The organism is Gluconobacter oxydans (assembly GCF_006539685.1).
GTDB lineage: Bacteria > Pseudomonadota > Alphaproteobacteria > Acetobacterales > Acetobacteraceae > Gluconobacter > Gluconobacter oxydans.
The window spans coordinates 1-100,783 of the sequence record NZ_BJNM01000009.1; the positions used below are offsets into that span (position 1 = coordinate 1).

The 100,783-nt window shown below is 60.7% G+C and carries 98 protein-coding genes, 3 tRNA genes, 1 pseudogene and 1 riboswitch; of the genes and pseudogenes, 35 read left to right on the forward strand and 67 right to left on the reverse strand.

What is annotated here, in order from left to right; translation table 11 throughout:
* Positions 1-610: 610 nt before the first annotated feature.
* Positions 611-877, reverse strand: a complete 267-nt coding sequence (locus tag GOX01_RS05350; RefSeq protein WP_024716908.1) for a hypothetical protein — start codon at positions 875-877, stop codon at positions 611-613.
* 87 nt (positions 878-964) lie between these two features.
* Positions 965-2,056: an aromatic ring-hydroxylating dioxygenase subunit alpha gene (locus GOX01_RS05355; RefSeq protein WP_011253875.1), complete on the reverse strand. Its 1,092-nt coding sequence runs from the start codon at positions 2,054-2,056 to the stop codon at positions 965-967.
* A gap of 219 nt (positions 2,057-2,275) precedes the next feature.
* Between GOX01_RS05355 and GOX01_RS05360 the strand changes: the two genes are divergently transcribed.
* Positions 2,276-2,464, forward strand: coding sequence for a hypothetical protein (locus tag GOX01_RS05360; RefSeq protein ID WP_024716907.1), 189 nt, complete (start codon positions 2,276-2,278; stop codon positions 2,462-2,464).
* A gap of 58 nt (positions 2,465-2,522) precedes the next feature.
* On the opposite strand, the gene GOX01_RS05365 is transcribed toward GOX01_RS05360, so the two are convergent.
* Positions 2,523-3,434, reverse strand: coding sequence for a LysR substrate-binding domain-containing protein (locus GOX01_RS05365; protein ID WP_011253874.1), 912 nt, complete (start codon positions 3,432-3,434; stop codon positions 2,523-2,525).
* 98 nt (positions 3,435-3,532) lie between these two features.
* Here GOX01_RS05365 and GOX01_RS05370 point away from each other — a divergent pair, with 98 nt between their 5' ends.
* Positions 3,533-4,396, forward strand: coding sequence for an aldo/keto reductase family oxidoreductase (locus GOX01_RS05370; RefSeq protein ID WP_011253873.1), 864 nt, complete (start codon positions 3,533-3,535; stop codon positions 4,394-4,396).
* Here GOX01_RS05370 and nhaA read toward each other — a convergent pair.
* From nhaA to GOX01_RS05390, 4 genes are all read right to left on the reverse strand, one after another.
* On the reverse strand, positions 4,393-5,604 hold the full coding sequence (gene nhaA, locus GOX01_RS05375) for a Na+/H+ antiporter NhaA (RefSeq protein ID WP_024716906.1): 1,212 nt from the start codon (positions 5,602-5,604) through the stop codon (positions 4,393-4,395). The genes GOX01_RS05370 and nhaA overlap by 4 nt on opposite strands.
* Before the next feature lie 247 nt (positions 5,605-5,851).
* Positions 5,852-5,926 (reverse strand) — tRNA-Val (locus tag GOX01_RS05380).
* 97 nt (positions 5,927-6,023) lie between these two features.
* Positions 6,024-7,910, reverse strand: a complete 1,887-nt coding sequence (locus GOX01_RS05385; protein ID WP_011253819.1) for a hypothetical protein — start codon at positions 7,908-7,910, stop codon at positions 6,024-6,026.
* Between the two features lie 12 nt (positions 7,911-7,922).
* Entirely contained in the window at positions 7,923-8,855 is a 933-nt protein-coding gene (locus tag GOX01_RS05390) for a mitochondrial fission ELM1 family protein (RefSeq protein ID WP_011253818.1), read from the reverse strand.
* A 62-nt stretch (positions 8,856-8,917) separates the two neighbouring features.
* On the opposite strand from GOX01_RS05390, the gene GOX01_RS05395 reads away from it, so the two are divergent.
* Entirely contained in the window at positions 8,918-10,099 is a 1,182-nt protein-coding gene (locus GOX01_RS05395; RefSeq protein WP_011253817.1) for a DEAD/DEAH box helicase, read from the forward strand.
* On the opposite strand, the gene GOX01_RS05400 is transcribed toward GOX01_RS05395, so the two are convergent.
* Positions 10,096-11,172 carry a glycosyltransferase family 4 protein gene (locus GOX01_RS05400; RefSeq protein WP_131973810.1) on the reverse strand — a complete coding sequence of 359 codons (1,077 nt, stop codon included), beginning with the start codon at positions 11,170-11,172 and terminating at the stop codon, positions 10,096-10,098. The two genes, GOX01_RS05395 and GOX01_RS05400, sit on opposite strands and share 4 nt — an antisense overlap.
* A complete protein-coding gene (locus tag GOX01_RS05405; protein WP_024716904.1) occupies positions 11,169-12,362 on the reverse strand; it encodes a glycosyltransferase family 4 protein in 1,194 nt (397 codons plus the stop codon). The genes GOX01_RS05400 and GOX01_RS05405 overlap by 4 nt, the downstream gene beginning before the upstream one ends.
* 300 nt (positions 12,363-12,662) lie before the next feature.
* Here GOX01_RS05405 and GOX01_RS05410 point away from each other — a divergent pair, with 300 nt between their 5' ends.
* Complete coding sequence (locus GOX01_RS05410; protein WP_024716903.1) at positions 12,663-13,712, forward strand: M14 family metallopeptidase; 1,050 nt, start codon at positions 12,663-12,665, stop codon at positions 13,710-13,712.
* Here the strand turns inward: GOX01_RS05410 and glyA are convergent.
* Positions 13,709-15,013: a serine hydroxymethyltransferase gene (gene glyA / locus GOX01_RS05415; RefSeq protein ID WP_011253813.1), complete on the reverse strand. Its 1,305-nt coding sequence runs from the start codon at positions 15,011-15,013 to the stop codon at positions 13,709-13,711. The genes GOX01_RS05410 and glyA overlap by 4 nt on opposite strands.
* A gap of 92 nt (positions 15,014-15,105) precedes the next feature.
* Here glyA and GOX01_RS05420 point away from each other — a divergent pair, with 92 nt between their 5' ends.
* Genes GOX01_RS05420 through GOX01_RS05430 form a run of 3 tightly spaced genes read left to right on the forward strand, consistent with a single transcriptional unit; the run spans position 15,106 to position 17,931 of the window.
* The gene (locus GOX01_RS05420; protein WP_011253812.1) at positions 15,106-16,548 is read left to right on the forward strand and encodes an APC family permease; all 1,443 of its coding nucleotides are present in this window, start codon (positions 15,106-15,108) and stop codon (positions 16,546-16,548) included.
* 4 nt (positions 16,549-16,552) lie between these two features.
* The gene (gene hemB / locus GOX01_RS05425; protein ID WP_011253811.1) at positions 16,553-17,563 is read left to right on the forward strand and encodes a porphobilinogen synthase; all 1,011 of its coding nucleotides are present in this window, start codon (positions 16,553-16,555) and stop codon (positions 17,561-17,563) included.
* Positions 17,564-17,619: 56 nt separating this feature from the next.
* Positions 17,620-17,931 carry a YraN family protein gene (locus tag GOX01_RS05430; RefSeq protein ID WP_034953965.1) on the forward strand — a complete coding sequence of 104 codons (312 nt, stop codon included), beginning with the start codon at positions 17,620-17,622 and terminating at the stop codon, positions 17,929-17,931.
* A 4-nt stretch (positions 17,932-17,935) separates the two neighbouring features.
* Here the strand turns inward: GOX01_RS05430 and GOX01_RS05435 are convergent, their stop codons facing one another.
* The 9 genes from GOX01_RS05435 to purB all read right to left on the reverse strand — a co-directional run bounded on the left by GOX01_RS05435 (position 17,936) and on the right by purB (position 24,895).
* Complete coding sequence (locus GOX01_RS05435; protein ID WP_011253810.1) at positions 17,936-18,262, reverse strand: hypothetical protein; 327 nt, start codon at positions 18,260-18,262, stop codon at positions 17,936-17,938.
* A 190-nt stretch (positions 18,263-18,452) separates the two neighbouring features.
* Complete coding sequence (gene grxD / locus GOX01_RS05440; protein WP_011253809.1) at positions 18,453-18,788, reverse strand: Grx4 family monothiol glutaredoxin; 336 nt, start codon at positions 18,786-18,788, stop codon at positions 18,453-18,455.
* 88 nt (positions 18,789-18,876) lie between these two features.
* Positions 18,877-19,107, reverse strand: a complete 231-nt coding sequence (locus GOX01_RS05445; RefSeq protein WP_011253808.1) for a BolA/IbaG family iron-sulfur metabolism protein — start codon at positions 19,105-19,107, stop codon at positions 18,877-18,879.
* 5 nt (positions 19,108-19,112) lie between these two features.
* Entirely contained in the window at positions 19,113-21,317 is a 2,205-nt protein-coding gene (purL, locus tag GOX01_RS05450) for a phosphoribosylformylglycinamidine synthase subunit PurL (protein ID WP_011253807.1), read from the reverse strand.
* Positions 21,314-22,015, reverse strand: coding sequence for a phosphoribosylformylglycinamidine synthase subunit PurQ (gene purQ / locus GOX01_RS05455; protein WP_062269288.1), 702 nt, complete (start codon positions 22,013-22,015; stop codon positions 21,314-21,316). The genes purL and purQ overlap by 4 nt, the downstream gene beginning before the upstream one ends.
* Positions 22,012-22,419, reverse strand: coding sequence for a Rap1a/Tai family immunity protein (locus GOX01_RS05460; protein ID WP_011253805.1), 408 nt, complete (start codon positions 22,417-22,419; stop codon positions 22,012-22,014). The genes purQ and GOX01_RS05460 overlap by 4 nt, the downstream gene beginning before the upstream one ends.
* A complete protein-coding gene (purS, locus tag GOX01_RS05465; RefSeq protein WP_011253804.1) occupies positions 22,416-22,658 on the reverse strand; it encodes a phosphoribosylformylglycinamidine synthase subunit PurS in 243 nt (80 codons plus the stop codon). Before purS ends, GOX01_RS05460 begins: the two co-directional genes overlap by 4 nt.
* Entirely contained in the window at positions 22,655-23,419 is a 765-nt protein-coding gene (gene purC, locus GOX01_RS05470) for a phosphoribosylaminoimidazolesuccinocarboxamide synthase (protein ID WP_011253803.1), read from the reverse strand. Before purC ends, purS begins: the two co-directional genes overlap by 4 nt.
* 144 nt (positions 23,420-23,563) lie before the next feature.
* The gene (gene purB, locus GOX01_RS05475; RefSeq protein WP_011253802.1) at positions 23,564-24,895 is read right to left on the reverse strand and encodes an adenylosuccinate lyase; all 1,332 of its coding nucleotides are present in this window, start codon (positions 24,893-24,895) and stop codon (positions 23,564-23,566) included.
* 91 nt (positions 24,896-24,986) lie between these two features.
* Between purB and GOX01_RS05480 the strand changes: the two genes are divergently transcribed.
* Genes GOX01_RS05480 through GOX01_RS05490 form a run of 3 tightly spaced genes read left to right on the forward strand, consistent with a single transcriptional unit; the run spans position 24,987 to position 27,928 of the window.
* Complete coding sequence (locus tag GOX01_RS05480) at positions 24,987-25,589, forward strand: YjbE family putative metal transport protein (RefSeq protein ID WP_024716901.1); 603 nt, start codon at positions 24,987-24,989, stop codon at positions 25,587-25,589.
* Entirely contained in the window at positions 25,573-27,450 is a 1,878-nt protein-coding gene (locus GOX01_RS05485; protein WP_011253800.1) for a lytic transglycosylase domain-containing protein, read from the forward strand. Before GOX01_RS05480 ends, GOX01_RS05485 begins: the two co-directional genes overlap by 17 nt.
* The gene (locus tag GOX01_RS05490) at positions 27,440-27,928 is read left to right on the forward strand and encodes a CinA family protein (RefSeq protein WP_011253799.1); all 489 of its coding nucleotides are present in this window, start codon (positions 27,440-27,442) and stop codon (positions 27,926-27,928) included. Before GOX01_RS05485 ends, GOX01_RS05490 begins: the two co-directional genes overlap by 11 nt.
* Before the next feature lie 78 nt (positions 27,929-28,006).
* On the opposite strand, the gene GOX01_RS05495 is transcribed toward GOX01_RS05490, so the two are convergent.
* From GOX01_RS05495 to GOX01_RS05550, 12 genes are all read right to left on the reverse strand, one after another.
* Entirely contained in the window at positions 28,007-28,315 is a 309-nt protein-coding gene (locus GOX01_RS05495) for a hypothetical protein (RefSeq protein WP_011253798.1), read from the reverse strand.
* An 86-nt stretch (positions 28,316-28,401) separates the two neighbouring features.
* The gene (locus tag GOX01_RS05500; protein WP_011253797.1) at positions 28,402-28,881 is read right to left on the reverse strand and encodes a type II toxin-antitoxin system RatA family toxin; all 480 of its coding nucleotides are present in this window, start codon (positions 28,879-28,881) and stop codon (positions 28,402-28,404) included.
* Complete coding sequence (lipA, locus tag GOX01_RS05505; protein ID WP_011253796.1) at positions 28,881-29,849, reverse strand: lipoyl synthase; 969 nt, start codon at positions 29,847-29,849, stop codon at positions 28,881-28,883. The genes GOX01_RS05500 and lipA overlap by 1 nt, the downstream gene beginning before the upstream one ends.
* Before the next feature lie 5 nt (positions 29,850-29,854).
* Entirely contained in the window at positions 29,855-31,261 is a 1,407-nt protein-coding gene (gene lpdA / locus GOX01_RS05510) for a dihydrolipoyl dehydrogenase (RefSeq protein WP_011253795.1), read from the reverse strand.
* A 3-nt stretch (positions 31,262-31,264) separates the two neighbouring features.
* Positions 31,265-32,494, reverse strand: a complete 1,230-nt coding sequence (locus GOX01_RS05515) for a pyruvate dehydrogenase complex dihydrolipoamide acetyltransferase (protein ID WP_062269286.1) — start codon at positions 32,492-32,494, stop codon at positions 31,265-31,267.
* Between the two features lie 5 nt (positions 32,495-32,499).
* The gene (locus GOX01_RS05520; protein ID WP_011253793.1) at positions 32,500-33,867 is read right to left on the reverse strand and encodes a pyruvate dehydrogenase complex E1 component subunit beta; all 1,368 of its coding nucleotides are present in this window, start codon (positions 33,865-33,867) and stop codon (positions 32,500-32,502) included.
* A 3-nt stretch (positions 33,868-33,870) separates the two neighbouring features.
* Positions 33,871-34,875 carry a pyruvate dehydrogenase (acetyl-transferring) E1 component subunit alpha gene (gene pdhA / locus GOX01_RS05525; RefSeq protein ID WP_011253792.1) on the reverse strand — a complete coding sequence of 335 codons (1,005 nt, stop codon included), beginning with the start codon at positions 34,873-34,875 and terminating at the stop codon, positions 33,871-33,873.
* Between the two features lie 153 nt (positions 34,876-35,028).
* Positions 35,029-35,955 carry an indole-3-glycerol phosphate synthase TrpC gene (gene trpC / locus GOX01_RS05530; RefSeq protein WP_011253791.1) on the reverse strand — a complete coding sequence of 309 codons (927 nt, stop codon included), beginning with the start codon at positions 35,953-35,955 and terminating at the stop codon, positions 35,029-35,031.
* The gene (trpD, locus tag GOX01_RS05535) at positions 35,952-37,043 is read right to left on the reverse strand and encodes an anthranilate phosphoribosyltransferase (RefSeq protein ID WP_011253790.1); all 1,092 of its coding nucleotides are present in this window, start codon (positions 37,041-37,043) and stop codon (positions 35,952-35,954) included. Before trpD ends, trpC begins: the two co-directional genes overlap by 4 nt.
* Positions 37,040-37,636 (reverse strand): anthranilate synthase component II, encoded by a 597-nt coding sequence (locus GOX01_RS05540; protein WP_024716899.1) that lies wholly within the window; start codon positions 37,634-37,636, stop codon positions 37,040-37,042. Before GOX01_RS05540 ends, trpD begins: the two co-directional genes overlap by 4 nt.
* A 58-nt stretch (positions 37,637-37,694) precedes the next feature.
* The gene (gene trpE / locus GOX01_RS05545) at positions 37,695-39,107 is read right to left on the reverse strand and encodes an anthranilate synthase component I (protein WP_011253789.1); all 1,413 of its coding nucleotides are present in this window, start codon (positions 39,105-39,107) and stop codon (positions 37,695-37,697) included.
* Entirely contained in the window at positions 39,107-41,044 is a 1,938-nt protein-coding gene (locus GOX01_RS05550) for a peptidylprolyl isomerase (protein ID WP_011253788.1), read from the reverse strand. Before GOX01_RS05550 ends, trpE begins: the two co-directional genes overlap by 1 nt.
* A gap of 200 nt (positions 41,045-41,244) precedes the next feature.
* On the opposite strand from GOX01_RS05550, the gene tpiA reads away from it, so the two are divergent.
* From tpiA to kdsA, 4 genes are all read left to right on the forward strand, one after another.
* The gene (tpiA, locus tag GOX01_RS05555; protein WP_011253787.1) at positions 41,245-42,045 is read left to right on the forward strand and encodes a triose-phosphate isomerase; all 801 of its coding nucleotides are present in this window, start codon (positions 41,245-41,247) and stop codon (positions 42,043-42,045) included.
* On the forward strand, positions 42,042-42,383 hold the full coding sequence (gene secG, locus GOX01_RS05560; protein WP_011253786.1) for a preprotein translocase subunit SecG: 342 nt from the start codon (positions 42,042-42,044) through the stop codon (positions 42,381-42,383). The genes tpiA and secG overlap by 4 nt, the downstream gene beginning before the upstream one ends.
* Positions 42,384-42,486: 103 nt before the next feature.
* A complete protein-coding gene (locus tag GOX01_RS05565) occupies positions 42,487-44,118 on the forward strand; it encodes a CTP synthase (protein ID WP_011253785.1) in 1,632 nt (543 codons plus the stop codon).
* Positions 44,115-44,939 (forward strand): 3-deoxy-8-phosphooctulonate synthase, encoded by an 825-nt coding sequence (gene kdsA, locus GOX01_RS05570; RefSeq protein ID WP_011253784.1) that lies wholly within the window; start codon positions 44,115-44,117, stop codon positions 44,937-44,939. Before GOX01_RS05565 ends, kdsA begins: the two co-directional genes overlap by 4 nt.
* On the opposite strand, the gene GOX01_RS05575 is transcribed toward kdsA, so the two are convergent.
* A complete protein-coding gene (locus GOX01_RS05575; RefSeq protein ID WP_024716898.1) occupies positions 44,936-45,412 on the reverse strand; it encodes a DUF3429 domain-containing protein in 477 nt (158 codons plus the stop codon). The two genes, kdsA and GOX01_RS05575, sit on opposite strands and share 4 nt — an antisense overlap.
* Before the next feature lie 102 nt (positions 45,413-45,514).
* Here GOX01_RS05575 and eno point away from each other — a divergent pair, with 102 nt between their 5' ends.
* Positions 45,515-46,795, forward strand: coding sequence for a phosphopyruvate hydratase (gene eno / locus GOX01_RS05580; protein ID WP_011253782.1), 1,281 nt, complete (start codon positions 45,515-45,517; stop codon positions 46,793-46,795).
* A gap of 141 nt (positions 46,796-46,936) precedes the next feature.
* Entirely contained in the window at positions 46,937-47,266 is a 330-nt protein-coding gene (locus GOX01_RS05585) for an FtsB family cell division protein (RefSeq protein WP_011253781.1), read from the forward strand.
* 83 nt (positions 47,267-47,349) lie between these two features.
* Here GOX01_RS05585 and rpmG read toward each other — a convergent pair whose 3' ends face one another.
* A complete protein-coding gene (rpmG, locus tag GOX01_RS05590; RefSeq protein ID WP_011253780.1) occupies positions 47,350-47,517 on the reverse strand; it encodes a 50S ribosomal protein L33 in 168 nt (55 codons plus the stop codon).
* 305 nt (positions 47,518-47,822) lie between these two features.
* Between rpmG and lexA the strand changes: the two genes are divergently transcribed.
* The gene (gene lexA, locus GOX01_RS05595) at positions 47,823-48,539 is read left to right on the forward strand and encodes a transcriptional repressor LexA (protein WP_024716897.1); all 717 of its coding nucleotides are present in this window, start codon (positions 47,823-47,825) and stop codon (positions 48,537-48,539) included.
* Positions 48,540-48,584: 45 nt separating this feature from the next.
* Here lexA and GOX01_RS05600 read toward each other — a convergent pair whose 3' ends face one another.
* From GOX01_RS05600 to GOX01_RS05615, 4 genes are all read right to left on the reverse strand, one after another.
* The gene (locus tag GOX01_RS05600) at positions 48,585-49,190 is read right to left on the reverse strand and encodes a hypothetical protein (RefSeq protein ID WP_011253778.1); all 606 of its coding nucleotides are present in this window, start codon (positions 49,188-49,190) and stop codon (positions 48,585-48,587) included.
* Positions 49,191-49,292: 102 nt separating this feature from the next.
* A complete protein-coding gene (pgsA, locus tag GOX01_RS05605; protein ID WP_024716896.1) occupies positions 49,293-49,895 on the reverse strand; it encodes a CDP-diacylglycerol--glycerol-3-phosphate 3-phosphatidyltransferase in 603 nt (200 codons plus the stop codon).
* A 90-nt stretch (positions 49,896-49,985) separates the two neighbouring features.
* Positions 49,986-51,923, reverse strand: a complete 1,938-nt coding sequence (uvrC, locus tag GOX01_RS05610; protein ID WP_011253776.1) for an excinuclease ABC subunit UvrC — start codon at positions 51,921-51,923, stop codon at positions 49,986-49,988.
* Between the two features lie 314 nt (positions 51,924-52,237).
* Complete coding sequence (locus tag GOX01_RS05615) at positions 52,238-53,245, reverse strand: dipeptidase (protein WP_024716895.1); 1,008 nt, start codon at positions 53,243-53,245, stop codon at positions 52,238-52,240.
* 81 nt (positions 53,246-53,326) lie between these two features.
* On the opposite strand from GOX01_RS05615, the gene GOX01_RS05620 reads away from it, so the two are divergent.
* On the forward strand, positions 53,327-54,124 hold the full coding sequence (locus tag GOX01_RS05620) for an exodeoxyribonuclease III (RefSeq protein WP_024716894.1): 798 nt from the start codon (positions 53,327-53,329) through the stop codon (positions 54,122-54,124).
* Between the two features lie 23 nt (positions 54,125-54,147).
* Here GOX01_RS05620 and GOX01_RS05625 read toward each other — a convergent pair whose 3' ends face one another.
* The gene (locus GOX01_RS05625; protein ID WP_062269284.1) at positions 54,148-54,882 is read right to left on the reverse strand and encodes a response regulator transcription factor; all 735 of its coding nucleotides are present in this window, start codon (positions 54,880-54,882) and stop codon (positions 54,148-54,150) included.
* Positions 54,883-55,044: 162 nt separating this feature from the next.
* On the opposite strand from GOX01_RS05625, the gene GOX01_RS05630 reads away from it, so the two are divergent.
* Entirely contained in the window at positions 55,045-55,557 is a 513-nt protein-coding gene (locus GOX01_RS05630) for a L,D-transpeptidase family protein (protein ID WP_011253772.1), read from the forward strand.
* Between the two features lie 7 nt (positions 55,558-55,564).
* On the opposite strand, the gene GOX01_RS05635 is transcribed toward GOX01_RS05630, so the two are convergent.
* Positions 55,565-57,367, reverse strand: a complete 1,803-nt coding sequence (locus GOX01_RS05635; protein WP_011253771.1) for a cation:proton antiporter — start codon at positions 57,365-57,367, stop codon at positions 55,565-55,567.
* A gap of 92 nt (positions 57,368-57,459) precedes the next feature.
* Here GOX01_RS05635 and GOX01_RS05640 point away from each other — a divergent pair, with 92 nt between their 5' ends.
* Positions 57,460-57,984 (forward strand): GNAT family N-acetyltransferase, encoded by a 525-nt coding sequence (locus GOX01_RS05640; RefSeq protein WP_011253770.1) that lies wholly within the window; start codon positions 57,460-57,462, stop codon positions 57,982-57,984.
* On the opposite strand, the gene GOX01_RS05645 is transcribed toward GOX01_RS05640, so the two are convergent.
* The 3 genes from GOX01_RS05645 to GOX01_RS05655 all read right to left on the reverse strand — a co-directional run bounded on the left by GOX01_RS05645 (position 57,950) and on the right by GOX01_RS05655 (position 61,097).
* Entirely contained in the window at positions 57,950-59,323 is a 1,374-nt protein-coding gene (locus tag GOX01_RS05645) for an RsmB/NOP family class I SAM-dependent RNA methyltransferase (protein WP_011253769.1), read from the reverse strand. The two genes, GOX01_RS05640 and GOX01_RS05645, sit on opposite strands and share 35 nt — an antisense overlap.
* Positions 59,324-59,379: 56 nt before the next feature.
* Positions 59,380-60,873 (reverse strand): IMP dehydrogenase, encoded by a 1,494-nt coding sequence (gene guaB / locus GOX01_RS05650; RefSeq protein WP_011253768.1) that lies wholly within the window; start codon positions 60,871-60,873, stop codon positions 59,380-59,382.
* Positions 60,874-61,023: 150 nt separating this feature from the next.
* A tRNA-Gln gene (locus GOX01_RS05655) sits at positions 61,024-61,097 on the reverse strand.
* Positions 61,098-61,255: 158 nt separating this feature from the next.
* Between GOX01_RS05655 and GOX01_RS05660 the strand changes: the two genes are divergently transcribed.
* The 3 genes from GOX01_RS05660 to GOX01_RS05670 are packed head-to-tail and all read left to right on the forward strand — an operon-like array spanning position 61,256 to position 64,597.
* Positions 61,256-62,377: a Ppx/GppA phosphatase family protein gene (locus GOX01_RS05660; protein ID WP_011253767.1), complete on the forward strand. Its 1,122-nt coding sequence runs from the start codon at positions 61,256-61,258 to the stop codon at positions 62,375-62,377.
* Entirely contained in the window at positions 62,374-63,180 is an 807-nt protein-coding gene (locus GOX01_RS05665; protein ID WP_011253766.1) for an RlmE family RNA methyltransferase, read from the forward strand. The genes GOX01_RS05660 and GOX01_RS05665 overlap by 4 nt, the downstream gene beginning before the upstream one ends.
* Before the next feature lie 55 nt (positions 63,181-63,235).
* Complete coding sequence (locus tag GOX01_RS05670; protein ID WP_011253765.1) at positions 63,236-64,597, forward strand: sodium:solute symporter family transporter; 1,362 nt, start codon at positions 63,236-63,238, stop codon at positions 64,595-64,597.
* Here the strand turns inward: GOX01_RS05670 and GOX01_RS05675 are convergent.
* From GOX01_RS05675 to hpnD, 4 genes are all read right to left on the reverse strand, one after another.
* Complete coding sequence (locus GOX01_RS05675; RefSeq protein ID WP_024716893.1) at positions 64,565-65,197, reverse strand: phosphorylase family protein; 633 nt, start codon at positions 65,195-65,197, stop codon at positions 64,565-64,567. The genes GOX01_RS05670 and GOX01_RS05675 overlap by 33 nt on opposite strands.
* Positions 65,197-67,191, reverse strand: a complete 1,995-nt coding sequence (shc, locus tag GOX01_RS05680; RefSeq protein WP_011253764.1) for a squalene--hopene cyclase — start codon at positions 67,189-67,191, stop codon at positions 65,197-65,199. The genes GOX01_RS05675 and shc overlap by 1 nt, the downstream gene beginning before the upstream one ends.
* 73 nt (positions 67,192-67,264) lie before the next feature.
* A complete protein-coding gene (gene hpnE / locus GOX01_RS05685; protein ID WP_011253763.1) occupies positions 67,265-68,560 on the reverse strand; it encodes a hydroxysqualene dehydroxylase HpnE in 1,296 nt (431 codons plus the stop codon).
* Positions 68,561-68,565: 5 nt separating this feature from the next.
* Positions 68,566-69,441 carry a presqualene diphosphate synthase HpnD gene (gene hpnD, locus GOX01_RS05690; protein ID WP_011253762.1) on the reverse strand — a complete coding sequence of 292 codons (876 nt, stop codon included), beginning with the start codon at positions 69,439-69,441 and terminating at the stop codon, positions 68,566-68,568.
* Between the two features lie 137 nt (positions 69,442-69,578).
* Between hpnD and GOX01_RS05695 the strand changes: the two genes are divergently transcribed.
* Positions 69,579-70,052, forward strand: a complete 474-nt coding sequence (locus GOX01_RS05695) for a cupin domain-containing protein (protein ID WP_011253761.1) — start codon at positions 69,579-69,581, stop codon at positions 70,050-70,052.
* An 81-nt stretch (positions 70,053-70,133) separates the two neighbouring features.
* Entirely contained in the window at positions 70,134-71,303 is a 1,170-nt protein-coding gene (locus GOX01_RS05700) for a pyridoxal phosphate-dependent aminotransferase (RefSeq protein WP_011253760.1), read from the forward strand.
* Positions 71,304-71,331: 28 nt separating this feature from the next.
* Here the strand turns inward: GOX01_RS05700 and hpnC are convergent, their stop codons facing one another.
* From hpnC to hpnA, 3 genes are read right to left on the reverse strand one after another with little or no spacing between them, the layout of a single operon-like run.
* Positions 71,332-72,195 (reverse strand): squalene synthase HpnC, encoded by an 864-nt coding sequence (gene hpnC, locus GOX01_RS05705; RefSeq protein WP_034953957.1) that lies wholly within the window; start codon positions 72,193-72,195, stop codon positions 71,332-71,334.
* Entirely contained in the window at positions 72,192-73,334 is a 1,143-nt protein-coding gene (locus GOX01_RS05710; protein WP_011253758.1) for a glycosyltransferase, read from the reverse strand. Before GOX01_RS05710 ends, hpnC begins: the two co-directional genes overlap by 4 nt.
* On the reverse strand, positions 73,334-74,329 hold the full coding sequence (hpnA, locus tag GOX01_RS05715) for a hopanoid-associated sugar epimerase (protein ID WP_024716890.1): 996 nt from the start codon (positions 74,327-74,329) through the stop codon (positions 73,334-73,336). Before hpnA ends, GOX01_RS05710 begins: the two co-directional genes overlap by 1 nt.
* Before the next feature lie 134 nt (positions 74,330-74,463).
* Here hpnA and GOX01_RS05720 point away from each other — a divergent pair, with 134 nt between their 5' ends.
* Together GOX01_RS05720 and GOX01_RS05725 are read left to right on the forward strand one after the other, a co-directional pair.
* Entirely contained in the window at positions 74,464-75,645 is a 1,182-nt protein-coding gene (locus GOX01_RS05720) for an HpnL family protein (protein WP_034953955.1), read from the forward strand.
* Positions 75,642-76,523, forward strand: a complete 882-nt coding sequence (locus GOX01_RS05725; protein WP_011253755.1) for a prephenate dehydrogenase/arogenate dehydrogenase family protein — start codon at positions 75,642-75,644, stop codon at positions 76,521-76,523. The genes GOX01_RS05720 and GOX01_RS05725 overlap by 4 nt, the downstream gene beginning before the upstream one ends.
* 64 nt (positions 76,524-76,587) lie before the next feature.
* On the opposite strand, the gene pyk is transcribed toward GOX01_RS05725, so the two are convergent.
* From pyk to GOX01_RS05745, 4 genes are all read right to left on the reverse strand, one after another.
* A complete protein-coding gene (pyk, locus tag GOX01_RS05730; RefSeq protein WP_041112415.1) occupies positions 76,588-78,018 on the reverse strand; it encodes a pyruvate kinase in 1,431 nt (476 codons plus the stop codon).
* A gap of 24 nt (positions 78,019-78,042) precedes the next feature.
* Positions 78,043-78,978, reverse strand: coding sequence for an SH3 domain-containing protein (locus GOX01_RS05735; RefSeq protein WP_174787471.1), 936 nt, complete (start codon positions 78,976-78,978; stop codon positions 78,043-78,045).
* 84 nt (positions 78,979-79,062) lie between these two features.
* Positions 79,063-79,440 (reverse strand): DsrE family protein, encoded by a 378-nt coding sequence (locus tag GOX01_RS05740; RefSeq protein ID WP_011253752.1) that lies wholly within the window; start codon positions 79,438-79,440, stop codon positions 79,063-79,065.
* Complete coding sequence (locus tag GOX01_RS05745; protein WP_062269392.1) at positions 79,437-80,207, reverse strand: HesA/MoeB/ThiF family protein; 771 nt, start codon at positions 80,205-80,207, stop codon at positions 79,437-79,439. Before GOX01_RS05745 ends, GOX01_RS05740 begins: the two co-directional genes overlap by 4 nt.
* Positions 80,208-80,332: 125 nt before the next feature.
* Here GOX01_RS05745 and GOX01_RS05750 point away from each other — a divergent pair, with 125 nt between their 5' ends.
* Positions 80,333-80,830, forward strand: coding sequence for a DUF2939 domain-containing protein (locus GOX01_RS05750; protein ID WP_228119213.1), 498 nt, complete (start codon positions 80,333-80,335; stop codon positions 80,828-80,830).
* Positions 80,831-80,851: 21 nt separating this feature from the next.
* Here GOX01_RS05750 and GOX01_RS05755 read toward each other — a convergent pair whose 3' ends face one another.
* A complete protein-coding gene (locus GOX01_RS05755) occupies positions 80,852-81,076 on the reverse strand; it encodes a DUF3126 family protein (protein ID WP_011253749.1) in 225 nt (74 codons plus the stop codon).
* 187 nt (positions 81,077-81,263) lie between these two features.
* Between GOX01_RS05755 and GOX01_RS05760 the strand changes: the two genes are divergently transcribed.
* The gene (locus tag GOX01_RS05760) at positions 81,264-81,863 is read left to right on the forward strand and encodes a hypothetical protein (RefSeq protein ID WP_062269390.1); all 600 of its coding nucleotides are present in this window, start codon (positions 81,264-81,266) and stop codon (positions 81,861-81,863) included.
* Between the two features lie 48 nt (positions 81,864-81,911).
* On the opposite strand, the gene GOX01_RS05765 is transcribed toward GOX01_RS05760, so the two are convergent.
* The 5 genes from GOX01_RS05765 to GOX01_RS05785 are packed head-to-tail and all read right to left on the reverse strand — an operon-like array spanning position 81,912 to position 88,764.
* Entirely contained in the window at positions 81,912-82,610 is a 699-nt protein-coding gene (locus GOX01_RS05765; protein WP_011253745.1) for a pyridoxine 5'-phosphate synthase, read from the reverse strand.
* Positions 82,607-83,611, reverse strand: a complete 1,005-nt coding sequence (pdxA, locus tag GOX01_RS05770) for a 4-hydroxythreonine-4-phosphate dehydrogenase PdxA (RefSeq protein WP_011253744.1) — start codon at positions 83,609-83,611, stop codon at positions 82,607-82,609. The genes GOX01_RS05765 and pdxA overlap by 4 nt, the downstream gene beginning before the upstream one ends.
* 2 nt (positions 83,612-83,613) lie before the next feature.
* Positions 83,614-85,038: a M20/M25/M40 family metallo-hydrolase gene (locus tag GOX01_RS05775; RefSeq protein WP_062269388.1), complete on the reverse strand. Its 1,425-nt coding sequence runs from the start codon at positions 85,036-85,038 to the stop codon at positions 83,614-83,616.
* A gap of 57 nt (positions 85,039-85,095) precedes the next feature.
* Positions 85,096-88,188 carry a glycosyltransferase gene (locus GOX01_RS05780; protein ID WP_011253742.1) on the reverse strand — a complete coding sequence of 1,031 codons (3,093 nt, stop codon included), beginning with the start codon at positions 88,186-88,188 and terminating at the stop codon, positions 85,096-85,098.
* A gap of 54 nt (positions 88,189-88,242) precedes the next feature.
* Positions 88,243-88,764 (reverse strand): protein-export chaperone SecB, encoded by a 522-nt coding sequence (locus tag GOX01_RS05785; RefSeq protein ID WP_011253741.1) that lies wholly within the window; start codon positions 88,762-88,764, stop codon positions 88,243-88,245.
* 465 nt (positions 88,765-89,229) lie between these two features.
* Between GOX01_RS05785 and GOX01_RS05790 the strand changes: the two genes are divergently transcribed.
* From GOX01_RS05790 to GOX01_RS05810, 5 genes are all read left to right on the forward strand, one after another.
* The gene (locus GOX01_RS05790; protein ID WP_024716887.1) at positions 89,230-89,568 is read left to right on the forward strand and encodes a LapA family protein; all 339 of its coding nucleotides are present in this window, start codon (positions 89,230-89,232) and stop codon (positions 89,566-89,568) included.
* Positions 89,569-89,576: 8 nt separating this feature from the next.
* Positions 89,577-90,287 carry an orotidine-5'-phosphate decarboxylase gene (gene pyrF / locus GOX01_RS05795; protein WP_011253739.1) on the forward strand — a complete coding sequence of 237 codons (711 nt, stop codon included), beginning with the start codon at positions 89,577-89,579 and terminating at the stop codon, positions 90,285-90,287.
* Complete coding sequence (locus GOX01_RS05800) at positions 90,284-90,940, forward strand: phosphoribosylanthranilate isomerase (protein WP_011253738.1); 657 nt, start codon at positions 90,284-90,286, stop codon at positions 90,938-90,940. The genes pyrF and GOX01_RS05800 overlap by 4 nt, the downstream gene beginning before the upstream one ends.
* A gap of 18 nt (positions 90,941-90,958) precedes the next feature.
* Positions 90,959-91,049, forward strand: a tRNA-Ser gene (locus GOX01_RS05805).
* A gap of 130 nt (positions 91,050-91,179) precedes the next feature.
* Positions 91,180-92,319: a site-specific integrase gene (locus tag GOX01_RS05810; protein WP_228119214.1), complete on the forward strand. Its 1,140-nt coding sequence runs from the start codon at positions 91,180-91,182 to the stop codon at positions 92,317-92,319.
* A gap of 152 nt (positions 92,320-92,471) precedes the next feature.
* On the opposite strand, the pseudogene GOX01_RS05815 reads toward GOX01_RS05810, so the two are convergent.
* Positions 92,472-92,672: pseudogene (locus GOX01_RS05815) on the reverse strand (LLM class flavin-dependent oxidoreductase); the annotation flags it as partial.
* A 225-nt stretch (positions 92,673-92,897) separates the two neighbouring features.
* On the opposite strand from GOX01_RS05815, the gene fucP reads away from it, so the two are divergent.
* On the forward strand, positions 92,898-94,232 hold the full coding sequence (gene fucP / locus GOX01_RS05820) for an L-fucose:H+ symporter permease (protein WP_011253736.1): 1,335 nt from the start codon (positions 92,898-92,900) through the stop codon (positions 94,230-94,232).
* A 10-nt stretch (positions 94,233-94,242) separates the two neighbouring features.
* On the opposite strand, the gene GOX01_RS05825 is transcribed toward fucP, so the two are convergent.
* From GOX01_RS05825 to thiC, 7 genes are read right to left on the reverse strand one after another with little or no spacing between them, the layout of a single operon-like run.
* Positions 94,243-95,001, reverse strand: a complete 759-nt coding sequence (locus GOX01_RS05825; protein ID WP_011253735.1) for a hydroxymethylpyrimidine/phosphomethylpyrimidine kinase family protein — start codon at positions 94,999-95,001, stop codon at positions 94,243-94,245.
* Entirely contained in the window at positions 94,998-95,960 is a 963-nt protein-coding gene (locus GOX01_RS05830; RefSeq protein ID WP_024716884.1) for a HesA/MoeB/ThiF family protein, read from the reverse strand. The genes GOX01_RS05825 and GOX01_RS05830 overlap by 4 nt, the downstream gene beginning before the upstream one ends.
* Positions 95,957-96,568: a thiamine phosphate synthase gene (locus GOX01_RS05835; RefSeq protein WP_011253733.1), complete on the reverse strand. Its 612-nt coding sequence runs from the start codon at positions 96,566-96,568 to the stop codon at positions 95,957-95,959. The genes GOX01_RS05830 and GOX01_RS05835 overlap by 4 nt, the downstream gene beginning before the upstream one ends.
* Positions 96,565-97,323, reverse strand: a complete 759-nt coding sequence (locus tag GOX01_RS05840) for a thiazole synthase (RefSeq protein ID WP_011253732.1) — start codon at positions 97,321-97,323, stop codon at positions 96,565-96,567. Before GOX01_RS05840 ends, GOX01_RS05835 begins: the two co-directional genes overlap by 4 nt.
* A 2-nt stretch (positions 97,324-97,325) precedes the next feature.
* Entirely contained in the window at positions 97,326-97,523 is a 198-nt protein-coding gene (gene thiS, locus GOX01_RS05845) for a sulfur carrier protein ThiS (RefSeq protein WP_024716883.1), read from the reverse strand.
* Positions 97,513-98,451 carry an FAD-dependent oxidoreductase gene (locus GOX01_RS05850; protein WP_011253731.1) on the reverse strand — a complete coding sequence of 313 codons (939 nt, stop codon included), beginning with the start codon at positions 98,449-98,451 and terminating at the stop codon, positions 97,513-97,515. The genes thiS and GOX01_RS05850 overlap by 11 nt, the downstream gene beginning before the upstream one ends.
* Positions 98,448-100,241: a phosphomethylpyrimidine synthase ThiC gene (gene thiC, locus GOX01_RS05855; RefSeq protein ID WP_011253730.1), complete on the reverse strand. Its 1,794-nt coding sequence runs from the start codon at positions 100,239-100,241 to the stop codon at positions 98,448-98,450. The genes GOX01_RS05850 and thiC overlap by 4 nt, the downstream gene beginning before the upstream one ends.
* 135 nt (positions 100,242-100,376) lie before the next feature.
* Positions 100,377-100,511, reverse strand: a riboswitch (TPP riboswitch).
* Between the last annotated feature and the right edge of the window lie 272 nt (positions 100,512-100,783).

The window sequence follows — 100,783 nt, forward strand, 5'->3', positions numbered from 1 at the left end:
CCCATCAAACCCCGGGACCAAACACCTAGCCGCAGGCTATACCTGGCGCTGCCAATACAGCTATCAACAATAGAAAATGCTTCAAATTCGCCTCCTGCGCATCGTTCTTCATTCAGGATGATACATTTCTATCGTTTGTGATAGCTGTGGTTACAATTTCCTGACTTGAGTAGACGTCGCCCTGTTTCATCGGTGCGTCCATGGCGGGAGAAACCTGCCCAGAGGCCGAATGCGATATTGGTGGACCTTTCCTCGCCGAGGAGGCGGATTCAGCGGCCGATTTTCGTCATTCCTGGGATCATTCCTGTCGTATGGTTCTGGATCGCGACACTCTGAAGGCGGAATGGGCTTCGTGCTGCGCTCATCAACTGGAATGGACATGCTCTGCCCTCCTGCAAAACGATTCAAGCGCTCTGCAAGCCCGGGGTTCATCTGAGACAAAAAGAAACCCGGCTTGCGCCGGGCTCCTTTCAGTTTATCCGATTGGGAGGTTCCTGCATGGGTGGAGGATCTTCACCCGGTGGCGGATATGGATTGGGTTTTGGAGGGTCGGGTGGCATTGGTGGCGGGGGATTGGGCAGCTCACTGGCACTTTGTGGGTAGAGCATCATCATCTCCATTGCAGGGGTGACAATGCTTCAAAGCTGTTTTGGAACGACGGTTTGCTCGCAGCAAAAAGAAAGCCGGCCGACTGCCCGATTTGGGACGATGAAGTACCTTTCGCGGGATCATAGTCCTTTTCAACCTCCTCATCTTCTTCCGGAGGCTCGTCTATGATCGGGCTCTTGTCGGGATAGGGATCGAAAGGCTCTCTTTCGCCTGGAGAACCGGGAGCTTTTGTCGGATTGATGGGTGTGTTGCCGGATTGAGCGAACATGGTCGCCTCCTGTTGTCCGACGATTCAAATCCCTACCTGGTGGCTGGTTCGATATACACAAAAAGAAACCCAATCAGCGTCGGGCTGTCAGCCAGCCGAACTGGTACGAAGATGTTCCTCTTCAAGGATCAGTCTTTCGATCCTTCTGCGCACATGAACAGCTTCTGCATCCGTCATGAAGTTGGGCTCATCGCAGGCCCGTATCTGGTCGAGGCAGGGTTCAATGGCATTGAGAACACGCACGTCCTCGGCAATCACCTCCCTGTTCCGGCTGGCATACTGTTCCGAAATGTCTTCGGAACCCGTGGCAAAATCACGAAGGATGGCGAAATGATAATGCGTGGTCGTATCCGTTTCGGGGGTAATTCCGTGAAGAAACGCCAGTTGACCCATGCTGTCCTGGACATGCCCCTTTTCGTCACAGGAAACGATTTCAGACTCGGCTGCCACGACCAGTGAAACTCCAAACAGCTCGGCCCGGCTCCTGATCCCCATGGTGCTTCCAATCTTGGGAAAGAAGGCGATCATGGCATCTGGCGTGGGAAAAACTTTCAGGGGGTGGTGAAAACAGAGACGCGTTGGTTCTTCGAGCACTGAACAGGCCTTTGCCGGACCATCCTCACAGCTCCGAATGCCCAGGCTTGCAGGGTGCGTGAAGCTGATATGCGACTGGTCGAACAGGTTCTCCAGCACGACCTGGGACCGCGCCTCAACATGGCAGGTGCCTGTTCCGAACAGGAGTTTCTCTGTGTCATGCGAAAAAAGGGAAGTCGTGTCCGGCAGGCGGCTCATGTCTGCGGGTGTTTCCAGATCCGCCCAGATCCAGACGAACGGGTTCTGTTCGACGACAGGGAAAGACTTCAGATCCAGGGCTTTGGGAATATGCTTCTGAAAGGGAAGGCTGACGCACTGGCCTGATGTCTCAAAAACCGCCCCATGATAGGGGCAGATCAGGCGCTCCCCATCCTGATGCTCTGCGCATAGTGGCATCTGACGGTGTGGGCACAGGGCTTTCAATGCTCGTACGTCCCCGCCTGAAGTCCGCAGCAACAGAATATCCTGCCCAAGCAACCGTCGTCTCAGAGGGCTACTGGTGATCTCCGAACTCCAGCCGGCAATGTACCACTGCTGGCGCGGATAGGGCTGTGTAGCGGCGGAAAATGGATAGACCGGTATCATGAATGGAAACGTCTCCCGAGAATTCTTCCCGGATACCGGAGCGATATGAACAGAGAGTAAACTCAGGACGTTTTTTCCGTCCCTAATTTAAAATTTGAATGGAAGCACTCTACGATCATTCCCCAGTCACTGACACCTTGAGCAGTAGTAAAGTTTCGCAGGAAAGCTGGACATCCTGTTTTCCAGGTTCCACCCTTTTCACGCAAAGGAGAGCGCAACATGCGACACGATCATGACGATGATGAAAACGGCATCGACTCAGAAATCCAGGAACTGATGTCCGAGCTGCAGAATGATGCAGAACGCCTGAGCACTGCGACCGAAAAATCAGGTGTACCAGATGAGATCAAGCACATGGTTGCGGCACTGGCCGACAAGATTGATGGGCTGGCTTCACTGGTTCGATAAGGAATTCCAGCTTCATTCACAGCACTTCGATTGCTTCCCCTCGGTATCGGGTAGGTAGTTATTGTGCCGACGACTGATGCGAACGAATGAAATCGATGAACGCGCGCAGCGGCGGTGGGAGTTGGCGGCGGCCGGAATAATAAAGCATGGGTCCCGAAAAAGGTGTGGCCCAGTCGTCCAGCACCACCTCAAGCGCACCGCTGCGGATGTGAGGAGCCAGCCAGTCTTCAAACAGACAGACGATACCAAGACCTGACAGAGCAGTTTCAACCAGAAGATCGCAGGCCGATCCGGGTTGGACCAGTAAGGGCCCTGGAGGATCGAGGCGAATAACCTCTTCGTCCTTTTCGAACTCCCACATGGCTGGCGCTCCACCGGCGAAACGAAGACGCAGACAGGCGTGTTCCAGTAACTCGCTTGAGTGCTGAGGACGTCCCCTCGCAGACAGATAAGATGGTGCGGCAGCAGTAAGAACGCGCTGAGTGGCAGGCCCGATGGGGATCGCGATCATGTCCTGTTCCAGACGTTCCTCATAACGGATGCCTGCGTCTGCGCCAGAAGCAAGAATATCGACAAAACTGTCCTCTACCGTCACGTCCACGCGGATTTGTGGATGAGCGATCAGGAAAGGCGACAGAATACCCGGCAGCACGGTCCGGGCGACATTGGCCGGCACGTTGAGGTGGATGGTGCCCGCAGGCTGGTAGGTTTGTGCATGGACCGTATCGAGTGCGGCGCTGATCTCGGTCAGAGCTGGCGAAAGCCGTTCGAACAGTCGGGCGCCCGTTTCAGTAAGCGAAATGCTGCGTGTGCTGCGGTGAAGCAGGCGCGTACCAAGGCGGGTTTCCAGCCGCCGCAGAGCTTCGCTCAGACCGGATGCTGAAAGACCCGAAACACGCGCTGCTTCCCGGAAACCGCCTGCCCGCGCAACAGCCACGAAGGCTGAAAGATCATCAAGCTCGAATGACATTGTGCGATTTTCCGTACGGGCCGTTCAGGATTGAGCAGCTTATCGATCATTAGAGCGCCGTCCATGTTTGGTGTGCACCCCTTATCAAGGAGATACCAATGAGCAGTCAGGCCAATGCCGGAACCTTTATACTCGGCGACCGCGTTGTGAACCGAATGGGATACGGGGCGATGCAGCTTGCTGGCCCGGCTGTCTTTGGGCCGCCGCGGGACCGTGAAGCCGCTATTGCTGTACTGCGAGCGGTGGTCGAAGCCGGCGTCAATCATATCGATACCAGCGATTTTTACGGCCCCCATGTCACGAACCAGATCATCAGGGAGGCCCTGCATCCTTATGGCGATGACCTCGTGATCGTCACCAAGGTCGGCGCGGTACGTGGCGAGGATGCATCATGGCAGCCCGCCCAGAGCGCGGAAGAGCTGACCAGAGCCGTGCATGACAATCTGCGCAATCTGGGGCTGGATCGGCTTGAGGTGGTCAATCTGCGACTGATGGGGGATATTTTTGCACCCAAAGAAGGCTCGCTGGCCGAGCCGTTTTCGGCGCTCGCTGCTCTGCGTGAACAGGGGCTCATCCGTCATCTCGGTCTCAGCAATGCAACGGCTGCCCAGGTCGCTGAAACGCAGACGATCGCCCCAGTTGTCTGCGTGCAGAACCATTACAATCTCGTCCACAGGAAGGATGATGCGCTGATCGACGCTCTGGCTTCACAGGGCGTGGCCTATGTGCCGTTTTTTCCCCTGGGTGGGTTCAGCCCCATTCAGTCCGACGCCCTGTCCCGAGTTGCAGCAGATATCGGGGCTACACCATTACAGGTCGCTCTGGCCTGGCTGTTGGCCCGCTCCCCCAATCTGCTCCTCATCCCGGGAACTTCGAATCTTCGTCATCTGTCGGAAAACCTGGCAGCAGCAGAGCTGGAACTGCCCGACGATGCTCGCGCACGCCTTGACGCCATCGCTTAACGCGGGAATCCGCCCTCTTCGGATGGCCGGGTTACGTTCTGCGGCATAAAACGCAACCAGAACCACCCGGTCAGAGCAGACAAGGCTGAACCGGCGAAGATACCCATCTTCGCCGGCGCTATAAGATCTGATCCGGAAAATGCCAGATTTGCTACAAACAAGCTGATCGTGAAGCCAATGCCGCACAGCAGCGAAAGGCCGAACAGCATTCCGGTTGAGGTGCCGGCCGGAAGCATGACGACTTTCAGCCGGATCGAGAGCAATGTTGCGCCAAAGACCCCGACAGGCTTGCCAAGCATCAGTCCCAGCATGATCCCGAGCGGCACAGCTTCCAGCATCATATCCGGTTTCATGCCGGCCGCTGACATGCCCACGTTCATGAAGCCAAAAAGCGGCAGGACAATCCAAGTGACGAGGGGCGTGACCGCAGATGAGACCCAATCAAGAGTGGCAGCACCTTTTGCATCCCCTGCGGGCAGACACAGACCTGTGATGACCCCAGCAAGTGTCGGGTGTAGCCCGGAATCCAGAAGCGCAGTCCAGAGCAGAATGCCGCCCGTGCCATAAGCCCAGAGTGTTCTGATCCCTGCCCTGTTCGCTCCAATCAATGCGGCCGTGACAAGTACAACCGCGAGCAGTGCGGGCCAGTACATAGAGCCACCATAAAACAGGGCGATTACCACTATTCCCAGCACGTCATCGAAAATGGCAAGTGCCATCAGCCAGGCTCGTGCTCCGGGCGAGACACGCCGTCCTAGGGCAAGGATGATCGGCAGGGTAAAAGCCGCATCCGTTGCAACAGGAATGGCCCAGCCAGACGTTGCTTCAGGGTGTCCCCATGTCACTAGCAGATATGTCAGTGCCGGTACCACCATTCCCCCTACTGCTCCAATCAGCGGCAGAGCGACACGTCGGAGCGATGAGAGATGTCCGGAGACGATTTCCTTTTTGATTTCGAGAATGACCACCAGAAAGAACAGGGTCATCAGCCCGTCGGAAACCCATGCGGCAACGTTGTCTGGGCCCCGCTTTCCAAGAAAGGGAAATTTCAGCGGGAGTGTCGTCAGGGTTCTATAGCCCGCCGCCCATGGCGAATTGGCCAGAACAAACCCGGCAAGAGATGCAAGCAGGAGAAAGAACGCTCCACCGGCGGAAGATTTCAGGAAGCGTCTGACATGGGCAGCGGCCGGAACAAAGGGGGCGGTCATTCGCTGTTGTAGAACGAGACGGACTTCCACACAAGTTTTCTAAAAACGAGGTGAAGCAGCTAAGATTGCCGCATATCCCTATCCGCCAGCATCAGCTCGATACGCCTAACCCAACTCAGGAGACAGCATGGCTCTGCCACAGATGGGAACATTACGACTTGAATATGAATGGCGTAGGCTATGCCTAAGCAAGCGGGCCAAGCAGTCGTTTATGTAGGGAGAAATGGCTGAAAACAGCCCGTCAGGATGGTGGGCGCGACAGGGATTGAACCTGTGACCCCTGCCGTGTGAAGGCAGTGCTCTACCGCTGAGCTACGCGCCCATCCGTGGGACGGGCTTCTAGCAAGGTGTTGTTTTCCTGACAAGATCTTTTTCGTGGGGAACCGCATTATCCGCTGCGGTTCCCGTGTTTCAGCGGTTCAGAAACCGAACATGTGGTCCAGCGAGAATGCGCCTCTTCCGTTTTCCAGGCCATGATAGCCGAAGAGGCGGCAGGTCAGGTCTCGGATCAGGACGTAACCCCCTTCCCCGGCACGATCGAGGTGCGAGCCTTCAAACAGCTCGTGCGGGCGGACCATGAATGATCCGTTGGGCGCGATCCTGATGGTCGTCTGGGCAATCAGGGCACCATTTGCGCCATGGAGCAGAAGAACGGTTTCCGAAATGTCGGTGCCATCGACGGAAGCGGGATGGATCAGGCAGCAGAAGCTTCGCAGTGTCTCCTGCCCTGCCTTCTGTCCCAGCTTCAGAAAAAGCCGCGTTGTCAGGCCCGGCGGTGGGCCTGAGTACGATTGCGGCTCCGAGCGCCAGGTCATGAGCGTGTTGAAAATATGGGCGCCAAAGCTGGTTTCAGCGGCGTGATCGCTCTCGCGGTTCCGATAGCGCATCAGGGCGTGCAGCCAGCCATCGGCTTCTCCGCCATCGCGGAAATCATAGACCAGATCGGCATGACCCGGTCGATCCATCAGGGTATGCAGTGCAACGGCTGTGTCATGGTTCCGGGGCAGATTGCCCAGGAAATGGGATCCGACCTTTCCGCCTGTCTCATCGAACAGATCGAGCCTTACGGGAAGCGATTGGAGCGCTTCGGACATGGGGTTGGGCTGCAGGAACGTCTCGAACTGCTTCGGATCCAGGATCGGAAACGGCAGCAGGAACCCACGGCCCAGCGACGGCGCAAACTGACGGATGGCAGGCTCGGGGCGCAGATCGTCCCGCTCCACGTTCAGATGGGCGATGCGGGTGCGGCCTCGCTGCGTGATTTCATAGCGTGGGCGCACGAGATGTCGGCCCGAACGCAGTTCAAGCTGTGCGGGCCAGTGTAATCCGGGAAAAAGCGCGCCAACATCAACCGCCACCGTCTCGAACGGCCCGACAGCACGGTCGAGCGCATGCGATGTGTCTTCTCCCATCCAGTTGAAGGTAATGCCGCCTGCCGGAATGGTGGTTGCATGGCTGTTCTGTACCCAGACGATCAGAGTTTCGTCAGGTTCAGGGGCCGGAAGGGTCGCGTAACGCACAGAAGGCCAGGCATTGGCGTCATGCGTGACGGAGAGGCTCGGGTCGCCGTTTTTGCCCCAGCTGTCCAGAGCATATTTGACGACGTCATGTCCGCGCGCGCCCAGAACATGGATGAAAAGCTGTCCCGTAAATTCCGGCAGATCAAAGCGGCGACGGATATCGGCGCTGTCGATCGTGATCCCTGCCCCGGCTTCAGTCACCGGCTGTTCCCACTGGGCCAGGACCTTGCCCACTCCGTCATAGAGCCGCATCCAGTAACGCAGGTTCTCCGCCGCATAGCTGGACCAGTAATTGGCCGTCACGATCCGGCAGGAAAACTGCTCTGTCTCGCGGAAGAAGGCGAAGTTGGTCGCGAAATTCAGCTTGTCCAGATAGGGGCGACCGGCAACCAGCATCTCGTCCGGCAGGCGCGCCGGGGCGAGCGTGTAAAGATCCCGGCCGTTCTGAAGCCCCTTCAGCCGGGTGCGCATTTTGGCGTCTTCAAAAGACAGGGCAAGGATGGCATCCGCTTCGGTCGCAGGAAGATCCACGAGCGCACGAAGCGTTCCGCCAAAGCCGTCCGGCTGCCCCACCCGCTCCGTATCATGAACATAGACGCAGGCCGGTTTCAGCCCCGGATAGAGCGCGGCAAGCGTGCGGGCAGCGTCATCCGGATCGTAGACAGCCAGCGTCCGCCCTGCGAATTCGGCTTCCATCCGGACGAGCGCTTCCGCGGCCAGCGGATGCGCCAGCGCCTTGTACAGAACATTGCCACCCTGCGGACCAAAGGTGCGGATATCGAGCATACAGGGGCCCTTTCAGAGCTTCAGACGTCGGCGCATTTCTCTCGCCACGAGGGGGGTATCGTCAAGCGGCATGACATCCCACAGAACCTGTGCCGGATCGAACCACTTAACCCGCCCGGCGTCTTCAAGCGTTTTTACAAACCGTGAAATCCGGCTGGAACGGCCTGGAAGCGGGAAAACCAGGACCGGAGCAGAGGTCGCCACGGCTTCGGAAATCATCGAGACACTGTCCGTCGTGACGGCAATCATGTCCGCAGAGGCCAGCATGCCCATATAAGGGTTGTCGTCCCCGCTACCTGTCAGAACGGCAATACCATGAGGCTCCAGCCGTTTGCGAAAAACGGCCACGGCAGCGGGATCGGTTCGGCGGGAGGGGGTAAGGACAGCCTGCATGGCGTTGTGCTTCGTGAAAGTGATGATCCCGTCCGCCATCCGCTCCGCTTCACCCGGCCCCAGCGAGAAACGACCATTGGCGCCGCCAACCAGAATGGACAGAAGCGGCCGTGCGTCCTGTTTCAGGCGCTCTTCCCATTCTGTCCGTGCCGCAGCGAGCTTCTGTGGTGTGACGGGATGCAGTGCATTGCGCGAAATCAGGACGTTCGGTCCGCTGATGCCATCATGCGTGTTGGCAATCACGAGGTCGAACTTGCTGACCGGCATGCGCGGGTTCTGGATCTGCACGACCGGCAGTCCCTCGCGCCGGGCAACGGCCCTGCCGATGACGCCCCCTGTCCCACCGATACAGATGATGAGGCCTGTGTCTTCGGGAATCCTGATGGGATCGACCCGGCGCAGTGGAGAGGGCCAGTAACGCGCCGGAAAACGCGACCAAAAAGGATGGATGCGCACAGGCCGGAAATCCCACTCCAGACCGGCCTTTTCAGCCAGTCCCGCCCCCTGCGCCCGCATGCCGGCGAAGTCCTCTGCGATGATGATGGCCTTCATGAAGGAACTCCGCAAAAAAGAAGGTATTTCCCGAACTGCGAGAAATTTGGCAAGAAGCGCACATGACAACGTCCCAGCCGCGCCCTGCCTCGCCGATCGCAACGTCCGCCACTCCTGCTCCTGGGTTTGAGGAGCTTGGGCTGATTGCGCCCCTGCTGGCAACTCTTGCCCAGGCCGGACACAAACGTCCGAGCCTGATCCAGACACAGGCCATCCCCCCTCTGCTGGAGGGCAAGGACGTTCTGGTCGGCTCCCAGACGGGCAGTGGCAAGACCGCCGCTTTCGTGCTGCCCATGCTCCAGAAGCTTACGGAAGCCGGTCCCGCTCCCGGCCCCCGTGCGCTTATTCTGGAACCTACGCGCGAGCTTGCTGCCCAGACCGCGGCTGTCTGTCGCCAGCTCGGGCGCAGGCTCTCCCTGAAAACGCGCGTTATCTGTGGTGGGACGTCCCGCGAGCAGCAGGTCCAGTCCGTCAGCGATGGCGTGGATATTATCGTTGCGACCCATGGCCGTCTTCTGGATCTGGTCATGCAGGCCGATCTTGTTCTGGAGCATCTGACCTATCTGGTTCTGGATGAGGCGGACCGTCTCCTGGATGAGGATTTCTCCGCCAGCATGACGGCGCTGACCCCTTATTTCCCGGACCAGCCGCCCCAGACCGTTTTCTGCTCGGCCACACTGCCCGAGCCGGTCATGGATCTGGCCAAGCGTGTGACGCGCAATCCCGTCCGCGTGGAAATCGCGGCGGAATCCTTCACGCCCAAGAATATCCGTCAGCGGGCGATTTTCGTGGAGAAGGACGACAAGCCCGAGACCGTTGCCCGTCTCCTGAAGCATTTCGAAGGCCGCAGCATCGTTTTCGCCCGGACGAAAAACACGGTGGACGCGCTCGCCAAAACCCTGCGCCGACATAACCTTCGGGTTGAAACCCTGCATGGCGACCGGACGCAGGGTGCCCGCAACAAGGCGCTCGACCTGTTTCGTCAGGGGCGCATTCCCGTACTGGTCACGACCGATATCGCCTCGCGTGGTCTCGACATTCCGGATGTGGATCTCGTCATCAACATGGACATGCCCGAAACGCCGGAAGCCTATGTGCACCGCATTGGTCGGACTGCCCGTGCTGGCCGCAAGGGCGTGGCGTTCTCGCTGATCAATATCGACGAGCGCACGTTCCTGCGCGATGTCGAAAAGCATATCGGCTACCGCGTCCGGATCGCGACGGAAGACTCGCTGGACCGCTAGGACATCTCACGGCTGACGAGAATATCCCCCGCCAGATTTTCCCATTCCTGCCCGCTATCAACCTGTGGGCGAACGGGTGGAGGCGCCTCAAGGATATTCTCCAGCGCTGTCGCAATTGCCCCCGGCTCCGGTGCGCACAGAACGGCCTGCGCATCGTCCGAAAACTGCTCCACCAGCCCCCCGACCCGCGTTGCGACGACATAGCGCCCGCTGGCAATCGCCATGGCCCCGACGCCGCTCTGGGAGGCTTCCCGATAGGGCAGCACCACAATGTCGGCCCATGCGATGAGGCGGGGAAGTTCGTCTTCTGCGACCCAGCGGTTCTCGACCCTGACCTGCGCCAGTGTCGCCAGTCGCCCCAGTTCCGGGCTTTCAGGTCCCTGTCCCACAACCCGACATTCGAAATCATGCCTGACATGCGGCAAAGCTTCTGCCAGCAGGTCCCGCCCCTTGTAGGGCAACAGACGGCCAAACATCAGGATGCGCGGGGCTCCCTCATGGGCGAATGGTGGTGCGGCTGCCTCCCCAATGAACGGCGGATGAGCCAAGGCGACGACGGGACAGTCTACGGCATCCGGCCCGGTGGTCAGTCCATTGGCGACATGACGGCTGAATGTGACGATCTGGTCAGCCTGACGGATTAGCCTGCGTTGCAGGATTGCCTGAAAAGGATAGCCATCGCCCGGATGAGGCTGCGCATCGTGGACAATGACTACGATCCGCACGCCAGCCCGGCGCAGCACATACGTCATCAGCAGATCCAGAGGTCCCGGCATTGCACAGATCGCTACGTCCGGACGGAAGTCCCTCACAATTCGTCCCAGCTGGTGCAGAAATCCCGGCGCCGTCAGCAGGCGCCCTACCAGCCCCTGGATGGAGCTGTAGGTCGCAACTTTCACGACCGTGTCCGGAACATTCCGGCTCTGAAGGATTTCCGCCCGATCTGACAGGCAGAGCAGAACATCCGTATCGGGCAGCCGTCTCAGCCCATCCGCCAGATCTACGGCAATCCTCGGCCCGGCTCCCCGCCGCCCCCATTGCCACACAAGAATACGTTCGGCAGATTTCGTCACGGCCGGACCCCAACCGCCAGAGCCGCTTCCCGGAGTGTCGCGCCATTCAGACGCGTGGCGATCCTCTGTCTGGCATTCGCACCAAGGCGGGAACGCAACTCCGGATCTGCGGCTGCAGCCCGCAGGGCCGTTACGGCGGCATCCCTGTCGGGAAGCGCCCATTTCGTGTCCGGCATGTCCCAGATCCCACGTGGATCCCGTGCCGGAACCAGCGTGTACGGGACCGGCAGGCCGCACGTCCCGTCCAGAAACTCTGTCGTTGCCGACCAGTCCGTTGCAATCACGCACCGCCCCAGCGCCATGGCCTCCGCCACGACAAGTCCGAACCCTTCACTACGGTGCAGGGACAGCACGATATCTGCACAGACCGTCAAGGCAAGCCGGTCCGCGCCGCTGAGCTGCCCGGTCTCGATCCGGATATTGGGCGCTCCGCCGGTGGCCGCCCGGATCTGCGCCAGGTCGTCAGGATAATGTTCGGTATGGCCGATCTTCATGAGCAGGAGCCGGTCTGAACGCTCCCCGAACGCAGCGCGAAAAGCCTGGATCGTCTCGATCGGGCTTTTGCGCACCATACTGGAAGACAGGCTGAACGAAACCAGAACAATTACGCAGTCTTCCGACAGCCCGAAAGATGCCCGGTCACGGTCTGAGGGTTTCTGTTCCGCAAGGCCTACCGGATGCTCGACGACCCGCACTGGGCGCCCCAGCGTACGAAAAGCCTGAGCGGTAAAATGCGACGGAGCCCAGATTTCATGGACATGACGGCGGGCATGACGCCATGTCTGCGGCACAACCGGCAGTTCCCAGGCCCAGTATCCGATGACCCGCCGTCCGGTTCTCAGCCAGCGTGGCATGAAAAGCTGCACATAAGGCAGCATCGGCGCATTGACGTGAATTACCAGTGGCGCTCCCGGCCCCGTCGCATCCCCTTCAAGAACGCGCCGGTCGATGTCCCATGTTGCGCAGGGAATGTTCATGTCCCGCAGTGCCCGGACCATCAGGCGCGCGCCCTCGCCCAGTCCCGAACTGCGGCTGAACTCTCCCGCCACGATCATCCCGTGTGCCGGCACAATTCTGTGCGGCCTGAGCGTAGGGGCGGCGAACGCCGTGACCCACGCGAAAAACCGCCTTCGGGATCCGGCAGGAAGCAGCTGCCACAATTTGTGAAAAAAGGAGAGAGACTGTTTCATCGTCCGTTCATGTGCCGTCTGTACCTGGGTCGTGACCATGGACACGGGCCGTAATCCGCGAAAAACCGGGCGGAGTACGGAAAAGGGACGCGCCAGACCAACCTCGGCGAAATGTGACTCTCCTCAGGCCCGGCCGAAGAAAAAGACAACATTCCCTCTCTGGCGAGCCGTCCCCAACGTGCTTACACTACAACCCATGACCGATCCATGTCCTATGCTCCACGGTGCAGGTATGGCTCCGCCGGGCGACCGGACGGGGAGCAGTTGGTCCTGTCCTGTTCCGTCGGGTTTCCGGGGACCATGAGCTGCAAGGCGGGACAGCGGCACCATCCGCTCCGGATCCGTCAGCCCCGCCTGTCGGAAACACTGCCGGGGCTCGGCCGGCCGCCCCTGGTCTTCAACGTGGCCCTTCCGCCCCCCGATCTTTCATCGTGGCGCGCACCTCCTTCGGGTATGCCGGGCGTCTGGGTTTTCGATTCGGGACGCTCGGGCCCGGAGATGGTCATTACGGCCATGGTGCATGGAAACGAATATGCCGGGGGATGGGCGCTTGAAAATCTACGCAGGCGTGGTCCTGCCCTGTCCTCGGGACGCCTGACGCTGATCCTGGCCAATCTGGAGGCGTTCGATCGCTTCGATGCTGCCAATCCGGTCATGTCCCGTCATGTGGACGAGGATCTCAACCGTCTGTGGCACAACACACGACTGAACAGTCGCGAGCATTCCAGCGAACTTGAGCGCGCCCGTAAGCTTCAGCCCTATATCGCCCGGGCCGACCTGCTGCTGGATCTGCATTCCACGCTCTGGCCATCCGAGCCTTTGTTCATTGCCCCGCCCCGCCAGCGATCGGCCGAATTCGCCTGCGCTCTGGCCGGGGGCAAGGAACTGCCGCAGACGGTCCTGACAGATCTCGGGCATCACGGCGGGTCACGGCTGATCGAGCATGCGCATTTCATGTCGCCGGGCGGCACGGGGCGCAGTTGCCTGCTGGAAGCTGGTCCTCACTGGGAGCCTGCCACTGTCACGGTCATGGAAAGCGCGATCGCACGCCTGCTGGCAGAGGCCGAGACCATCCATCTGCGTGGACAGGCGACAGAGGAGTCGTGTCCGCCGGAAATGGCGGTGGTGACGGACAATATCATCGCCCGGAATGCGGATTTCAGTTTCATCAGGCCATGGGAGGGTGGGGTTACGATCCCCAAGGCGGGAACGCCCCTCGCCCATGACGGGCATGATCTGATCTACACACCCTATGACGAGTGTCTGCTGATCATGCCCAATCTTCGCCCCCGTCGGGGGCAGCTTGCGGTCCGCCTGGCCAGACGGACCGCAGCACTGTTCAGGTCTTAGGCAGAAGCGCGGTCATAGATCGGGAAGCGGCGGCACAGAGCCTTCACTTCCTCATGCACGCGGGCCGTCACGGCTTCGGCATTGTCTTCCTCAAGAGCCGCCGTCAGCACTTCGTCGATCATACGACCGACTTCGCGGAACTCGGCTTCCCCGAAACCACGTGCCGTCGCTGCCGGGCTGCCCAGACGGATGCCGGAGGTTACGAACGGCTTTTCCGGATCGAACGGAATGGCGTTCTTGTTCGCCGTGATGCCAGCGCGCTCGAGGATGGCTTCGGCGAGCTTGCCCGTCACTTTCTTCGGACGCAGATCCACGAGGATCAGATGGCTGTCCGTGCCACCCGTGACGATGTCGAAGCCACGGTTCTGAAGCTCGTCCGCCAGCGCACGGGCATTGGCCAGAACGCGCTTCTGATAGGCCTTGAACTCATCCGACAGGGCTTCGCCAAAAGCGACGGCCTTGCCTGCAATGACGTGCATGAGCGGACCGCCCTGCAGCCCCGGGAACACGGCGGAGTTCACTTTCTTCGCCAGATCGGGGTTGTTCGTCAGGATGATGCCACCACGCGGGCCACGCAGCGTCTTATGCGTCGTGGACGTGGTGATGTCGGCCATCGGAACTGGGTTCGGATACAGGCCAGCGGCAACCAGACCGGCAAAATGCGCCATGTCCACCATCAGATACGCACCGACTTCATCGGCAATCTTGCGGAAACGCGCGAAGTCGATGACGCGCGGATAGGCAGAGCTGCCAGCCACGATGATCTTCGGCTTGTGCTCGCGGGCCAGGGCTTCCATCTGGTCGTAGTCGATCAGACCGTCTTCGGCGCGTACACCGTACTGTACGGAGTTGAACCACTTGCCCGAATAGTTCGGGGCTGCGCCATGCGTCAGATGTCCACCCGCAGCAAGGCTCAGGCCCAGAACCGTGTCGCCGGGCTTGGCCAGCGCCATGAAGGCGGCCTGGTTGGCATTGGCGCCGGAATGCGGCTGCACGTTTGCGAATTCGGCACCGAAGATCTTCTTCAGACGATCGATGGCAAGGTTCTCGACGCGGTCCACATCCACGCAACCGCCATAATAGCGCTTGCCCGGCAGGCCTTCCGCATACTTGTTCGTCAGCACTGAACCCTGTGCTTCCATGACGGCAAAGGAGGCCATGTTCTCCGAAGCGATGAGCTCGATGCCATCCTGCTGGCGCGTCAGCTCCTCGTTCAGGATGGTGGCAACTTCGGCATCAACCTCCTTGAGGGGGGCATGAAAGAAACGATTCAGCGTGGACTGGCTGGCGTGTTCCGACATCGTGGTCCATTCTCCAGGGTGAGTTCGGCATGTGACTAGCCCAGATTGCCTGCCTCGGCAAAAACAATCCGCCTATCAAACGAGGATCCTTCATGACCACTCCGCTCTGGCGGACCAAACCCGTATCTTCCGCAGCTGACAGCCAGACTGGCCTCAAGCGTGTCCTCGGCCCGTGGCAGCTCGTTGCCCTGGGCGTCGGTGTGACGATCGGTGCTGGCCTTTTTTCCCTCACGGGCGTCGCCGCCGGCCAGAATGCCGGCCCGGCCGTGACCCTCTCTTTCGTCATCGCAGCGGTGGCCTGCGGCTTTGCGGGCCTGTGTTACGGTGAGCTCGCCAGCATGATCCCTTCTGGCGGCTCAGCCTATTCCTACGCCTATGCCTCGATGGGTGAGCTGATCGCCTGGATCATCGGCTGGGACCTCGTGCTGGAATATACCGTGGGCGCCGCAGCCGTTGCGTCCAGCTGGTCAGGCTATCTTGCGTCGTTGCTGGGGGGCTGGGGCATCCATATCGATCCGCGCCTGCTGGCAACGCCAATGACGCCCGTCACGATGCCGGATGGAAGCATGGCCTCTGCGTGGCTCAACCTTCCGGCCGTCTGTGCGCTCTGGGGTGTCACGGCCCTGCTCATGCGCGGTGTGAGTGAATCCACGACCATCAACACGATCGTCGTCTGCATCAAGCTCGCCGTCATCGTGGCTGTGATCGCGGCCTGCGCGCCCCATATCAGCTTTGAGCACTATCATCCCTTCATCCCGCAGAATACCGGCACATTTGGACAGTTCGGCATGTCCGGCGTCATGCGCGCCGCGGGCATGGCCTTCTTCGCGTATCTGGGTTTCGACATCGTCTCCACTACAGCCCAGGACAGCCGCAATCCTGCCCGAGACATCCCAATTGGTATTCTGGGAAGCCTGCTCGTCTGCTCCGTGGTCTATGCCGTGTTCTCCATGGTCCTGACGGGCGTGGTCGATTACCGCGCCATGGCCAATGATCCGAGCCCCGTTGCCACGGCCATCGACGTCGCCGGCATGCCCTGGCTGGCCAGTCTCGTGAAACTTGGCATCACGGCCGGATACATCTCGGTCCTGTTCGGGCTGCTGATGGGGCAGGCGCGCGTCTTTCTCATCATGTCCCATGATGGTCTGCTGCCGCCCGTTTTCTCGAAGCTCAATGCCCGCACCCATACGCCCTGGACTTCACATCTGATGTTCGCAGCGCTGACAAGCGTGTTTGCTGCGGTGCTTCCGATCGGACAGCTTGGCAACATGACGTCCATCGGCACATTGCTCGCCTTCATCATCGTCTGCATCGGCGTTCCGGTCCTGCGCCACAGATATCCGGAAGCCCCGCGACAGTTCCGCGTTCCGGGTGGCCTGCTCGTTCCAGTACTCGGCATCCTGTCCTGCGGTGCGGTGATGGTATCGCTCGACAGGTTGACCTGGATCAGACTTGTTGTCTGGCTCGCCATTGGACTTGCCGTCTATTTTGCGTACGGCATCCGCAACAGTCGACTTTGCAGAAGCGAAAGTTAGGAGCATGATCGGGGGCATGAGCAATGCAGCATACCCCCTCTCCCGCCCGCGGCGTAATCGCCACGATGATTTCACCCGCCGTCTGGTGCAGGAACATCGCCTGCATGTCGACAACCTGATCTGGCCGATCTTCGTCTGCGAAGGCGAAAACCAGCGCCAGAAGGTCGACTCCATGCCGGGCGCCGAGCGCGTCAGCGTGGACAATGTCGTCGAACACGTCCGGCAGGCCGTGGACCTCGGCGTCCCGGCCATCGCCATTTTCCCCGTGACCCCCATGAGCGTCCGCGACGCCACCGGTACCGAGGCCCTCAATCCGGACAACCTGATGTGCCGCGCTTCGCGCACCATCAAGGAAGCCTTCCCCGATCTGGGCATCATCGGCGACGTGGCACTCGACCCGTACACCGATCATGGCCATGACGGCGTGATCGAGAACGGTCGTATCCTCAACGACGCTTCCGTCGAGATCCTGCGTCAGCAGGCCCTCAATCAGGCCCGCGCCGGCAATGACATCATCGCTCCGTCCGACATGATGGACGGTCGCGTCAAGGCTATCCGCGAAACGCTCGACGGCAACGGCTACGACACGACGCGCATCATGGCCTACACGGCCAAGTATGCCTCCGCATTCTACGGTCCGTTCCGTGATGCGCTGGGGTCCGGCGATCTCCTCAGCGGAGACAAGAAGACCTACCAGATGGACCCTGCCAATTCCGACGAAGCCATGCGCGAAGTCGAGCAGGATCTGCGTGAAGGTGCGGACATGATCATGGTCAAGCCTGGCATGCCGTATCTCGATATCATCCGTCGCGTCCGTGAACGCTTCGAGGTCCCGACTTTTGCCTATCAGGTGTCAGGCGAGTACGCGATGCTGATGGGAGCCATCCAGAACGGCTGGCTTGATCGGGACCGCACGATCATGGAAAGCCTGATCGCCTTCAAGCGCGCTGGCTGTAACGGCATCCTGACCTATTTCGCGCTGGATGCAGCCCGTCTTCTGCGGAACGAACGCTGAAAAGCAGGCAGACACGCGGCGTTCAGTCCTATTACACGGGGCTGAACGCCGAAAACATTGCAGCCCGCCTCCTTGAGGAGCGCGGGCTGACAATTCTCGCACAGAGACTGCGAACGCCTTACGGCGAACTCGATATACTGGCGGCAGATTCGGAATGGCTGATTGCCGTTGAGGTCAAGCAGAGACGCAGCCTGCAGGAAAGTGCGTTATGCCTGACAGTCAGACAGTCTCAAAGGCTGATGGAAGCCTTCAACTATATTCTGCTGACAAAACCGGAGTGGAACAGGCCCAGCACCCGGTTTGATCTGATCGTCGTTGATCCGTCAGGTCAGGCGCGACGCATCCAGGATGCGCTGCGCCAGTTCTGAAGGATCAGGTCCGGCGAACGCGTGCGTGGTGGTGTGCCGAAGCGACTGCGACACGCGCGTGAGCGATTGCATGCGGACGATAGGCCACGTTACGGACAACCGCGTGTGAGCTGTTCCAGGCAACGGCCGTATTATGCGACGTCGTGCGACGTGCAAGAGCATGATGGAAAACGACGTGGTGATAGACCGGCGTCGCGGTCAGCGCATCGAAGGTCAGCTTGCTGGCTTCGTAATCGGTGATTGCCGGACGGGCATAGGCCTTGCCTGCCCCCATGCAGATACCGACGCCCATGATACCCAGAGCAATTCTGCCGACCCAGTTCCGCGCCATTGACGTTTATCCCATCCCGTTCTGATGGAACCAGCCTATGCGCTGAACTCGGGGTTCGACAACCCCTCTTGGGAAAGTTTCCGAAAAAATCAAGGTCCTGCCACTTTTCGCCGCTTCATGGCTGAAATGTGGCAGGAGCAATGCTTAAAAAACGCTGAATTCGGCGCTTTTCGTTATGACCGTGCCCGAATCAGGCGTTGGCGGTCGTGATGCCTTTTTCGGTCAGCAGAGTCTCGAGCTCGCCGCTCTGGTACATGTCGGTCACGATATCGCAGCCACCGACGAACTCGCCCTTGATGTAGAGCTGCGGCACGGTCGGCCACTGGGAGAAATCCTTGATGCCCTGACGCAGTTCGGCGCTTTCAAGGATGTTGCAGGTCTCGAACGGAACGCCGAGATGCGTGAGGATCTGCACCACGCGGGCGGAGAAGCCGCACTGCGGGAAGAGCTTGTCACCCTTCATGAACAGCATGACCGGATTGGCGTCGATCAGGTTCTGGATATGCTGGAACACGGTTTCGGACATTGGATTTTCCTTGTTTCGACAGGGCGGACGATGGGCCCGCGCCTGCTGTCTCAGTGCTCGTCTGGAAAAAGGACGTCAGCCCCGGCTCTTAAGGGGTGAGCGTCTTGAGGGCCATCGCATGCAGTTCAGTGCCCATGCGGGTTCCGAAAGCATCATAGACCAGTTTGTGCTGCCGCACACGCGAAAGACCACGGAAGGCCTCACTCGTGACCGTGCAGGCATAGTGATCCCCGTCCCCGGCGAGATCTTCGATCTCGATCCGGGCATCGGGAATAGCGGCAAGGATCGTGCGTTCGATTTCAGAAGCTGCCATCGGCATGAAAATCAGGCCCCCTCACCCATAAACCGCGGGAAGAATGCGGCATTGATCTCCCGGAGACGCTCGGCACTGACGCGGACAGTGCCCGGAAGCTCCAGATCGGTGCCGCCCGAACGTCCCAGGCGCATTGCCAGAACGTTGGCCTTCTCCGCCGCCGCGACAAGGGCTGCGCCATCGGAAGTGGCAATAACATAGCAGCCCTGGTCCTCACCGAACCAGAAAGCATGCGCTGCAACGTCCGTCGGAGCGGCTTCCAGCGTGCAGCCAACGCCGCTCGCCATCACCATTTCCGCCACCGTCACCAGCAGTCCGCCATCGGCAATGTCGTGACAGGCCGCAACCGCACCTGCGCCAATCTGGCTGCGCACGAAGTCACCATTGCGACGCTCGACCGCAAGATCGACCACCGGCGGTGCACCATCTTCACGCTGGCAGATCTCGCGTAGCCACAGGGACTGCCCGAGTTCGCCGCGAATGCCACCAACCAGCACCAGATCATGGGCATCCGGCATCGCAAGCCCGATGGACTTGGACGCATCCGCCAGCACACCCAGCGCACCGATCGCCGGCGTCGGAAGGATGGCCTGAGCTTCACCGGACGGAGAGCGCGTCTCGTTGTAAAGCGAGACGTTGCCGCTCACGACCGGGAAGTCGAGCGCACGGCAGGCATCGCCCATGCCTTTGATGGCATCAGCGAACTGCGCCATGATTTCCGGACGTTCCGGATTGCCGAAGTTCAGGTTGTCCGTCACGGCCAGCGGGGTTGCGCCCGTTGCCGTGATGTTGCGCCATGCCTCGGCCACGGCCTGTGCACCACCCGTCTTCGGATCGGCCTGGCAGTAGCGCGGCGTGCAGTCCGTGGTCAGGGCAAGACCTAGACGCGTGCCTTCAACGCGCACGACAGCCGCATCGGCCGCACCCGGGCGACGGGCGGTGTTGCCACCAACCGAGCCGTCATACTGGTTCCAGACCCAGGCACGGGACGCCAGATCCGGGCAGCCGACCAGCGTCAGAAGCGCCTTCTCGATCCCTTCCGGGTCAGCCGGGGTCTCGATCCGTGCCGGTGCCTTCAGAGGCACGGTCGGGCGGTTATAAACCGGGGCTTCATCTGCCAGCGGGGCCAGCGGAATATCAGCCTCGACCTCGCCCTTATGGCGGATCGTAATGCGCCCCGTATCAGTCAGTTCACCAATGACGGCGAAATCGAGCTCCCACTTCGCGAAGATCGCACGGGCAACTTCGGTCCGCTCGGGCTTGAGGACCATGAGCATGCGCTCCTGGCTCTCGGACAGCATCATCTCGTAAGCCGACATGTTCGGCTCGCGCTGCGGAACGGCATCGAGATTGAGCTCGATACCCACGCCGCCCTTGCCGGCCATCTCAACGGCAGAAGACGTCAGACCCGCGGCACCCATGTCCTGAATGGCGACGATCGCATCCGTTGCCATCAGTTCGAGGCAGGCCTCGATCAGCAGCTTTTCGATGAACGGATCGCCAACCTGAACCGTCGGACGCTTGGAGGCGGCTTCCTCGTCGAACTCCGCCGAAGACATGGTCGCGCCGTGAATGCCATCACGCCCCGTCTTGGAGCCGACATACACTACAGGATTGCCCACGCCAGCCGCAGCCGACAGGAAGATCTTGTCCTGCTTGGCTACACCCACTGTCATGGCATTGACGAGCGGATTGCCGTCATAGGCTTTGTGGAAGTTGACCTCGCCACCCACGGTCGGAACACCGACGCAGTTGCCATAACCGCCCACGCCACGGACAACGCCATCGACGATGCGACGCGTTCCCGCATGCTTTGGATCGCCGAAACGCAGGGCGTTGAGGTTTGCAACCGGACGTGCGCCCATCGTGAACACGTCACGCAGGATGCCGCCAACGCCCGTTGCCGCACCCTGATAGGGCTCGATGAAGGACGGGTGGTTGTGGCTCTCCATCTTGAAGACGGCGGCCAGACCCTCGCCAATATCCACAACACCTGCATTTTCGCCCGGGCCGTGGATGACCCACGGTGCCTTGGTCGGCAGCGTCTTGAGATGGATGCGGGACGATTTATAGGAGCAGTGCTCGGACCACATGACGGAGAAGATTCCGAGCTCCGTAAAGCTCGGCGTCCGTCCCATGATCGTGACAAGCTTATCGTATTCCTCGCCGGTCAGTCCGAAAGACTGGGCAAGCTGGGCATCAATCGTCACACTCATCCGACAAGAGCCTCCACAAGGCCTTTGAAAAGCGGCACGCCGTCGGTTGCGCCGATTTCGGGGTCAGTCAGGTTCTCCGGGTGCGGCATCAGGCCACAGACACGGCCGTTTTCGCTCAGGATACCGGCGATGGAGCGCGTGCTCCCGTTGGGGTTGGTCGTCCGGTCATCGTCCGAAACCGCACCATCCGCACCACAATAGCGGAACGCCACGCGGCCTTCACCTTCAAGACGCTTCAGCGTCTCGGGCGAGGCCGTGTAGTTGCCGTCACCATGGGCAAGCGGCGCACGGAACACATCGCCGCGCGTCCAGCCTTGCGTATAGGGCGAAGACGCGTTCTCGACCTTCAGGTGGCAGTCCTGCGACAGGAAGCGCAGACCCGCATTACGCAGAAGCGCACCCGGCAGCAGATGGGATTCCGTCAGGATCTGGAAGCCGTTGCACACGCCCAGAACGTGACCGCCCTTGCCCGCGAACGCCTTGACGTCACGCATGATCGGCGAATGCGCGGCCATGGCACCACTGCGCAGATAGTCCCCGAAACTGAACCCACCCGGCAGCACCACGAGGTCCAGATCACCCAGCGAGGTCTCCCCGTGCCAGATCAGACGCGGCGCCTGCCCCGTGACCAGCTTCAGGGCATGGACCATGTCGCGCTCCCGGTTCGTGCCGGGAAATACGACGATAGCTGCCTTCATTTCTGGCCCTCCGCCGGAGCGGAAGCCGCATGACACGGATAGGTGTCATGCAGGGCGCGATAGACGGCCTTGCCTGCCGGTTCCGTCAGCGCGTCGTTATGTGCATGCAGCCAGGCAACAACCAGACCGCGGACCTGCGGTGCCGTCTGCTGGGCTGGCACGCAGAATGCCACCGGAGCGGATTCATCACGCGCAAAGCTGTCGTATTTCTTGGCCCAGGCCTCGCCGTCCATCAGGCCGGACAGATAGGCGTCGCACATGCCGATGGACGACTTGCTGGAGCACATCTGCCCCAGAGCCTTGCCCGAAACCTTGGAGACACGCTGCGCGTGAGCCGGGGCTGCAACGAGAGCCGGAGCGGCCACAAGGCCGGCCAGCAGGAGCATTGCGGAAAGTCGGGTCATCCTGCCACCTCGACGCTGAAATCCTCGATGACTTCATTGGCGAGCAGGGCGCGCGCCATGGCTTCACCCTGTGCCAGCGCATCGGCGGCATTGTCGGCCGGAACTTCAAGCTCGACGACGCGGTTGATGCGGACTTCGCCCAAGCCCTTGAAGCCGAGGGTTTCGAGAGCATGGCCCACGGCCTTGCCCTGCGGATCGAGAACGCCGTCTTTCAGGGAAACAAAAACACGGATTTTCACTGAACTGCCTCCGGACCCTTGAGGTCACCATTCCCGGACTCGGGCAGGATCCCGAGACGCTTTGCCACTTCCTGATATGCTTCCTCGACGCGACCCATGTCACGGCGGAAGCGATCCTTGTCCATTTTCTCGTTCGTCTTGGAATCCCACAGACGACAGTTATCCGGCGAAATCTCGTCCGCCAGAAGGATGCGCATCTCCTCGCCTTCCCAGATCCGCCCGAATTCCAGCTTGAAATCGACGAGCGTAATGCCGACGGCCGTGAACATGCCCATCAGGAAATCGTTCGTCCGGAGCGCCAGCTGGTTCATGTCATCCATGTCCTGCGGCGCAGCCCAGTTGAAGGCGGCGATGTGCTCTTCGGAGACCATCGGATCGCCGAGCGCATCGTTCTTGTAATAGTACTCGATGATCGTGCGTGGCAGGCGCGTCCCCTCGGGGATGCCGAGCCGCTTGGACAGGGAGCCCGCCGCCACGTTGCGCACCACGACTTCAAGCGGGATGATCTCCACTTCGCGGATGAGCTGCTCGCGCATGTTCAGCCGGCGGATGAAGTGGGTCGGGATGTTGATCTCGTGCAGCTTGAGCATCAGGTATTCGCTGATGCGGTTGTTCAGCACGCCCTTCCCGGTGATGATGCCGCTCTTCGCGCCGTTTCCGGCGGTGGCATCATCCTTGAAGTACTGAACGAGTGTGCCGGGTTCTGGGCCTTCAAAAAGAACCTTGGCTTTGCCCTCATAGAGCTGGCGGCGGCGAGCCATGAGCAATCCTTAGCGTTGCGCCGTCCTGACAGGAAATGCGGACGGCTGGAGCAGCGACGAATTGTGGTTCCATAGCATTGCGGAACCGGAACTGCGAGTGTGCGGGGCGCAGGAAATCACAGGAAGCCTACGTCCCGCGGCCTCTCAGTCAAAGATACGGGCGAAGATACGGTCTACGGCGCACAGATGCTGTGCCGGATCGAACGCCTGATCGAGAATGTCCTTGCTGACACGACCGGACACTTCCGGATCGGCCTCAAGGTTTTCGCGGAAGGTCTTGAAGCCCGGCTTGCCCAGCTTCGTCCATGTTTCCATGGCGTTGCGCTGCACGATGCGATAGGCGTCCTCGCGCGAAATACCGGCACGGGCCAGCGTCAGCAGCACTTCACCGGAATGGACGACGCCACCGAGGCTCTCCATGTTCGCAATCATCTGCTCGGGATAGACGACCAGCTTTTCCATCATCCCGGCCAGACGGATCAGCGCGAAATCCAGACCAATTGTCGCATCAGGGCAGATATTGCGCTCGACGGCGGAGTGGCTGATGTCCCGCTCATGCCACAGCGCGACGTTTTCCAGCGCCGGGATGACATGGGAGCGGATCAGGCGCGCCAGACCCGTCAGGTTCTCCGACAGGACAGGGTTGCGCTTGTGCGGCATTGCCGAGCTGCCCTTCTGCCCCTTGTGGAAGAATTCTTCGGCTTCCCGGACTTCCGAACGCTGCAGATGACGGACCTCGACAGCCAGACGCTCGATGCCGCTGGCGATCACGCCGAGCGTGCAGAAGAACGCGGCATGACGGTCACGCGGAATAACCTGCGTGGACACGCTCTCGACGGCCAGACCCAGCTTGTCGGCGACGTATTCTTCGATTTCCGGGTCGATATGGGCATAGGTGCCGACAGCGCCGGAGATGGCGCAGACCGCGATTTCCTTGCGGGCCTGAATAAGACGCTCGCGGTTGCGGGCAAATTCGGCGTAGTGTCCGGCGATCTTCAGGCCAAAGCTGGTCGGCTCGGCATGGATGGCGTGGCTGCGGCCAATCGTGACCGTGTTGCGGTGCTCGTAGGCGCGGGCCTTCAGCGCGGCGAGAACGCGATCCAGATCTTCCAGCAGCAGATCGGCGGCCTGCGTCATCTGAACGGACAGGCAGGTATCCAGCACGTCCGAAGACGTCATGCCCAGATGGACGAAACGGCTGTCGGGGCCGATCTTTTCCGCAAGCCATGTCAGGAACGCGATGACGTCATGGCGCGTTTCGGCTTCGATCTCGTCAATGCGGGCCAGATCCGCATCGGAGAACGCAGCCATGGCGGCGTCGCCCTTCTCGCGGATGGTCTTTGCTGATTCGGCGGGAATGTCACCCCGTTTCGCCATGGCTTCGCAGGCAAGGGCTTCGATCTCGAACCAGATGCGAAAACGGTTGGCGGGAGACCAGATGGCAGTCATCTGCGGACGGCTGTAACGGGGTACCATGGGAACTCCGGATGCGGGGTGGGGCTTTACGGAGGCTCCTTAGACCAAATACGAAGATATTGCACGGACCCCTTTTCGGAAGAATGACACCTTGGCCCCTGACTCTCTGCTTCACGCCCTGATCGCCCTCGGCCAGATCACCCTGATCGACATCACCCTCGCCGGCGACAATGCCGTCGTGATCGGGATGGCCGTCCGCAATCTCGAAGGGCGGCAGCGCCGTCTGGCCATCCTGTTCGGAACGGGTTTTGCGGCCATCCTGCGTGTCGGTCTGGCCCTGCTGGCGACAACGCTCCTTGCCGTGGTCGGCCTGACGCTGGCGGGTGGCTTTCTGCTTCTGTGGGTCTGCTGGAAGATGTATCGTGAGCTTCGTGGCGGCGAACATCACGAGGACGTCGAAGCTGCCCCACCGCGCCTCGGCCCGGCCGTCCTGAGGATCGTGGTGGCCGATCTGTCCATGAGTCTCGATAATGTTCTGGCGGTGGCTGGCGCTGCTGTCGGGCATCCGTGGATTCTTGTGTCGGGGCTTGTGCTCTCGGTCCTGCTGATGGGGCTTGCTGCATCGGTCGTCGCCAATCTTCTGGCCCGTTACCGCTGGATCGCCTGGATCGGTCTGCTGGTGGTGCTGGGTGTCGCAATCGAACTCGTCATCCGGGGTGGCGGAGAGGTCTGGACGCATGTTCTTCCGAAATAGCCGAACACTCCTTACAGGGCTTATGGCGCTTTGCGCCGCGTCATCGGCCCTCGCCGCGCCACCGTCTCCTCCCGTTCGGGAGCGGCTGGCGGAATGGCTTATTCTCGTCGGACCGGGCGGAACCGCTTTTCCGGCACAGCGCTACGCTGATTTCCTGGCACAGACGCCCCCGTGGCCGCAGCGGGTCCGGATCCTCTGGCGTTATCAGAACGCCCTGTCCCAGACCACCGATCCGCAGATCCTGAACGCTCTTTGCCCGCGCTATCCCCTCACACTCCCGGCGGCGTTCGAGGCCTGCGCTCCTCATCTTCCTGACGCGGCCTCAACGGCCCGTCGCCTCTGGCTGTCAGGCAATGCCCTCACCGTCGGTGAAGAACAGACGCTGTTCCAGCGTTTCGGCCAGAGCTTCACAGCAGCCGATCAGTGGGCCCGTTACGAGGCTCTGGAACTGCGGGGCCAGTTCTCCGCCGCGTCGCGCCAGATCGAGCGTCTTGCTCCGGACCAACAGCCGCTGGCTCGTGCCCGGCTGGCCGAGCGTCTGGCCTCGCCTGACGCCGATTCCCTGTTCGCATCGCTCCCTGCTGACCTGCAATCCGATCCTACCCTGATCCGCTATCGCCTCAGAGCGCTGCGCCGTGGGGACAGGCTGGACGAGGCGCTCTCGCTGTGGAACGCGCAGGGCGTCGCGCTCCAGCAGGCCAGCCCTTCGCATGACTGGTCGTCCGAGCGCATCAGTCTTGCCCGCGCCCTGCTGCTGGCTGGCCGTCCGAAAGAAGCCGCGGATCTCGCAGACGACACGACCATGGCGCCCGACACGACGGACCGTCAGGAAGCTGAGCTGCTGAGCGGGATCATCGCTCTGAGGGAGCTTCAGGCCCCTGCCCGTGCGGAAAAATTCTTCAGGCCGCTTCAGGGCGCCACCTCGCTCCAGATGCAGGCCCGTGGCTATTACTGGACAGGCCGCGCCCTTCAGGTCGCAGACCGGCAGCAGGATGCCGAAGCCGCCTTCCGCAAGGCCGCGTCGTATCCCACGACTTTTCCGGGTCAGCTCGCGCTCGCGGCCCTGACCCGGGACGAAAGTATTCTGGTCTCCGGAAAATCGTCAGAGGTTTTTGACAGCTCCCTGCTTCAGGCGCTCCAGACCCTTCCCACCCCGACTGCCGGAACTCTCAGCCGTACGGACCTGCTCGAAGCTGCAACGGATCTCGTGCAGGCGGGCGATCCCGATCATGCACGGGAGTTCCTCATGATGCTGGGCGTGGTCAATCCATCGCCTGAGGGGCAGAAAGCCGTCGCAGATGCTGCGTCCCGGCTTGGCCTGGCCGCACCGGAAGTCTTCGCGTCCTATGCCCTGGCGCGTAAGGGGATTGCTCTTTATCCGCAGGGCTTCCCCGATCCCTATCCGTCAGCCTCGACTGTCCCCGACGGGCTACTGCCCGCCATCATCCGGCAGGAGAGCGGCTTCGACCCCGACGCCATCAGTGGCGCCCATGCGGTCGGCCTGTTGCAGCTTCTTCCCGCCGCGGCAAAGGACGTGGTGCGCAAGGGGCATCTGGGCCCCGTTAATGTCTCACCCGCCGCCCTGACTGATCCCCAGACAAATCTCCGGATCGGCAACGCCTATGTCTCACAGCTTCTGGAGCGTTTCGGGAATGTGATTCCCTATGCGCTGGCGGCCTATAATGCCGGCCCGCACCGGGTTGATCTCTGGCTGAAGGCAGATCCCCCTTCCGAACCACTCTCCGAAGACGGCGTGCTGGATTGGATCGAACGCCTGCCCTATCGCGAGACACGCCTCTATATCGAAAACATCGAGGCCAGCATGATGATCTATCGTGTCAGGAACACCCATGCCGGATAACGAATTCCGCACGCTTGCCGAACAGGTGCTTGAGCATCTCGGCAAGACCGGCCAGAGGCTGGTCACAGTGGAAAGCTGCACGGGCGGTCTGATTGCAGCCGCGTTGAGTGACATTCCCGGATCGTCAGACGTACTGGAAGGCGGCTTCGTTACATATTCCAACGCCCTGAAAATGAGCGCTGTCAGCGTCCCCGAAGCCATTCTGGCTCAATACGGCGCCGTTAGCATCCAGACAGCCGAGGCGATGGCCAATGGTGGTCTTCTCAATGCCAGGGATGCGGACGTTGCCATCTCCGTGACAGGGATCGCCGGACCAGGCGGTGGCAGCACATTCAAGCCGGTCGGAACCGTCTGCTTCGGGCGGGCCGTCCGAAAGGGACCAACCACAAGCGTGCAATGTCATTTCAGGGGGGCGCGCGCTGCCATCCGTGCCCAGTCCGTACATCATGCCCTGCAGATGGTTCTGGGGGCGGCCTGACACGAAAAAAGCGGCTCCCGAATGAACGGAAGCCGCCTTTGCTTGAAACCGGAGCGGACCTGAGGTCCGCCCGGAGCCTCAGTTACCCTGCGTCGGGGCCGGGAGCGTGGAGGCTGCTGCCGGAGCCTGAAGGCTCGGAGCCGTCGGAACGGCGGTCGGAGCTGCCGGCGGGACTGCGGCGGTCGGGGCCGTCGGTGCAACCGGCGTCTGGGCCTGCTGCAGCGAGCGGGCGTTCAGGGCATCCGTAGCGGACTCGCTGTCAGCCTTCTGCGTCTGCGCAGCCTTGTCGTGGTGCTTGCCGTGATGATGGTGATGCTCGGCCATTGCGGGCGAAGCTGCAGCGACCAGAGCGGTCAGGGCAAATGCGCCAAAGGAAATCTTTTTCATTTCGTAATCCTTTTCATGTCACCATGACGGTGCTTGAGACCTGTAACGGCCCACGCACCGAATGGTTCTGGAAATACTACGAAATTTTATGTCCTCTGGGAAAGGCCCGGTGTCGGCGGGACCGCTTTCGTCGCCTGAGTGCCGTAAATGTCCCGTGCCCGCTTGATGAAGGCGGAGACCATCAGTCGCACCCCTTCATTGAACACGACGCCCATCGCATTCTGCAGAAGGCGTGAACGGAACTCGAAATCCACGAAGAAATCGACCAGACAGCCCCGCGGGTCGGGCGTGAACGTCCAGACATTGTTCAGGTAACGGAAAGGCCCCTTCTCGTAGCGCACCCGGATACGCGAAGGCCGCTCCAGCGTCACGCGGCTGGTGAAGGTCTCGCGGAACGGGCCGAACCCGATCGTCAGATCCGCCACAAGCTCCTGTTCCGTCTGGGTCCGGATGCTTGCCTTCACACACCAGGGAAGAAACTGCGGATATTTCTCCACATCTGCCACAAGATCGAAAAGCTGGTCCGGCGTGTAGGCGATCAACCGTTGCTCGGCATGTGTCGGCATCAGAGACTTTCTTTCAGACGGCTGTTCCGCGCAGCCTGAAGCTTCGCGAAATCACTGTCCGCATGGTAGGAGGACCGGGTCAGCGGACTGGCACTGACCTGAAGAAATCCTTTTGAACGGGCAGCAGCAGCATAGCCGTCAAACTCGTCGGGGGTAACAAACTTTTCCACCGCCGCATGTTTCGCGGACGGCTGGAGATACTGTCCAAGCGTCAGGAAATCGACGTCCGCGATCCGGAAATCATCCATCACCTGGGCCACTTCCATCCGCTCCTCGCCAAGCCCAAGCATCAGGCCGGACTTGGTAAAAATGGAAGGATCGAGTTTCTTTACTCCGTCCAGGAGACGGACGGACTGATAGTAACGCGCACCCGGTCTGATGGTGGGGTAAAGCCGGGGTATGGTCTCGATATTGTGATTGAAAACGTCCGGCCGAGCCGCCACCACGACCTCCAGCGCGCCATCCTTGCGCAGGAAATCAGGCGTCAGAATCTCGATCGTGGTCTGTGGAGAGGTCTCGCGGATCGCATGAATGACCCGCGCGAAGTGCATCGCCCCCCCGTCTTCCAGATCGTCACGGTCCACCGAAGTGATGACGACATGCTTGAGCCCAAGCTTCGCCACCGCTTCTCCGACCCGCCGTGGCTCGTCCTCATCGAGATGCTTCGGCAGTCCGGTCGTGACATTGCAGAATGCACACGCCCGGGTGCAGATCTCGCCCATGATCATCATCGTGGCATGACGCTGCGACCAGCATTCCCCGATATTGGGGCACGCCGCCTCCTCGCAGACCGTCACCAGCCCGGCATCCCGCATGAGCGCACGGGTCTCGTGATAGACTGGATGGTTCGGCGCCTTGACCCGGATCCAGGACGGCTTGCGCTGGATCGGGTTATCAGGCCGATGCGCCTTCTCCGGATGGCGAAGGGCAGGCGCCGAACGGTGATCGATGGTGATGCGCTGGGACATGGTGCTCAGATATGCAGCGGGCCGTCGAAGGCCGCCAGAGTTGCCTCATGCATGGTTTCGGAAATGGTCGGATGCGGGAAAACCGTCTCGACCAGCTCCGCTTCGGTCAGTTCGCCTGTGCGGGTGATGACGTAGCCTTGGATCATTTCCGTGACTTCCGCGCCGATCATGTGGGCGCCAAGAAGTTCGCCGCTCGTGGCATCGAACACGGTTTTGACCATGCCGTCCGTCTCACCCATCGCGACGGCCTTGCCGTTGGCGATGAACGGGAAGCGGCCGACCTTGACCTTGTGGCCGGCAGCAATGGCCTTCTCTTCGCTAAGCCCGACAGAGGCGATCTGCGGACGCGAATAGGTACAGCCCGGGATATTCAGCGGATGGAGCGGCTGCGGCGAACGGCCAGCAATCTTCTCGACGCACAGGATGCCTTCATGGCTCGCCTTGTGTGCCAGCCACGGAGCACCCGCAACGTCGCCGATCGCATAGATGCCCGGTTCGCCGGTGCGGCAGAAGCCGTCCGTCACGATATGGGTCCGCTCGACCTGAACCTTGGTGCCCTCAAGCCCCAGATCCTCGACATTGCCGACAATGCCAACCGCGCAGATAACGCGATCCACCGTCAGATCGACCTTCCCGGTCGGGCTCTCGATCGTCGTGGAGACCTCGTTCTCACCCTTGTTCAGCGGTCCGACCTTCGCGCTGGTGATGATCTTCATCCCCTGCTTCTCAAAAGCCTTGCGGGCAGCGGCGCTGATTTCCGGATCTTCGGCAATCAGGATCCGGTCCGCCACTTCGGCAATCGTGACCTCGCTGCCCATGTTTCGGTAGAAGGATGCGAACTCGATGCCAATAGCGCCCGAACCGATGACGAGGAGCCGCTTGGGGAGTTCCTTCGGTGTCATGGCCTCGCGTGCGCCCCAGATCAGGGTGCCGTCTGTCTCAAGACCCGGAAGCTGACGACCGCGCGCACCCGTTGCAAGGATGACATGCGGCGCCTTGATGGTGGCAACTGCTGCGCCATCCTTGGTGATGGCAACCTGATGCGCCTCACCCGAACGGCCGGCCAGCTTTGCACGACCGTCAAAGGTCGTGACCTTGGTCTTCTTCAGCAGATGTGCAATGCCGCCACCCATCCGGCGTGCGATGCTGCGTGAACGGCCAACGATCTTGGACAGGTCGAACGAGATATTGTCGGCGGAAAGTCCGAACGTCCCCAGTTCGTGAAGCAGGTGGTGAATTTCCGAAGACCGTAGAAGCGCCTTGGTCGGAATGCAGCCCCAGTTGAGGCACACGCCGCCGAAATGCGTGCTTTCCACGAGCGCCACGCTCATGCCAAGCTGGCTGGCCCGCAGCGCCGCCACATAGCCGCCGGGGCCGCCACCAACAACAATCAGATCGAACGTATCGCACATGGTTCAGACCACCAGAGTGTAAGGGTTCTGCACGATATCGCGCAGTGCATTAAGCCATTCGGCACCAAGCGCGCCATCGACGGCACGGTGATCGACCGAAAGCGTCGCCGTCATCACGGTTGCAACAGCAATTTCTGATCCACGTACCACGGCCCTCTTCTCACCCGAGGCAATCGCCAGGATACCGGCCTGCGGCGGATTGATGATCGCCGCGAACTCGCGCACGCCGAACATGCCCATGTTGGAAATGGAGAACGTGCCGCCCTGGAATTCCTCGGGCTTGAGCTTTCCAGCACGGGCGCGCTTGGCCAGATCCTTGGCTTCGACGCTGATCTGGCGCAGGGACTTGCGATCGGCGTTGCGGATGATCGGCGTGATCAGACCCTCCGGCACCGACACGGCCATCGAGATGTCCACATTTTCGAAATGCAGCGTCTCGGCATCCGTGAACTGCACGTTTACACCCGGCACTTTCTTCAGCGCCAGTGCAACGGCCTTGATCATCATGTCGTTGACGGAAATCTTGAAGCTGTTTTCCTGCGCGGTGGCATTCAGCTTCGCACGCAGGTCCAGCAGCGCATCCAGCTCGATATCAACCGAGACATAGAAATGCGGAACCTGCGTCTTGGACTCCGTCAGACGCCGCGCAATGACCTTGCGCATCGTGGAGTTCGGAACGTGACGCACCGTCTCTTCCGAAGCGGCAAGAGGTGCCGCTGACGGAGCTGCTTTCGGCGAAGTCTTCGGAGCCGTCACACCCTTTTCCACATCGCGCTTGAGAATACGGCCGTTCGGTCCGCTTCCCGTCAGCGCATCAAGGGCAATGCCCCGCTCACGTGCCATGCGGCGCGCCAGCGGAGAGACGAAAATCCGCTCGCCCTTCTCTTCTGGCGCCGCTTTTGCAGGCGCTGTTCCCGTCAATACAGCCGGAGCGGCCTCCGCTTTCGGGGCCGCTGGGGCCTGCGTGGAAGAGGCTTCCGGCACAGCCTCACCGTCTTCCACAAGAACCGCGATCGGCGTGTTGACGGGAATACCCTCGACGCCTTCCTGGATCAGGATGCGGCTAAGGATGCCCTCGTCCACGGCTTCCACTTCCATGGTCGCCTTGTCGGTTTCGATCTCGGCAATTACGTCGCCAGCGGAGACGGTATCGCCCTCGGCTTTGAGCCAGCGGGCCAGTTTGCCCTCGGTCATGGTCGGCGACAGCGCCGGCATCAGAATATCGGTAGCCATCGTTGTCAGTCCCGCAGCTGCTTGCGAACGGCATCCACAACCCATTCAGGTTTCGGAAGCGCCAGTTTTTCGAGATTGGCCGCATAGGGCATCGGCAGGTCGAGCCCGCAGACACGTGCCGGCGGAGCATCGAGCCAGTCAAAGGCCTGTTCGACGGCCACGGTGCAGATTTCCGCACCAATGCCCGCCACCGGCCAGCCTTCCTCAACAGAGACGATCCGGTTCGTCTTCTTCACACTGCGCACGATCGTCTCGGTGTCCAACGGACGGATCGAGCGCAGGTTGATGACTTCGGCCGAAATGCCTTCATCCGCCAGGATCGCTGCAGCTTCCAGCGCTACGCCGACCATGATGGAGAACGCCACCAGAGTTACATCCGTCCCTTCCCGCTCGATCTTCGCGCGACCGATCGGCAGGATGAAATCTTCATCCACCGGGCACGGGAATTTCTGGCCGTACAGGATCTCGTTTTCCAGCACGATGACCGGGTTCGGATCACGGATGGCCGCCCGAAGCAGCCCCTTCGCGTCCGCGGCGGACCAGGGAGCCACGACCTTCAGGCCCGGAATATGCGCATACCAGCTCGCAAAGCACTGCGAATGCTGGGCACCTACGCGGGCCGCTGCACCGTTCGGACCGCGGAACACGATGGGGCAGCCCATCTGACCACCGGACATATACAGCGTCTTGGCGGCGGAATTAATAATATGATCAATGGCCTGAAGCGAGAAGTTCATGGTCATGAACTCGACGATCGGCTTCAGCCCTGTCAGCGCGGCACCAACGGCCATGCCCGTAAAGCCATGCTCGGTGATCGGCGTGTCGATGACGCGCTTTTCGCCAAACTCTTCCAGCAGACCCTGGCTGATCTTGTACGCGCCCTGATACTGCGCCACTTCCTCACCGATCAGGAATACGTCCTCATCACGACGAAGTTCGGCCGCCATGGCATCACGCAGCGCCTGACGGACGGTGATCTCGCTGGTTTCGCCCCAGTCGCGATCATCCTCGGCCTGTGCCACTTCCGGCGCTTCAGTGATGGCCGGGTCGGACGGCGTCTCGATGGCGACAGGCGCACCGACTGCCGGATCAGAAGACCGCACGACATCATCGGCCGCAGAAGCATCCTCGCCTTCCGCCAGAAGCACGGCGATTGGCGTATTGACCGCAATGTTCTGCGTGCCCTCGTCCACGAGCGTCTTGCCGATCATGCCTTCGTCCACGGCTTCGACTTCCATCGTCGCCTTGTCGGTCTCGATTTCGGCAATTACGTCACCGGCCGCAACGGCATCACCGGCTTTCTTGACCCAACGGGCCAGCGTACCTTCGGTCATGGTCGGCGAGAGAGCCGGCATCAGAATCAGAGATGCCATGGATCAGGCCTCCACCAGAATATCGGTCCAGAGTTCGGACACGTCCGGCTCCGGGCTTGTCTGTGCAAATTCGGTCGCGTCCGCCACGATGGCTTTCACGTCCGTCTCGATGTCCTTGAAGACACTCTCCTCAATACCGCTTCGCAGCATTTCGGCTTTCAGCGTCTCGATCGGATCGCGCGTGCGACGCATCTCCTCGACTTCCGCGCGCTGACGGTATTTTGCCGGATCGGACATGGAGTGCCCGCGATAGCGATAGGTTTCCATCTCAAGCAGGAACGGCCCCTTGCCCGAGCGGCAGTATTCCATGGCTTCCTGTGCGGCTTCATGCACGGCAAAAATATCCATGCCGTCCACCTTGCGGCTGGCAATCCCCCAGGGCTCGCCATTGCGGGACAGATCCTTGGAGGCCGAGGCGCGCTCGATGGACGTGCCCATGCCGTAGCGGTTGTTCTCGATCACATAGATGCAGGGCAGCTTGTGCAGGGCAGCGAGATTGAAGCTCTCATAGACCTGACCCTGTGCCGATGCGCCCTCGCCGAAATACACGATCGAGACCTCGTCCGTGCCGCGATACTTGTTCGCAAACGCCAGACCCGTGCCGAGTGCGACCTGTGCGCCGACGATGCCATGGCCGCCATAGAACTCCTTTTCACGGGAGAACATATGCATGGAACCGCCCTTGCCGTGCGAATATCCACCGGAGCGGCCCGTCAGTTCCGCCATGACACCACGCGGCGTCATGCCCGCGACGAGCATCTGCCCATGGTCACGATAGGACGTGATGGACTTGTCGCCCTGCTTCATGTTGAGGCCGATCCCGACCACAACGGCTTCCTGCCCGATATAAAGATGGCAGAAGCCGCCGATCAGACCCATACCGTAAAGCTGTCCGGCCTTTTCCTCAAAACGCCGGACAAGAAGCATGTCCCTGTAAGCGCGCTTCATGGTCTCCGGCGAAAGGGCCGGACCGTTGCTCCGGCCTGAAGCGGACGGTGTCTCGTCCATGACGGTCTCCTGATGGAAATGCACAAAATCCTGCATGCTCTTAACGGCAGAACCCGCCAAAAGCCAGACCGTGTCTCCGCCTTTGCGGAAGTCCCGGCCTGCGGGATGTGCCGTGGAAAAACGGATCAGACCGCCCCGAAGGGCGGCCTGGGATCATACGAAACCGAGCAGACGGCGTGCGGCCACGCCGGGGTCGGGCTCACGCAGCAGGCTCTCGCCAACCAGAACCGCGCTTGCTCCGACTGCCCCGACCTTCATCATGTCGTCCTGCGTCCGGATGCCGCTTTCGGAGACGACCAGACGATCAGGCGGCACCAGCGGTGCAAGGTCGATCGTCGTCTGGATGTCGGTCTTCAGTGTCCGCAGGTTACGGTTGTTGATCCCGATCAGGAACGTATCCAGTGCCAGCGCCCGGTTCAGTTCCGCCTCGTCATGGACTTCCAGCAGGACATCCATGTCCAGCCCGCGTGCAATCGCGATCAGTTCGGCAGCCTGGGTTTCTGTCAGGATCGCCATGATCAGCAGGATGCAGTCCGCCCCGATCAGGCGGCTCTCATGAACCTGCCAGGGGTCCAGAATGAAGTCCTTGCGCAGGATCGGCAGGCTGCATGCTTCGCGCACGGCCCGGATATCGTCCGTGCTGCCGTGAAAGCACGAGCCTTCCGTCAGTACCGAAAGACAGGTGGCGCCGGCAGCTTGGTATTCCTGTGCGATCTCGACCGGATTGTAGTCCGGACGCAGGATACCGGCAGACGGAGACGCCTTCTTGATCTCGGCAATCAGCCCGACCTGACGATCGGCCGTGAGATGCTGGAGTGCCTGCCCGAAGCCCCGTGTCGGGACCGTGACTTCCCGGGCGCGCGCCGTGATCTCCTTGAGGGACATGATCTGCGAGCGTTGTTCGATATCCACGCGGGTGCGGGCACAGATCCGGGCCAGAACGTCGCTGCGGTCGGCAGCAGTTTCCGCTTCGGGGTCCTTGATGGGCGGGGTCGTCGTTTCCGGAATTTCCGGGTCCGGGAACTGTTCCGTTCCCTCAGGCGAATATGTCATCGCCGGTCGATGGTACATGAATGTCATGATCGTCCTGCGTCTTTGGGGGCAATGGAATGAGCTGACATGCGCGCAGCCTCGAGCGCGGCACGGGCAAGACCCCGGTCAATGGAGTCTGCCGCCATTCCTACATTGCGACGGAAAGCCGGAACGTCAATCACTCCGGCCTTCACGATATCGCCGCGCCCTGCCACATGCAGGGCCGCAGCGGCGTTGAGAAGAACCGTATCCCGGTAGGCGCCACCCGCGCCATCCAGCAGGGCAAGCAATGCGGCCGCATTGGTCTGCGCATCCCCGCCCCGGATGGCTGAAATCGGTGCGGCAGCCAGTCCGGCCATGTCCGGTTCGATCCTGAATGAAAAAAGGGTCTCGTCCTGCCAGGCCGAAACCTGGGAGGGGCCAGCAAGCGTAAGCTCGTCGCTTCCCCCTTCTTCGGTTGAGCCATGGACGACCCAGACCGACAGACTGCCCAGTGCGCCAAGCGCCCGCGCCACGGGTTCGCACCAGCGCCCGTCAAACACTCCGATCAGCTGATGGCGGACCTGAGCGGGGTTGCACAGCGGTCCGAGCAGGTTGAACAGCGTGCGGAAGCCCAATGCCTTGCGGACGGGAGCCGCATGCCGCATCGCAGGATGATGCTGGGGGGCTGCCAGAAAGACCAGCCCGTCTTCGCGCAGCCGACGGCCCTGAAGCTCCAGATCATCGGTCGGCGGAATGCCCAGAACTTCGAGAACATCCGTGGCACCCGAGGCAGATGAGAGTGCGCGGTTGCCATGCTTGGCCACGGGAACGCCAAGTCCCGCCAGCACGAAGGCTACGGCTGTGGAGACATTCAGTGTCTTCAGGCCGTCGCCGCCTGTTCCGCACACATCAATTGCCCCGGCTGGCACATCTGGCAGAACCGTCATGTGATGACGGACCGCCTGAACAGCTCCGGTCAGTTCGGCAAAGGTTTCGCCACGCAGTTTCAGCGCGGTCAGGAAAGCGGCAAGCTGAACGGGATCGACCTCGCCGGCCATGATGGCGTGAAAAGCCGTTTCAGCCTCATGACTGTCGAGTGGTCGTCCCAGGGCCGCCTTGTGCAGAAGGGGCGTGAAATCCGCGCTCACAGTCATGCGGCCTGTGAGGTGAGGACCGGAATACCGGCAATTTTCAGGAAATTTGCCAGCAGTTCGCGTCCTGCAACAGATGCGATGCTTTCGGGATGGAACTGGACGCCATGCACGGGATAGTCGCGGTGACGCACGCCCATGATGATGCCGTCTTCCGTCCGGGCATTGACCACAAGCGTTTCGGGAATGCTGTCGGGGGCAAGCGTCAGGCTGTGATAGCGCACCACATCCACCGGCTCCGGCAGCCCGGCAAAGACGCCCGTTCCGTCATGATGCACCGCGCTGATCTTGCCATGCATCGGCACAGGTGCCCGCACGACTTCTGCCCCGAAGACCTGCCCGATCGCCTGATGGCCAAGGCACACACCGAATACCGGCACCTTCCCCGCAGCCGCACGGATCAGATCACAGCAGATCCCGGCCTCGGCCGGGGCACCAGGGCCTGGCGAGATCACAATTGCGGACGGATTGAGCGCCAGGGCCTCGTCGACATTCAGCGCGTCATTGCGCCGCACATCACACTCAACCCCAAGCGCACCCAGATGGTGGACGATGTTGAATGTAAAGCTGTCGTAATTGTCGATGAGAAGGATCATGGCAACAGAATGACCCCCGTGTCTGTTTTCGTCAAATACATCGCGCTTCGAGGCTCCGTCAGGCTTTCGCGGCCGTTGCGACGGCGATTTCCGCCGCCCGGAACAAGGCGCGTGCCTTCGCCTGCGTCTCACGGAACTCGGCGTTCGGATCGCTGTCCGCCACGACGCCGCAGCCGGCCTGTACATACATGTTCCCGTCCTTGAGAACGGCCATGCGCAGCCCGATGCAGGTATCCATTTCCCCATCCGCCCCGAAATATCCGACGCAACCCGAATACGGCCCGCGGCGTGTCGGTTCCAGTTCGTCAATGATTTCCATGGCGCGGATCTTGGGAGCGCCCGTCAGGGTCCCGGCCGGAAAGGCTGCGACAAGCGCGTCCATTGCCGTTTTGCCGTCCTTGATGCGGCCGGTCACGGTCGAGGAAATATGCATGACGTGGCTGTAGCGCTCGATGACGAACTTTTCCGGAACCGTGACGGTTCCCAACTGTGAGACGCGCCCGACATCGTTTCGACCCAGATCGATCAGCATCAGATGCTCGGCCAGTTCCTTACGGTCGGCCAGAAGCTCTTTTTCCAGAGCCAGATCTTCTTCGCGATCCGCTCCGCGCGGGCGTGTGCCCGCCAGCGGACGTACCGTGACCTCGCCATTGCGCAGACGCACGAGGATTTCCGGCGAAGATCCGACCAGAGCGTAGTCCTCAAGCTCCATTACAAACAGGAACGGCGCCGGATTGACGCGGCGCAGGCTGCGATAGAGCGACAGCGGTGACAGCGGGAATGGCGTTGTGAAGCGCTGGCTCGGCACGATCTGGAAGGCATCGCCCGCAGCGATATAGTCCTGCGCCTTGCGGATGTGATCCTCGAACTGCTGCTGCGTCATGTTCGATGTCGGTGGTGCCAGTTCCGTGCCGGCCGGCAGCGTCTCGCGTGCATCCCCCAGCGGGGCGGCCAGAGCGGCTCGTGCCTGATCGAGAAGCGCATGCGCCTCCGCATCCGTCGTCTTGCCGCGCACCGGCACGGCCAGCGTAAGCTCGTCCCGCACAGAATCGAAGACCGCGAACAGGCGCGGACGGATCATGATCCCTTCCGGCAGTCCCAGATCGTTGACCGGGGCGTTCGGCAGGCGCTCCATCTGGCGTACCATGTCGTAACCCAGCACGCCGAACACGCCGCCGATCATCGGCGGCATTCCGGCCGGAAGCTCCATCTGGCTCTCATCCACGATGGTCTTCAGGGTCTCGAGCGGCACGCCGTCGACGGGCTTTCCGTCCAGCGTCACCTTCCCGTCCCGGCATTTCCAGACCAGATCTGGCAGAAGCGCGATTACGGAATAACGCCCGCGGGCCGCCCCGCCTTCGACGCTCTCGAACAGCAGCCGGTACGGATCGTCCGACAGTTTCGAGAGACGTAGAAAGGCGGAGACAGGCGTCAGAAGATCGGCGGCCTCAATGCTGTAGACAATGCCCATTACTGCGCCCCGTTTCCTGCTGTCGGCGCGGCCGCAGTCACGACCTGATTATAGAGCGCCATGTTGATGTGCGACGGCGGAACCGCCTTTTCCATGGCGGCGTTCAGGGCCACCGGGATGTCGGAACGCATGGACTGCAGGTATTCGTCCGAAAGCTGGTTGCCCAGGCTTTTCATGTCCTCTGCCGAGGCCGGCTTGTCCGCCGTCACGTTGACCAGCCAGAACGCATCCGGTGATTCGAACATGCCGCTCGTTCCCGGCTTGAGGCCGAAGACACCGCGCAGGACATTCTGCGGCAGGCTCTGGTCCGGATGAACCCGCGACACGGCAACGTCCTGACGCAGGGCCGAGGCTTCGGCCTGCCCCTCGACGGCCTTGCGCAGCGTTCCCGCCTTGGCGGCATTGAACAGCGCGGTCGCCCTCATATCCGCAGCATGGCGCTTCTGATCCGCCGTCCAGGCCTGCACGACCTGATCGCGCACACTGTCGAACGGCTTGAGCGTACCCGGGTGCACTTCATCGACGAGCAGGGAGAACGCAGTGCCGTTCGGGCCATTGATGACGGTCGGCTGGGCACCTTTGGACTGGGTGAAGATCTGGTGGATGATCGCCTGGCGCAGGGCCGCGTCGCCCGGGATGGGGGCAGGCAGACCGTCCTGTGTCAGGCCGTTTGAATCCAGCGTACCAGATGCGGGAACGGCCCCGAGGTCGCTCGGGATCTGCTCCAGTGTCGAAGATCCGGCAACCGCATCCTGAAACTGCTTCTGGCGGGCCTGAAGCGCCTCCCCGGCTTCCTGGGTCTGGACCTGCGTCTTCAGACCGTCCTTAGCCTGTTCGAAGGTCGTTTTGTGGGGCGCGGTGATGGCCGTGATGTTGAAGACGACCCAGCCCATGCCGGTCTTTTCCGGTCCGGAGATGCGGTCGGACGGTGCTGCGAATGCTGCCTTGGCGAGTTCGGGGTTCGGAATGTCGCTCTGACGTACGGACGGCAGGGATACCGCAGCAGCTTCCGGGAACTTCTTCTGGATATCGTCCCAGGACGTTCCGCTCTTCCAGGCCGTCGCCGCCGCATCGGCCTTTGCCTGATCGGTGAAGGTCAGGACCTGAATCGTCCGCGTCTCGGGCATGTCGAAGGTGCGGGCCTGAAAATCATAGAGGCGGTGCAGGACGTCGTCGGGAACCTCGATCGTCTTCGCCACGCTGTCCGACGTCATGACGACCATTTTCGCGTGCCGGTATTCCGTGGTGCGGAACATCTGCGGATGGTTGTCATAAAAACGGTGAAGCTGGTCATCCGTCGGCGCAGCGGCAACGACACCGCTTGCAAACGGGATCTGAACCAGATCGAAGATGCGCTGGCTTGCATCGAAGGACAGCATCCGGTCCGTCAGGGAGGACGGCGCGACAACGGATTGCCCCATGCCCTGCAGAAGCCCGCGTGATGCGATGTCCTCGCGGATGGCCTGGAGTAGCTTGCCCTCGGACAGTCCGATCCGGGTCAGACGGTCATTGAAGACGCTCCGGTCGAACTGTCCGGCGGCATTGTGAAACGCCGGAATGGCAAAGACTTCCTGCCGCACCAGATCATCGGGAACCATCATGCCCGCGCGGGCGGCGGCAAGCTGGGTCTCGTTCTGGATCACAAGGTTTTGAAGCGTCTGCCGTGCGATCTGTTCGACCTCGCCCTTGGGGAGTTTGGACGGGTCGGCAAGCCCGATCCGTCTGGCGACTTCGGGAAGCTGCGCCGAGAGCGCGCGGCTGAAATCATCCGGCGTGATGCTGCGATCGCCAACGCGCACGACTTCGTTGGAGCTTGCCGTGCCCATGTTGGAATACACATCTCCCACGCCCCAGCCAATGAAGGCCAGAAAGATCAGCAGCGCGGCGGCACGGCCGGCCCAGGAGTCAACAAAGAGGTGGCGGAGCGTGGTAATCATAGGGTCAGGGTAGATCCGGATGACGGGATGGTGCGGACACAAAAGGCCCGCTAGACTTGCCGCACCATAATGTCGTGAGAACGGCTTGACCAGAAGCAGACCGGAACGAGTGCTGCCTTGCGGCATTCAGCCGGTCGCAGACACCGAGCACATACTGGTAACGCCGCCATTCTTCAGGGCGTCATCATCAAGGAGGAAGAGTGCCCCCATCACCCAGGCTTGTCGTTGGAAACTGGAAGATGCACGGATTGCGGGAGCAGTCCGGCCGTCTGGCCCGTGCCGTCGCCGAGGGCGCGCAGTCCCTTCCCGATGACGTGCGGCTCGTCCTGTGCCCACCCTTCACCCAGCTCGCCAGCGTGCATGGCATCATCAATGCCGAAGGGCCGGCCACGCCGCTGCGTCTTGGTGCGCAGGACTGTCATACGACGTCTTCGGGGCCTCATACCGGGGATATCTCAGCTGAAATGCTGGCCGACCTTGGTGTCCGCTACGTCATTCTAGGCCATTCCGAACGTCGGCAGGCCCATGGCGAAACCGATGTCCTGATTCGCCAGAAGGTCGAAGCTGCCGAAGCTGCGGGCCTCATTCCCATCGTCTGTATCGGCGAGACGACGCAGGAGCGTCTCGAAGGGCGGACGACCACCGTTCTGGCCACGCAGGTCGAGGGATCGTTGACCGACGGCTTTACCGGTATCCTGGCTTACGAGCCCGTCTGGGCCATCGGAAGCGGCACGATCCCGCCCATCGACGAGCTCGAGAGAACCCTCTCTCTCCTGCATGGACTGTTGCAGTCCCGTCTCAAGACGGATGACATTCGCGTGCCGATCCTGTATGGCGGCTCCGTCACACCGGCTCAGGCGCCGACCATTTTTTCCATCGGGTCGCTTGGCGGGGTGCTGGTTGGCAGTGCCAGTCTGGAAGCAGAGAGCTTCCTGCGCATCGCTGAAGCGGCATCTTTCCGCCTGACGTCCCAACCATTGTCCGGACCCTATCGTTCATGACCACTCTTCTGCTTGCTCTCAACCTGCTGGTCACACTGGCGCTGATCGGGGTGATCCTGATCCAGCGCAGCGAAGGCGGCGGCCTCGGCATCGGCAGCGGCCAGGGCATGGGCTCCTTCATGAGCGGCCGCGGAACGGCAACGCTGCTGACGCGTGCCACGTCCGTCCTCGCCGGCATCTTCATGCTGCTGTGTCTGGTGCTGGCCGTCATGAACCGTGGCGCCTCTTCCGGCGTCGGCTCGCATGACATTCTGGCCGAACCGCCTGCCGCCACCCAGACGACCACTACCACAACCCCGGCTGCACCTGCCGCTCCGGCTCCCGCACCTGCTCACTGATCGGGGCTGAAAATCCCCGTTCAAACTTTTTAACGGGGATCTTTTCAACAGACGCGTCTCTTCGCTTCCCCTGCCCCATGTCGGCAGTGTATGAAGACCGCCCATGACGCGTTTCGTATTCATCACCGGCGGTGTGGTATCTTCTCTCGGCAAGGGCATCGCTTCAGCGGCCCTCGCTGCTCTCCTCCAGGCGCGCGGATACAAGGTCCGCATGCGCAAACTGGACCCCTATCTCAACGTGGATCCGGGCACCATGAGCCCGTACCAGCACGGTGAGGTGTTCATTACCGATGACGGGGCGGAAACCGACCTCGATCTCGGTCACTATGAACGCTTCACGGGCGTCCATGCGTCACGTGCTGACAACACCACGACGGGGCGGATCTATTCGGATGTGATCGCGCGCGAACGCCGCGGCGACTATCTGGGCGGGACCGTGCAGGTCATCCCGCACATTACGGATGCCATCAAGGACGTCGTGGTCACGGGTACTGACGACTATGATTTCGTCCTCGTGGAAATCGGCGGTACGGTCGGCGACATCGAGAGCCTGCCCTTCCTCGAAGCCATCCGTCAGCTGCGCAATGATCTCGGCCATGCCCAGACCATGTGCGTGCACCTGACCCTCCTGCCCTATATTCCGGCAGCCGGCGAGCTCAAGACGAAGCCCACGCAGCATTCCGTCAAGGAGCTGCAGAATGTCGGTATCCAGCCGCAGATGCTGCTGTGCCGCTCGGACCGTCCCATCCCGGACAACGAGCGTCGCAAGATTGCCAATTTCTGCAATGTCCGTCCGGAAGCCGTCATCGCGGCGCTGGATGTGGACACGATCTATGCCTGCCCTATTTCCTATCACAATGAGGGAATGGATCAGGAAGTCCTGCGCTATTTTGATCTGCCCTATGACAGCAAGCCGGACCTCTCGCGCTGGGAAAAGATCGTCCATGCGATTCGCGAACCCGAAGGCGAAGTCCGCGTGGCCATCGTCGGCAAGTACACGGCCCTGCTCGACAGCTACAAGTCGCTGGCCGAGGCCCTGCTGCATGGTGGCATTGCCAACCATGTGAAGGTGAAGCTCGACTGGATCGAATCGGAAGAGTTCGAAAAGAACGGCAATATTGCCGAACGCCTGAAGGATGCGGACGCCATCCTCGTGCCGGGCGGCTTCGGTGAACGCGGTGCGGAAGGCAAGATCCAGGCTGTCCGCTATGCTCGTGAGCACAACATTCCGTTCTTGGGCATCTGCTTCGGCATGCAGATGGCCGTGATCGAATGTGCCCGTTCGCTGGCGGGTCTGCCCAAAGCCTCGTCCACCGAGTTCGGTCCCACGGACGAACCGCTGGTCGGCCTGATGACCGAATGGGCCCGTGGCAGCGAAATGCTCCGTCGTCGCGAAGGTGGCGATCTGGGTGGCACGATGCGTCTGGGTGCCTATCCGGCCAAGCTGGTTCCGGGCTCCCGCGTGGCGGAAATCTATGGTCGTACGGAAATCCGCGAGCGCCATCGTCACCGCTGGGAAGTCAACGCCCACTACAAGGACCGTCTCGAAAAGACAGGCCTGCGCTTCTCCGGTCTGTCTCCTGACGGCGTACTGCCGGAAGTGGTCGAATACCCGGATCACGCGTGGTTCGTGGCCGTGCAGTACCATCCGGAACTGCTCTCCAAGCCTTTCGACCCGCATCCGCTGTTCGCAGGTTTCATTGCCGCGGCCGTCAAGGAGGCTCACCGCAAGTGAGCTTCCGGATCGGAGACCTTACGGTCGGCCAGGATCAGCCCTTCACGCTGATCGCTGGTCCCTGCCAGATCGAATCCCGCGAGCACGCAACGGAAATGGCCGACGCCATTTCCAGCCTGTGCCGTGAGCTGGGAATCGGCCTGATCTACAAAAGCAGCTTCGACAAGGCGAACCGCAGTTCGGTTAACGCTGCGCGTGGTGTGGGCATGGATGCCGGTCTGGATATTCTCGCCAGCATCCGGGAGCGATTCGGCGTTCCCGTCCTGACGGACGTTCATACTGCCGAACAGTGTGCGCCTGCTGCCCAGGCCGTGGATGTTCTTCAGATCCCGGCCTTCCTGTGTCGCCAGACGGACCTGCTGCTGGCTGCGGGCAAAACCGGTCGCGCCATCAACATCAAGAAGGGCCAGTTCCTCGCACCGTGGGACATGGCGAATGTTGCGGCGAAGATCGCATCCACGGGCAATGAGCGCATCATGCTCTGCGACCGCGGTACGAGCTTCGGTTACAACACGCTTGTGAGCGACATGCGTGGTCTGCCGATCATGGCGCAGACGGGTTATCCCGTCGTGTTCGATGCCACTCATTCCGTGCAGCAGCCGGGTGGCCTTGGGGCTTCAACCGGCGGTCAGCGCGAGTTCGTTGAACCTCTGGCCCGCGCGGCTCTGTCGATCGGCGTGGCAGCCGTTTTCATCGAGACGCATCAGGACCCGGACCACGCACCGAGCGATGGTCCGACCATGGTGCCGCTTAGTGAAATGAGCGGTCTTCTGACGCGTCTGAAAGCCTTCGACGCGCTCGCGAAGTCCTTTCTGGCCTAGGTGCCCGACGGTGCCAGAGCCGCCAGAAACAGGCTCAGCACCGCAATAGCCGTCAGCCCTGTGCGAAGCGGCAGATAGCCTGGGGGAAGAGCGCCTTTCCTCCAGGCTTCCCGTTCCACGAGGAACGTCCCGACGAAGCCGATGATTTCCAGTCCGAAACCGGCGCGGACATGCCCCAGCACACCAACGCATAGTGACAGCCATGCCCACAGCGCAGGGCAGACGCCCAGCACGAGACGCTGACGATCCCGCTGCGATGTGCCGCCAACGGTGATGATGTCCGGCCGTTCCATGGCCAGACCCCAGTGCACGGCTCCCAGAAATGACAGGATGCAGGCCCCGTACGCCAGCAGAATGATCTTCAGATGTGGCAGCGGCGCGAACAGTCCGGCCAGAAAGATCCACCCGCCAAGCGTCATGAAGGGGATCAGTCCGGCAATGCCGAGCACGAAAACGGGAAAAGGAAGACGCATGTCGTCGTTGACCTCACGGCGTGATTTTGAGACTTGAAATAGCTGTTTCATTCCGAACGGTCACGAGCCACCCCGGTTCACGCATCTCCAGGAGAGCTTCCATTGAGCGCCATCGTTGATATCACCTCCCGCGAAATCCTGGACAGCCGCGGCAATCCCACCGTCGAGGTCGAGGTCGAGCTGTCCTCGGGTGCCCGCGGCCGCGCTGCTGTCCCGTCCGGTGCCTCTACCGGCGCCCATGAAGCCGTGGAGCTGCGCGATGGTGACAAGTCCCGCTACGGCGGAAAGGGCGTCCTGAAGGCCTGCAGCCATGTTGAAAACGACATCCTCGAAGTGCTTCAGGGCGCCGAATCGGAAGATCAGATCGCCATCGACAACGCGATGATTGATCTGGACGGGACCCCTAACAAATCCCGTCTTGGTGCAAATGCCATTCTGGGCGTCTCCCTCGCCGTCGCCAAGGCCACGGCCGAGGAACTGGAACTGCCGCTGTACCGCTATGTCGGTGGCGCCTATGCCCATCTCCTGCCCGTGCCGATGATGAACATCGTCAATGGCGGCGAGCATGCTGACAATCCGATCGACATCCAGGAATTCATGATCCAGCCGGTCGGTGCGCCGACAGTCGCGGATGCCATCCGTATGGGCTCGGAAATCTTTGCACGCCTGAAGAAAGGTCTCTCCGAAGCCGGGTACAACACCAATGTTGGCGATGAGGGCGGCTTCGCACCGAACCTGAAGTCTGCTGACGAAGCTCTTGGATTTATTGCAAAATCCGTTGAGGCTGCGGGCTACAAGCTTGGTGAGGATGTAACCTTCGCGCTCGATTGCGCTGCCACAGAGTTCTATGCGGATGGCCGCTACAACCTGAAGGGTGAAGGCAAGGAATTCGATGCCTCGGGCATGATTTCCTACCTTGAGGATCTGGCCAACCGCTATCCGATCGTCTCCATCGAGGACGGTCTGGCAGAGGACGACTGGGAGGGCTGGGCAGAGCTTACGACCCGTCTGGGCAAGAAGCTTCAGCTTGTCGGTGACGACCTGTTCGTGACCAACCCCGAGCGTCTGCGTCGTGGCATCAAGGCCGGCACGGGTAACGCCTTGCTCGTGAAGGTTAACCAGATCGGCACGCTGACCGAGACGCTCGAAGCTGTCGAAACCGCTCACAAGGCCGGTTATGCCTGCGTCATGAGTCATCGTTCCGGTGAGACGGAAGATTCCGTGATTGCCGACCTCGCCGTCGCCACGAACTGTGGACAGATCAAGACGGGCTCCCTCTCCCGCTCTGACCGCACGGCAAAGTACAATCAGCTGATCCGGATCGAGCAGCAGCTTGGCAGCGCCGCGCGCTATGCCGGCCGCAGCATTCTCAAGAACTCCTGAGATTGCACAACGGCCTCATGTCCTTCGGGAATGGGGCCGTTTTTTCAGGTCCGGACGTGAAAGATCTCTGCATCCTTCATTGTCTGGTCACGATTGACTGATATAAACTGAAGTAGTCCCTCAGAACGGAGTTCTCACGACGTGACACTGATCCGGCTCATCAAGCGTGGTGTCCGCGCCGTTGCTCCCCCTGCTTTCTTCCTGTCCCTGACGGCCTATTTCGGATGGAACGTCCTTCACGGCGCTCACGGTATTCACGCCTATCAGGAACAAATGCAGCTTCAGAAGGATGCTCTTCAGGCCAGACAGGATGCCGACGACGAACAGAATGTCTGGCGTCGGCGTGTCGTTGCGCTCAAGGAAAAGGCGCTGGACGCCGATATGCTGGACGAGCGGGCTCGTGCCACGATGAACCTGACGCGCAGCGGTGATCTGGTTGTTCCCTACGGTCCTCACGACAAACTGTTCTGAACAGCGGCCAGAAAATCCGGTCCTGCAGATATAAAAAAAGCGGCCCGAAGGCCGCTTTTTTCATGAAGACTGTCGAAACAGTCTTACTTGATCTTGGCTTCGCGGAACACGACGTGCTTGCGTGCAACCGGGTCGTACTTGCGCACTTCCATCTTTCCCGTAGCGGAACGGGCATTCTTCTTCGTGACGTAGAAGTAGCCGGTTTCGGCGGACGAAACGAGCCGGATCTGAATAACGTTGCTCTTTCCCATGATACCCTCGGGCTTTCGCCATACTGATGCCGCTCGAAGGTGTCGATGCAGCATGTTGATCTCTAGATTGGGCGCACCATGCTGATTTGTGGTCCGCAGGTCAAGGCCCTGACGTATAATTTCGGGGTTTTCCTGCGCTTTCAGGGACTTTCAGCCCGAGGGAATCTTATCAGGCCACCGTGCGAGCCTCTCTCTTTCGCTTGTGAGGCAACAGACAGGAACCTATAAGGAACAAATGCGGGATGGCTTTCATTCTGCACCTTGTTTTCCGACCTGCCTCCGCCGAGGCGCATGGGAGCGCCTGTATGCTGACCCGCAAGCAGCACCAGCTTTTGCTATATATCGACGACCATCTTCGCCGGACGGGCTATTCCCCTTCTTTCGATGAAATGAAAGATGCTCTTGAGCTTCGCTCAAAGTCTGGCATCCATCGGCTGATTTCCGCTCTGGAAGAACGCGGCTTTCTGCGTCGTCACCATCATCGTGCCCGTGCGCTCGAAGTGCTGCGTCTGCCACACATGGGAACCGAGGCTCCTGCCGCTACCGGCACAGGTACCGCGTTCGTCCCCGCCGTTCTCAACCAGGGGCAGACAGGCCTTGAGGGCGCGTTCTCGGAAGCCAGCGTTGCCAATGACCGCCAGACTGTCAGCATCCCGCTCTATGGACGTATTGCAGCCGGTCTTCCGATCGAGGCCATGCAGGATGACAGCGACCGGATTGACGTGCCGGTCTCGCTTCTGGGCACCGGTGAGCATTATGCCCTGACGGTTGCGGGTGATTCGATGATCGAAGCGGGCATTCTGGATGGCGATATTGCCATCATCCGGCGACGCGAGACTGCGGAAAATGGACAGATCATCGTCGCCCTGATCGACGAGCAGGAAGTGACGCTCAAGAAGCTGCGTCGTCGCGGATCGATGATTGCGCTGGAAGCGGCCAACAGGGACTACGAAACCCGCATCTTCCCGGCGGAGCGTGTCCACATCCAGGGCCGTCTGGTCGCGCTTTTCCGGCAGTACTGAAGCCAGGGTTACTGCTGACGGCTTCAGGAGCCGTCAGAAACCCTGTTATTGCGGCGCAGCGGGGGTGCCGCGTACGACTTTCACGCTGCCATCTGGCGCAATCAGCGTGCTCGTGCCGTCACCATTCGGAATGACGATGGTCTTGCTTGGATTCTTGTTCAGGAAACGGGTAGCGCTATCGGGGACCGAGGATGGCAGCGTCGGAATGACGTGACTGCGGTCCCGGCTCACGCCCTGATGGGTATCGGCGCTTTCGCCGACCGACATGCTCTGCCCCTGCATGAGCTGCTGGCCGGAAGCGCCCAGAGCGCCCTTGCTGCCAATGCCACCCATGAAATTCTCGTCGAGAGCTGCGCCGCCGAAATAGGTTGCCGGGTCTCCGAGGGCATGACTGAACGTGCTGTCGGGGTTTTCGACGTCCTTGAGGGTCGGAAGGGGCTGTGGGGCACCAGGCCAGATATTGCCGCCTTCAGGGAAAATCGGGGTTTCAGCGTATTTCTCGCCACGGGCACGGTGAATATTCTCACTATCGCCGTGTGGACCATTGGAGTTGTCGAGCGCCGTCCACACCATGGTGTCACGGATATACTTGCCCATGCCTGAACAGCCGCTCAGAGCGAGAGGTAGTGCCAGCAGAGCGGCCTTCCGCATTTCTTACTCCCACAAGGTCAATAAATGACCTTTAGCGGTCCTTGTAACGGAGCGCCAGATGAAGACAGTCAAAGACATCCATAATTCTACCAGAGACTGATGTCAGAAGCTGATCTTGGATGACTTGCGGGATTGTCCCGCCATGATGCGTGCGAGCCCGGCAGTCAGATAACCCCAGCCGCTGATGACGGTCGGAATGACCGAGAACCAGAGAAGAATTCCGCCGATCAGGCTGGCAGGCAGGAAGGAAAGACCCAGCATTCCTGCCGCCCCGTCCCCACCGATCAGAAACCCGATCGCCACCATCTGAATTCCGGTTTTCCATTTTGCCAGGCGGGTGGAGGGCAGCGTTTCCCGCTGCGACGCCATGTATTCCCGAAGGCCACTGACCAGGATTTCCCGGACCATGATGATGATCCCGGCATAAAGCGAGAAAACCGGGAGGTGCGTCAGCCCGGCCAGAGCCAGCAGAAGCGACCCCACCAGCAGCTTGTCCGCAATCGGATCCATCATCCGGCCCAGCTCCGAAAGCTGATGCCAGCGGCGTGCGAGTGCCCCGTCCAGATAGTCCGTGATGCACGCGGCAGTGTAGACCGCGCACGCAATCACGTTGGCAGTCGGCGAATGCACGGAGAGCAGCACGACCAGTACAGGAATGGACGCGATACGCAGCAGTGTCAGGATGTTTGGCAGATCTGTCAGCATCGCAGTCAGTCTAGAACAGTTTCCTTCTCTCCGGTATGCGCCAATATGCCCGTAAAAGATGTATTTTTCGTGTAAATTCCGACGTGTGGCTTAATGGCTGCGATTATCGGCCGATGTCTTCTGGACCCATTCCGGATGAAAATGCCCGTAGATGGCGGTTGCCGTACTCGAGCTGATCCCCGGCGCATTCTCAAGTTCCTCAAGACTCGCCTGCCTGACGGATTTCGCCGAGCCGAAATGGTTGAGCAGGGCTTTTTTCCGCGCCGCTCCGATTCCCGGAACGTGATCCAGCTCCGAACTGCGCAATCCTTTGGAGCGCCCTGCCCGATGGGTCGTGATGGCGAATCTGTGCGCCTCGTCCCGCAGCCGCTGCAGATAATATAGGACCGGATCCCGCGGCGGGAGCTGAAATGGCGATTTCGTTTCCGTGAAGAACCACTCCCGCCCTGCATCACGATCCGGTCCCTTGGCGATGGCGACGATCGGGATTCCTGTCACGCCCAGATCAGCCAGAACGGCCCGTACCGCGTTGAACTGCCCGAGCCCGCCATCGATCAGCAGCAGATCCGGCCAGTCTTCCGGTCGCTCCCCGTTTTCAGAGCGGTGCCCGAACCGCCGTTCCATGACTTCCCGCATCATGCCGAAATCATCGCCTGGCGTGACAGGTCCCTTTATGGCGTATTTGCGATAGGCGCGCTTGTTGAACCCTTCCGGACCGCCCACGACCATCACGCCATAAGGCGCCTGCCCCATGATGTGCGAATTGTCATAGGTCTCGATCCGCTGGGGAATTTCCGGCAGGCCAAAGACTTCCGCCACACCTTCGAGCAGTCTGCGCTGCCCGGTATTCTCCGCCAGCTTCCGCTCCAGCGCCTCACGCGCATTCAGCGCGGCATGCTCGACAACGTCTTTCTTCTCGCCCCGCTGGGGTCTCAGGATCTCGACCTTCTGTCCCCGGCGGATACTGAGTGCTTCCTCGACGAGCTTCGGTTCCGGCAGTTCGCAGTTCACGAGAATGGAAGGCGGTGGCGGCTTGTTGTCATAAAACTGGATCATGAACGCCGACAGCACGTCTGCCGCGGTCTCTTCTTCCGCGTGGGCCGGGTAGAACGCCCGGTTGCCGTTATTGCGGCTGCCACGGATGAAGAAGACCTGGATGCAGCTCTGACCGGCTTCCTGCCAGATGGTCATGATGTCCGCATCGTTGATCGAGGTCGGGTTGATCGTGCTCGAGCCCTGAATGCTGGCAAAACCCCGGATCCTGTCCCGGATCGACGCGGCCCGCTCGTAGTTCAGTTCCTGCGAGGCCTGCTCCATTTCGGCCACCAAACGCTGCTGCAGTTCCGTGCTGTGTCCGGAGAGGAACTGCCGCGCCTCGCTGACCAGCTCGGCGTAATCCTCTTTGGAAATCCGGTCCACACAGGGCGCCGAGCAGCGCTTGATCTGGTACAGCAGGCAGGGGCGCGTCCTGCTGTTGAGGACCGCATCCGAGCAGGAGCGCAGCAGAAAGCTGCGTTGCACCAGATTCAGCGTTTGATTGACTGCCCAGGCATTCGCGAACGGGCCCCAGTAGGTCGCACCCTTGACTGGTTTGCCACGCTGCTTGGTGATCTGGGGAAATTCATGGCTCTCGGTCAGCATCAGCCACGGATAGCTCTTGTCGTCGCGCAGCAGGATGTTGAAGCGGGGCTTCATCCGCTTGATGTAGTTGGCTTCCAGAAGCAGGGCGTCCGCTTCCGTCCGTGTGATGACGATTTCCATCGACACCGTCATCGACACCATACGCCGCAGCCGCTCCGGCAACTGGTTGATGCGGATATAGGACGATACGCGCTTCTTCAGGCTCAGCGCCTTGCCCACATACAGAACCTCTCCCTTCTCGCTCAGCATGCGATACACGCCAGGGCTGTAGGGAATGGTCTTCAGGGCCTCACGGATGGCCTCCACGCCCTGCTTTTTTTCCGCAGGAACAAGGGGTTCACCCTGATCGGCAGGATGGTGGGAACTGTGCGGAGGAAGGTCGGTCATTCAGCTTCTTCAGTCATCCACTGAACCTGTGGAAAAGTCTGTGGGTTGCTCCGTGGCAGAATCATGAAAGCCCCGGTTTGCCGGACCTGCCATCAGATTGCCCAATTTTTAATCATGTTTTGCAAGTCATTGAAAACACTTGCATCTTGCTTTCCGATCTTTCCCATCAGCTTCGATCTGTGGGACGGAAAGGAGCGGGAAGCTCCCGAAGAACATCTCTTCCGACCATGATGGACGAACCGGCTCCCTTTTCGCCGCTCATGATCATGTTCTGTTCTATCGGGCGTTCCCGAAAGCGTGTGAAGACCCCTCTCTCAGACCTTCTCTGCAGCCCGCTCGGCCGTCTCCAGAAGACGCAGCATGTTACCACCCCAGATGGCAGAAATATCCTCGTCGCTGAATCCTGCTGCCTGAAGCGCGCGCGTTACGTTCGCGGTCTCGGTTGCGTCCTTCCAGCCCGGAATACCGCCCCCGCCATCGAAATCGGACGAGATGCCCACATGCTCCACCCCGATTCGATCCGCGATGTACGAGACATGCCGCACCAGATCCTCGACCGTACCGCCCCCGCCTTTTTTCAGGAACGATCCCATGGCCGTCACCTGGATCAGCCCGCCTGTTTCTTTCAGGCGATCAAGCTGCTCGTCATCCAGATTGCGCGGATGATCGCACAGGGCGCGGGCACAGGAATGGCTGGCGAAAACCGGCGTGCTCGAGACTTCGGTGGCCTGCATCATGGTCGACTTCGCCGCATGCGATACATCGACCAGAACACCCGAGCGGTTCATCTGCGCGATCGTCTCACGTCCCAGATCCGACAGTCCGCCATGCAGCGTCTCGTTATCGGCAAGATCCTTGCGCGGAATGGCCGCATCCGCGAGCGCATTGTGCCCGTTATGGGTCAGGGTCATGTAGCGCACGCCATACCGGCGGGCGAGTTCCGCAATACGCTCCGGACGGCCTCCCAGACCATGCCCGTTCTCGATCGCCGGAATGACGGCGAGGTCGCCTGCCTTGTAGGCGGCTCTCACATCCGCAGCTGTGCGGCAGACACGTGCGCCATGATCGCCCTGCCGTCCTTCAAGCCCGGCAATCACGTCCAGCATGCCCTGGACCCGCTCCCAGCCTTCGGCATGTCCTGCTTCGTCACGGGGGCTCTGTGGAATATACGCGGCCAGGCACACGGCCCGCAGACCGCCCTTGCGAGTCTTGGGGACATTCACCTGCCGGGGCGTTTCTTCCGCCCAGGCATCTTGCCGGTCCGGCCAGGGAATATCGATATGGGAATCAAGCGTCAGGAGCGTGTCGTGCAGATCAGTCATGGTCCGTTCTAGATCGGACGGGAACGTCTTGTGTGCAAGAGGGCGCTTGTCAAAACGACCGATCCGGTCGATCCAGTTTGCATGCGTCTCATCACCTGGAACATCAATTCCCTTCGACTCAGGCTGCCTCTGCTGAAGCAGATCGTCGAACAGGAAAACCCGGACATCGTCTGTCTACAGGAAACGAAAGTCCCGGATCCCCTCTTCCCTGCTCAGGCCCTGGCCGAAATGGGACTGCCCCATCAGATCTATAAAGGCATGAAGGGCTATAACGGTGTGGCGATCCTGTCGCGACACGAACTGCAGAGCGTAGACGGCACACCGGACTGGTGTACCCGCTCCGACTGCCGGCATGTCGCCGCCAGTATTGCCACACCGGCCGGCCCGATCCTGCTGCACGATTTCTATGTGCCGGCTGGCGGGGACATCCCGGATCCCGAAGAAAACGAGAAATTCGCCCACAAGCTGGCCTTTGTGGACGAGGCAACCAGCTGGTTTACCAGCACACCGCCCGCCCGCAGCATTCTGGTTGGCGATCTCAACATCGCGCCGCTGGAACACGATGTCTGGAGCCACAAACAGCTCCTGAAGATCGTCAGCCATACGCCCCCCGAGATCGAACGTCTCAAGGCGTGGATGGCAACGGGATTTCAGGATGCCATGCGGACGATCACGCCGGAGCCGGAAAAGCTCTATACATGGTGGTCATACCGCAACAGGGACTGGAAGAAGTCCAACCGTGGACGGCGGCTGGATCATGTCTGGATGACGCCCGATCTGATGCCGGGCCTGCGGAATGTCCGGGTCCTGCAGGAGGTGCGGGACTGGGGCAGCCCCTCCGATCACGTCCCGGTCGTGCTGGATTTCGATCCGGCCTGACCCGTCACCCGCCCTGTCAGCCTTCAGGCTGACAGGCTGTCGGAGCCGATGACACCACGGCCTTCCGGATCGAGACGATATCCGCCCCCTTCCGTAATCAGCAGTGACGCACGAGCCGGATCGGGCTCGATCTTCTGGCGCAGACGGTAGATATGCGTCTCAAGCGTGTGGGTGGTGACGGCGGCGTTGTATCCCCACACCTCGTTCAGGAGAACCTGACGGGCCACCGGGCGCTGATCTGCGCGGTAAAGATATTTCAGGATCGCCGCTTCCTTTTCCGTCAGACGGATCCGGCGGTTGCGGGCGGTTTCAACCAGCAGCTTGGCGGACGGACGGAAGGCATACGGACCGATCTCGAAAACGGCGTCCTCGCTGTTCTCGAAAATCCGCAGCTGGGCGCGCAGACGGGCGAGAAGTTCACCGATCCGGAAAGGCTTGGCAACGTAATCGTTGGCACCGGCATCCAGACCGCGCACAACATCGTGCTCGTCATCGGAGCCGGTCAGGATGATGATCGGCATGCGGACGCCTTCGCGTCGTAGTTCGGCGCAGAAATCGCGCCCGTCACCATCGGGGAGAGTGATATCCAGCAGCATGGCGTCATAACGGGCGCCAGGCTTGGCGAGAAGTTCGCGCGCCGCGGCAACGGACGTCGCCTCAACGGCTTCCAGTTCGCCACCGTGCTGAAGCTGCTCCGCCAGAAGACGACGCAGCGTATCATCATCGTCAACAACCAGAATGGGGCGTGGACCTGCCATAATAACCTGTCTCGTTCTATCGCGACGGAAGAAAAGTCACATCCGCAGAGATCGGCGTTCGTAACTCGCGCATCCGGACTTACCATTCCCGCTACGGGGAAAGAAAGCAGCATGCTCTCGGGGCAGACTATGGCAAGTACAGCCGCAAAAGGAAACAGCATTATGGCTAAAGCTATTTTGAAAACCGCTGGAGACCGCGCTTTTCTTCACTTCCAGGGCAAAATCGTTCCGGCTTTGACGGGTCGGCGCGGTCTGTCTCTTGACAAGGTCGAGGGCGATCTGTGCACCCCTGTGGGGGAACTGCCGATCCGGCGTGTTCTCTACCGCGCAGACCGGACATCGCGCCCGGTCTGCGGTGCGGAACTGCCGGTTGAACCGATCGCCCCCAATGACGGCTGGTGCGATGATCCGGCCCATCCCGACTACAACCGCGCCGTCTCCCTGCCCCACCCCGCTTCCTGCGAAACTCTCTGGCGCGAGGACCATGTTTACGATCTCTGTATTGTGATGGGCTGGAACGACGCGCCAGCCGAGTCGGGACGGGGCTCGGCCATTTTCCTGCACCTTCCGCCCGCCAGCGGTTACACGGAAGGCTGCATCGCCGTAGAGGAAAAAGACCTCCGCGCGCTCCTGCGGGACGGCCTCTCCCACATCACCGTGGAAAAACCCTCCTGAACTGCTCTTAGTCTGCTCCTGGTGGGACCATCGAGACCATGTAATCCCCCGGCTGGGGCACGGCTTTGTCATTGTCTTCGGCTGACCGGATCAGGATGTTTCCGTCACGCCGCACCACAAGAATGTCGAGCCTGTTCTCATCCGTCCCGAAAGTCGGCGCGCTTTCTTCCGTGGCTTCCACTGCCACGAACCGCCACCCCTGTTCGAATAGCGTATCGAACAGGGTGTAATTCCAGGCGGGCTCACCCAGAACCTTGCCCCGCGCATCGCGTGACAGGCCGTGATAGAAATCCAGTCGCGCCACGCCGGGGCTGATCTGATAGACGCGCTGCCGCCCCATGGTCGGCGCCAGATGTCCACACACCATCCCGTTATAGATACCGTCACCCGTCGTCGCGATCAGATAGTCTGCGGGGCGTTCCTCAAAGGATTCCTGCCCGTGCTGGGACAGGAGTTCCGCCCGCAGGACGGGAATATCCTGACGTGTCGCCGGCATGAGCGCACTGGAACGGTTGTCTACCAGAAGCACGGGCACGCCGGCTCTGCGCAGACAGGACGCAAAATTGATGGACCACGGGCTTGCCCCCAGAATCGCAATAGCCGGATCGTTGGACAGCGTGAGCTTCAGCAGCCGCGCGATCGGCCCGAGTGAAAATCCATGCAGGATCATCGTGACCGCAATCACGGCGAACACCGCCGGCATGATGAGATCGGCGGACTGATATCCTGCTTCCTTGAGGCTGATTCCCGCCTCACCGGCCACAGCCGCCGCCACAATACCGCGTGGTGCGATCCAGCCGACAAACAGCTTTTCCTTCCAGGGCATGCTCGTCCCCAGCGTGGACAGGAAAATGCCCAGTGGCCTCACGACGAACAGGACCACGACCGTCAGCGCAAAAATCGGAATGGAAAGCCGGGCCAGAACATCGCGGTGCAGATCGGCCGTCAGCATGATGAACAGCACGGACACGACCAGCACCACGAGCGATTCCTTCATGCGCCGCAGTTCCGTGACACCAGGAATCTGGAGATTCGCCAGAGCCATGCCGAAGATCGTGACCGCCATCAGCCCCGCGCCGCCCATCTCCAGATTGCACAGCGAAAAGATCACCAGCGCCATCGAGATCAGCATCGGGGTCTTGAGAATTTCCGGCATCAGATCGCGCGTGAAGAGATAGCGGATCAGATAGGCCGGCAGGATTCCTGCTGACAGCGAAACGGCAATTGCCCCCAGCAGATCCGGCAGCGTATGCGTGAAGAACACATCTGCATGAACGTCCACATGCAGCATCAGGAGCTGAAGGACGACGGCCGCCAGAATCGCGCCCAGAGGATCGTTGACGATGGCTTCCCAGCGCAGGAACGCCGCCACGCGCGGCTGCAGCTTGGCACTACGCAGTAGCGGTAGAACCACGGTCGGTCCCGTCACGACGACGATCGCCCCGAACAGCATGGAGGTGCCCCACTCCAGATGCGCCACATAATGCGCCGCCAAGGAGCCCAGAACCCAGTTGATCGGCAGTGCAAGCATCGTCAGGCGTGCAACGCCTTCCCCTGCCTCGCGCAACTGGCGGAAATCCAGCGCCATGCCGCCTTCGAACACCACTAGCGCCACCAGCAGCGACACGAGAGGCCGGAACATCCACCCCATCGTCTCCGATGGATGAAGAATACCCAGCCCGGGCCCGAAGATCAGACCAAGCGAAAACAGAAGGACAATAGCCGGAAGCCGGAATCGCCAGGCGATCCACTGGGCCAGCATCCCCGCTCCGAAAGTCGAGGCAATGCCGATAAGAATGTCATATTGCATGGATGTTCGGGACGGGCTCCGGGTTATGGATACGAAGCGGTATCATATCCCGGATCAGCCAATGCACCTAAAATATGGAATAATGTTCCGTTATGACGCTCCCGCCATCCCAGCCCGACACGGACCTCCTGATCCGTCCCGCCCAGTCGCTGGACCGTGAAGGAATCTGGCGTCTCCTGTCCCCTGTCCTGCGCAAGGCAGAAACCTACGCGTTGCCCCGTCACTGGGGACGGCGGCAGGCGCTGGCGTACTGGATGGATGTGGAGCATCGCGTCTATGTCGCGCAGACCCGTGACCATGCGATCGTCGGGACATTCTATCTTCAGGCCAATCAGAAAGGCGGTGGCGCGCATATCGCCAATGCCGGTTTCGTCGCCCGGTCCGCCTTTGGCGCGGGCCGCCTCATGGCCGAACATGCTATGGCGGAAGCCACGAAACTCGGCTTCCGCGCCATGCAGTTCAATTTCGTTGTCAGCACCAACCTGCGGGCCATAGCCCTGTGGAAATCACTGGGCTTCCGGGTGATCGGCACGCTCCCCGGAGCGTTCGACCACCCGTCCAAAGGCTATGTGGACGCTCTGGTTATGTGGAAGGACCTTCTGCCACCGGTGTCGTAACAGCAGTTTCAGTCGTTTCGGTCGTCTCTTCAGGCTTCACATCTGCCACGACCCGCTCCAGCACGCAGGCAAAGAACCCGTCGGTTCCATCCCGCAGCGGCGTCAGGGAAAACTGCGCCTTGTTCCGCAGTTCGGCAGGCAGAAGTTCAGACATCTGCTCTTTCGGCAGGCGCACGAAATCCGTGCGACGCTTGAGGAAGGCATCGATCTGCTGCCCGTTCTCGCACGCCAGAAGCGAACAGGTCGCATAGATTATCCGTCCGCCCGGCTTCACCAAAGATGCTGCACGATCAAGGATCTGCGCCTGTTTGATGACAAGCTCCTGAATGTCTTCCGGGGTCAGGCGCAGTCGTGCATCCGGGTTCCGGCGCCAGGTTCCTGTTCCCGAGCACGGCGCATCGACCAGTACCCGGTCGAAGCTGCCGGCCCGACGCTTGGCCCATTTGTCCCCCGACACCAGAAGATGCCGCTCGACGTTATGAACGCCTGCCCGACGCAGCCTCTTGACCGCTCCGTCCAGACGTTTCTCATGCACGTCACAGGCTACGATATGTCCGCGGTTCTCCATGGTCATCGCCAGTGCCAGCGTCTTGCCGCCCGCACCCGCGCAGTAATCCAGAACGCGGTGCTCGCCGCGCGCATCTGCGGCCGCAACCACAAGCTGACTGCCCTCGTCCTGGATTTCGACCAGCCCATCCTTGAAAGCCTGCGTCGCCGTGACCGGCTGGCGCCCGTCAAGCCGCAGTCCCCAGGGCGAAAGCTTCGTCGGTTCTGCCTGAAGCGATTCGCGGCGAAGCTCGCGGATGGCCGCCTCACGGCTTCCCTTCAGCAGATTGACGCGCAGATCGAGCGTCGGCGTTCCGAGCATGGCTTCCATCTCGTCCGGAAGCCGGTTGCCGAACGTCTCGCGCAGCGCACTGTCCAGCCAGTCCGGATATTCAAGCCGCACTGCGATAGGCTGTTTCTGGGTGGAAAGTTCTTTTCCTTCCAGTCCCTTAAGCGCCATATCTTCACGTGACGTCAGAGGCTTCTGCGCATAGCGCTCGCCACTGAACAGCTTGCGGACGTTTTCCATCGTTTCCCCACCAAGGAGGAGCGATGCCGAGCACAGCAGGCGTGGGGAAATGTCGCCGGAAATATCCTTGAGATGCCATTGCAGCCGTCTCCAGCCCCGCAGGACGTCCCAGACGATTGCGGAAATGGCTCGCCGGTCACCGCCACCGATATAACGGCGCTCGCGGAAAAAGGCGTTGGCTGTGGCGTCGGCTGGACGGCGGGGCGCGTTCTGGATCGCACAGAGCAGATCGATGGCGCCTGAAAGACGGGCTGCGGGGGTCATAGCGCCCCCGTAGCCCGTTTGGCCTCTCATTGCGAGAGGCTTTGACGCGGGGACGTTCAGTCCCGGCGGTAGTTCGGGGCTTCGCGGGTGATCGTCACGTCATGAACGTGGCTCTCACGCAGGCCTGCATTCGTGATGCGACGGAACATGGTCCGGACCTGAAGATCAGCCACCGTGGCCGATCCCGTGTAGCCCATGCCCGCTTTCAGGCCGCCAACGAGCTGATGGATGACCGGAGCCATGCCGCCCTTGTAGGGAACCTGGCCCTCGATGCCTTCCGGGACCAGCTTGAGCGTATCGCGGACTTCCGCCTGGAAATAACGGTCCGCAGAACCGCGCGCCATGGCCCCGAGCGAGCCCATGCCACGATAGGCCTTGTAGGAGCGACCCTGATACAGGAAGGTCTCGCCCGGGCTCTCATCCGTGCCGGCCAGCAGCGAGCCGACCATCACCACGTCAGCACCCGCGCCAATTGCCTTAACGATATCGCCCGATGTCCGGACGCCACCATCCGCAATAGCCGGGATGTCCAGCTCATGACAGGCGACAGCCGTTTCCATGACGGCGGAGAACTGCGGCACGCCCACGCCCGCCACGACGCGCGTCGTGCAGATGGATCCCGGTCCGATACCGATCTTCACGCAGTCGGCACCAGCTGCAATCAGCGCACGTGCAGCCTGCGGCGTTGCAACGTTACCTGCGATGACCTGCAGGTCCCCGTGACGGCTCTTGAGCGTTTCAACCGCAGTCAGAACACCGCGGGAGTGTCCGTGGGCCGTATCCACGACAATGACGTCGACCCCGGCCTCTGCAAGAGCAGCAGCGCGACGGAAGCCGTCTTCCCCGACGCCTACGGCCGCAGCGCAGCGCAGACGGCCCTGGGAGTCCTTGATGGCCAGCGGATGCGCGATGGCCTTGTCCATGTCCTTGACGGTGATCAGTCCGATGCAGCGCTTCGCCTCGTCCACCACCAGGAGCTTTTCGATCCGGTGGCGATGCAGGAGCGTGCGCGCCTCATCCGGCGCTGCGCCGTTGAGGACCGTCACGAGGTTTTCATGGGTCATCAGGTCGCGAACGCGCGTGTTCGGATCGGTCGTGAAGCGCATGTCACGGTTGGTCAGGATGCCGACGAGAACGCCGCTGCCATCTTCAATGACAGGAAGGCCGGAGACGCCATGTCGCGCCATGATGGCCTGAACCTCGGCCAGCGTCTGGTCTGGCCCGACCGTGACAGGATTGACGACCATGCCTGATTCGAAGCGCTTGACGCGACGGACCTGCTCGGCCTGCTCCTCGATGGACAGGTTCTTGTGAATGACGCCCATGCCGCCCTGCTGCGCCATCGCGATGGCCATGCCGTCTTCCGTCACGGTATCCATGGCGGACGACATCAGCGGGATGTTCAGTTCGATGGAGCGCGTCAGGCGGGTCCGTGTGGAGGTCTGTGCCGGCAGGACCGACGATTCAGCCGGCTCGACGAGAACGTCGTCAAAAGCTAGAGCATCGCGGATGCGCTCATTAAGATTGGTTGTGCCGGAAGATGATGTCATGCCCGCTTGCCCCCGTTACGTCATGCGTCGTGACGACGCGATGTGTGTGAACCGGAGACCAAGAGGCCGTCCGGCCGTTGGCGGGTCCTCATAGAGCACTTTACCCCCTGAGGGGAAGTCTCTTTTTTGCGGTATTTTCTGAGGACTTTTTGGCTGGGAGACCTGGATTCGAACCAGGGCTGACCGGGTCAGAGCCGGTAGTTCTACCGCTAAACTATCTCCCAAGCGGTGAGAGGGTGTTTATCAATCGCTCCGGGACGGCGCAAGGGGGCGATAGACATTTTTTTCAGAAAAACTGATATTTTTCTTGCGACTAGGGTCCCGCGCACCCCATGCTGCTTTTCCAAGGTCCCAGATCACGGGCAAGCGGGAGCCGAAACACATGATGAGGTATGGAACGGATCACAACCTGTCAGGCCCCGTGCCTGTGCATGCGTCTGCCAGACGCACGGGTCCGTTCTTTGGTGCCATCGATCTCGGTACCAACAACTGCCGTCTCATGATTGCAGCAGGCACGCCCAACGGTTTTCGTGTGGTGGACAGCTTCAACCGCTCAGTCCGTCTGGGTGAAGGCCTGCGCGCCAGTGGCCGTCTTGCCGAAGAGTCCATGAAGCGCGCGCTCGATGCTCTTCGTATCTGTGCGGAACGCATGAAGCAGTGGCCCCTCGTTCATGTCCGCGCCGTTGCGACCGAAGCGTGCCGTCAGGCTGCCAACGGTCGCGAGTTCCTGGCGCGCGTACAGCATGAGACAGGTCTGACCATCGACATCATCACGGCCCGTGAAGAAGCGGAACTGGCGCTTGAAAGCTGCTCCCCCCTCTTCCGGCAGCCCGAACACAAGCCCGTCCAGGCGGATCGTGGTGTCCTTTTTGATATCGGCGGCGGTTCTACCGAGGTCGCCTGGGTCCGGATCGATCCGGAGCGTCAGACCCAGACCCTGATCGGCACGACAAGTGTTCCCGTTGGCGTGATTACCCTTCAGGAAATGTTCGGTGAAGGACATGGCCCCTCTTATGAGACGATGGTCAGTCACGTTCAGGACTATCTGAAGGACTTCGAGACCGTGCATCGTATCCGGCGTGAGGTAACGCACGGCAAAACACGGCTGATCGGTACCTCCGGAACAGTGACGACGCTCGCCGGGGTGGCGCTTTCCCTGCCCCGCTACAACCGCGCGGCGATTGATGGACTGACACTGCCTGGCCCAAGCATGGTGGATGCCATCGGCAGCCTGCGGCGTTTGGATCGTGACGAACTGGCGGAGCATCCGTGCGTGGGGGCAGAACGCATGAAATTCGTTCTGCCGGGCTGTGCAATCTTCGAAGCGATCCACCGTCTGTGGCCGGTTGAGGACGTAACGATTGCGGACCGGGGGTTGCGCGACGGGATGTTGCTGCGTATGGCCCGCGATCACGGTCAGCGTTCCGGCAAGGGGCGCAGCACGACCAGTCGCCATGCCACGCCCCGGTCACGGGGCCCATTCGGGACATACGCCACGATATGAAGCCGCCAAGATCCCGCTCCGGTTCCAGCAAGGACACGGGACCGAAGCGTATTCCGGGCAAGGCCCTGAAAAGCGCCTCCAACCCCGGTGAAAACGACGCAACACTTGATTCCGCAACCGCCCGCACGGCCCGCAACAAGACCGTATCGCTCCGCACGGCCCGTGGACGCACCACGGCCCAGCAGCGCTGGCTCAATCGCCAGTTGAACGATCCCTATGTCGCAGCCGCCCGCAAGCAGGGCTGGCGTTCGCGTGCTGCCTTCAAGCTGATTGAAATTGACGACCGATTTAAACTGATCGGGGAAGGCACGCGGATCATCGATCTGGGCGCTGCTCCCGGTGGATGGACCCAGGTCGCTGTCAAGCGTGGCGCGAAACATGTCGTGGGGCTGGATCTGCTTCCGGTCGATCCTGTTGCCGGTGCGGAAATCATTGAGGGCGACTTCACGGATCCCGAGATGCCGGATCGCCTGAAGGATATGCTGGGTGGTCCGGCCGATCTCGTCATGTCCGATATGGCGCCGAACACGACGGGTCATGCCGCAACCGACCATATGCGGATCATGGGTCTCGCGGAAGGTGCGCTTGATTTCGCTTTTCAGGTCTTGGCTGAAGGAGGAAGCTTCATCGCCAAGGTGTTCCAGGGCGGCTCGGAAAAGGATATGCTAGCACTGATGAAAACGGCGTTTTCCAGCGTCAAGCACGTCAAACCCCCGGCCTCCCGCAAGGAATCCAGCGAGCTTTATGTCATTGCAACGGGTTTTCGCCCGGAGCGTCTGCTCGAAAGCAGCAAGGGTGCCTGAGGGCAGCAGATACCGCCATCCCGCATAGATTTTTTCGGAAGAATAACCCGTCTCGATGCTTGCCAGCCTGCTCGTTATTCTTCTGTATCTCTGCTTTCTGCCCGTTATCTCGCTTGTGCTGGCCCGGCAGCCTCACAAGGATCTCCCGCCCTGGGCGATCTGCCTCTCGCTGGTCGCGACCGAAACATCGACCCTGACCATCGTCAGTGTCCCGGGCGTGGCTTACCTCAAGGGGTATGTTTTTGTCGGGCTGGCCATTGGATACCTGATTGGCCGCACGGCGGTCGCAATCTGGTTTCTGCCGCTGCATGAACGCGGCGCGACATCCATCTATCGCTATATCGGCCAGAGATTTGGCACAAAACTGCAGAAGCTCCTCTCCGGCACCTTTCTGATCACCCGTCTCGTCGCTGAGGGCGTTCGCCTTTATGCCGGAATGCTTCCCGTCTCGATGCTGTTTGCCAGCATGGGCTACCCTGTCTCGGACCTGCTTCTTCTATTTCTGATCGTTCTGCTGACGCTGACCTATACGATCGCGGGCGGCCTGAAAGCTGTTGTCTGGTCTGACAGTCTCCAGCTTGGACTGTATCTGGGCGGAAGTATTGCCTGTCTGGTCGTGATCTGGTGCCGCGCCGGGACAGCTCCCTTTCACTGGGCCCCTGTCTTCAGTCACGGCCTGCCCGTTTTTACAGATCCGTTTTCCATCGCCGGCGCAGTCATCGGCGGGGCCATTCTGGCGCTGGCTTCGCACGGGACCGATCAGTTGATGCTGCAACGTTGTCTCGCGGCAAAGACCCTCAATGGTGCGCGTGCGGCGATGATCGGCAGTGTTTTCGTCGTGGGAGGGCTTTTTGCCCTGCTTTCCTGCATCGGCATGGCACTGCGTGATCTGATGCCGGCTCAGGGTGCCCGGCCCGACGCACTGTTCCCGCATTTCATCCTGACTTTGCCGCCTGTGTTAAGCGGCCTCATGATCGCAGGCGTTCTCGCCGCGACCATGGGGTCCCTGTCCAGCGCCATGAACGCCATGGCGGCCGCAACCCGGGCAGACTTTATGCCGCACGGCCCGTTCTCCCTGAGGAGCCTGACGGCGCTCTGGGCTTTTCTTCTCGTTTTGACCGCGCTGCTATTTTCGCGCCCGAGCGGTTCGGCTGTCGTCTTCGGTCTCTCCATCGCGTCCTACAGCTATGGCGCCACGCTCGGAGTGTTCCTGCTGGCCATGATTGGCCATTCCCGGGAGGAACGGGCTGCGATTGCCGGTTTCATATCCGCCGTGATCGTGCTGGCACTCGTCTCCCTCGTCCGGATCGAGGGGCATCCTATTGCCTTCCCGTGGCTCGTTCCGATGGGTGTCGCAGCCACGTTTGCCGGTGCGGGGACCTTCTCAGGCCTGAGGCGGATTGGCCTGCAGAAATGAAGCCATGGAACGCTGTGCTATGGCCGCTTCCCTGCCCAGACGGATCAGTCCGCCGATCTGCAGGGGATGTCGCAACAGGGAACCCAGCAGGCCGGGCACATATACGGCCCCGTCTCTGACGCTGGTCTTGACCGCAGACGGAAGGTCGCGCGTCGCATCGTCACAGACCACCCGCAGAACAGCAAAAGGTACGCCCGCATCGGCAACGACGCCGCTTTCCATGTCCACGGCCAAGCATTTCGTCTGCGAAAAATACCAGGCTTTTTCCAGACCCAGTTCCACCAGCACATCGCTGTGCAGGATGCCCCCGCGTCGCGCATAGGCCGAGCCGAACATTTCGCTCAGATGCGGATCGCAGGAAATATCCCTGTCCTGGTAGCGGATATGGTCCGCCACGATGACTGTTCCAGGTGCGACGTCCGGTGAGAGGCTTCCCGCACATCCGAAAGACAGGAGTTCCGTTGCGCCTGCCTTGAGCAGACGTTCCACCCCCCTGCGCGCGCCTTCCGGCGTGGCATTGCTCAATGCCACGGGAGCATTCGGCAGGAAGCGCCGGATCAGACGGGCTTCCTGTTTCAGACCTGCGAGAATACCAAGCATCAGAACCCGTACTCCACCTTGCCGCTGTTGCTCACACCGAGATTGCGATAACGGGCCAAGGCAGTCAGCGGGAAGAACTGCTTGTAGCCATGATAGCGCAGGTAGAAGACCTTCGGGAAGCCAACGGCATTATAGGCTTCTTCCTGCCATTCGCCCTTTTCGTTCTGCTGGGACACGAGATAGGCCACACCGCGCTTGACGGCCTCACTCTCGCGGCGACCAACGGCCATGAGAGCGAGGACGGCCCAGGCAGTCTGGGACGGCAGACTCTTCTTGTACGTACCAGCTGTGCCGCCCTCGTAAGTGGCGCAGTCCTCGCCCCAGCCACCATCCGGACGCTGGACGCTCTCAAGCCAGTTTACGGCCCGCAGGACCATCGGATCATCATGGGGCACGCCTGCGATGTTCAGGGCGCACAGGACCGACCATGTTCCGTAGATGTAATTCGTTCCCCACCGGCCGAACCAGCAGCCCTCGGGCTCCTGTTCCGAGCGCAGATATTCGATCGCCTTGAGGATGACCGGCCGGTCATCCGGGTCTCCAAGCTGCGCCAGGAAGGAAATGCAACGCGCCGAGACATCCGCAGTCGGCGGATCCAGAAGTGCGCCGTGATCCGAGAAGGGAATGTGGTTGAGCAGTTCGTGGTCGTTGTCGATATCGAACGCACCCCAGCCGCCATTGGTGCTCTGCATGCCGATGATCCATTCCCGGGCGCGAGAGATGGCCTCGCGGCTATTCTCGGGATCGACACGATGCAGCAGCATGGCCACGACGGCGGTGTCATCGACGTCCGGGTAGTAATCGTTCTCGTACTGGAACGCCCAGCCACCGGGCCGAAGGTCAGGCGCATTGATGGCCCAGTCGCCCTTGACGTCCAGGATCTGGTGTTCCCGCAGCCATTCAGCACTCTTTTTCAGCGCGGCGAGTGTTTCCTTGGTTTTCGTGCCGGCCGGTCCGGACGCCGCTTCGATCATCGCAAGGCCCGACAGGCCCGTATCCCAGACCGGCGAGACGCAGGGCTGGCAGTAGATCTCGTCACCATGATCCACGAGCAGATCCTGGATTGCGTCCCATGCCGTTTTGGCGCGCGGATCGCTGTCCGGCACACCCTGGGCGCGGTACATCATCACGACATTCGCCATGGCCGGATAGATGGCCCCGAGCCCACCCCGGCTCAGACGCGGCTCGATGAAATCGCTGGCGGCCTTGAGGGCCTTCTTGTGCACGCTGCGCGGAATAAGCGGCAGGACCGGACGCAGCGCGGAGTCCAGATGCTTGAAAAACCGCCCCCAGACCGAGCGGTACGGCCCGCGGATCCAGTCTTTGACTTCGGAAGGTGGCTTGACGAACAGCTCCTGGACATGGATGCCGCGCGGATTGATGGCCTTGGGACGCAGCGCGTTGAGCACCAGAAGCGGCGCAATGACGGCCCGGGACCAGTAGGACATGTTCCAGACGGAGAAAAACGCTTTGCGTGGCAGGAGCATGAGCTCGACCGGCATCACGGGCGTTGCGTCCCACGGCACTTCCCCGAACAGGGCGAGCTGGATCCGCGTGAACACGTTTGTCCGCGCCGCGCCGCCATGATCGAGAATGGCCTCACGCGCAATGCGCATGTGAGGCGCATTGATGTCGTCCCCGATGGCCTTGAGCGCGAAATACGCCTTTACGGTCGCCGAAAGATCGAAGCCGCCGTCATGATAAAGCGGCCATCCCCCGTGATGGCCCTGGATGCGACGCAGATAGACACCGATCTTGGCCTGTTTTTCCGGGTCGATGCGGTCGAGATAATGTTCGAGCAGTACATATTCCGCAGGGATCGTCGCGTCCGCTTCGAGCTCGTAAACCCAGTGTCCGTCTGATTTCTGCTTCCCACCCAGCGCGGCCTGCGCTCCCTCGATGGCATGATTGATCTCATCGGGTTCGACGGATTGGCGGGACAAGGTCTCGCTCACGCGGTCCTCCTTTTCCAGAATATCAGAATAGATCAGCATTGTTCGGTTCTCCCGACACAGGCGGTCCTGAAAGGCGGGAGCTGTGTTACAATCATGACTGTGAGAGCGCTCATCACGATCCCGTGTTTTCAACGGCGGAGCGGAAACCCAGCGCCGCGACGGCCTGGAGACCCGACTGGATGGAGCCTTCGATCGTGGAGGGCAGTCCGGTGTCGGTCCAGTCCCCGGCCAGAGCCAGATTCACCAGATCCGTTCGGGGTCCGGGGCGCAGCCGGTTCTGCTCGGGTGTCGCGGCGAACGTTGCCCGCTTTTCCCAGATCAGACGCGCGGGCGGCATGGCCACCGGAAGCGACTGCGACAGGACGGGATCAAGCGCGCGCCGGATCTCGGACCAGATCGTGGCCAGCAGTTCGCTGTTTTCGCGATCGGCGTAGCGGTTGGCCGCACTGACGGTGACGGACAGGATATCGCCCTTGAGGAAAATCCATTCCGAAATGCCGCCAACCAGCCCCACAAATCCGGCCTGAGCCACCACGCCCCGGGCCTGAACCACGGCCGGGAGACGGAAATGTGCGTTCGCGATGCTCTCGAAAGCGTCCGGCGATTTCAGCCCCGGCAGCAGGGACTGCGCGACAGGCCCCGGGACGGCCATGATAACCTGGTCTTCAGGGCCGAGCTCGATCCGCCCTTCAGCGGTTTCGAGCGCCGTTGCCCGGCCATTCTGCTGTTCGATGGCACTGACGCGGACACCCGTGCGGACATCGCCGTGAAAGCGCTTCAGATATGCCACAGCCGGATCAATCAGTGTTTCGGACAGTCCAACTTCCGGGAACCAGGGGCAGCAGGTCATGCCGCCCTTGGCGAGGGATTTGCGGATCACGTTTCCAAGCAGTTTCGCGCTGCCGGTATGGATATCCGTATTGAGAACGGAAATCGCAAAAGGCACGAGCAGCCTGCGGCTCAGCTGCCCGGAACTCAGGCAGGCATCCACGGTCGTGTTCTCGCCAGCGCGCAGGAAGCGACCCAGGGAAGCCAGTTCCGACAGCTTCATGCCCGGGACGCGTCGGCCGCCCGGCAGCGCCCAGAATGGAAGCTTTCCTTTCGACAGGCGCAGCGTCCAGGCCAGACTGTCCTCGAGATCGTAATACGGAAAGATCGGCAGTCCCGGACCTGTCAGGGTATGGCGCGCGCCGATGATGTCCAGATAACGGAACGTCAGATCGTTCGCTGACAGGATCAGGTGATTGCCGTTATCAATCCGGGCATCGAGAGAGCGGTCGTGAAAGGAGCGGGCCCGCCCGCCGCAGGCCGGTCCTGCCTCGTAGACCGTGACCCGGGCCTGTGCTGCCAGCTCGATTGCGGCGGAGAGGCCTGCCAGACCACCGCCGATGATGTGGACATGGCTCATGGGTCTTACTTCACATACGCTGCGAGAGTGCGCAGCTGTCTCCAGGGTTTGCAGACTTTCGGAGCGATATCTGGCGTTTTCCAGCCGCGCTTTTCCAGTGCTGAGAGGATCGGCGCATAGGATGCCGCCATCATGCGGGCTGGCCGCATCGCGGTGCTGTCACACAGCCGCATGGCATTGCGGGCTTCACGGAAATGGTCCTTTGCCCGTTGTGCAAGAATACGGGCGACCTGATCCAGACCGTGAGCGTACAGCGCTTCCTGCGGGTTCTTGGGAACATCGAACCGCGTCAGAAGCTCGGCGGGAAGATACAGTCTGCCCCGCCCCGCATCTTCGGCAATGTCACGCAGGATGTTGGTCAGCTGAAGGGCGCGCCCCAGATGATAGGCCACGCGCCGCGCATTGTCGGACGAATCCCCGAAGACGCAGACCGAAAGCCGTCCGACCGCAGAGGCTACGCGGTCACAGTACAGATCAAGCGTCGCTTCGTCGGGGGCAACGATCGGTGCGCCACAATCCATGGCCATGCCGTCGATGACGTCATGGAAATCCTTGGCCTGAAGCTGATAGCGATGGATGGCAACGATCAGGATACGATCGAGCGCATCCGTCGCCACACCTTCATAGAGCTGGTCAATCCGGCGGTGCCATTCCTGAAGGGCCGCCATCGGGTCCGCAACGCCGGCATCGCCATCCGCAATATCGTCCGCCTGACGGCAGAAAGCGTAGACCGCGAACATCGCCTGACGCCGGTCCGGCGGAAGAATGCTCATCCCGCGGGCAAAGGACGTTCCCGAAGCGGTGACGATCCTCTCGACATGGTCCAGATCGGCCTGCGCGCAGGGAAGACCGGAAGAAGCGCGCATCCTGCTGAAAACCATGTCTGTCCCCTGTCTCGTTTCAGAAGATCAGGGTTCTAGACCCAAATCCCCCCGAGACAAAGATGACCTGAACGGAAAGGCGTGCCATGCGTTAGGGTGATGCCAAAACGCAACACCTGAAGAGGAGTCTTTGCGCCATGCGTTTCCTTCCCCAGATGAACCCGGCCCTTCTTGCGGGGGCAGTGGCAATCGCGACCCTCTCGGCACCGCTTGCCATCGCGCAGACGACACCGCCCGCGACAGCCAGCGGCCACGCCGAGCATCTCCTCGCGGACGATCACTCCTGGAACGGCACTCCTTACGATCATTACCTGACGACCCGCCCGATGCTCAGCATGATCCGGCTGACGATCCCGGCGCATTCCGCTCTGCCTTGGCATGTACATCCCTATCCCAATGCGGGCTATGTGCTTGAAGGCACCCTCACGATCGAGGACCGTGAAAGCGGCAAGAAGCGCACCTTCCATCAGGGCGAAGCCTTCGCGGAGTCGGTCAATAACGTCCATCGCGGCGTGACCGGTGACGGGCAGACGGTTCTCCTGCTGACCTATGCCGGTTCCCCAGGAAAGCCGACATCCATCCCCCTGCCCGGCCAGCAGAAAGAATACTGAAAATATCCTCCGGGCCTGCTTTGACAGGGAAAACGTTTCGGAACTAACATGTTCCGTCCCTAGTCTGGAGTATGGCCCACAATGACCAGTCCCCTCTCTTCCGCCGCCCGCAGCGACCTTCTGGCCCGGGGATACTCCCGCCGCAGTTTCGGACGGATTGCCACGCTTCTGGCAGCCGGCGCGACCGTCCATGCCCTGACGAAGTCCGCGCATGCCGCCATCCTCCCGTCAGGAATCAACTTTGAAGGCATGACCCGTCTGGGCAGCAATGAATGCTGGACGGGCCCCTTCCCGGAAGCCGCTCAGGCCGGTGCTTCTTCCGTTTTCCAAAGCAACCGCTACGACCCGACCGGCCACATGCGCGATGATCTGATCAAGGCTGCTTCTGACGTGGAAGGACTTCCCGAGAGCCATGTCATGACATGGTGCGGCTCGTCCGATCCTCTCGCCCGCGCGATCGTCACGTTCTGCTCGCCCACCCGGGGGCTTGTCACGGCAGATCCAAGCTATGAAGCTGGTTGGGTGGCTGCTGACTGGCTGAAAATCCCCCTCGCCCGCGTGCCACTGTCCGCCAAGGGCGGTTATCGTACCGACGTACGCGCCATGCTGGCGGCCGATCCCAATGCCGGCGTCTACTACATCTGCTCCCCGAACAATCCGACCGGGACGCTCACGCCCCTGCGCGATATCGCATGGCTGGTCGAGCACAAGCCGAAGGGCTCTGTCGTTCTGGTCGATGAAGCCTATATCCACTTTTCGGAAGCGCCGAGCGCCGTGGAGCTGGTCGCCAAGAACAAGGACGTGGTCGTCCTGCGCACCTTCTCCAAGATGTTCGCTATGGCGGGCATGCGTCTTGGACTGACATTCGCCAGATCCGATCTGCATGAAGCCATGATGCGTTATGACGGCAAGAGCGCGACGGCGATGCTTCCGGTGCCGGCCATGGCCTGTGGCACGATGAGCCTGACCATGAAATCAGCCATCGCTGCCCGTCGTCAGGAAATGATTGCAGCCCGGAACATGACGTTCCAGCATCTGCGCAAGCGTGGCATCCATTTCATTCCGTCGGACGCGAACATGTTCGTCATTGACTGGAAGAAACCGGCAGAGCCGATCAAGGATGCGTTCCTGCAGCAGAAAGTCGTGATCGGACGCTCCTGGCCCGTATGGCCGAATGCCTCGCGGATTACCGTTGGCTCCATGGATGAAATGAAGATCTTCTGTACGGCACTGGACCGGATCATCGCCTGATCCGATCCAGTCTCCCTGCCGTTCCGGCTCAGCTGGCGGCAGGGAAATAACGCAGAGCCCGGAACAGGGCCTTCGCCCCATCCGTCTTCGTCAGGGCCACACGTTCCAGCAACGGGTCCTGACGCCGCAGACGGGCCGTCAGGATATGGCACAGTTCCACAATGACGGCCGCTTCCAGCCGCATCCGGCGATCCCGGATCAGGTGCGGCAGGATCCGGGCGTTTCTGTTGAGCACGTCCACCCCATCCAGCATCCGGTCGAACACACGGCGAACTCCCGGCTTGCTGCGCACCAGACGCAGGTCATCCAGACAGACGCCCTCTTCTTCCAGCCACGGCAGCGGCACATAGCATCGGTCGAGGACCTTCAGATCGTCCGCAACGTCCTGAAGATGATTGACGACCTGAAGCGCGGAACACAGGGCATCGGAAGGTGCGAGCGTCTCCTCTGCCTCACCATGCAACAGGAGCAGGAAGCGGCCGACGGGATTTGCTGAGTATTTGCAGTAATGCAGCAGCTCGTCCCAGCTTTCATAGCGGGTCTTTTCCGCGTCCATGCAGAACGCTTCGAGAAGATCCGTCGCCGTTTCCAGCGGGACGCCCGTCTGAAGGAGCACTTCGCGCAGCTTGACGGCAGTCTGTGCGTCAGCACGCGGAGGTGCGGTGATTTCGCCCCGGATGACCGCCGCCATACCCCTGAGCCGTGCAATTTTTTCGGCAGGCGTCAGTTCTGTCGTGTCCACCATGTCATCCGCGACACGCGCGAAATTATAATAGGTATGGACGTAAGGTCGCAGCCGTGGGGCGATCAGGAAGGAACCGACGGGAAAGTTCTCGTCGGATTTGCCTTTGGCAGAGGTGACGTCTTTCGTCCCCCAGATGCTGTCTGTCACGATGTTTCATCCGTGTAGGAACGGTTTTTCCAGCGCACGCCGACCCCCCGATGGTGATCGAGGGCCGAGCCAATGGTTGCCGCCATATAGAAGGCCGCAACCAGCGGGAGGGGAATGGCACGCCATAGTGGCAGGCCAAAACGGCGGAGCGTCGGTACGAATGTCAGGCAGGACAGCAGATAGGTCAGAAGCCCGATCCGTCGTTCCCGTCCCTTGCCAAACAGGGCGAGTGCCACAGGAAGAAGCCAGATCGTGGCCATCCCGATGATCGTTGCAAGCAGCAGGACCGGCGAATAGCGCAGTTGCACATAAGCCGTCCGGGCGATCATGTGCCACACGTCCATCATGCCGCGATACGGCCGCACGGACCACGCCAGGGCACTGTGTCCCAGATAGAGGCGGCCACCTGAACGCTTTACATGGGCGGCCAGTGTGCAGTCGTCGATCAGGGCGCCGCGCAGGGCACTGATACCCCCGATCCGCTCCAGCGCCCGACGCCGCAGAAGGATGGTCCCGCCTGCCGCACCCGCGATCCGCGAATGTTCGCTCGCAATCCGCGAAAACGGATAGAGCATCGCAAAGAAATAGACGAATGCCGGAACTAGGAAACGCTCTGCAGGGCTCTCGCAGTTCAGCGCCACCATTTCCGAGACAAGATCCAGATCATCCTCCCGGGCCTTGGCGACCAGAGAGGCAAGATGGCCCGGGGCATGCGTGATGTCCGCGTCTGTCAGCAGGATGTAGCCATAAGGGCCGATCCGCGTCAGGGCTTCCTGCTCTCCCTGATGGACCGCCCACAGCTTGCCGCTCCATCCGGCAGGGCGCTTCTGGCCCGAAATGACGGTCAGGCGGTGATGCGGATCAGGCAGCGCGCGTGCGATGTCGCCGGTCCCGTCCGTGCTTTCGTCATCGACCAGGATGACAGACAGTTTCCCGTCATAATCCTGTTCCAGAAGGGAGGTCAGGCATTCGCGAATGGAGTCCGCTTCGTCCCGGGCGGGGACGACCACCGCCACGTCCGGTGCGCAGACCGGCGTGGGTTTCTGGGCGAGAATGGGGCCTTTCTGCCAGAACTTCCCATGGAACAGCGAAAGATAGATCCATGCTCCCAGACTGGTCAGTGCAGTTCCGAACAACATTATTTCATCCGTCCGTGCTGACGGAACCAGGCAATGGCATCTGTCACGGCATCGCGGGCCGGGCGTGGGGCATATCCGAGTTCTTTCTTTGCCTTGTCGGACGAGAAGAACATCAGCTTCTTGGACATGGCCAGCGTCTCACGCGTGACGCGCGGCTCGATACCGAACCCGCGGGCCAGCCATTCGGACACAAGCGCCACCGGATAGAGCCAGGACTGCTTGAGCTTGACGGCAGGTGGCTTCACTCCGGCAATCTGGCTGACCATGCGGAACAGGTCGCCCAGCATGATGTTTTCACCGCCGAGAATGTATTTCTCGCCGATCTTTCCCCGCTCCAGCGCAAGGGCATGACCTTCGGCGACGTCATCGACATGAACGATATTCAGCCCGGTCTCGACATAGGCCGGCATGTTTCCGCTGGCACAGTCGAGGATCATCTGTCCGGTGGGTGTCGGCTTGATGTCTCGTGGCCCGACTGGCGTCGAGGGGTTCACGATGATCGCCGGCAGGTTCTTCTCCCGGATGAGGCGGAGGACTTCCTGTTCCGCGCGGTATTTCGAAAGTTTGTAGATCCCGATGACCTGGCTTTCGGAAACCGGCGTGGTTTCGTCTGCCGGCACGCCGTCGCTTCGCAGCCCCAGGGCCGCAACCGACGAACAGTAAATGATTTTTTCCACGCCAGCCTCGAGGGCGGCCAGCATCAGGTTGCGGGTACCTTCCACATTGGCCTTCATCATGGTTTCCGGATCAGGAACCCAGAGTCGGTAATCGGCAGCAACGTGGAACAGGATTTTGACGCCCTTCAGCGCCGGAGCGAGCGTGTCAGGATCCGAAAGGTCACCGACGGCGAGTTCCGCGTTCAGCTCAGCAATATTTGAACGGTCGGATGTCGGCCGGACGAGAAGCCTCAGGCGGTGGCCGCGTTCTTCAAGGACGCGGGCGACGGCAGAGCCGACAAACCCCGTAGCCCCCGTAACGAGTGTGACATCGTTCATGGTGGCAGAGTCTCCTTGGGTCATCAGCAGATGGTTGCAATTTATGACAGCATAATCCCCCCGGCTTTTCGGGGAAAGCGTCTGAAAGGGTGGAATATTCACCCTGTGTGCGATAGAGCGTGTCCAAACGGTATGTGACGAAGACGTTGAAAAAAACTCTCCCTGTTCTGCTTTCCCTTCTCGGGGTGGCCCTTTTCACCTTCATTGCGGCCAAGGCGGGTATTCATCCCGTCATGGAAGCACTTTCAAAAGTCGGTGTTGGTGGCTTCCTGCTTCTCGCGGCCTGCCAGCTTCTGATCGACATGGGGCTCGGCGTTGCGTGGCATGCGGCGGTGCCGCTGCTGAGCGTGCGGCGTCTCATGGGAGCACGTCTGGTCCGTGACAGCGCGGGAGCATGTCTTCCGTTCTCCCAGCTTGGTGGCATGGTCATTGGTGTCCGCGCCACGCTGGCCGGTGTGGATCCCCGCACCGTCAAGGGAGAAGAGCTGCACTGGCCCGAAGGTGTCGCCGCAAATCTGGTGGACATCACGACCGAGGTTCTGGGGCAGATCGCCTTCGTCCTGATCGCCCTTCTCTGCCTGATCGGCCATCACGGGGCCTCACGATTTGTCTGGCCACTTATCGGCGGCATGGTCCTGCTGAGCCTTGGAATTGCCGGCTTCATCTGGACCCAGCAGCGTGGCGGAGTTATGGTCCGCAAGGCTGCGGCATTTCTCGGGAAGCACATTGCCGCGGAATGGCGCGATTCCCTGATCGGCAATACGGAGACCTTCCAGTTACGACTCGAAAGTCTCTGGAGCCGGCCGGACAGGATTTCCCTCGGCGCATTCTGCCATCTGCTATGCTGGATGGGCAGTGCAGCCATGACGTGGCTGGCCCTCCAGCTTCTCGGCGCCCATGTCGGGTTTTTCTCCTCGGTCGCAATCGAGGGTGTGGTCTGTGGCATCATGTCGGCCGGTTTTCTTGTGCCGGGCGCTCTGGGCGTGCAGGAAGCCGCCTATGTCGCGTTGGGTATGATTTTCGGCATCGATGCCGAAATCTCGCTCAGCCTTTCGCTGCTGCGCCGCGGACGGGACATCCTGATCGGTATTCCGGTCCTGCTGGTCTGGCAGATTGTGGAAATGCGTCGGTTGCGTCATGCGCCTCCTGCGGAAGCAAGCAAAAGCACGCCGGCTCCGTCTCCAGCTTCCGCCCGCAAGACTGTCATTCCCCCCGCAGTGACGGCCCTTGCCGGTAACATCAAGAAAGAGGCCACGTCCCGGGACGGCAAGAAAACCGAGGACACCCCCTTCGCGACGGCTCCCAGAGTTTTATGACACCTCTTTTCAGGTCTCTCTCGGTCATCGGCCCGGGGCTGATCGGCTCGTCCGTTCTGCGCCGTGCCCGGGAAACGAGGGCAATTGCCGAAACCCTGATCGCAGCCGATTCAAACCCCGCCGTTCTCGAACGGGTCCGGGAACTGGGCATTGCGGATATCACGACGTCCGATCCTGCCGTCGCGGCGCAGGCAGACTGTGTCATGATCTGCGTTCCCGTTGGCGCGGTGGAAGAAGTCGCCCGTCAGGTGCTTCCTTTTATGAAGCCCGGCAGCATTCTGACGGATGTGGCTTCCGTTCGTGGGCAGCTCGGCCCGACACTGGCGGCGATCCTGCCCGAAAACGTGGCGTATGTGCCTGGCCATCCGATGGCGGGCACAGAACATTCAGGTCCGGATGCAGGGTTTTCGACCCTGTTCGAAGACCGCTGGGCCCTCCTCGTTCCGCCTGAAGGTGCGGATACGAAGGCTGTGAATACGATCGAACAGCTCTGGACGTTGTGCGGAGCGCGCACGAAAATCCTGTCTGATGAAAAGCACGACAGGATCTGCGCCATGGTCAGTCACCTGCCGCATCTCCTCGCCTTTACGATCTGCGATACCGCAGACAACCTGTCCGATGAGATCCGCGCGGCCGTCCTGGATTATGCCGCGTCGGGCTTCCGCGATTTTACACGGATTGCGGCGTCGGACCCGGTCATGTGGCGGGATATTTTCCTGGCCAACAAGGAAGCGCTGCTGGGGACGCTCGACAAGTTTGTGGCGGACACGCAGGCAATGGCCGATGCAATCCGCACTGGCGACGAAGCAGCCATCACAAGCAAAATCGAACGCGGCCGCGCTATTCGCCTGACCCTGATTGAAAACCGTCAGGCCTGAAACCTGTTGAGCTGACTTAGGATGAACTTACTGCCGGACCAGAGGTCCGGCAGCAGTAGTATATTCAGGCTGTGATGACGCGCAGGGTGTTCGTGCTGCCGGAATGACCCGAAGGCAGTCCGGCCAGGATCAGGACCCGATCCCCGGTTTTGCAGAAACCCATGTTGCGTGCGAGTTCGGCAACAGGACCGGCCAGAGGCTCGATGCCCTGAGTGCTCTGTTCGCTGTTGATCAGATGCGGAAAGACGCCCCACACAACGCACAGCCGGCGTGCAACCCACAGTTCGGGCGTCAGGGCAATGATCGGACAGTGCGGCCGCTCACGGGACAGGCGCATGGCCCCTGCTCCACTCCGGGTGCGGCATGCGATGGCGCCGGCATGAAGCGTGCGGCTGACCTGCCAGGCGGCCTGAACGATCGCGCTCTGGACGGTTTCATCCGGTGCCGGGCGCAGACGGTCCATACGGAGACGCCACTCGGTGTCCTGCTCCACGCGTTCGGCAATCCGCACCATCATCGAGACGGCTTCGACAGGGTACTTGCCTGCCGCACTTTCCGCCGACAGCATGACGGCATCCGCGCCATCGTAAACGGCATTGGACACGTCGGACACTTCAGCGCGCGTCGGCGTCGGGCTTTCGATCATGCTCTCAAGCATCTGTGTCGCCACGATGACCGGGCGGCACTGCTTGCGGGCTTCGGCAATGGCACGCTTCTGCGCGACCGGAACTTCCTCGGGCGGCAGTTCCACGCCCAGATCGCCACGCGCGACCATGATCGCGTCCGATAGGTGAACGATGGCTGCCAGATCATCCATCGCCTGCGGCTTTTCAAGCTTGGTCACGATGGCTGCACGACCTGCTGCGATCTCGCGGGCTTCCTGCACGTCCTCGGGACGCTGCACGAACGAAAGCGCCACAAAATCCACACCCAGCGACAGCGCGAAGTCGAAGTCGCGGCGATCCTTCTCGGTCAGTGCCGGAATGGGCAGTGTCACGTCGGGAACATTGACGCCCTTGCGCTCCGAAAGCTTTCCGCCCACGACCACAACCGTCTCAAGGAACCCTTCGCCCGTCTTTACGACACGCAGCTTGAGCTTGCCGTCATCCAGCAGGAGATGACTGCCCGGCTTGGCGGCGGAAATGATTTCCGGATGCGGCAGGCAGACGCGCGAAACCGTACCGGGTGTCCGGTCCAGATCCAGGCGGAACGGCTTGCCTTCCTCGAGGATGACCGGACCGTTCTCGAACACGCCGACACGCAGTTTCGGTCCCTGCAGATCCGCCAGAATGGCCAGTGGATGACCGACCTTTTCCTCGGCGGCCCGGATGGCGGCATGACGCTCGCCGTGATCCTCATGCGCGCCGTGGGAGAAATTGAGCCGGAAGACATTCACGCCCGCCTGCGCCAGGGAAAGGATCATCTCGGGTGAGGATGAGGCCGGCCCAAGAGTCGCGACGATCCGCGTGCGGCGGTAATGGGAACTCGATGTCATATAGGGCGTCCTCGATCGAAAAAATCAGTTTGGTTGAATCGTCTCACCCGGGAGCAACCCCCAGAAAAGACGGCGGGGCAGCCAGCCCTCGTAGCCCTTCACACTCACACGGCACCACTGGGAGTTCTGGGGGCACAGCTTGATGTTGCCCACCGTTCCCTGCTGCAGCACCGCGATGACGGTGCTATCTTCTTCCGGATGGCTCATGAGGAGCACATCATTTTTATGTGCCCGCGCCTCGTCCTGAGTGGCGACACGGGCGAGAATACGGGCATCGGCCTTGCCGATATGGTCGCCTTCCTGGGCGCTGGCCTCGCCGTTCTGGGCCTTCACGCCTTCAGGAGGCAGCCCCGGAATGACAAAGGTCCGGCTGCCATAGAGCGTCGCCTGATGCACCCAGCCTTTCTGGCCATCGGAATCCTCGACAAGGCGCCACACATCGAATTCACGCTCGATTTCCACAGGCAGTCCGCGGCGGTGATAGACCCAGTCGATCGGATACCGGTCTCCCGGCCCGCGACGCATATAGACCTTGTCGGCCCGGAGCGCGGCATAGCGCGGCAGCGGCAGTCCGGTGTTGCTGCCTTTGTCCGTATTTTCAGGCACTGGCGGAACAGGCGGAGTTGCAGGCTGGTCCGCTGCTGCAGCACCCGCCGCCGTTGCGGCAGCGCCTGCTGCAACGGCCGGAGCGGCATGCTTCAAAGCAGCACGATGCGCCGCCTTGTGCTTCGCAGCCGGTGACGCGGGTTTTGCCGCATCGGCCTTGTGATGCTTTTTGGCCGACGCATGCTTGTCCGCAGCCTTCGCGGCCGTCTCCCCATGCTTCTTGTGATGATGGGCAGCCCAGGCATTTGAACTCACGAAGCCCGGAGCAGCAAGCAGGACCGTACCCGCCAGCAGCGCGCGAAGAAGAGCGGAATGGCCTTTGGCGGGACGCAGAGGGAAGACTGACATTCTCATGAGCGCATCCCTGCCAAGGGCCGAAGGTTTGGGCAAGTCATCAAAACGGGAAAGACGTCCGAAAATCGTGTCTTGGGCAGAAACTTACAGCGCAAGGACGGGATTGTCTCCCGCCAGTTCGAGAAAGCTGACAATTCCCCGCACCGTGACCCCGTCCAGCAGATCCTTTTCAGACAGACCGGCCATTCTGAGGCCGGCCTCACAGGCCATGACCGTCGCGCCGAGATCCAGCACCGCCTCCCGGAGTTCCCCGAACCCAGCGATCCCACGGGTCTCGAGCTCACTGTCCGAAATGACGCCTGCAAGCCCCTTCCAGTCCGGCGTCAGCGCAAGAACGCTGCGTCCGCCGGCAAAAATCGTCACATCGCGTCCGAGCGACAGGCCGCCCGCTGCAACGACAAGTGCGTAATGGGCCCGCTGCCAGGAATCGTCGGCCAGCGTCAGGAACATGGGCTGTGTCATCCGGGTACCCGCTCATCATGATGGATCTGGCAGGCCGGATCCCGCTTCAACACGAAACTCTCCATCGTCCCCGACAGCGCGTCCCACAGGCTTACCCGCGTCTGATCCGTGCCTTCCAGTCCGATGACTTCCCGCATGACTTCCACGGCCATCAGGCTCCCCATGACGCCCGTCGCTGCGCCAAGCACACCAGACATGCCGCAGTTCGGCGCTTCTGTCTGTGCGGCCTCGGGAAACAGACATCGATAGCAGGGGCCGCCCTTCTGCGGCCTGAATACGACCAGCTGCCCTGAAAATCCCTGTACCGCCCCGGATACCAGCGAACGTCCATGACGCACGCAGGCATCGGAGACGGCCAGCCGTGTGGCGACGTTGTCGGTTCCGTCACAGACCAGATCATATTGCGACACAAGCGCATCCAGCGTCGTGCCCCTCGCGCGAACCGGATACGGACTGACCGTAACCAGCGGGTTCAGCGCCTTCAGACGCTTTGCCGCGGCCTCGACCTTGAACGCTCCGATGTCATCAGTGCCATAGAGAACCTGCCGCTGCAGATTGCTGAGATCGACGCGGTCATCGTCCATGATTCCGATACGTCCGATTCCCGATGCAGCGAGTTGCTGAAGCAGTGGAGCTCCCAGCCCTCCCGCGCCGACCACCAGAACAGAGGCCCCGCGAAGCCGCGCCTGCCCGATCGCTCCGACCTGAGGCAGGAGAATGTGGCGGGAATACCGTTCCAGCTCGTGGTCGGAAAAATTCATGTCCATGAAATGATGATAATTGCTGACTTTCACTCTTGAAAGACGTTAGCCTCAGTGTCGTTCAACACTGTCCTGGTGTCTCGCAGGACCCGAGCAGAGAAGTCATCATGAAAAACGGTTTTCGCAGAGTCATGCCGCGCGCATGGCAGGGACTTGGTGTCAGTGCAGGCGCTGTTCTGGCAGCCTACGCGGTGTCGCCTTATCTCGCCCTGTGGGATATCGACCGGGCCATGAACGGCAACAATCCGTCGCGTCTGGCGCCTCATGTGGACTGGTCAGCGCTGACGCACTGTCTCAAGGAACAGTTTACGCCCGCCGCTCCTGCCGATGACGATCTGCCGGGTTTCGGGAGTTCATTTGCGGGGCAGGTCGTGTCCAACACCATCGATACGCATCTGACACCGGCGACCCTGATGACTACAGCGCATCAGGTGATGCCGCATGGCCCCGCCACGTCAGACTGGCTTGGAATGTGGCATTCCATGCATGCCCATTTCGTGAGCCCCCGAAAGTTCGAGGCCAGCCTGGATCAGCCGGGACAGACACCATTCGTCCTTCACATGAAGTTCGAGCACTGGGGCTGGAAGATCACGCGATTCGAAATGCCTGCCCCGGCTCATGCTGCCTGAGGCTTAACGCTGCCTGGGATTTCAGGCAGCCGGCAGGTCTTCTTCCAGAACCGTGATGTGGATGGCGTAGGAGACCTCGCCTTCGTCCTCATCGCGGTGAACCGTTCCGATGACTTCTCCGGCAACGGCCAGCTCAACGCTCATGCCCTTGCGGCTGGGCTTGTTGACCGTGAGCTTCGGTGAGCCCAGCAGGCGCTGGAGCGTGGTCTGGAGGCGTGTCACCTCGGATGGGGTCATATCGGCCATTGGTGGCATTCCTGTGATGCAAGGGAACTGCCCTCTAACCCATCATCCGGAACAAAGGAACCCGCTTCCTCTATCCCCGTCAGGGATGCTGTTGTAGAAACAGGACACTTCACATCTGATTGTGACCTGTTCGTCATGAATCGTTCCGGGTCTGCAGTCTGCTTCCCTTACGCGCAAAGGAGACATGATGCGCCCGGTTTACACACGCCTTCTCGTTGCCATGACGGCAACTGCGGCCCTTTCTGGGTGTGGCTATTTCGATTCCCGCAGCGCCCACAAGGCGCAGTACGAAATGGTTGGCATGACAAGCTACGATCTGCAGGCCTGTGCCGGTATTCCGGCTTCCACGAAGAAGCTGAACGATACAACCGAGATCTGGCAGTATGACGGCAGCAAGGCGCTTCCGACGATGCCTTCGGATTCCGGCTTCATTCCTGTCCAGTCTGCCATCAGCATCTATCAGTCCGCATTTGGTGGCGGTGGCACGGCTTGCCGCATGCTGGTCCGCATGGATCACGACCGGGTTTCCGAAGTGCATTACACGGGCAATGACGACGAATATATCGGAACGGACGGTATCTGCTCCATCATTACCCGTGGCTGTGCCCGCCAGCGTGAATCCACGATGCGCCGCGTGAATGGTGGCCCCTTCGGCCCCGTGTCTGGCTTCCACCCGCCCCGTACGCCGGCGCAGAGTGCGACAGCAACCTATTCGGACCAGTCCGGGAAATACGTTCCCAAGTTCACGAACGACGACACCCAGCCGGTTATTCAGCCGGTCAAGTGACCCCCAAAAAGGGGAGCGGGACGACAGACGTCCCGCTCCCCTTTTCTTTTATGAATTGATGAGGCTTTTCATTTTCCGGACCACCGGTCCCAGCCCGTCAAAAATGGCCTGTCCAATCAGGAAATGGCCGATATTCAGTTCGGCAAGCCCTGTCAGGTCCGCAATCGCGCCCACATTGTCGTAAGTCAGTCCGTGCCCGGCATGGAGTTCCAGCCCACAGGCTGCGACCGTCCCCGCCGCTGACCGCAGGCGCTCCAGTTCCTCACTGCCGCCCAGAGCGTAAGCTCCGGTATGAAGCTCTACAACGGGCGCTCCCAGAGCTGCGGCGGTTTCGATCTGTCGCGCCTCGGGATCGATGAACAGTGAAACCCGGATGCCAGCATCCCGCAGCCGCGCGATTTTCGGCTTGAGTGCCTCACTCTGTCCCACGATATCCAGGCCGCCTTCGGTTGTGACTTCCTGGCGTTTTTCAGGAACCAGGCAGCAGGCATGCGGCCGAAGATCACAGGCAATCCGGACCATCTCGTCCGTCGCGGCCATCTCGAAGTTCAGCGGCGCGGAAAGTGCCCTGAGGCGGGGCATGTCGGCATCGCGGATATGGCGCCGGTCTTCCCGCAGATGCGCCGTAATCCCGTCCGCGCCGGATGCGATGGCCAGTTCGGCCGCCGCCACCGGGTCGGGGAACGTCCCCCCTCTGGCATTGCGCAGCGTGGCGACGTGATCAATGTTCACTCCAAGACGGATCATGATCCTCTTCCTTCCCGATAAGCGCTCATTTCGCCAGCCAGCCAGATCGCAGCCAGAAGACTGGACACATCCGCCCGGCAGGTTTCCGTCACAGGACCTGCGATATCAAAAGCCGTCCCATGATCGGGCGAGGTGCGGATGATCGGCAGCCCGAGCGTCACGTTCACGCCTTCTTCCATATCAAGCGTCTTCAGCGGAATGAGCGCCTGATCATGATACATGCAGATCGCCACATCGTAATGCGGCCGAGCCTTGTCGCTGAACATCGTGTCCGGCGGCATCGGCCCCCGACAGTCGATCCCCTGTGCCCGGAGCCTGTCAATCGCGGGCTGGACGATTGTGATTTCTTCATCGCCCATCATGCCGTGCTCACCAGCGTGAGGATTCAGCCCCGCGATCGCCAGACGCGGAGACATAATCCCGAAATCACGCCTGAGTGCGGCATTGGCGATCTCCGCCACCTGTACGATGCGCTCGGTCGTCAGTGTCTCCAGAGCCCTGCGGAGCGAGACATGAACCGTCACCGGGACGACCCTGAGCTGGGGCGAGGCCAGCATCATGATCTCTTCCCCTGGCATGTCACACAGGGCCGCCAGAAATTCCGTATGACCCGGATAGGGAAAACCGGCCGCAGCCAGAACATGTTTGGCAATCGGGTTCGTCACGACCCCGCCGGCACGCCCCGCAAGAGCATACTCAACGGCCTGACGGATACTGGTAATCGTCGCTGCCGCATTCCGGGAATCAGGCTGCCCTGGAATGACCTCCACTTCGCACGGTACCGGGAGAACGGGCAGGCTGTCAGCAAAGACAGCTGCCGCCTCTTCCGGCGTTGCGATGCAGGTCACGGGCACGGCGCGTTCAACCAGACGCGGATCACCGAGCCAGAAGAATATCCCTTCCCCTGAATGCCGCAGCCTCCGCCAGGCTTCTGCCGCAAGCTGTGGGCCGATTCCCGCCGGATCCCCGAGCGTCAGTGCAAGCGGTGGCGGGCGTTTCATCGTCAGCCCGCGTCTGCCAGCGCCGCAAGGACGCGTACCCAGGAACGGATACCCTTGTGGAAGGAGTCCAGCCCGTACTGCTCGTTCGGGGAATGGATCCGGTCGTCATTCTGGGCAAACCCGATCATGAGAGCATCCAGCCCCAGCGCATCACGGACTTCGCCGGCCACAGGAATGGAGCCGCCCGAACCGACAGTTGCGGCAGGCACGCCCCATTCATCACTCAGGGCCTTCAGGGCCGGTGCCAGAAAACGACTGTCACGGGAAACTTCAAAGCCTGGTGAGCCGCCATGGGCCGTGAATGTGACGTGGGCGTCGGAAGGCAGGGCTGCGCGGATATGGGCGCGGAAGGCCTCGCGGATGCGGTCAGGGTCCTGACCGGGGACCAGACGGAACGAGACCTTCGCCATGGCTTTGGCGGGAAGAACGGTCTTGAACCCCTCGCCCTCATAGCCGCCGGAAATGCCGTTGATTTCACAGCTCGGGCGGCACCATGTCTGTTCGATCGCGCTATAGGCCTTCTCGCCTGCCGCAACCGACAGCCCTGCCTCTTCCAACAGGGAGCGGTCATCGGGGAAAAGCCTGCTCCACTGCGCCCGTGTGGCCGGTGACGGATCCTGGATGCCGTCATAGAAACCCGGCAGCGTAACGCCACCCTCGGCGTTCCGAAGTGTCGCCAGAGCCTGGCAGAGAACGGCAATCGGATTGGCGGCAGCGTTGCCGTACAGACCGGAATGCAGATCGTGGCTGGCGCACTGGATGACCACTTCTTCGGCCATCATGCCGCGCAGGGACGTGGTGATGCCTGGTGTCCTGCGATCCGCCATGCCCGTATCACAGACAAGCGCCACATCTGCCTTGAGTTCGGCAGCATTTTCTTTGAGGAACGGGAACAGGTTCGCCCCACCACATTCCTCTTCGCCTTCCAGAAGAACACTCACTTTGACAGGAAGCGCCCCCGTGACCTCTCTCCAGGCGCGGCAGGCTTCAAGGAAGGTCATCACCTGTCCCTTGTCGTCGCTCGCGCCGCGGGCAACGATGACCTTGCGTCCTGAGGCGTCCTCGATCAGCTGCGGATCGAAGGGCGGTGCATTCCAGAGCGCTTCCGGGTCTGTCGGCTGCACATCGTAATGCCCATAGAACAGGACATGCGGTCGAGCATCGCTGCTGCCGACAGCCTGGTCATGACCCACGACCATCGGGTGCCCCGGAGCCGCCCAGTGAACGTCGCGGATCTCTGCCTTCATCCCCAGCTGTTCAAGTTCCTTCCGCATCCAGTCCGCAGCTTTCCGGCAATCGGCGGCGTGGGCGGGCTGCGTGGAAATGCTCGGAATGCGGAGAAGCTCGAACAGGCGTGAGACCGAAGCGTCCAGATGGCTATCGACAGTCTGGAGAACGGTATCAAGTGTCTCGGAATTGGCAGTCATCTTGTGTTCCATGTTCGGGGTGTCAGTCACCCAAAATCAGACCGGAGAGCCGGTCTTTCAATCGCCTTCGGTCGTAAGTCGGCGCGGCTGGAGACGGATCGGCGCGGGAGCAAAACCGGGAGCGGTCTCGGACAGCCTGTGCGCACGGGGCGTTACGGTCGAGGCTGCAAGAGGCGTGGTGCCTGCCGCGATGGAAAGGATCTCGCGGAGGCCATCATGAAAATTCGAACGGGACGCCTCCTCTTCCATTCGGGCCTGTGCTCCACGGCTTATCGTATTCCACAGATCCATGTCCGTATACAACCCGATCACGGCCTGGGCGAACTGCTCTGGATTACAGAAGCCTCCGGACAGGCAGTCTTTTCCGTTTTCCCATCCCAGTGTCTTGCAGACTGTTTCGGAAAGGACGGCAGGCAGCCCTGCCGCAGCCGCATCCAGAACTTCCCGCGGGATGGCTGGCAGAACGCGGGTGGGCTCCACGAGAATACGGCGTGACCTGTAGAGAGCGGCAAGATCGGCGTCCTCTGGGAAGGCTTCCAGTCGCCGATATCGCGCGAAAGCGGAGAGATCGACCCCGGCGGCCTTATGGCCCGCAAGGAGGACGGTTGCGTCCGGCGGCAGACCCCGGTCCAGCTTTGAAAGGACTTCGTGGATGAACCAGTGCAAACCGTCATGAACCGCATCGCCACTGGCAAAAACCGGAAGAACAAGCAGGATGCCCGAGCGTTCGCCAAAGCCGGGCGAGAGCGTCGTCGACACGGGCGGCGCACCCAGGACCCGCACATTGGTGAGGCCAAGAACCTCCAGATCCGCCTTCTCGGCTTCCGTTCCGGCAACCACCGCCTGCGTCATCCAGACCTGGTCAATATCCAGCTCCAGATCATCAAAAAGCAGCTCGCGGTCATTGACCGCGCCGACAAGCCGGCGGTTATGGGTTTCACGAGCATGGCTTGCGTGAATATCCGCGACCATTCCCAGTCTGGGCAGCGACTGCGGATGCTGCTGCAGGATCGGTGCGGCTCTCTGGAGCGTTTTCATGCCGCCAATCCAGACATAATCGAAGCATCCCGCCCGCTCGCGCAGGAAATCCGCAAGCTCGGACAGATCACAATCGTCCATCAGTTCGATGTCTGCCGGAAAATCCAGCGCCGTTGAGACACAGTCATGAAGGCTGCCATCAAGCGGAAAGACGGTCACCTGATATCCCAGCCGGCTCAGTCCGATCATCATGTCGCGGTGGCGCAGAAAGGGTGTTCCCAGAACGACATGGGGTAGCCGTTCACACAGGAACAGGATGGCTGGCGCTCCGGATGCGGAGCGGGCCCGCATGAGGCTGGTGCCCGGAAAGGGCTGTCTCGAGAGCAGGCCTGCAAAGCGGCGTTTCAGCCAGGCCTCATTGCGGGCGCGCAGTTCTGGTGCAATTTCCGGTTCTGAAGCCAAGCGGTCGAGCACATCCGGATCATAGAGGATTTTGCCCCCGGCCTGTCGCAGGGACAGGCAGATCGCCAGCATTTCGGCTTCTGGGCCGATGCAGCCGGGATTGAGCCGGTTGTGATCGTGGAACGGAAGCCGGCGACAGAACAGAAGGCCACCGGTAAAGGCGTCCACCCATCTCCGGAAGGCGATTTCAGGTTCGTTTGCCCGCAATCCCTCCCCAAACGGCGTAAAAGCTGCATTGCGCCAGACGATGCTGCCGGCTTCCCGGACCCGTCCATCCAGTCCCAGCGACTGTCCGCCTACGGCGTAGACTTCCGGGTTCGCGAAGGCTTCAAGGGCAATATTCAGGCTTCCGGGAAAAGGCTGAACGCCAGCGGACAGCAGCAGGATAACCTCTGCCCTTGCCAATTCCAGCCCGAGCGCGACCTGTTCGGCATGCGTGGTTCGGTAAGGGGGACGGACGATGTGAATGCCGCGAACAAACCTCTCGATCTGGGTCGTCTCATCCGTGGAGCCGGCATCTACCAGAATGATCTGAAGGTTGCGCTCACTGTTCGCATGAAGGGCGGCAAGCGTCGCAAGGGTTTCCAGAAACTGGTTCGAAACAGGCAGGATGACCGTCACATCCGGCATGGTGACCGGGCGGAAATCCAGGGGGCCGCGGATCAGTGAGGGAATGAGGGTCTGCGCCCGCTGAAGATCCAGAAGCTGGCACTGCTCCGCAGGAATGTCGGCAACGACCTCGTTCACCGGGTTGCCCTGGGACTGGACCCAAAGCGTGAAAATGTCGGTGATATCCGGCCTGCGCAGCAGACGCTGTGTGCCGCTCTGACTCAGGAAGGCGGCAAGATCGACCCCCGCCTGTGGCTGTCGTTTCTCGGTTATGCCGAAACGGATGAAATGCTCATAGCCGTTCCGAAAGCCCCCATGGGCAACGATATTACCGACATCGGGATACTGCGCAGCATAAAAGGCTTCGCTGAACCACGGATTGGGATCGTACGCTGTTGGATTGCCATTGGTCAGGTAATGATGAAGCGGGCTTTGGAATCTGCCGCTCTCCAGCGCGTCCACAACATCCGGATAGCGCTCAAGATACCATTGCGGATCGAAATACCAGGAACTGCGCCGGCGACCGGCTACCGAAAACCTGATGAACTGGGCGAAATCACCAATCGCGAAATCATAATGCTTCCGTTCCGCCATGCTGGCGGCACGGAAGACTTCGGGATCGAAAAACACATGCGACTTGCGATGTTCCTGATCGCCGATCGCAAGATAATGGTCGTATCCGTTGCAGAAGCCCTGTGACGCCAGCACGTGGGGGCTCAGGTCGGGATTGCAGCTGAAATAGTTTTCTTCGGAGAAAAGCCAGTGCGGCGAGCGGCTCCGGAAGCCACTTTCGCAGTAATGAAGGAAACCGCTGTCGAAAATCCCCAGGCTGATGCCTTCGCGGACATCCGGATTCTGGCGCAGATACCATTCTTCGTCAAAAAAACGGTTGGGAGAGAGCCCTGCCCTGGCGCCCTTGCGTTTCCAGTGCTGCTCCAGCCCTTCGTCACTCAGATCAAGCTCGCCAGCTTCTCCGCTTTCCTTGGCTTCCTCCCGCAGACGCAGCCCATAGCGTGTGCGGTACCATTCAGCGTCAAACGCAGCCCACAGAGGCGGCCGGTCGCCCGCGAAAGCCGGAGATGCAAGGATGTGATCTTTCATTGACGCTGGATCCTCTGGGAGCGCACAGGGAACGGTAAAGCTGTCGCGCCAGGTTTAACGCTGCTGCGCGCGCCGGCTCTGCCAGAGTTCATGGAAGTCAATGGGCTGGATGTTGGGAGATGGGAATCCAGCTTCACGAACCGTGTTCAGCATGACACTGCGCGCGGGCGGAAACAGGAAGCGCGGTGCCTCAACCAGAAGCAGGGGTTCGATTGCGTCCTGCGGGATACGCCCTGTCAGACCGAACAGACCTGCATACGCCACGCTGAGTTCATACAGCACCTTCGGATTGGGAGCGTCCTGTGTGGGTGCACGCTCAAAACCCTGGGCACGGATGACCAGACTGACCTCGAAGGTCGGCTGGTCCCCGAGCTGTCGGCCTGTCACATCGACCATCATGCCGATATGAGGCTGCGACGGCAGTTCCCGGTACACGTCCGGGGTATTCTGTACGTCAATCGACAACGTCCGGAGATACTGCGAACCGATGATGAGAGATGAGGAAGACGGCAGGGAATCCGAGACATCCAGGCTAGCAGGAGTGCCTGTCACGGTGTCGGCGTATGTTTGACTCATTATGTTTGCATCCTCAGGCGGTCATCATCATTCCCTACATTTCATATTGCACTGAAATGCAAGGAAATGTGGCGCCCCATACTCTGTCATGATGTTTACGTTTTGACCAGCGGGGCGAAATCCGGTGATCTTTCAGTCTGAAGCTCCAGACGCTGGCAATCGGGTCCGGTTCCTTGGAGGATATGGAGTGTTTTTCCCATCAGCTCCACAGGCTCAACCATTTCGGTTTTCAGCCTGCCAAAACAGCCCGGAAGGCAGCATTTTCGAGAGGCGGTCACTGGAACGGGATGATTTCAGACACCGCCATCCCTTTCGGTGATACGTTGGGGGTGATATCGCCATCTGGCGCAATGTCAGCACTGGCGCATGACACCGCCTGCACTGGGCATCATGACTGCTGACAGGGATCAATCTTCCTGCCCGCACGTCTTGTTGCGCTGCAGGTAGCACGATAGGACCATGTTCATGCTCAGACTGCTCATTCTCGTCATTCTTCTTGCGGTCCTGATCGTTTTTGCCCTGAGCAATACGGATCTGGAACCCATCTGGCTGGTTTCCTTCGGCTGGCATCTGTCCATTGGCACCCTTGTCCTGGGCGTCGGCGTGGTCGCTCTCCTGTTTGGTTTCCTGATCGGTCTGATCGGTGACATGCAGCAGCGTTCGCGTGCACGCCGCGCCGAGCAGCATGTCCGCACCTTGGAAAGTCAGCTGGTTGAACTCCATCAGCGTCTCGATCGTCTTCAGAACCCAGCAGGTTCCCCCCTTCCCGGCACCACTCCTGTCCAGCCTGAACAGAAGGTCTGATCTCCACCATGTCCAGGCGCACACGACTGATCGCAGCCCTCGATACCGCATCCCGCTCCACAGCCCAGGACTGGGCCGACAGCCTGAAAAATGACGTCGACGCCATCAAGCTGGGTCTCGAGTTTACCTATGCCTGCGGACTGGATGCGGTAAAAACCGTATCGGCCGGGCACGAACTGTTTCTGGACCTGAAGCTGCACGACATTCCCCATACCGTCGCATCAGGTCTGACTGCCCTCGCCCCGCTCAGGCCAGCCCTGACGACAATCCATGCCAGTGGCGGTTCCGAAATGATCGCCCGGTCCCGGGAAGCTCTTGAGAGCGCTTTTCCCGCTGACACAAAACGCCCGAAACTGCTTGCCGTTACGGTTCTGACGAGCATGAACGCTGAGGGTCTGTTGGACATCGGCGTCAACGCCACGCCCCAGGAACAGGTGCTCAGACTTGGAAAACTGGCTATCAGCGCTGGTGCCGACGGTCTGGTCTGTTCGGCGCATGAGATTGCGCCTCTACGCGATGCATTGGGTGACGAGCCCGTTCTGGTCGTGCCGGGCATCCGTCCTGCTGGCAGCGCGTCCGACGACCAGAAGCGCATCATGACGCCCGGACAGGCTGCCCAAGCCGGCGCCGACTGGATCGTCGTAGGGCGCCCCATCACGAAAGCCGCAGATCCAGTTCTGGCCGCCAGAGCCATCATGGAGGAACTGGCCAGCGCATGACCGGTGTCAAGATCTGCGGAATTCGTGACACCCAGACAATGGCGCTTTGCGCGCGTCTGCAGGTTGACTGGGTCGGGTTCGTATTCTGCGACGCTTCTCCACGGTTTGTAACCGCTGATGACGCCCTGCGTCTGCATGAGAGCGCACCATCCGGTCAGGACGGTGGGCCTCTGCGGGTCGGCCTGTTCGTGAAATCAGATGACGACTTCATCGCGCAGGTTCTGCGGACTGTCCCGCTGGATATTCTCCAGATCTATGACACCTCGGAACGGGCCACTGAAATCCAGTCCCGCTTCGGACGTCCCGTCTGGCTGGCTTGCGGCATCGCCAGACATTCGGACCTGCCGACAGACCCAGACATGGCAGGATATGTCATCGAAGCTCCCAAGCAGGAACAGGATCACCGTCCAGGTGGCCTCGGACGGACTTTTGACTGGTCCCTGACCCGGAACTGGACACCACCGTCGTTCTGGATGCTCGCAGGCGGCCTGAATCCAGGCAATGTCCAACGTGCGATCCTGGAAAGCCAGGCGCCGGCAGTTGACGTTTCTTCAGGGGTGGAAGCCGCTCCTGGCTGTAAATCCGCTGAACTTATTGAAAAATTTGTCCAGAACAGCCGAAAGGCACTTGATCTCAAGCCGAAGCTCTCGTAAACACCGCCTCGCTCGACAGGAGAGATGGCCGAGCGGCTTAAGGCGCACGCTTGGAAAGCGTGTGTACGTTAATAGCGTACCGTGGGTTCGAATCCCACTCTCTCCGCCATGAAGCAATTTCCCCAATAAAAACAGTCACTTAGCTGCGCAGGGCGTCACCTCGTGTTGACTGTGCGTCACTGGTTCAGCGTCACTATCCGTGATGGCTTGCCCCTGCCCTTAACTGCTAGAAGTTGGGCATGAACGATATGGCTAATCTGACCGTGAGGCATGGAAGCTACTATGTGCGCTTCATTGTGCCCAAGGACCGCTGGCGAGACGTTGGCGCTGTACTGGGCTCAAGCACGGGCCTGCGCAGAGACGTTCTGAAGTCCTTACGGACGAAAGATCGCAAGACGGCTTTTAAGCTGCGTGATGCGGCTCTGGAGGCTATCAGGCGCTCGCTTAACCTCAAGCTGGCTGAGGCTGGATTGCCTCCCCTGCACGGTGATGCGGTCCCAGACCGGATGAGCGAGGACTGTCTCTTGTCCGAGGCACTGGAGGCCCGGCGGCAGATAGCATCCACCTCAGACAGGACTGACGGTGGTGACGAGCAAATGGGTGAGACCGATCCCAGACGCCGCCTGATTGAAGGCATGGATTACTTTCTGGAGGATCGAGCCGAACAGCTTGAGAAGGCTGGAAAGGACCCTTCAGGCTATGTGAGGCGCTTCCGTGAAACCGCGCTAGGCGAGCAGACCCCTTTTGCTATCGTGCTCGACAGGTGGATGAAGGATCGTGAAACCTATGCATCTCAAGCCGCCATATCTCTAGACCGCGCTACGCTAAATCACTTCAGCCGCTATCTGGCCGATGTGCAGGGGCTTGCAGAGCCGCCTGAGAACCTTATTGGCTTCCTTCGCGCTCAGGTCATTGAGGATGTATCCCCTATGGTCCTAGGGGGCTTTGCCGAGTGGCTAATGGACAAACAGAACCTTGCGGCCAAGACTGCGGGAAGTCGTGTTTCGCCGCTCAAGGTCATGTGGGATTTTGCCATCCGCAAGCACATCCTGAAGGGGCCTAATCCGTGGTTGGGTGCTACCGCCGGGCTAAAGAGGAAGGCTGGAAAGCGGAAGTCTGAAGTCAGACCTTTCACCGAGGATGAACTAATCCGCCTCCTACAGGCTGATCCCGGTGAAGGGCGGAAGTGGGCTTGGGGGTCTGCTATCAGTGACATGATGCGCCTGGCTTTGTTGACGGGCGCTCGCCAGAATGAGTTGGCTACTCTCATCGTAGGGCGCATCATAAACCGCGATGGCACTGAGGGGCCTCTATCGGGCTTTCATGCACAGCGGACCAATCGCCGCTCAGGCCATGTCGGAGCAGTCCAGCGAGAATGATGCCCGTTTCCCGTACACGTCTTCCTCGGTCTCTATTGCGCCTGTCCAAGGCTGCCTTCGCTGGATCTCCAAGAAGGAGGGCGTAAGTCGTCGCTGATCTGGGTAGCCAATTCGTGAGCATAGTCCGTGCCATCACTACCATCGCTAGAAACACGTCCAAGCTCGAGATCAATCCAGCCCAGGTACAGGGACTCCACTGTCCCGAACGCCAAGGCAGCAGCAAGCGGAGCATGGTTTGGAAGCATGATCCCGCCTGCGCCCACCCGGATGGTTTTCGTAGCCCATGCCACATAGTTGATCACGACCCCAGTTGCGACGGAAGCAATGCCCGGCATTGCATGATGCTCGGCTAATCAGAAAAAGCAGAGCTTCTAAAAGCACATCTTTGTAAGCTTAAACCTCCATAAAATGTGATTTTCTATAAAGGTCAAAGGACAAAACTAACATAGAATATCCATTTTAAAACATTTTATATGTGATAACCTGCAAAAGATAACAGATCTAATGCTGTACCGTCGCCTCTTGTACAGGCGGGCCAGTCTATCTTTAGCGGTCAACAAAACCTTGCGAGGCAATCCGTGGCCAAATCTGACCCCATCGTCCAGCTTCCGGACGGCTTTTATCTCAACCGTACACCCCTGCTCGCTTTCGGCTTGTTGTGTTGTCTGTTCTCACTATGGGGCTGCGCCATGAGCCTTAATGATGTGTTGATCGGGCAGTTCCGCAAAGCCTTCATGCTGTCGGATTTTCAGTCCGCACTCGTGCAGTTCTCTTTTTACATCAGCTATTTCGTGCTGGGCATTCCAGCCGGCATGATTATCAAGCGCTTCAGCTATAAATGGTCGATCCAGCTGGGCCTGCTGCTGTATCTCATTGGCTGCTGCCTGTTCTTTCCCGCTGCCCATTTCGCGACATACCAGATCTTCTTCGTGGCTCTTTTTGTTGTCGCAGCCGGGCTGGTCTTTATTGAAACCGCCGCTGATACATACTGCACTCTGCTCGGCCCTCCGGGACGCGGAACGCATCGCCTGAATTTTGCCAGTGCCTTTCAGCCGATCGGTGCAATTCTGGGGGCCAGCATGGGGGCCTACCTGATTTTCAGGGACGGCGATCTTTCACGCGAGCAGCTCTCCGCCATGCCCGCCGCGCAGGCTTGGCAGCATCAGCTCGGCATGATCCACGCCACTCTTGAACCCTATGTCTACATTCTCGGCGTTCTGCTGGTCGTCATGGTCGCCATCGGCCTTACGCATTATCCAGCCTGTAAAGGCCGCGATCAGCAGCGCAGTCACGAACTCGATACGACCGGGGCTCTCAAACGGCTGTTCGCCAACAGACGCTTCGTCCTCGGTATCCTGACGCAGTTCCTTTATGTCGGCGCCCAGGTCGGCGTCTGGAGCTTCATCATCCGGCTTTCCATGCGACTGGGACATATCAATGAGCGGCAGGCTTCCGTTTACCTGATCGCGTCATTCTGTGCGTTCTTCGTCGGTAAGCTGGTAGCCAATTTCTTCATGCGGCACGCCCGGCCGGCGCGGGTTCTGTTTGTTTACAGCCTGCTCTGCATCGTCGCGCTGGGTTATGCCGTCATGGTCCACGACTTTACGGCTGTATACGCCGCCATTTTCGTCAGTGGATTGCTCGGCCCCTGCTGGCCGACAATTTACGGACTGACCGTCGATGAACTCGGTCATGACCGCGCTTACGGCGGGTCAATCCTGGTCATGAGCATCAGCGGCGGGGGCATTCTCCCGCTTCTGCAAGGCTATATCTCGGATGCAACCGGCGGAAACATGCAGCTTGCCTATATCGTACCGATGGCATGCTTCGTCGTGATTGCCATGTTCGCGGCATACTGCATGAAAACCAACGATGAACCGGCAGAGCAGATCGTCTTTGACGCCACGCTCTAGCAACGCCATTTCAGGCAGAAGCCGTTGCACAGTCACCGCCTGTTTTCCGGAATCGTTCCTCAAGGCCGCATCGAGCGGCCTTGACAGCGTCCGGCAACGGCTGTCTGTCTGCCAGTGCCGCAGCCAGGCCACTGGCCAGCTGACATCCTGTTCCCCTGAGATCGAATGGATAGCGCATGGAACGGAAGGACAAAGAAGAGCAGTTCGCCTGATAAAGAATATCGGTCGAATATGTTGAGTGGCCGTTATGTCCTCCTTTCAATAGAATGCTCTGGCAGCCTCGATCCAGAAGTGCTCCTGCAACGTCATCCGGTTTAGTAGCCTGATGCAGCCCCAGTGCCGATTTCAATGCTGCCAGTTCCGGCAAGTTTGGCGTCAAAACAGTCGTTCGAGGCAAAAGCAGGTCCAGAAGAGCCTGAATCCCTTCTGGCTCCAGCAGGGCATGTCCTGAACTGGAACAGAGAACCGGATCCAGAACGACTGGCATATCGGGAAGACGGTCTGCCACAGTCCGGACAAGCCCTGCGTTGCACAGAGCACCAATCTTGACGGCTCCAATCCCATCCTCCAGCGCAGCCTCGATCTGGGCCGCAAGCAGATCTGGTGCGACAGGATCCATAGCCAGCACCGCGCGATCCGTCTGCGCCGTGACTGCCGTAACGGCAATGCGTGCCGTCAGGCCAGCATCATGGACAGCGAGCAGGTCACGGGCAATGCCGGCGCCTCCGCTGGAATCCAGCCCGCCGATCAGCAGAACAGGACGTGTCATCGCCCTGTTGTCGCAATGAACGCATCGACGCCGCTCTGCCCGGAAAAGCGTTTCGCCGCCCGCCAGGCCCGCAAACCACTGGCACAGATGAACACGGTTCTTCCCGTCTTCACATCCAGCATTTCCGGATGCTCGATCGGCCCGCGAACCGCCCAGTCCACGGAGGGCAGTCCCGTCTCATCCCGCTCCCGCAGGTCGAACACACGATCGGCTTCAGTGATCTCTTCAAGGCCGAGAATGAAGGGACCCTCTTCTTCCGGTGGGGGCGCGTCGTCAAAGCGAAAGGAAGAACTCCGCCAGTGTTTCATGTCCAGACTGATCATCTGACCCAGTGGGGAAGGCTGCATTTGCAGCAGGATCGACAGCGTCATCTGCGCCTGTATGGCACCCAGCGCCGCCACGGCTGGCCCCAGCACTCCGGCCTCCGAGCAGGTGGGAAAGCCGGCAGGAATATCGGGAAAAACGGCGCGATAACCGGGCGCTCCACCACAGAATCCTCCCACATAACCGGACTGTCCCAGCACCGAGGCGCTGACGAGAGGCACACCTGCCTCAAGGCAAAGATCAGACAGCATATAGGTCACGGCCACACTGTCCGCTGCATCAACCACAACGGAACTACCCGGCAGAAGACAGCGTGCAGAGGCCGGTTCCAGACGCCGGGCGACGGGTATGATCCGGCAATCAGGATTCAGCCCTTCCAGTCGTTCCGCCGCGCAGGAGACTTTCGGTCTGCCGATGTCCTCCATGCGGAACAGGGTCTGCCGATGAAGATTGCTTTCATCCACGCGGTCATGATCCACCACCGTGATCCTGCCGCACCCGGCTCCTGCGAGTGCTGGCAGCACGGTCGCCCCCAACCCACCAGCACCGACAACCAGAACATGGGCATCCAGAAGACGTTTCTGGTCGGCCTCACCCTGCGGGAAGAGGCTGACCTGCCGCGAATACCGGTTCATCGCACATATGCCCGCGTCGCGGCGACCCATTCCCGGCAGCGGGCAACCGGGTCGTCCGCCATCTGGATATCCGTCACCACGGCGGCGCTGTCCGCACCTGCGAAAAAGACCCCCGGGAGGCGCTCGGGCGTCAGGCCCCCAATGGCGACAAGCGGCGTCTGACCGGCCCGCTTTTTCCAGTCAGCCACCCGCTCCAACCCCTGCGGACCCCATTTCATTTTTTTCAGAAGGGTCGGATAGACGGGACCAAGAGCGACATAAGCCGGTTCATAAGACAGGGCCCGTTCGAGTTCCGCCGGGTCATGAGTGGACAGTCCAAACCGGATTCCGGCGTCTCGAAGAGCGGCAAAATCCGCCGTTTCCATGTCTTCCTGACCCAGATGGACGAAATCGCATCCCAGTTCCAGCGCAAGGCGCCAGTAGTCGTTGATGACAAGCTGGGCGCCATGCCGCTCACACAGATCACGGGCATGACGGATCTGGCAACGGATTTCCGCTTCCGGTTTGTCCTTGAGACGCAGCTGCACCAGCCGCACACCACAGGGCAGCAGCGTTTCAAGAAGCCCGACTTCCCCGACCAGAAGATAGAACGGATCAAGCGTCATCATGCCAACTCCGCCAGACCGAAAACGGGCGTCGAGGCACTGGCCATATCCCGTTCGGGCATGAGGCCAGCCACAAAACCCTCCTGCCCCGCCTGTATGGCGCGCCCAAAAGCCCGCGCCATCCCCACAGGATCGACCGCCTTCGCAACGGCAGTATTGAGCAGCACGGCGTCAAACCCAAGTTCCATGGCCTGCGCGGCCTGACTGGGCGCACCGATCCCCGCATCCACAACCAGTGGTACATCGCGGAAATGCGCCCTCATGCTCCGCAATCCCGCCAGATTTCGCAATCCCTGCCCCGAACCGATGGGCGCGCCCCAGGGCATCAGGACTTTGCAACCGGCCTCAAGCAGCTTTTCACCCACGATCAGGTCCTCGGTCGTGTAGGGAAAGACATCAAATCCTTCCGCACACAGCACACGCGCGGCCTCGACGAGCGCGAACGGGTCGGGTTGCTGCGTGTCGGCATGACCGATCACTTCCAGCTTGATCCATGAGGTTCCGAAGACTTCACGTGCCATTCGGGCCGTGGTCACGGCTTCCCGAACGGTGTGACAGCCCGCGGTGTTGGGCAGCAGACGACACCGGCTTTTCGCCAGAAGGGCACGAAACGCCCCTCCGGCCGCCCCTTCCCGCCTCAGCGAGACAGTAATGACCTGCGCGCCGGACGCCTCGATGGCTTCCAGCAGAACCTGCGGCGACGGATATTGCGCAGTCCCGAGCATCAGACGGGACGTCAGATCGACACCATAGAACATGGTCACCCTCCCTGCATCGGTGAGAGGACCTCAACCTTCACGCCATCATTCAACAGTGTTCCGGAACGAAGGGGCCGGGCAATGAAATCACCATCCACGGCCGTGGCTACGCAGGGGGATTCAAAGCCCTGCTCCGTCAGCAGGTCGGCCAGCGTCCGGGCCTGCGTTTCGATGGTCTGGCCGTTCAGATCAATCCGCATGAACGTGAAGCTCCGCAAGTTCCGTGGCCAGTTGCTCTGCGCAGACAGGCGCCATCAGAAAGCCGTGGCGATACATCCCGTTCACATGGATGCGGTCCGCAGCGTGGCGAATGGCCGGAATATTGTCAGGAAAAGACGGACGCAGCCCTGCGCCCAGTTCAAGAATTTCCGCTTCGGCAAAACCGGGATGAAGCGTATAGGCCGCCGAAAGCAGCTCCATCGCAGCGCGCGCCGTCACACCTCCGCGGCGGGCGCTTTCCACCATGGTCGCGCCGATCATATAGCGCCCGTTTTCGCGTGGAACGATATAGCAGGGAAAACGTGGATGCAGCAGACGAACAGGCCGAGTCAGCGTCACGTCCGGCGCGTGCACGATCAGCATTTCGCCCCGCACACCGCGCAGATCGGCCAGATCCTCCCGGGATGCCAGCCCCCGACAGTCCACGATCCGGCCCCGTGGCGCCCCGGTCCGAAACGATACGCCTCTGCACTCCAGACGGCTCCGCAGGCTAGTCAGTGCCTGACGCGGATCCAGATGCGCTTCGATTGAAAAGAACAGCCCCCGTGCGAAACGCCCTGCCAGATCCGGCTCCAGATCACCCGGCACAACCCACTCATGTTCCCGCGTCGCCCGTGCAAAGCGCTCCAATTCGGAAACATCCCGCGGCGGTGCGACAACAAGCGTGCCACGCCGCACAACGCCGGGCACATGGGCGGCCCACCAGTTCACGGAATCCTGCCCTTTTGCCACGATCAGATCCGGCGCACTTTCTCCCTCGCAGAAAGGTGCCAGCATTCCCCCCGCAAACCGTGACGCCGGTTCCGGGGCGCCATCCGGGACGATGACTTCCACGTCAAGGCCCCGGTCGGAAAGGGCCGTGGCACAACACAGTGCCGTAACCCCTCCCCCTAGGACGGAATGGATCATTCCGCCGGTTCCGTCACAGGCACATAGAGCTGCCCGCCTTCACGGAATTTCTCCGCCATCTGCTCCATGCCGTCCTGCTTTTCCGCCGCGGCACGGATGTCATGCGAAATCTTCATCGAGCAGAATTTCGGCCCACACATCGAGCAGAAATGGGACACCTTGTGCGCCTGCTTGGGCAACGTTTCATCATGCATGGCACGAGCGGTATCGGGATCGAGCCCCAGATTGAACTGATCTTCCCACCGGAACTCGAACCGCGCCCGCGACAGGGCGTCATCCCGCATCTGCGCGCCCGGATGGCCTTTCGCGAGATCCGCCGCATGGGCTGCAAGCTTGTAGGTGATGACACCCGTCTTGACGTCATTCCGGTCCGGCAGGCCCAGATGTTCCTTTGGTGTGACGTAGCAGAGCATGGCCGTGCCGAACCAGCCGATCATGGCAGCACCAATGGCCGAAGTGATGTGATCGTAACCGGGCGCGATATCGGTCGTCAGCGGGCCAAGCGTATAAAACGGCGCTTCATGGCAGTGCTCAAGCTGCTTGTCCATGTTGGTCTTGATCTTGTGCATCGGCACATGACCCGGACCTTCGATCATGACCTGACAGTCCTTGGCCCAGGCAATTTTCGTCAGTTCACCGAGCGTTTCCAGCTCCGCAAACTGCGCCGCATCGTTAGCGTCGGCAATTGAGCCCGGACGCAGACCGTCCCCGAGCGAGAACGACACGTCATAGCGGCGGCAGATATCGCAGATCTCCTCGAAATGCTCATACAGGAAGCTCTCGCGGTGATGATGCAGGCACCATTTCGCCATGATGGACCCACCGCGCGACACGATGCCCGTCACCCGTCGGGCCGTCAGCGGGATCATGTGCAGCCGGACACCGGCATGGATGGTGAAGTAATCCACGCCCTGCTCCGCCTGCTCGATCAGCGTGTCGCGGAAAATCTCCCATGTCAGGTCTTCCGCAATACCGCCGACCTTTTCCAGCGCCTGATACAGTGGAACCGTCCCAATCGGCACAGGAGCATTGCGGATGATCCAGTCCCGGATGTTATGAATATTGCGACCTGTTGAGAGATCCATGACGGTATCCGCGCCCCAGCGGATGGACCACACCATTTTTTCGACTTCCTCTTCCATGGAAGACGTGACAGCCGAATTGCCGATATTGGCATTGATCTTTACCAGAAAATTGCGTCCGATGATCATCGGCTCAAGCTCACGGTGATTGATATTGGCGGGAATGATCGCTCGTCCTGAAGCAATTTCCTGCCGCACGAATTCCGGCGTTACGAAGTCCGGAATGCTGGCTCCGAAATCCTCGCCATCCCGCTCTTCCTTCAGGGCCTGCGTCCGGCCGATATTTTCCCGGATAGCGACGAATTCCATTTCAGGTGTGATGATTCCAGCGCGGGCATACGCCATCTGGGTCACCGCACGATCCCCTACCGCCCGCAGGGGGCGGCGCTGGTTCGGGAATGCAGGCGTCAGCCGTTCTCCCTCCGCAAAACCGTTATCGACCGCCGTAATCGTGCGACCGTCATACTCCTCCACATCGCCACGACTGCGAAGCCAGATGCCGCGACTGTCCGCAAGACCTTTCGCAATGTCGATGCTGATGGCGGTGTCGGTATAGGGCCCGGAACTGTCATAGACGTTCAGCGGGCATTCGTCCGAAATCTCAATCTGCCGCATGGGCACTTTGATATCATGGAGCGTGCCCTGGACATGGACCTTGCTGGAAGCCGGCAGAGGGCCTGTCGTAATGGCCGGAATGGAAGCGTTCATATGGTGTCTCCTCAAGCGTACTCGAAAAGACCCAGGGAGAACGTGAAGCAGAAAGGGAGCCGCCGTCCCCTGTGCACACAGACACAAGCGGGGCCAGATCGGCCCGATAGGCGCTTTCCCATACCAGAGATGGAAATGAGAGCCCTTCGGTCTTCCTACGCCAGTATCAACTGGGTCAGGTTCAAAGGGTCGCTTCACCGTGCAGCCGGTTTCCCGACAACACCAATCAGCCTCTCAGTCCCTTAAGGCGGGACCCCCCTGACGAGCCGTGATGGTGAGGGAGAAATAAAAGAAAAGCAATAGTGCGAAATAAGATATTTCCCCTATCGAGACCCACTGATTGAAGTCTCTAGATCTGGTTCATTCTGCATCAGATGCGTCTGCTGCTTCATCAAGGTGAGCAGCCGAAGTCTGGAGCAAACCTTCGTGGATCTACCTTAGTTCACATCGGGTTCTTAATTCTCAAGCCGGTGACCAGACCGAAATTCGTGGATCTGGTCCCATCGGGCTCAGGAACTCTGGAGTAGCCAGCCTGAACACAG

Coding starts and splice junctions, on each gene's coding strand:
- GOX01_RS05350 (WP_024716908.1), bottom strand. CDS start 877: ATGTTCGCTCAATCCGGCAACACACCCATCAATCCGACAAAAGCTCCC.
- GOX01_RS05355 (WP_011253875.1), bottom strand. CDS start 2,056: ATGATACCGGTCTATCCATTTTCCGCCGCTACACAGCCCTATCCGCGC.
- GOX01_RS05360 (WP_024716907.1), top strand. CDS start 2,276: ATGCGACACGATCATGACGATGATGAAAACGGCATCGACTCAGAAATC.
- GOX01_RS05365 (WP_011253874.1), bottom strand. CDS start 3,434: ATGTCATTCGAGCTTGATGATCTTTCAGCCTTCGTGGCTGTTGCGCGG.
- GOX01_RS05370 (WP_011253873.1), top strand. CDS start 3,533: ATGAGCAGTCAGGCCAATGCCGGAACCTTTATACTCGGCGACCGCGTT.
- nhaA (WP_024716906.1), bottom strand. CDS start 5,604: ATGACCGCCCCCTTTGTTCCGGCCGCTGCCCATGTCAGACGCTTCCTG.
- GOX01_RS05385 (WP_011253819.1), bottom strand. CDS start 7,910: ATGCTCGATATCCGCACCTTTGGTCCGCAGGGTGGCAATGTTCTGTAC.
- GOX01_RS05390 (WP_011253818.1), bottom strand. CDS start 8,855: ATGAAGGCCATCATCATCGCAGAGGACTTCGCCGGCATGCGGGCGCAG.
- GOX01_RS05395 (WP_011253817.1), top strand. CDS start 8,918: ATGACAACGTCCCAGCCGCGCCCTGCCTCGCCGATCGCAACGTCCGCC.
- GOX01_RS05405 (WP_024716904.1), bottom strand. CDS start 12,362: ATGAAACAGTCTCTCTCCTTTTTTCACAAATTGTGGCAGCTGCTTCCT.
- GOX01_RS05410 (WP_024716903.1), top strand. CDS start 12,663: ATGAGCTGCAAGGCGGGACAGCGGCACCATCCGCTCCGGATCCGTCAG.
- glyA (WP_011253813.1), bottom strand. CDS start 15,013: ATGTCGGAACACGCCAGCCAGTCCACGCTGAATCGTTTCTTTCATGCC.
- GOX01_RS05420 (WP_011253812.1), top strand. CDS start 15,106: ATGACCACTCCGCTCTGGCGGACCAAACCCGTATCTTCCGCAGCTGAC.
- hemB (WP_011253811.1), top strand. CDS start 16,553: ATGATCGGGGGCATGAGCAATGCAGCATACCCCCTCTCCCGCCCGCGG.
- GOX01_RS05435 (WP_011253810.1), bottom strand. CDS start 18,262: ATGGCGCGGAACTGGGTCGGCAGAATTGCTCTGGGTATCATGGGCGTC.
- grxD (WP_011253809.1), bottom strand. CDS start 18,788: ATGTCCGAAACCGTGTTCCAGCATATCCAGAACCTGATCGACGCCAAT.
- GOX01_RS05445 (WP_011253808.1), bottom strand. CDS start 19,107: ATGCCGATGGCAGCTTCTGAAATCGAACGCACGATCCTTGCCGCTATT.
- purL (WP_011253807.1), bottom strand. CDS start 21,317: ATGAGTGTGACGATTGATGCCCAGCTTGCCCAGTCTTTCGGACTGACC.
- purQ (WP_062269288.1), bottom strand. CDS start 22,015: ATGAAGGCAGCTATCGTCGTATTTCCCGGCACGAACCGGGAGCGCGAC.
- GOX01_RS05460 (WP_011253805.1), bottom strand. CDS start 22,419: ATGACCCGACTTTCCGCAATGCTCCTGCTGGCCGGCCTTGTGGCCGCT.
- purC (WP_011253803.1), bottom strand. CDS start 23,419: ATGGCTCGCCGCCGCCAGCTCTATGAGGGCAAAGCCAAGGTTCTTTTT.
- purB (WP_011253802.1), bottom strand. CDS start 24,895: ATGGTACCCCGTTACAGCCGTCCGCAGATGACTGCCATCTGGTCTCCC.
- GOX01_RS05485 (WP_011253800.1), top strand. CDS start 25,573: ATGTTCTTCCGAAATAGCCGAACACTCCTTACAGGGCTTATGGCGCTT.
- GOX01_RS05490 (WP_011253799.1), top strand. CDS start 27,440: ATGCCGGATAACGAATTCCGCACGCTTGCCGAACAGGTGCTTGAGCAT.
- GOX01_RS05495 (WP_011253798.1), bottom strand. CDS start 28,315: ATGAAAAAGATTTCCTTTGGCGCATTTGCCCTGACCGCTCTGGTCGCT.
- GOX01_RS05500 (WP_011253797.1), bottom strand. CDS start 28,881: ATGCCGACACATGCCGAGCAACGGTTGATCGCCTACACGCCGGACCAG.
- lipA (WP_011253796.1), bottom strand. CDS start 29,849: ATGTCCCAGCGCATCACCATCGATCACCGTTCGGCGCCTGCCCTTCGC.
- lpdA (WP_011253795.1), bottom strand. CDS start 31,261: ATGTGCGATACGTTCGATCTGATTGTTGTTGGTGGCGGCCCCGGCGGC.
- GOX01_RS05515 (WP_062269286.1), bottom strand. CDS start 32,494: ATGGCTACCGATATTCTGATGCCGGCGCTGTCGCCGACCATGACCGAG.
- GOX01_RS05520 (WP_011253793.1), bottom strand. CDS start 33,867: ATGGCATCTCTGATTCTGATGCCGGCTCTCTCGCCGACCATGACCGAA.
- pdhA (WP_011253792.1), bottom strand. CDS start 34,875: ATGGACGAGACACCGTCCGCTTCAGGCCGGAGCAACGGTCCGGCCCTT.
- trpC (WP_011253791.1), bottom strand. CDS start 35,955: ATGACATTCATGTACCATCGACCGGCGATGACATATTCGCCTGAGGGA.
- trpD (WP_011253790.1), bottom strand. CDS start 37,043: ATGACTGTGAGCGCGGATTTCACGCCCCTTCTGCACAAGGCGGCCCTG.
- GOX01_RS05540 (WP_024716899.1), bottom strand. CDS start 37,636: ATGATCCTTCTCATCGACAATTACGACAGCTTTACATTCAACATCGTC.
- trpE (WP_011253789.1), bottom strand. CDS start 39,107: ATGGGCATTGTCTACAGCATTGAGGCCGCCGATCTTCTGACGCCTGTC.
- GOX01_RS05550 (WP_011253788.1), bottom strand. CDS start 41,044: ATGATTACCACGCTCCGCCACCTCTTTGTTGACTCCTGGGCCGGCCGT.
- secG (WP_011253786.1), top strand. CDS start 42,042: ATGACCACTCTTCTGCTTGCTCTCAACCTGCTGGTCACACTGGCGCTG.
- GOX01_RS05565 (WP_011253785.1), top strand. CDS start 42,487: ATGACGCGTTTCGTATTCATCACCGGCGGTGTGGTATCTTCTCTCGGC.
- GOX01_RS05575 (WP_024716898.1), bottom strand. CDS start 45,412: ATGCGTCTTCCTTTTCCCGTTTTCGTGCTCGGCATTGCCGGACTGATC.
- rpmG (WP_011253780.1), bottom strand. CDS start 47,517: ATGGGAAAGAGCAACGTTATTCAGATCCGGCTCGTTTCGTCCGCCGAA.
- lexA (WP_024716897.1), top strand. CDS start 47,823: ATGCTGACCCGCAAGCAGCACCAGCTTTTGCTATATATCGACGACCAT.
- GOX01_RS05600 (WP_011253778.1), bottom strand. CDS start 49,190: ATGCGGAAGGCCGCTCTGCTGGCACTACCTCTCGCTCTGAGCGGCTGT.
- pgsA (WP_024716896.1), bottom strand. CDS start 49,895: ATGCTGACAGATCTGCCAAACATCCTGACACTGCTGCGTATCGCGTCC.
- uvrC (WP_011253776.1), bottom strand. CDS start 51,923: ATGACCGACCTTCCTCCGCACAGTTCCCACCATCCTGCCGATCAGGGT.
- GOX01_RS05615 (WP_024716895.1), bottom strand. CDS start 53,245: ATGACTGATCTGCACGACACGCTCCTGACGCTTGATTCCCATATCGAT.
- GOX01_RS05620 (WP_024716894.1), top strand. CDS start 53,327: ATGCGTCTCATCACCTGGAACATCAATTCCCTTCGACTCAGGCTGCCT.
- GOX01_RS05625 (WP_062269284.1), bottom strand. CDS start 54,882: ATGGCAGGTCCACGCCCCATTCTGGTTGTTGACGATGATGATACGCTG.
- GOX01_RS05630 (WP_011253772.1), top strand. CDS start 55,045: ATGGCTAAAGCTATTTTGAAAACCGCTGGAGACCGCGCTTTTCTTCAC.
- GOX01_RS05635 (WP_011253771.1), bottom strand. CDS start 57,367: ATGCAATATGACATTCTTATCGGCATTGCCTCGACTTTCGGAGCGGGG.
- GOX01_RS05640 (WP_011253770.1), top strand. CDS start 57,460: ATGACGCTCCCGCCATCCCAGCCCGACACGGACCTCCTGATCCGTCCC.
- GOX01_RS05645 (WP_011253769.1), bottom strand. CDS start 59,323: ATGACCCCCGCAGCCCGTCTTTCAGGCGCCATCGATCTGCTCTGTGCG.
- guaB (WP_011253768.1), bottom strand. CDS start 60,873: ATGACATCATCTTCCGGCACAACCAATCTTAATGAGCGCATCCGCGAT.
- GOX01_RS05660 (WP_011253767.1), top strand. CDS start 61,256: ATGATGAGGTATGGAACGGATCACAACCTGTCAGGCCCCGTGCCTGTG.
- GOX01_RS05665 (WP_011253766.1), top strand. CDS start 62,374: ATGAAGCCGCCAAGATCCCGCTCCGGTTCCAGCAAGGACACGGGACCG.
- GOX01_RS05670 (WP_011253765.1), top strand. CDS start 63,236: ATGCTTGCCAGCCTGCTCGTTATTCTTCTGTATCTCTGCTTTCTGCCC.
- GOX01_RS05675 (WP_024716893.1), bottom strand. CDS start 65,197: ATGCTTGGTATTCTCGCAGGTCTGAAACAGGAAGCCCGTCTGATCCGG.
- shc (WP_011253764.1), bottom strand. CDS start 67,191: ATGCTGATCTATTCTGATATTCTGGAAAAGGAGGACCGCGTGAGCGAG.
- hpnE (WP_011253763.1), bottom strand. CDS start 68,560: ATGAGCCATGTCCACATCATCGGCGGTGGTCTGGCAGGCCTCTCCGCC.
- hpnD (WP_011253762.1), bottom strand. CDS start 69,441: ATGGTTTTCAGCAGGATGCGCGCTTCTTCCGGTCTTCCCTGCGCGCAG.
- GOX01_RS05695 (WP_011253761.1), top strand. CDS start 69,579: ATGCGTTTCCTTCCCCAGATGAACCCGGCCCTTCTTGCGGGGGCAGTG.
- GOX01_RS05700 (WP_011253760.1), top strand. CDS start 70,134: ATGACCAGTCCCCTCTCTTCCGCCGCCCGCAGCGACCTTCTGGCCCGG.
- GOX01_RS05710 (WP_011253758.1), bottom strand. CDS start 73,334: ATGTTGTTCGGAACTGCACTGACCAGTCTGGGAGCATGGATCTATCTT.
- hpnA (WP_024716890.1), bottom strand. CDS start 74,329: ATGAACGATGTCACACTCGTTACGGGGGCTACGGGGTTTGTCGGCTCT.
- GOX01_RS05725 (WP_011253755.1), top strand. CDS start 75,642: ATGACACCTCTTTTCAGGTCTCTCTCGGTCATCGGCCCGGGGCTGATC.
- pyk (WP_041112415.1), bottom strand. CDS start 78,018: ATGACATCGAGTTCCCATTACCGCCGCACGCGGATCGTCGCGACTCTT.
- GOX01_RS05735 (WP_174787471.1), bottom strand. CDS start 78,978: ATGAGAATGTCAGTCTTCCCTCTGCGTCCCGCCAAAGGCCATTCCGCT.
- GOX01_RS05740 (WP_011253752.1), bottom strand. CDS start 79,440: ATGACACAGCCCATGTTCCTGACGCTGGCCGACGATTCCTGGCAGCGG.
- GOX01_RS05745 (WP_062269392.1), bottom strand. CDS start 80,207: ATGGACATGAATTTTTCCGACCACGAGCTGGAACGGTATTCCCGCCAC.
- GOX01_RS05750 (WP_228119213.1), top strand. CDS start 80,333: ATGCCGCGCGCATGGCAGGGACTTGGTGTCAGTGCAGGCGCTGTTCTG.
- GOX01_RS05755 (WP_011253749.1), bottom strand. CDS start 81,076: ATGGCCGATATGACCCCATCCGAGGTGACACGCCTCCAGACCACGCTC.
- GOX01_RS05760 (WP_062269390.1), top strand. CDS start 81,264: ATGCGCCCGGTTTACACACGCCTTCTCGTTGCCATGACGGCAACTGCG.
- GOX01_RS05765 (WP_011253745.1), bottom strand. CDS start 82,610: ATGATCCGTCTTGGAGTGAACATTGATCACGTCGCCACGCTGCGCAAT.
- pdxA (WP_011253744.1), bottom strand. CDS start 83,611: ATGAAACGCCCGCCACCGCTTGCACTGACGCTCGGGGATCCGGCGGGA.
- GOX01_RS05775 (WP_062269388.1), bottom strand. CDS start 85,038: ATGACTGCCAATTCCGAGACACTTGATACCGTTCTCCAGACTGTCGAT.
- GOX01_RS05780 (WP_011253742.1), bottom strand. CDS start 88,188: ATGAAAGATCACATCCTTGCATCTCCGGCTTTCGCGGGCGACCGGCCG.
- GOX01_RS05785 (WP_011253741.1), bottom strand. CDS start 88,764: ATGAGTCAAACATACGCCGACACCGTGACAGGCACTCCTGCTAGCCTG.
- GOX01_RS05790 (WP_024716887.1), top strand. CDS start 89,230: ATGCTCAGACTGCTCATTCTCGTCATTCTTCTTGCGGTCCTGATCGTT.
- pyrF (WP_011253739.1), top strand. CDS start 89,577: ATGTCCAGGCGCACACGACTGATCGCAGCCCTCGATACCGCATCCCGC.
- GOX01_RS05800 (WP_011253738.1), top strand. CDS start 90,284: ATGACCGGTGTCAAGATCTGCGGAATTCGTGACACCCAGACAATGGCG.
- GOX01_RS05810 (WP_228119214.1), top strand. CDS start 91,180: ATGAACGATATGGCTAATCTGACCGTGAGGCATGGAAGCTACTATGTG.
- GOX01_RS05825 (WP_011253735.1), bottom strand. CDS start 95,001: ATGACACGTCCTGTTCTGCTGATCGGCGGGCTGGATTCCAGCGGAGGC.
- GOX01_RS05830 (WP_024716884.1), bottom strand. CDS start 95,960: ATGAACCGGTATTCGCGGCAGGTCAGCCTCTTCCCGCAGGGTGAGGCC.
- GOX01_RS05835 (WP_011253733.1), bottom strand. CDS start 96,568: ATGATGACGCTTGATCCGTTCTATCTTCTGGTCGGGGAAGTCGGGCTT.
- GOX01_RS05840 (WP_011253732.1), bottom strand. CDS start 97,323: ATGTTCTATGGTGTCGATCTGACGTCCCGTCTGATGCTCGGGACTGCG.
- thiS (WP_024716883.1), bottom strand. CDS start 97,523: ATGCGGATTGATCTGAACGGCCAGACCATCGAAACGCAGGCCCGGACG.
- GOX01_RS05850 (WP_011253731.1), bottom strand. CDS start 98,451: ATGATCCATTCCGTCCTAGGGGGAGGGGTTACGGCACTGTGTTGTGCC.
- thiC (WP_011253730.1), bottom strand. CDS start 100,241: ATGAACGCTTCCATTCCGGCCATTACGACAGGCCCTCTGCCGGCTTCC.